The sequence below is a fragment of the Mycobacterium sp. IDUB_5 genome (genome assembly GCF_055419565.1).
This window is the reverse complement of the sequence record NZ_JBVAXX010000003.1, coordinates 214382-326284: the sequence shown is the minus strand read 5'-3', so window position 1 is coordinate 326284 and position 111903 is coordinate 214382. Positions and strand designations below refer to the sequence as shown.

The window sequence follows — 111903 nt, the reverse complement described above, 5'->3', positions numbered from 1 at the left end:
TCGCCCGGCACGCGAACGCGACGAACACGTTGAGCAACACGATGATTCCGGCCGCACATATGGCCAGCGCGGGGTCGCCGACCGCGACACCGATGATCAGCACACCGAGCGTCACCGCCCCCATCGACCAGACCACCGCCAGCAGGCGCGGCGTGTGGAAGCTGACCACGAACGCCGTCAGCACCGCGTAGTTGGCCGCCCCGGTCAGACCGACCACGGGGTTTGTCTGGATCAGGACCGATACCCCGATGGCCACCGAGGCGACCAGCACGCAGAGCAGCGACTGCGCCCGTGACGGCCAGTGCGCCCGCAGCCACAGCGTCGACAGGGCGAAGCAGAAGACCGCGATGACCACGGTGGCGATACGCCCCGCCGGCGTCTGGGGGCCTGCGGGGCTGGCGAGCAGCCCGAGTGGCAGCACGCCGAGACAGGCGATACACAGGGCGACCAGCCGGCAGGTGGCGGTCTGCATACCCCGGGCCGCGAGGATCGCAGTAAACCAGTAGAAGTGGTCAGAACCCCACAGCGCAGCACCGACTGCGCCGAGCCGCGAACCTCGCAAACGGTCAAGCATGCGCCCACCCTCGTCGAGTTGTTCTGCGGCTCCGGTCACACCCCCCACCCACAGGCGAAGATTACCAGCGCAGCAAATACTTGCCCACCCTAATGAATGCGACGGGGTGCCGAGACCGCGTCAGTCGACGAACTCCGCCTCGCCGTCCTCGAGAACGAGCCTCGCGTTGGATCCGTCCGGGCCGGCCGCCTCGGTCCGGAAGACCGCGCGCCCGGGTCCCGACCGCCAGATCGACGTCGTCAGCGTTTCGCCCGGGAACACCGGAGAGGTGAAGCGGGCCGAGATCGCCGTGACGCGGGTGGCATCCCCCGCCCCGAGCTCCGCGACGAGCGCGCGTCCGGCAACGCCGTAGGTGCACAGTCCGTGCAGGATCGGTTTCGGGAAACCTGCCAATCCAGCAAACCACGGATCGCTGTGGAGGGGGTTGCGGTCGCCGGAGAGCCGGTACAGCAGCGCCTGGTCTTCCCGGGTGGGCAGAGCGACCGTCGCGTCGGGGTCGCGAGTGGGAATCTCCTCCGCGGCGGGCCGCGTTCCTGGCTGACCGCCGAAGCCGCCCGCACCGCGGATCACCAGCGTGGTCAACGTCTCGGCGACCGCGGCGCCGGTGGCCGGATCACTGCCGGTTGCCTTGAGCATGACGATGGCGTTCTTGCCCTCACCTTTGTCCTGGATGTCGGCGACCTCGTTGACGACGCTGAGCTCGCCGGCGGCAGGCAGCGGTGCGAACAGGCGGACGCTCTGCGAGCCGTGCAGCAGCTTGGAGAAGTCGAATGATCCGATGGCCCCGGCCGCGGCGAACGGCGAGCACGCGATCACCGCGTAGGTGGGGAGCACCTGTTGGGCGATGTCGTGGCTGTTCTCGGTGGTGAACGCCAGGTCCGCGGTGCCCGCTCCGACGCCGAGCGCGTAGAGCAGCGTGTCGCGGTCCTTCCAGCGGAAGGTCTGAGGCGGGGTGGTGACGCCAACGGCGTTCGGATCGATGGGCATGAATCATTCCCTATGCCATGGCGGTACGGCTTGGCAAGCCTTCCGGCCTGCCCTCGACGCGCCACCGGACGCGTCTTCTGTGACGATGATCCGATGGCCGACGCAGAACCGGACTTCACGTGGTTGCCCGACCTCGCTCTGCGCACTCTCGGTGGCGCAGTGGTCTGGGCCAACGATGACACGTTCGCCGAGAAGGAGAACTTGATCAACCCGGGCCCTGCCTCCTATCGCCCCGCCACGTTCGGGCACAAGGGGCAGATCTACGACGGCTGGGAGACCCGACGCCGGCGCGAGCCCGGCCATGACGAGGCGATCGTTCGTCTCGGGGTGCCCGGGGTGATCCGCGGCGTCGTGGTCGACACGGCGTTTTTCACCGGCAACTACCCGCCGGAGGTCTCGGTCGAGGCCGTCGAGATCGACGGCTACCCGACCGCGGAGACGTTGGCGGCCGCCACCGACTGGACGACGATCGTGGAGCGCGCCAAGGTGTACGGCGACACCCGCAACACCTTCGAGGTGTCCTCGTCGAAGCGGTGGACGCACGCCCGGTTGAGCATCTATCCCGACGGCGGGGTGGCGCGCTTCCGCGTGCACGGGGAGGGCCGCCCGGACCCCCGGTACGCCGACGTGCCCGGCCTCGACCTCGCGGCGCTGGAGAACGGCGGGCTGGTGCTCAACTGTTCGAATCGGTTCTACAGTTCGCCGCAGAACCTGATCTTTCCCGGGGTCGCCTCGGTGATGGGCGACGGGTGGGAGACAGCGCGGCGGCGCGACGACGGCAACGACTGGGTGCACCTGCGGTTGGCCGGCCCCGGCGTGATCGGCATGGCCGAGGTGGACACCAGCTACTTCGTCGGCAACAGCCCCGGCGCGGCCCGCCTGACGGGGCTCACCGCCGACGGCACCTGGGTCGAATTGCTGCCCCGCACAGAGCTTCTTCCCGATGCGCGGCACCGCTTCGCCGTCGAGTCGGACGCCGTGGTGACCGAGGCTCGCCTCGACATCTACCCCGACGGCGGGATGGCGCGTCTACGCCTGTTCGGCCGCCTAGCATGACCTACCCGCGGGACATGGTCGGCTACGGCCGCACCCCGCCCGACCCGCAGTGGCCCGGCGGCGCGGCGATCGCCGTCCAGTTCGTCCTCAATTACGAAGAGGGCTCAGAGAACTCGGTGCTCGACGGCGATGCGGCCTCGGAGACCTTCCTGTCGGAGATGACGCCCGCCGAGGCGTTCCCCGACCGGCACATGAGCATGGAGTCGCTCTACGAGTACGGTTCCCGCGCGGGGCTGTGGCGGCTGCTCGACGTGTTCTCGCGCCGCGGAGTCCCGTTGACGGTCTTCGCGGTCGCACGCGCCATGCAGCGCAACCCGGACGCCGTCGCGGCGTTCACCGAGCTGGGCCACGAGATCGCCTGCCACGGCCTGAGATGGCTGTCCTATCAACGGATTCCCACCGACGTCGAGCGCAGGCACATGGCCGAGGCCGTGCAGCTCCTGCGTGAGCTGACCGGGGCAGCGCCGCTGGGGTGGTACACCGGGCGCGACTCGCCCCACACCCGCGAACTCGTCGTCGAGCACGGCGGGTTCGTCTACGACTCCGACTCCTACGCCGACGACCTGCCCTACTGGGTGCGGGTGCACGGCGCAGACCACCTGGTGGTGCCCTACACCCTGGACACCAATGACATGCGATTTGCCTCTCCCGCAGGGTTTTCCAACGGTGAGGAGTTCTTCGCGCACCTGCGGGACGCGTTCGACGTGCTTTATACCGAGGGGCTCGCCGGCCGGCCCAAGATGCTCTCGGTGGGGCTGCATTGCCGGCTCGCAGGCAGGCCGGCGCGCAGCCGATCCGTGGAGCGGTTCCTCGATCACGTGCTGTCCCACGACAAGGTGTGGTTGGCTCGGCGCATCGAGATCGCCGAACACTGGCGGCGGGTTCACCCGCCCGTGCGGTAGACCTTGTCCGGCGGCGGCGCGAACTCGCCGCGCGTCGAGGTGCGCAGCCCCATCGCGATCAGCGATTGCACGGTCAACGTCGCCGCGGTGACACCGTCGACCACCGGCACGCCGAGTTCGGCGGAGATCGGCGCGCACATGTCGGCCATGCCTGCGCAGCCGAGCACGACGACATCGGAGTCGTCGTCCTCCACCGCCCGCCGACACGCCTCGGTGACGATCTTCACCGCGTCGGGATTGCTGTCGAGGTCGAGCACCGGCAGCGCGCAGGCATGGATGCCTCGACAGAATCGTTGCATGCCATAGTGTTCGGCGAGATCGGTGGCCCGACCCATGGTGCGCGCCAGCGTGGTCACGACGCTGAAGCCCCGGCCCAGGTGGCTCGCGGTGTGCATGGCGGCCTCGGCGATGCCGATCACGGGCCCGTCGGCGACCTCCCTGGCCGCCTCGAGTCCGGGATCACCGAAGCAGGCGATCACGTAACCGTCGACGCCCTCGTCTTCGCCCCGCTTGATCGCGGCCAACAGCCCCGGCACGCTCATCGCCTCGTCGTAATGCGACTCGATGGACGGCGGTCCCGAGAGCGGGGTGATGCCGACGACCGTGGTCCCGGGGGCGACGACCGCGCGGGCATTGCGCGCGATCGCATCGGTCATCGCCTCGGTCGTGTTCGGGTTGATCACCCAGATCAGCGTCACGCGATCGGTTCGACGGCGAACTTGGCGGTCCGGGTGGCCAACAGGTAGTAGAGCCCGAAGCCGATTCCACACCCGATGAACCAGCTGTACTGCGCGGCGGTGTACATGCCGGCCACCGAGCCGCCCAGCAGGACGGGAACCACGGCCACCACGGCGGCCACGACGGTCGCGATGACCGCAGCAGGATTGTATCCCTTGGTGTACCAGTACTTTCCGCTCTCGTCGAGGGTGAACATATCGTCGATCACCACAACTTGCTTGTGCACCAGGTAGTAGTGGGCGATGAGCACACCGAACAGCGGGCCGATGAACGCACCGAGCGTCTCGAGCGTGTAGTGGATGACCTCGGGATTGTTGTACAGATTCCACGGGGTGATCAGGACCGATCCCACCGCGGCGATCATGCCGCCGGCACGCCAGCTGATCCGCTGCGGGCTGACGTTGGAGAAGTCGAAGGCCGGGGAGATGAAGTTGGCGACGATGTTGATGCCGATCGTCGCGATGGTGAATGTCAACGCGCCCAAAACGATCGCGAACGTCGAGTCGATCCGGGCGACGGTGGCGACGGGGTCGGTGATCAGTTCCCCGAACACTGGCACGGTCAGCGACGCGGTCACGACAACCAGCAGCGAGAACAGCAGGAAGTTCACCGGCAGCCCGAGGAAGTTACCGCGCTTGACCGCGTCGAAAGACTTGCCGTAGCGGGAGAAGTCACCGAAGTTGAGCATCGGCCCCGAGAAGTAGGAGACGACAAGGGCGATCGCGCCTAGCATGACCGGCACCGAATCCAGGCCCGTGTACTTGACGTCACCGAGGTTGAGGTCGATCGCTCCCCAGCCCGCCTTGTAGATCAGGTAACCGCACAGGATGAACATCACGACATACACGGCCGGACCGCAGAAGTCGATGAACCGGCGGATGGCCTCCATGCCCCGCCAGAACACGCACGCCTGCAGAATCCAGAGGACGATGAAGCTGCCCCACCCCAGCAGCGGCAACCCGAGGAAGCCGTGCGTGTCGACGTCGGCGTACGGGGCGAGACCGGGAAAGAGCTTGAGCAGAACGACATCCAACGCAGCAGAGGCCAGATAGGTCTGGATGCCGTACCAGGCCACCGCGATGAGACCGCGGATGATCGCCGGGATGTTGGCGCCGAGCACGCCGAACACACTGCGGCAGATCACCGGGTACGGGACACCGGTGGCCTGGCTCGGCTTGGCCACGAGGTTGCAGAACACGTAGACGATCACGATGCCGATCAGCAGCGCGACGAGCACCTGCCAGCTGGCCAGCCCGAGCGCGAACAGGCTGCCGGCGGTGACGTATCCGCCGACGCTGTGCACGTCGGACATCCAGAACGCGAAGATGTTGTACGACGTCCACGTCTGCTTACCCAGCGGCGCCAGGTCCTCGTTTGTCAGCCGCGGGTCGTAGCCGGGCTTGATGACGCCACCCCCGACGGGGTGACCGGATGCTTCGACGATGTCACCTGCGCCGACGACCGCGCTGGGCGGAAGACGCTTGGCGGTCTGCGGAGTGTCGATCTCGGTCATGCGCGGACGGTAACCAGGGCGTATTGCGCCAGTGTTTCAGCGAAAACACTCCGTTATTGCGGGGAAGATATATCCACCGCGAGCAGGCCGGTGTCCACCGGGAGCGTCGCGATGAGCGCATTCAGTCGCTGAGAGTGCGTCTCGGATGCGGTGAGTAGTTCTTCCACGTCGCCTGCGAGGAAGGCGCTCACCATCTGGCAGTGGTCGGCGTGGAGGTCGGCACGGTCCGCGGCGCGCACGTGCACCATCGACTGCACGGGTTCGGTGACGTTCCAGGCGGATTCGAGCATGTGGAGCAGGCGGTACATTCGCGACGGCCGGGCGAGCGCGAGATGGAATTCGCGGCTCTGCCGGTGGTAGGCCGCCGGATCGTCGGCGCGCAGTGCGTCGTGCAGCACGTCGTTGGCGGCCGTGATGGCGGCGCGGTCGGCGTCGGTGGCGTTGGCGATGGCGGCCGCCAGCGACGCCGACTCCAAAGTCTCTCGCACGATGTACATTTCGCGCAGCTCCTGGCGGGTGAGCTGCGCGACCGCGTATCCGGCGTTGCTGCGGTGCGACACCAGTCCCTCGCCGATCAACGTCTTGAGCGCTTCGCGCACCGGGATCTGACTGACACCGAACAGGTCTGCGACCTCGGCCAGCGGAATGGGACTGCCGGGCGGCACCGCGCAGTAGAGGATGACCCGGCGCAGCTCGTCGAGGATCGCGTGCTGGGGGCGGCCGGGCTGGTCGACGACGAGCTTGTCGAGCAGGGCCGACCGTCGACGCGACGACATGCCAGAACAGTAGGCGGCCAATGTTTCGTCTGTGCTACCGCGCACGGGGTGTTGACGTTTCCCCACCCGCAGGCGAGCATGTCCCGCATGCGCTATGTCGTTACCGGCGGTACCGGGTTCTTGGGGCGTCATCTCGTGGACCGGCTGCTGGTCCGCCCGGGCACCGAGGCAGTGCACGTGCTGGTGCGCCGACAGTCGCTGAACAGCTTCTCCGCATTGGCCGCAGGCTGGGACGAGCGCGTGTCACCGCTGGTGGGCGACCTGACAGCACCCGCGCTGGGCCTCGACGACCAACAGCTCACCACACTCGGGCAGGTCGACCACGTCATGCACTGCGCCGCGCTGTACGACCTCACCGCCCCCGAGGACCAGCAGCGGGCCGCCAACGTGGAGGGCACCCGGTCGGTCATCGGGCTGGCGCGCCGCCTCGACGCGACGCTGCACCATGTCTCCTCGATCGCTGTCGCCGGGACGTTCCGCGGCGAGTTCACCGAGGCCGACCTCGATGTCGGGCAGCACCTGCCGACGCCCTATCACCAGACCAAGTTCGAGGCCGAACTGCTGGTCCGGTCCGCTTCGGGGCTGCGTTACCGCATCTATCGTCCCGCGGTCGTGGTGGGCGATTCGCGCACCGGTGAGATGGACAAGGTCGACGGGCCCTACTACTTCTTCCCGATCCTGGCCGCCCTGGCCGCGCTACCCCGCTTCACCCCGATGATGCTGCCCGCCGCGGGTCGGACCAACCTCGTGCCCGTCGACTACGTGGTGGACGCGATCACGGCGCTCAGCCATGTCGACGGCCGTGACGGGCAGACGTTCCACCTCACCGCTCCGACGACGACCGGGCTGCGCGGCATCTACCGGGGGGTCGCGCCCGCGGCCGGCCTGCCCACACTGGTGGGGTCGCTGCCGCGAAGCGTGGCAGGCCCGTTCCTGCACGCCCGCGGTCGCGCAAAGGTGTTACGAGACATGGCCGCGACCCAGTTCGGTCTGCCCGCGGAGGTCCTGGACGTGGTCGAGTTGGAACCGACGTTCACGCGCACTCACACCGAGGACGCGTTGCGCGGCACCGGAATCACCGTGCCCGAGTTCGCCGACTACGCGCCTCAGCTCTGGCGCTACTGGGCAGAGCATCTGGATCCGAACCGAGTGCGGCGCGACGACCCGTTGGTCGGACGCCATGTCGTCATCACCGGCGCCTCGAGCGGAATCGGACGAGCCTCGGCGATCGCGGTGGCCGCCCGGGGAGCCACCGTGTTCGCGTTGGCGCGCAACGCCGACGCGCTCGACGAGGTGATCGCCGAGATCCGCGCCGCCGGCGGAGCGGCCCACGCGTTCCGCTGCGACGTCACCGACTCAGCAGACGTCGAGCAGACCGTCGCCGCCATTCTCGAGAAGTTCGGGCATGTCGACTATCTGGTGAACAATGCCGGGCGGTCGATCCGGCGGTCGGTGATCGCGTCGACGGACCGGTTGCACGACTACGAGCGGGTGATGGCGGTCAACTACTTCGGGCCGGTGCGGATGGTGCTCGCCCTGCTCCCCCATTGGCGTGAGCGGCAGTTCGGTCACGTCGTGAACGTCTCCAGCGCCGGGGTCCAGGCGAGCAGCCCGAAGTACAGCGCCTACATCCCCAGCAAGGCCGCGCTCGATGCCTTCTCCGAAGTCGTTGGCACCGAGACTCTTTCGGACCACATCACGTTCACCAACATCCACATGCCGCTGGTGTCCACACCGATGATCGCACCGTCGCGTAGGCTCAACCCGATGCCTCCGATCACCGCCGAACACGCGGCCGCCATGGTCATCCGCGGGTTGGTCGACAAGCCGCCGCGCATCGACACCCCCGTCGGCACACTGTCGGACATCGGCCACTACTTCACCCCTCGGTTGTCGCGGCGAGTCCTGCACCAGCTGTATCTGGGATATCCCGATTCGCCGGCGGCCCGCGGTGTCACCGAGCAGCGACCGACCCCGGTCCGCGCGTCCCGGCGCCCGCGGCGCACCGTACCGGCGGTGCGGGTGCCGCGGCCGGTCAAGCAGGCGGTGCGGCTGGTGCCCGGCGTGCACTGGTGAACGAGCCGCGACTGCCGGTGTTCTGCGACGTCGACACCGGGGTCGACGACGCGATGGCGTTGGTGTACCTGTTCGGCAGTCCGCAGGCCGAGGTGGTGGGCATCGCGTCGACCGCGGGCAACGTCGGTGTGCAGCAGGTGTGCGAGAACAATCTCGGCCTGCTCGAACTGTGCGGTGTGACGGGGGTCCCGGTGTCCAGGGGCGCGGAGACGCCGTTGGTGATTCCGCTGCGTACCGCCGAAGACACGCACGGGCCGCAGGGGCTGGGGTATGCCTCGCTTCCGAAGGCCACGGCAAGCGTCACCGACCACGACGCCGCACAGGCCTGGGTGCGCACCGCGCACGCACATCCGGGCGAGCTGATCGGATTGGCCACCGGCCCGTTGACCAATCTCGCGTTGGCGATACGCGCCGAACCCGAGCTGCCGCGACTGCTGCGCCGGCTGGTGATCATGGGGGGCTCGTTCGACTACCGCGGGAACACCACTCCCGTGGCGGAATGGAACACGAGCGTGGACCCGGAGTCAGCGGCTGAGGTGTTCGCAGCCTGTCGCGGTGCGGAACACCTACCGATCGTGTTGGGACTCAACGTCACCGAGAACATCGCGATGACCCCGGAATTGTTGAGCCGGCTCGCCGAGGCCGCCGGCGCACCGTCACCGCCGATGTCGGCGCACGATCCGCGCGGCACGACCTCGACGGCCGACAACCCCGTGATCCGGGTACTCGAAGACGCCATGCGGTTCTACTTCGAGTTCCATCACGATCAGGGCGAGGGCTACCTGGCCCACCTCCACGACCCACTGGCCGCGGCAGTGGCACTCGATCCCGACCTGGTCACCTACCGCCCCGCCCCCGTCGACGTCGAACTCACCGGGACGCTGACGCGCGGAATGACGATCGCCGACTGGAGCGGCCATTGGGGTCGAGGACCCAACGCTCTCATCGGCGTCGAGGTCGACCCGGCGGCGTTCTTCGATCACTTCATCGACCGGGTGGGCGCGTTCGCCCGCGCGCTCAGTCGTCGGTGACGGTGAGCTTCACGTCGATGTTGCCGCGAGTGGCGTTGGAGTACGGGCACACCTGATGGGCCTTCTCGGTCACCTGGCGGGCGGTCTCGGCGTCGACGTTGGGCAGGGTGACCTCGAGTTCCACGGCCAGGCCGAATCCGCCGTTGTCGAGTTGACCGATCGACACCCGCGCGCCCACAGCCGAATCCGAGACGTCGACCTTGTCCTGTCGGCCGACGAGGCGCAGCGCCGAGTGGAAGCACGCTGCGTAGCCGACGGCGAAGAGCTGCTCGGGGTTGGTGCCGTTGCCGCTACCGCCCATCTCCTTCGGGATGGCCAGATCGAAGTCGAGCCGGCCGTCGGAGGACCGGCCGTGGCCGTCGCGGCCCTCCCCGGTGGCGAGAGCCTCTGCGGTGTAGAGCGTCTTCATGCGTCGTCCTTTCGATCGTGAACCGGCGTTCCGACTTGAACCATAGGACGCAATTGAGTTGTGCGCAATCGATGTGGCGTTATTCATATCTCCCTTCGAGGTACCACCGTCGCTGCCGATAGCAGAGAAGCAGCGCCTCCTGCCGGTCCCCGCCATCGAGCAGGACCTGGGCGCGCGCGGTGCGCCCAGGTCCTGCTCCCGCGGTGTCCCACCACCGTTCGTCGACGGGCCACGGTCCGGTCCACCAGGACAGCCGACCGGACCGGCCGGGCGCGGTGAGCCGGGCCGGATCGGTGGAGAACAATCCCCGCGCGGTGACCCGCACCGGGTTGCCCTGCTCGTCGAGCACGTCCACCGGATCGTCGAGCAGCACCGACGGTGACGGCTCGGGAAGCTGCCCCGGCCACGGCTGTCGGGGATCGGCGCGGGGGACGAGTTCGTCGCCGAGTGGGGTCAGGGTGATCCGTTCGGCGGGGCCTCGTCCGCCACTGAGGATCGGAACCTTCACCGCGTCGGGACCGAGCAACCCCTGGACCCGCACCAGCGCCCGCCGCGCACGGAGCCGGTCCTCCTCTCCGATTCCACCCCACAGCGGAAGCTGCAGCGCCTCGGCCGAGACCACCTCCACCGGCCGCAGTCGCAGCATCGTGATCGGCGCACCCGGGCGCTCATCTGCCCGCCGGCGGTTCAGCCATCCGTCGAGCTGCCACCGCACCCGGTCGGCGGTGGCCTCCTCGGTGAGAGGCTCGGCGCACCGCCAGACGCGTTCGAGTTCGCTACCGGTGGCGGTCACCGCATGGATGGCCAGCCGGGTGCAGCCCACCCCCGCAGCCTCGAGGCTGCGGTGCAGCCGCCCCGCGAGCGCCCGCCCGGCGAAGGCGGCCGCGTCCACCCGCTCGATGGGCGGATCGCAGGCCATCTCGACGTCGAGTTCCTGATCGGGGTCGCGCCCCGAAGGGCCCCGGCCGGGCTCGCCGCGCGCCAGCTGATGGGCGACCACCGCATCAGCCCCGAACCTCGAGGCCACATCACTGCGGGACACCTCGGCAAACTGTCCGACAGTCCGAATACCCATGCGCCACAACAGGTCCACCAGCTCGGCGCGCGTCCCGGAGGCCAGGCTGGGTTCGGAGGCCAGCGCCTTGACGGACAACCCCGACAGGAACTCCGCATCCGTTCCCGGATCGACGATCCGGCCCGCTCTGGCGGCGAAGACGGCGGTGGGCAACTGGTCGGCGATGCCGACCTGGCACTCGGCGCCTACCGCGGCCACCGTGTCGACCAGCTGTTCGGCCGTCACCTGCTCCGAGCCGAAGTACCGGGCGGCCCCGCGCACCGACAGCGCCAGCAGACCAGGCCGCAACACCTCCGCCCGGGGCACGAGATCATCGACCGCCGCGGTCACCCGTTCGAAATGCCGAGCGTCACGCGCCGGGTCGGCGGTGACGACATGCAGGTCCGGGCACCGCGCCTGGGATTCCCGTCGCCGTATCCCGCGCCGCACCCCCGCGGCGCGGGCGGCGGCCGAGCACGCCACCACCCGGTTGGCGAGCGTGACCGCGACCGGCACGGTGGGCGGGAGACCAGCCGCCGCCGCGGCGGCGACCGCTGGCCAGTCCATGCACCAGAGCGCCAGCACCCTGCCCGATGATCTGGAGGCGGCCACCTAACCGTTCACCACATGGGTGAGCGCCCCAGGTCCGGCCAGCCGACCCCGGGCTCGCATCGCCAGGCGGACCCGACTGATCCGCCCGCAGCCCGGGACAGGCGCCTCACCCCCCGGACCGGCGAAGTCGAAACCGCTGACCGCGGCCTCCAACCGAGCGGAAGCACCCTCCCAGGTGCCATCGGTGACGAGCAGCGTGCACCCCCGCTGGCGCGCACGAGCCACCACCGCCCTGGCCCGGGACGGCGGCACCGACCGACCGCCCAGGCCGAGAACCACCAGATCCATCCCGTCCATCAGGACCGCGGCCACCTCGACCGGGTCCGCCCCCGGCTCCGGGATCACGGCGATCCGGCTCAGATCCGCCCCCATCTCCACCGCCGCGAGCAGACCCACGTCCGGCTGGCCGATGATCGCGACATGGCCACCCTCGGCAGTCACGGCGGCGATGATCTTCAACTCCAGCGACCGCGCCCCTGACACCACCGCCACGGTTCCTCGTGGCAGCGAGCCCAGATCGGACAGCTCCAGCAAATAATCCGTGGGCTGCGAGGCCTCCGTCGGGGCCGCCGTCACGGGTTCGGGCCGGCGACTGGGCCCCACTTTTCCCGACACCGACGCCATCTGCTTGCGGAGCTGTTCCAGCTGCTCAGCACGGGTGACAGGGGACCGATTCACCGCCTTCACCCCTGTCACAACTGCACCGTGCATATCATCCGCCTCACCCTGTGTTCGAATGTTTGTTCGACTCCGCCAGTAAACACCCGCCCACCGACATCGTCAACCAATCAACCCTGCCATCGAGCAATAGTGTCATTGACAAATGTCAGCATTGGTTGTTGTATCCATCCGTGCCCCCCGGAGACGTCACCGCCGAACTCACCCACAGCGGAACCCACCGCGGATCCCCCCGCTCCCGTGGCGCCGCCGCACTCGCCGGCCTGACCCTTCGCCAGCTGGGCCTCGTCCTTCCGCCCGATCAGCCGTGGGGACTGTGGACCTCCCGCCAGATCATCGCCGGGCTGATGGACACCCTCGGACCCTCACTGACCGGGACCCGGACAGAACCCGTCGACGTCCGCACCCCCGACGGCGGGCGCGTGGTCGGCGAATGGGTGTGGGGCCGAGGCGTTCCCCGTGACACCACCCGGGCGATCTACTACGTCCACGGCAGCGGTTTCGCGCTCTGCTCGACCCGCACCCACCGGCGGTTGGTGTCCTGGTTGTCCCGCCGCACCGGCATCGGCGTCTTCAGCATCGACTACCGGTTGGCGCCGCGGCATCGATTCCCCACCGCCGCAGACGACGTCCGCCGAGGCTGGGAATGGCTGATCGATTCCTGCGGCATCGACCCCGAACGCACTGTGATCGCCGGCGATTCGGCCGGCGGCCATCTCAGCGTCGACCTGCTGTTGCAGCCCGACGTCCGTCATCCCGCGGGCATGGTGTTGATGTCCCCGCTGCTGGATCTCACGTTCGCACTCGCCCGCTCGCGGGAAAACACCCGCCCCGACCCCGCCATGCGCTCGAGGCACGCCGCACGACTGGTCGAGTTATATTGCCGTGGAATCGAATCCACGCACCCCCGGCTGGCACTCGACATCGCCGGAGGACGCACGCTGCCCCCGACGTTGATTCAGGTCGGCGGAGCCGAAATGCTCACCGCCGACGCGATCGCCCTCGCCGATGGCCTGCGGGCCGCCGGCGGTGAGGCACACCTCCAGATCTGGCCTGACCAGGTCCACGTATTCCAAGCTCTTCCGCGGCTCACCCCCGAAGCGGTGCCCGCGATGCGTGATGTGGCCGGCTTCGTCGCCGACGTCCTCACCACCGAGTCGGCCACCGTCGAGCAGGCCGGCTAGATGGGCATATTCGGCACCAAACGCACCCACCGCGCCGATGCGGTCATCACCGGCGCGGGCAGCGGTATCGGCGCCGCATTCGCCGTCGAGCTGGCCCGCCGCGGCGGCCGGGTCCTGTGCAGCGACATCGACCTCGACGCCGCCACGGCCACTGCGGACACATTGCGCAGCAACGGAACCGAGGCCTCGGCAGTTCGATGCGACGTCACCGACGTCGACGACGTGTACCGGCTCGCCGAGGCAGCGCACACGTTCTTCGGTGACGCCCCCACGATCGTCATCAACAACGCCGGTGTGGGTTCCGGTGGTGCTCCGATCGGGGAGATCGATCTCGCCGACTGGAGGTGGGTGCTCGGTGTCAACCTATGGGGTCCGATCCACGGCTGCCACGTGTTCGCCCCGATCCTGCGCGACGCCAGCCGTCCCGCCGGCATCGTGAACGTCGCCTCCGCAGCCGCTTTCGGTGCGGCGCCCGGGATGGCGGCTTACAACGTCAGCAAGGCGGGCACGCTGTCACTGTCGGAGCGCTGTCTGCCGAACTCGCCGGCACCGGTGTCACCGTGACGGCGCTGTGTCCCACCTTCGTCAAGACCAATATCGTCAGCTCTGGCCGGATCTCCGACCGCTCCACCCATCTCGCCGACAACCTGATGCGCTGGATCGGCTTCTCCCCCGACCGCGTCGCGCGCATGTGTCTGGACACCCTCGACTGCGGTGGCCTGTACTGCATGCCGCAGCCTGAAGCCCGGATCGGCTGGGGCATCAAGCGCTTCACCCCGACGGTGTACACCCGCGCCGCCGGCCTGATCACCCGCGTCACCACCTGAGAGGAGACACCGATGGCACAAGCCACGATGGACATGGACGCCATGCTGGCCAAGATCAAGGACCGGCAGTGGGCACTGGCCGACATCGACTGGGACGCACCGGGCGCCGAGACGATCACCGACGAGATGCGGCCGAAGCTCAAGGCCTTCATGGCCGACCTCTGCTGGATCGAGAACGTCGGAGCCCGCGGGTTCGCCGCGTTGGCCAAGAAAGCCCCCACCCCGACCATCGCCGAGATCTACCGGTACTTCCACGCCGAGGAGCAGCGGCACGCCAACGCCGAGCTGGCGCTGATGAAGCGGTGGGGCATGCTCGATGCCAGGGCGAGCGAAGCGACGGGAGAACCGGAGTTTGAGATGCCGGAACCGAACGTCAACATCCGGCTGGCCATCGAGTGGCTCGACGCGTACTCCGACGACATGTCGCTGTCGATCCTGGGCACCGTCATCCCGATGCTCGAGGTGGCCCTCGACGGTGCGCTCCTGAAGTTCCTGCTCGAAGAGGTGCAGGATCCGGTCTGCCACCAGGTGTTCGAGAAGATCAACAACGACGAATCCCGGCACATCGCCGTCGATTTCGCAGTGCTCGACATGATCGGCCATGGCGATCTGCGCCATCTGCTCGTGCAGTTCGTCGGCAACGTCGCCTCCCCCGGCCTGATCATGGGCATGATGCTGTACGTCCCGCTGCTCAACCGGATGCGCAACAACATCATCGACATGGGCCTGCAGCCCGAGAAGCTCTACAACGCCATGAAGCGCTTCCAGACGCTGGGTGAGCGCGGCGAGAAGACCTGGCGGGTACCGACGTATCAGCTGCTCAAGTACCACGGCCGCGCCGTCATCAATCCGCGCAACCCCTACCACTGGCTCGCCAACCCCATGGTGTGGGCGTCCGACTACTACCCCAAGATGCTGCTGCGACCCATCCCGTCCTGGTTCAAAGAGCTCACCCACGAACCGGCGGCCTGATCCATGGCCGAGACGCGCGTACACGACACACTGATCGTCGGGGCCGGATTCACCGGTCTGGGGGCGGCCATCAAGCTCCGGCAGGCAGGCGTCGAGGACGTCGTGATCGTCGAACGTGCCGACGACGTCGGCGGGACCTGGCGGGACAACACCTATCCCGGAGTGGCCTGCGACATCCCGACGATGCTGTATTCGTTCTCGTTCGCCCGTAATCCGGCGTGGTCGCGCATGTACCCCTCCGGCGGCGAGATCCGGAAACACATCGAGGATCTCACCGAGCACCACGGACTGCGCCGGCTGATCCGATTCGGCACCGAGGTCACCGGCCTGAGCTTCGCCGGGGACACCGGAGTGTGGACGGCAACGGTCAACGGGCGCAGGAAGATCCGCGCCCGCACGGTCGTGCTGGCCTCCGGACCGCTGGCCGATCATCGCCTTCCCGACATCCGGGGAATCGATACGTACACGGGCACCACGATCCACAGCGCTTCGTGGGATCACGATTTCGACGTCACCGGCAAGAGGATCGGTGTGATTGGCACCGGCGCCAGCGCCGTGCAGATCGTTCCCGAACTGGTCAAGGACGCAGCGTTCGTCAAGGTGTTCCAGCGCACCCCAGGCTGGGTGCTTCCCCGGCCCGACGTCGGCATCCCTGACGCAGTCCAGCAGCTGTTCGCCAAAGTTCCTGCGGCACAGGAGCTCACCCGTCAGGCGTTGTTCTGGGGGCACGAGGCCTGTGCGGCCGCTCTGGTGTGGAACACCCCGCTGACCGGGCTGGTGTCGGCGTTGGGCCGGGCTCATCTGCGTCTGCGCGTCAAGGATGCGTGGCTGCGCCGCCAGCTCACCCCCGACTTCACCCCGGGGTGCAAACGGATGCTGATCTCCAACGACTACTACACCGCTCTGCAACGGGAGAACTGCAAACTCATCGACTGGCCGATCGCCACGTTGAGCCCCGCCGGTATCCGCACCGCCGACGGGATCGAGCACCATCTCGACGCGATCGTGTTCGCCACCGGTTACGACGTGCACCTGTCCGGTCCGCCGTTCCCCGTCACCGGGCTGGGAGGCCGCTCGCTGCAGCAGGACTGGGCGGAACACGCCGAGGCACACAAGAGCGCCAGCGTGCACGGCTATCCGAACCTGTTCCTGATGACCGGCCCCAACTCCGGGCCTGGTCACAACTCGCTGCTGGTCTACATCGAAGGGCAGATCGACTACGCGGTGGCGGGCATCACGACGATCCTTGCGGAGAATCTGCTGTACCTCGACGTCCGCGCCGATGTGCAGCGCCGGTACAACGCCGGAATCCAGCAGCGGCTGGCCGCGACGACGTGGATGTCGGGTTGCCGCAGCTGGTATCTGACCGCCGACGGCTTCAACGCGTCGATGTATCCCGGACTGGCGACACAGTATCTTCGACAGATGCGCCAATTCCGGTTCGACGACTATGCCGCGGTGGCACACGGCGCGCGGGCACGCGCCGTGTCCTCCACTGCCTGAATGTGATGTCCCAGCCGAAGTCCGGCGGACCGATTCCGACGATTCTGCGGCGGATCCGTCGCGGTTCGCGGGACGTCGTCGAAGCCGCGGTGTCCCAACTGTTCGACGCTGCTGTGCAGCCGCACGGTGTCGCTGAATCCGGTGAGTACCGCATCGACGAACTGGCGCGACTGGGCGGCACGACGACCCGCAACGTCCGCGTCTACCGGGACCGCGGTCTGCTGCACCCGCCACTGAGGGTCGGCCGCATCGCGCTGTTCAACGACACCCACCTCACCAGGCTGCGGCTGATCACGTCGCTGCTCGACCGCGGCTACAACCTCACCCACGTCAACGAGATGCTCTCTGCCTGGGAGCAGGGCAAGGACGTCGGGGACATGCTCGGGTTGGAGTCGGCGATCGCGGGCAGCTGGGCCACCGAGAAACCTCGGCGCATGGGGCTGTCCGAAGCCCGCGACACCATCGGCGACGACGCGGCGTTCGATCGCATGGTCGCCCTCGACATCATCCGTGTCGACGGCGAGCAGGCCACGGTGGTGCGGCCGACGCTGGTCGAGGCCTTCACCGAGATCCACCGCTACGGCGTGACATACGACAGACTCATCGACATCCACGAGCAGGTGAGACCGCTGCTCGATCAGATCAGCGCGATCCTGGTGCAGGCCGGTCTCGACGAGGTCGTCGACAAGATCAACCCGGGCGCCGCGATGCCCGATGACGTCACGGTCGCCGAACTCATCACCACCCTGGTACGGTTCCGCACCCAGGCGGTGAGCGCTGTCAGTGCGACACTGGGCTTTTCGATCGAGTCGGCAGTCGAGACCACGGTCGCGACGATGCTCGCCGATCTGATCGAGAAGAGCGCGCCCGGCAGTTGATCAGGCGCCGAGTGCCGGGCCGATCGTCGTGTTCCAGGACTCCTGCATCTCCGACTCGAACAGACCCCAGGTGTGGGAGCCGTCGGGCCGCACGACGTAGGTCACGGGGATGCCCGCGGCGTTGGCCGCGTCGGCGAAGACCCGCGTGCTGTCGGCGACGATCCGCTCGATGAATCCGCCGGTGATGTTCGGGCCGAAGCCTTCTGGCAGCCGGTCGACCGAACCGACGTTGCCCGAGCCTGACGCGCCGACATAGACCGCGGTGCCGGCCAGCTTGGTGACGTTCTTGGACGGATCGTGGGCCACCCACAGCGGTCCACCCTGCGGACCCCACATGGCATCCGCGTTGGCTCCGCCGCTGCCCAATGTCAGCGCGACCTGCTGGGCGTTGTCAGCCGGAGTCAGGAAGCCGCTGTACGAGCCGACGGCCTTGTACAGGCCCGGGACCTGGATGGCGTAGTCGACCGCGGTGCCGCCGGTGCTGGACAGGCCGCCGACCGCGTTCTTACCGTTGGCTTTGTACTGGGCGTTGATCAGCGGCGGCAGCTCTTTGGTCATGTAGGTCTGGTACTGCTTGCTCGGGTCGGCGACCCAGTCGGTGTACCAGCTGAACGGACCACCCAGCGGGGACACCACGTTGACGTTCTTGTCCGCGAAAAAGCCCTGGATGTCGGTCATCCCGAACCAGCTCTTGGTGCCAGGAGCGCGCGGCCCGTCGAGGTCGTCGCCGCCGTCGATACCGGGCAGCAGATAGAAGGTGGGCGCCCCCGTCTTGGCCGACTTGAACACGTCATTGACGACGACCTTGTTCATCGATGGGGAGAACACCGAGACCTTGTCCCAGCGGTCGTTGATCTTCTCGATGCCGGTGATGTGCGCGCCCTCGGGCTGCGCCTGCGCCGGGATGGACATCCCGAACACGGATATGAGCGAAACGACGAATACAGCAACGATCGCGCCCCCGCGCGTCTGCTTGATCATGACGGAATTCTTACCTTATTTGCGTCAAAAGTGACGTCACTCCCATTCAATCGTCCCCGGCGGCTTGCTTGTGATGTCCATCACAACACGGTTCACTTCGCGCACCTCATTGGTGATGCGCGTCGAAATCCGCTCCAGCACCTCGTAGGGCACGCGGGTCCAATCCGCGGTCATCGCGTCCTCGCTCGACACCGGCCGCAGCACGATCGGGTGCCCGTAGGTGCGGCCGTCGCCCTGGACGCCCACCGACCGCACGTCGGCCAGCAACACCACCGGGCATTGCCAGATCTGGTGATCCAGGCCTGCCGAGGTCAGCTCCTCGCGGGCGATGGCATCGGCGCGACGCAGCGTGTCGAGCCGGTCCGCGGTGACCTCGCCGACGATCCGGATGCCCAGCCCTGGCCCCGGAAAGGGTTGGCGCGCAACGATCTCCTCGGGCAGCCCGAGTTCGCGGCCGACTGCTCGGACCTCGTCCTTGAACAGCAGCCGCAGTGGTTCGACGAGTGTGAACTTCAGATCACCGGGAAGGCCGCCGACGTTGTGGTGGCTCTTGATGTTCGCGGTGCCGGTGCCGCCGCCCGATTCCACGACGTCGGGGTACAGCGTGCCCTGGACCAGGAACTCGACATCACCTTCGGCCGCTCCCAACGCATCCCGCACTGCACCTTCGAACGCCCGGATGAACTCGCGCCCGATGATCTTGCGCTTGCCTTCCGGGTTCGTGACCCCCGACAGCGCCTCGAGGAAGCGGTCGGCCACGTCGACGGTGACGAGATTCGCACCGGTGGCGGCGACGAAGTCCCGCTGCACCTGGGCGCGCTCCCCGGCGCGCAGCAGACCGTGGTCGACGAACACGCACGTCAGCCGGTCACCGATGGCGCGCTGGACCAGTGCCGCGGCGACCGCGGAATCCACGCCGCCGGACAGCCCGCAGATCGCGCGCCCGTCTCCGATCTGGGTGCGCACCTGCTCGACGAGGGCGTCGGCGATGTTGGCCGGCGTCCACGTCGCGTCGATGCCGGCGAACTCGTGGAGGAAGCGGCTGAGGACTTGCTGCCCGTGCGGGCTGTGCATGACCTCCGGGTGGTACTGCACACCCGCCAGTCCGCGCGCCCGGTTCTCGAAAGCCGCCACCGGTGCACCGGAACTGGTGGCCACCACGTCGAACCCGGCCGGGGCCTCGGTGACCGCGTCACCGTGGCTCATCCAGACCGGCTGCCTGGCCGGCAGGTCCGAATGCAGTTCTCCGCCGACCACATTCAGCTCGGTGCGGCCGAATTCACTGGTCCCGGTGTGCGCGACGGTGCCTCCGAGCGCCTGGGCCATCGCCTGGAACCCGTAACAGATGCCGAACACCGGGATGTCGAGGTCGAACAGCGCGGGGTCGAGTTGAGGCGCGCCCTCGGAGTACACGCTGGCCGGGCCGCCGGACAGCACGACCGCGCGCGGGTTGCGGGCCTTGATCTCGTCGACGGTCGCGGTGTGCGGGATGACTTCTGAGAACACCCGCGCCTCGCGCACCCGGCGTGCGATCAGCTGGGCGTACTGGGCACCGAAATCGACCACCAGTACCGGGCGGGGAGCAGCGGAATTCACCCGCACAGTCTAGTGGGGAGCCTCCGACGTCAGGCGCCCTGCGCTTCCGCTGTGGTGGGATCGCGCCGGTTGACCGTCTCGGCCGACACCCCCCAGTCCAGAGCGGCGGGTGCGCCCGCGGGCACCACCGGGTGGGAGGGCTCGATCGGATCCAGCTGACGGTAGGGCTCACCCTGCGCGGGCCGCTGATCTTTCTCGCCCTTGTTCGGCCACAGCGAGGCGGCGCGCTCGGCCTGCGCGGTGATCGAAAGCGAGGGATTGACACCGAGATTCGCCGAGATGGCCGACCCGTCGACCACCGAGAGCGTGGGGTAGTTCCACACCCGATGGTAGGGGTCGATGACTCCGTGCTCGGGACTGTTGCCGATGACCGCCCCGCCGAGGAAGTGCGCGGTGAGCGGGATGTTGAACAGCTCGCCCCAGGTTCCGCCTGCGACGCCGTCGATCTTCTTGGCGATGCGGCGGGTCACCTCGTTGCCGACCGGAATCCACGACGGGTTCGGTTCGCCGTGGCCCTGCTTGCTCAGGTAGCGGTGGAAACCGAAGCGGGTCCGCTTGGTGAACGTGGTGATCGAGTTGTCCAGGTTCTGCATGACGAGCGCGATCATCGTGCGCTCGCTCCACCGGCGAGGATTGAGCAGGCGCAGCGTGCCCTTCGGATCCTCGCGAGCGGTGCGCACCAACTGCTTCCAGCGCGGCACATCAGTGCCCTCCGGCCCGGAGCCGTCGGTCATCAGCGTCTGCAGCAGCCCCATGGCATTGGAGCCCTTGCCGTACCGGCAGGGTTCGACGTGGGTGTCGGAGGTGGGGTGGATCGACGAGGTGATCGCCACGCCGTGGGTGAGGTTCAAATCGTCGGCCACCTGCAAGCGCCCGGCCCCGACGATCGACTCGGAGTTGGTGCGTGTGAGCTCGCCGAGGCGGCGGGAGAGCTTCGGCAGCCGGCCGGTGTCGCGCATCTTGAACAGCAGCCGCTGCGTGCCGTACGTGCCTGCGGCGACGATGACGTGGTTGGCGGTGAAGGTGCGGCGAGTGCGACGCACCCAGCTCCCCGTACGGACCGTACGGACCTGCCAGGTACCGTCGGGGCGCTCGCTGAAGTCGGTCACCGTGGTCATCGGCTCGATGCGCGCGCCCGCCCGCTCTGCGAGTGCGAGGTAGTTCTTCACCAGCGTGTTCTTGGCGCCGAAGCGGCAGCCGGTCATGCACGATCCGCACTCGATGCAGCCGGTGCGCGCCGGGCCGGCGCCACCGAAGTAGGGATCGGGAAGGAGCTGGCCGGGGGCCTTCTCGCCGTCGGGGCCGAAGAAGACGCCCACCGGCGTAGGCACCCAGGTGTCGCGGCAGCCCATGTCCTCGGCGACCTCCTGCATGATGCGGTCGGCGTCGGTGACGGTCGGGTTCGTGACGACGCCCAGCATCCGCTGCGCCTGGTCGTAGTGCGGCAACAGCTCGGAACGCCAGTCGGTGATCTCGCGCCATTGCGGATCGTTGAAGAACGGCTCACGCGGCACGTACAACGTGTTGGCATAGTTCAGTGAGCCGCCACCGACGCCGGCACCCGCCAGGATCATGACGTTGTTCAGCAAGTGGATGCGCTGGATGCCGAACATGCCGAACCTCGGCGCCCACAGGAACCGGCGCAGGTTCCACGACGTCTTGGCGAAGTCAGGGTCCTCGTAGCGCTTGCCCGCCTCGAGTACCAGGACCCGATAGCCCTTTTCGGTGAGTCGCAGCGCGCTGACGCTGCCGCCGAACCCCGAACCGATGATCACGACGTCGTAGTCAGGTTCCATGGCGTCCATTATGAACTTACTGACCGGTAGTTTCTAGACAGGTTGCCCTAATTTGTAAAGCTCTCCTTCGGCGGGCGCTCATGACTCAGTTACCGACGGTCAACCCGACCTTCTGGAACTCCTTGAGATCGCAGTACCCGGCCTTGGCCATCGACCGTCGCAGACCTCCGACCAGGTTCAGTGAGCCGAACGGATCGTCCGACGGACCACCGAGCACCTGCTCGAGCGACGGACGCTCCTCGGTCGCCACCTGCAGCAGGGCGCCGCGCGGCAGCGACGGGTGCGCGGCCGCGGCCGGCCAGAACCAGCCACCGCCGAGCGCCTCGGCCGCCGATGCGAGCGGGGTGCCGAGCACGACGGCATCGGCGCCGCAGGCGATCGCCTTCGCCAACTCACCGGAGGTGTGGATGTCGCCGTCGGCGAGGACATGCACATACCGGCCGCCCGTCTCGTCGAGATACTCGCGCCGCGCGGCGGCGGCGTCGGCGATCGCGGTGGCCATCGGCACGCTGATGCCGAGCACCTCGTCGGACGTCGTCACCCCGACCGTGGAGCCGTACCCGACGATCACGCCGGCCGCCCCCGTCCGCATCAGATGCAGCGCGGTGCGATGGTCGAGCACGCCGCCGGCGACCACCGGCACGTCGAGCTCGGAGATGAACGTCTTCAGGTTCAGCGGTTCCCCGTCGGAAGCGACTCTCTCCGCGGAGATGATGGTGCCCTGGATGACCAGGAGGTCGATTCCGGCAGCCACCAGCGTCGGCGTCAGCGCCTGCGCGTTCTGCGGCGACACGCGCACCGCGGTGGTGACCCCGGCTTCCCGAATCCGCGCCACCGCGGCTCCGAGCAGATCGAGATCGATTGGTGCAGAGTGCAATTGCTGCAGCAGCCGAACCGACACCGACGGATCGGGTTCCTTGGAGGCCGCCTCGATGACCTCGGCGATGCGCGCCTCGACATCGGCGTGACGGCCGATCAGGCCCTCGCCGTTGAGGATGCCCAGCCCGCCGAGGCGGCCGAGTTCGATGGCGAACTCCGGAGACACCAGAGCATCGGTCGGGTGGGCGAGCACCGGGATCTCGAACCGGTAGGCATCGAGCTGCCAGGAGGTCGAGACGTCCTTGGACGATCGGGTGCGCCGTGACGGCACGATGTTGATGTCGCCGAGCTCGTAGGTACGGCGCGCGGTTCGGCCCATGCCGATCTCGACCATGTCTCGCATGTTGTCCACTCCCCTGTAGATCCCGCGACGACCCTAACGGGTGGTGTAGTTGGGGGCTTCCACCGTCATCGTGATGTCGTGGGGATGGCTCTCTTTGAGACCAGCCGCGGTGATCTGCACGAACTGCGCCTGCTGCAGTGCCTCGATGGTGGCCGAGCCGGTGTACCCCATGGCCGCACGCAGCCCGCCGACGAGCTGGTGGATGACCTGCGAGAGCGGTCCGCGGAACGGCACCCGGCCCTCGATGCCCTCGGGCACCAGCTTGTCCTCCGACAGCACGTCGTCCTGGAAGTAGCGGTCCTTGGAGAAGGAGCCGCGCAGATTGCCGCCCGCGCCGCGACCCTGCATCGCTCCCAGCGAGCCCATGCCGCGGTAACTCTTGAACTGCTTGCCGTTGACGAAGATCAGGTCACCGGGCGATTCGGCGGTGCCGGCCAGCAGCGAGCCGAGCATGGCCGTCGACGCACCCGCAGCCAGCGCCTTGGCGATGTCACCGGAGTACTGCAGCCCGCCGTCGGCGATCACGGGCACACCGTGCGGCGCACAGGCGGCGACGGCTTCCAGAATTGCCGTGATCTGCGGAGCGCCGACCCCGGCGACCACGCGGGTGGTGCAGATCGAGCCCGGTCCGACGCCGACCTTGACCGCGTCGGCACCCGCTTCGACCAGCGCCGCGGCCGCCGCACGCGTGGCGACGTTGCCGCCGACGATCTCCACGCGGTCGCCGATGGTGACCTTGAGCCGGTGCACCATGTCGAGAACACCGCGGTTGTGGGCGTGCGCGGTGTCGACGATCAGCACGTCCACGCCGGCGTCGGCCAGCGTCATCGCGCGCGACCACGCGTCGTCGCCGACGCCGACCGCCGCGCCGACCAGCAGCCGCCCGTCGCTGTCCTTGGTGGCCAGCGGGAACTGCTCGGTCTTGACGAAGTCCTTCACCGTGATGAGACCGGTGAGTTTGCCGTTCCCGTCGACGATCGGCAGCTTCTCGATCTTGTTGCGGCGCAACAAGCCCAGTGCGGCTTCGGCCGAGACACCTTCCTGCGCGGTGATCAGCGGGGCCTTGGTCATGACCTCACGAACGGCCTTGGACTGGTCGAGCTCGAAGCGCATGTCGCGGTTGGTGATGATGCCAACGAGCTGGCCCGCGTTGTCGACCACGGGCAGACCCGAGATGCGGAACCGCGCGCACATCGCGTCGACCTCGGCGAGCGTGTTGTCCGGCGAGCAGGTCACGGGGTCGGTCACCATGCCGGCCTCGGACCGCTTGACGGTTTCCACTGCGGAGGCCTGCTCGGCCGCGGGCAGATTGCGGTGCAGCACCCCCATGCCGCCGGCGCGGGCCATCGCGATCGCCATCCGCGACTCCGTCACGGTGTCCATCGCCGAGCTGACCAGCGGCACCTTCAGCCGGATCTTGCGGGTCAGTTGGCTGGATGTATCCGCTGTGGCGGGAATCACATCGGAGGCGGCGGGCAGCAGCAGGACGTCGTCGAATGTGAGGCCGAGCATGGCCACCTTGGTCGGATCATCGCCGCCGGTGGGCACCGGCACGGCCAGGGGAATGCTGCTCTCGGCGATCGACATGGGAGCCTCCAGTAACCAGACACGGGACAGGCCCTTCGATCCGGAGACGAACGCGACCTGAAAGCCCATCTTATCGGCATCAAGCACGTCATTTGTGTTCGCCATGACGTGCCGCGCGAGTGCTGGCGCGATACCCGCAGGGCTGCGTACTCTTGTGGCGTGCGAGACCACCTGCCACCAGGATTGCCGCCTGACCCGTTCGCCGACGACCCGAGCGACCCGTCGGCAGCACTCGATGCACTGGAGCCGGGGCAGCCGCTGGATCCGCAGGAACGCACCGCCGTGGAGGCCGACCTGGCCGACCTGGCTGTTTATGAAGCGCTGTTGGCGCACAAGGGAATTCGCGGGTTGGTCGTCTGCTGTGACGAGTGCCAGCAAGACCACTACCACGACTGGGACATGCTGCGCGCCAACCTGCTGCAGCTCTTGGTCGACGGCACCGTACGGCCGCACGAGCCGGCCTACGATCCCGAGCCGGATTCGTATGTCACGTGGGACTACTGCCGCGGGTACGCCGATGCGTCGCTGAACGAAGCGGCCTCGGAGTCCGACGGCTATCGCTGAGGGCTGAATTCCTCGCCCGTCAGCGGGGCGCCTCCGGGACCACCGGCAGGATCGTCGTGGTCGGTAACGCAGGAACTGCGGGCACGACGGGCTCCACCGCGCTCGGCGGAATCGCGACGATCGGCGCGGATGTATTCGCCGGAGGCGCTACCGCCGTCGGTGCTGCCGTTGTCGTCACCCGCGGTGCCGCGGTCGTCGTCGACTGTTGCACCACCACCGAGGTCGTCGTGGTCGGCGGGACGGCCGCCGCCGACGTCGACGCCGGGGACGAGCTCGTCGGGGCGGCAGTCGTGCGCGACGTGGTCGACGACGGAGCCGGCTGCTGCGTGGTCGACGTCGGAACCGCAGTGCTCGACGGTGTCGCAGCGACCGACGAGGATGCTGCCGACGACGGCGTCGTCACCGCGGTCGACGACGGGGCCTCGCTCGACGTGGCTTCGCCCGAGGTGGTGGTCTCGGCTGGAGAGGACGGCGTCACCGACGTGGTCACCGATGTCGTCTCCGAAGACCCTGTCACAGACGTCGTGTCCGACGGTGAGGTCGGAAGAACAGCGCTCGGGTCGATGCTCACCACCGGGAACGTGGGCAGCGGTGCACCCGGCGCCACTGTCGCGGCGGGATTCTGAGCCTCGACCTTGACGGTCAGCTCCTGCCACTGGGACACCAGCTCAGCCTTGCGCTGGTCGTCGCCGACAGTCGCGACGGTCGTGGTGACCGCCTCGAGCTTGGCCTGGGCGCCCTGCCAGTCACCCTGCTCGATCAGCTTCTGGACCTGCTGCATCTCGGTCTGCGCGGCCAGGGCGACTGCGTCGTCGCGGGTCTGCGCCTGCTCGCCGAAGAGCACAGTACGCAAGCCGTACAGCGCATCACCCGGGCCGGAGCCTGCGACCACCGCGCCGAACCCACCCAGGCACAGCACTGCAGCCGCCGCCGAGCCGACCACGGCCAGCGACACCCGGCGCCGCCGCCCCGGCGAACTCACGCGATCGAGGGCCGAGGCGGCGTCCTGCAGCGTCAGCACGTCGTTCATCGGCGTCTCGCGTACGTCGTCGCGCCAGCCGGCCAACAACTGCGCCAATTCCGCGTCGCCGCGGTCGGTGGAGTAGACGGGCTGCTGCCCGGCCAGCGCGTCGAGGAACTGATCGGTGCGGTTGATCTCGTTCAGCGACGGATCTCCCCCGCTGTTGTTCCAGCGTCCGAAGTCAGGCATGGTCACGTCCCGTCGCCATGATCTCCGTCTTCAAGCGAGACAGCGCGCGGTGCTGGGCCACCCGGACCGCACCCGCTGTGCTGCCGACCGCCTCGGCGGTCTCTTCGGCGCTCATGCCGACGACGACCCGAAGGATCAGGATCTCGCGCTGCTTCTCGGGAAGGATCTGCAGGAGGGCGTTCATCCTGGCCGACGCCTCGGAGTCGATGGCCATCTGCTCGGGACCGGCCTCGCCGGAGAAGCGTTCCGGCACCACCTCCATCGGGTCTGCCTTGTTACGTCCGGCGGCCCGATGTGCGTCGGCAACCTTGTGCGCTGCAATGCCGTACACAAAGGCCAGGAACGGTCGTCCCTGATCCTTGTACCGCGGCAGCGCGGTGATGGCAGCCAAGCACACCTCCTGAGCAACGTCATCAGCTGAGAGACCGCTTCGTTCCGCGGTTCCCACTCGCGCCCGGCAATAGCGGACGACGAGGGGGCGGATGATCTCCAGCACCTCCCGGAGTGCATCCCGGTTGCCGGCGATGGCTTCTGCCACGACAGCATCGAGACGTTCTCCCGAAATTGTCATCGTGAGCAGGCTCTCCAGCGTTACGTCAGGGACACCGAATCGGAGGTGTCAGTTGTGTGGCTCAGCTAAACAATAACGACCACTGGGGGCGCAGCCCCGTTAGCGCGAGCGCCACACGCCGCCCCGTCTGATCACGGTTTCGGCGCAACTCCGACGAATGTCCGTGACCTCGCGCTCGGAACTGTTCACACTCCCGATGCCCTCGAGCAGCGAAGCGGCTGCCCAGCGCAACGGGACGAGGCCGTGCTCGGCGGTCTGCGCGAGGACGCGATCGCCGTCCTCACGGGCGGCATCGAGGTCGCCGGACGCGCAGTGCGCCGCGGCCCGCACAAGTAGCGACTTGACCCGGTGTCGCACCGACGGTGTGTGCTCGGCCAGCTCGACGGCCCGCTCCGCGTGGCCGAGGGCGGAGGCGTCGCCCCGGGCCATCGCCAGCTCCGCAGAGACCCACGCCAGGCGGATCGGGAGCCGGGCCGACGGCGTTGCCGATACGAGGTCGGCGGCGCGGCCCAGCGCCCGCTGTGAGGCCGCGAACCGTCCGACGCCCAACGCATCGGCGGCCAGCCCGATCAGCGCGTCAGCGCCCGCGTCGCCGGCGCCGTTGGACAGCCTCCATGCGGCACCGTCGTGGGAGCGGGCGCGCTCGTGCCAGCCGAGCTGGCGCCGGAACGAGCCGCGGATACTCAGCGCCAGAGAGGCGAGCGGCCCGCGTTCGGCGCGGCGCAGCAGCTCATCGAGATCCGCTTCGGCCGCGGCGTAGCGACCCTGGCCACCGGCGGCGACGGCACGCAGCCACAGCCCGTGGGGAGTGTTCGCAGCTGCCAGCGGCCACGCGCCGGGGTTGCTACCGAACGCTGCCACGTCTGGATCGAAGACCATGTCGAGAGCCGACGCTATCAACAACGGCCAATCTGTTCTGCCCGTCAGTTAACAGTTCATGCTCGCCGTGTTACGAACATGAAAACTGATCGACGGGTGTCGAGTTCTGTTCTGTCAGCGCGACATTAACTGACCGGGTCAAATGACGCCGAACGGCGCGGTGAACCGCAAGCGTTTATCACCTCCGTCGTTGCGAACGAGTCGCACCGATGAACGCGGTGTTAAATCTCGCCTGGGCCGTATGCGCTTTCGCACAGGGGAGGCTATTGACGGAAATTCCGGAGCCCTTCTACGTTGTGTGCACGAGTGGTCATCGGCGACTTGGCTCGGATCTATTCCACGACTGACGCATCCATTGAGGTTTCGACAAATGGGATGTGCCGAGAGGGGTTTCGCAATGCCACAGCCGCAGCAGCTTCCCGGTCCGAACGCCGACATCTGGGATTGGCAGATGCAGGGGCTTTGCCGGGGAGTCGACTCCTCGATGTTCTTCCATCCCGACGGCGAGCGTGGTCGTGCCCGCGCACAGCGTGAGATGCGTGCCAAGGAGATGTGCCGCAGCTGCCCCGTGATCACCCAGTGCCGCTCACATGCGCTCGCTGTGGGTGAGCCCTACGGCATCTGGGGCGGCCTGAGCGAGTCCGAGCGCGAACTCCTGCTCAAGCGCGGAATTCGCCGCTCCGCCTGATCGTCCCGAAACCCCCCGGGACGGCCGGAGCCGAGGTTAGGCTCGGACCGCAAGGCCTAGCTGCCACCCCCGGGGGTCACAGGGATGAGTACCGCCGCTGAGCGCGCCACACAACTCGAGCTGGTGGCGCGCCTGAAATCCGCTTTTCCCGAGTTGCCCGACGCTCCCCCGCCCGACCTACTCGATTCCGCGCGAATCAAGGCCTATCTCAAGCCTGTTCACGATGTCGGCGGTGAGCCCGACGCTCCCATGAAGTACGAGAACAAACAGTACGAACAGTGGGAAGAGCTCACCTACGTCATGTGCGAGGTGCTCGCCGCGCGCGGCATCTGGCTCTCCGAAGAGCGTCGCCGGATCGGCAACGTCGACGTGGGCCGCGCCGAGTATCTGGGGCTGCCGTACTACGGCAGATGGCTGCTCGCCGTGGCCCGGGTGCTCGTCGAGAAGCACCACGTCAGCCTCGGCGAGCTCAGCGAGCGCATGGCTGAGGTGGCGCAGCGCTACGCCGGCGGACTGGCGGGCCGCGCCCCGGAGGCGCAGCCGAGATCGCACGGTGACGGTGCCGACGTCGCCCGCAACGCTCACCACCGGCACGCCGTCGGCAAAGGTGACCCTCAGGTCTACGCCGGACAGGCCGGTCCCCCGCGCTTCTCCGTCGGCGATGAGGTGGTCGTACGCGACCTCCCGGTGATCTTCTACACCCGCACCCCCGAATACGTGCGCGGCGCGGCGGGGCGCATCGCCACCGTGGCCTACGAGAGCCCGGCGGCCGAGGACGAGACCTGGGACCGGCCCGACGCGCGCCCGGAGTGGTTCTACGTCGTCGAGTTCACCCAGAGCGAGCTCTGGGACGGCTACACCGGCACCGCCGCGGACACACTGCGTACCGAGCTACCCGAGCGCTGGCTTGCGCCACGCTGAATTGCGCTGTCCGAGAGGGGAATCCGACTGTGTCTCACGACCACGACCACGACCACGACCACGAACGCACCGTCAAGCCCATGGTCGACGAGATCACCGATTTCGAGGTGTTGGAGATCGCACTGCGCGAACTGTGCATCGAGAAGGGGATCTTCACCGCGGAGGACCACCGGCGGTTCACCGAGTTCGCCGAGCAGATCGGCCCGACGCCCGCCGCACGGCTGGTGGCCCGGGCATGGCTGGATCCGGACTTCGCACAGCTCGCGCAGACCGAACCGATGGCCGCCAGCAAGGAGGTCGGCGTCGACTGGATGGAACCGACCGGATTCGGAACACCCAGCGATTTCACCGCTTTCGAGATCCTGGTCGACACCCCCGGTGTGCACCACGTCATCGTGTGCGCGTTGTGTTCGTGCTATCCCCGACCGATCCTCGGGAACTCGCCCGAGTGGTACCGCACGCCCAACTACCGCCGTCGGCTGGTGCGTTGGCCCCGTCAGGTCCTCGCCGAGTTCGGGCTGTATCTGCCCGACGACGTCGAGGTCCGGGTGCAGGACTCCAACCAGAAGCACCGCTTCATGGTGATGCCGATGCGGCCCGCCGGCACCGAGGGCTGGACCGAAGACCAGTTGGCCGAGATCGTCACCCGCGACTGCCTGATCGGCGTCGCGCTGCCCAAGCCAGGGGTGACCACCAACGTCGTCACCGACACCCGGCCCGCGCTGCACCCGATCGCGGAGTGACGGTGGACAGCTCAGCGTTGCGCGGCATGATCGATCGCGATCAGATCTGGCCGCGCATGGCCGCGAAGTACGGCGTCGACAACCCGGTGCCGCCGTGGAAGACCAGCCTGGACGGGTTGTGCGACGCGCTGGACCGCGCCGCCTGTGACGGAGGCGTGCCGACGTTCAAGGAGCGCCGCGACGAGGAGGACGCCCTCGTGGCGACCACCTACTCCGATCTGCCGTACCCCGAGAACCAGCTCGTCGCACTCACCCACTCGCTGCTGGCGCGCGGGGTCATCTCCGAGGCCGACCTTCAGCAGCGGATGGCCGCCGTGCGAGCCCGGCTGGAAGCCACCTAATCCGCAGAGCTCAGCGGCGAGCGTCCCGCCAGCTTGAGGTTTCGGTTCGTGCGCCGCGCCTGCAGGCGCCGCCTGCGGACCTTCCACGAACTCCACTCCCCGAGCGTCACGCCCGCGGCCAGCGCCGTGCCGATCGCGAAGGCGCCCAGCACCGACGCGAAGCCCACGGCACTCTGATCGTTGAGGATCGCGTAGATGCCGTGCAGCAGGGACAGACCCGGCAGCAGCGGCACGATGCCCGCGATCGACACGACCATGGGCGGGGCCAGGTTGCGGCGCTCCATGAGCCGGCCGACCAGTCCGATCGGCACCGCCGCCACGAACGACGCCACCACAGTGCCCAGGCCCGCGCCCTGCGCGAGCAGGAACGCGATGGTGCCCGCCGCCCCACCGAAGGCGGCCGCGATAGCCGCCGAGCGTTCGGCGTAGCAGGCCAGTGCATAGGCCGCCGCGCTCGCGGCGCCGAACGCGACGCGGGCAGGGAACTCGGCGATGGCAGGGGGCGAGTGGGCGTCGATGGCCACGAACGGCGCGCCGAAACGGTTGGCCAGGTGCAGCACCAGAGCCACGCCGGCGATCGTCGCTCCCGTCATCATCACCAGCTCGAAGAAGCGTCCGGCAGCCGTGACCGGCGCACCGCTGATGACGTCGCCGACCGACCCCACCAGGGACAGTCCCGCGAGCAGCACGACCAGGCCGGCCGCGATGGCCACGCTGGGCTCGAAGTGCAGACCCAGTCTGGGGCTGAGCCAGTACAGGATGATCGGCGGCGCGGCAGCGATCGCACCGCCGACCGCGTACTGGAAGAAGAAGGGAAGGCCGTGCCGATTGAGGCGGCGGTTCACGCGGTCGATGGTCATGGTGCTCAACGCGCTGACCACGCAGGCCAGCCAGCTCGCGCCGAGCGTGCCTGCGGTGGCGAACGCCAGCGCACCCCAGGCCAGGGTGGCGATCCACCGGCGATACGGGTGCGGGGCGATGATGATCTGGTCGAGTTCGGCGCGAGCGTCGCTCGGCGAGATCTCACCGGCACGGATCTTGGTGATCAGCCGGTCCACAGCCGCCAGCCTGCTGAAGTCGATGGAGCGCGACTGCACGATGTGCAGGGTGCTGACCGGTGACGACGGTCCGCGATACGCGGCGATGTGGATCGTGGTGTTGATGACGTCGACCTCACAGCGTTCGACGCCGTAGGCCGACGTGATCGCGGTGACCTGATCCATCGTGGCGGTGGCAGGTGTGCCCGACGCCATCAGGATGGCGCCGATGTTTCCGGCCAGGTCGAGCACGTCACCGACGCGCGCGTAGTAGGCGTCGTCGATGTCGGCCGTCGATGCCGGAAGCCGCGGCATGGCGCCGGTCGGCGGGTCGGTCTCCCGCACGATCCGGCTCAATAGCCCCCGCTGGCGTGACTGCGCGCCCACGGCTGTGCCCTCCTGGTTCTGTGGATTCGCTCATCCGTCTCGGTCATGAGCAAAATCCATTTTACTCATGGCAGGCTCGATGACCAGGGCCTGGCAGGGTGAGTGTGGGCACATCACCCTAGGGTTGGACCGTGGCCACGCGTGAGATCTCCTCGACGGGTGGCCGACTGCTGGTCAGTGAGGTCGACGGGCTGATCCAGGCCCGCGGGGTGCGGTATGCGACGGCCGATCGTTTCGCGCCGCCGTTCCCCGTTGTCGCGTCACCCGACGTCGTCGACGCGACCGCGCGTGGCCCTGCCTGCCCTCAACTGCCGTCGCGGCTGGGTTTCCTCACCGGGCCCGTGGGCGACGAACTCGAAACGAGCGAGCAGTGCCAGGTGCTGAGCGTGACCGCCCCGGCAGACGCGACCGACCTGCCGGTGATGGTGTGGTTCCACGGCGGCGCTTACGTGTCGGGGAGCGGTGAAGCCGCCAAGTACGATCCCGACGCGCTGGTGCGCGAAGGCCGGGTGATCGTCGTTCGGGTGAGCTACCGGCTCGGCATTCTGGGCTTCCTCAACCTCGCCGACGCGGGCTGCGAGAACCTCGGGCTGCAGGACCAGATCGCCGCGCTGCGGTGGGTGCAGGACAACATCGCCGCGTTCGGCGGTGACCCTCGACGAGTCACGGTGTTCGGCCAGTCCGCGGGCGGCTATTCGGCGCTGGCGTTGATGATGTGCCCGGAGACCCAGACCTTTTTCTCCCGGGCGATTCTGCAGAGCGCACCGCTGGGCGTACACGGCGTGGACCGCACCGCGATGGTCTCGGCCATGCGGGAGGCGGCAGTGGCACGGCTGTCGGGCGTGGCACCGGACACTGCGGACATCGGGCTGCTGCTGGAGGCGCAGGTGGCCGCACTGACTGCCGCTGCGCCGTTCGGCATGATCGGCAAGATGCCGTTCGCCCCGACGGTGGGACAGGCGCCGATGGGTGCGGCGATGACGTCCGCGGCGTCGCGCGTCGAGATTCTCGTCGGGTACACCCGCGACGACGCGCTGCCGTTCGTCATGCTCGACCCGCGCGGCGCGCGGTTGCGCCGGCTGGCAGCAGTCGGAGGCGCGGCGTCATCGGCGGTGGGACGCGTGATCACGCGGCAGATGTTCGGGGCCCCCGCGATCGCGCTCGCCGCATCCTGGCGCGCGGCCGGCGGGCGGGCTCACACCTACCGCGTCGACTGGACCCCGGGCCCGTTCGGCGCATGCCACTGTATCGAGGTTCCGCTGCTGCTGGGTTCGCGCGAAACATGGTCGGACGCACCGATGTTGGGCGCGAGCGGGGTCGACGACGAGTTGGCGGTGCGGATGCGCGCGCAGTGGAGTGCGTTCGCGCACGGGGACGTTCGCGACGATCGGGTTCCGATCTCGACCTCGTGACGTCGATCTCGTCAGCCCGCGTCGTCGCTGTACTGCGGGTAACGCGGCAGATAACCGCGCGCGTGCGCAACCGGAGCGAGTACTGCGGCGAGCCTGCTCGCCACGTGTCCGGCAAATCCCGGGGTACCGATGCCATCACGGTAGGCGTGGGCTATCGACATCAGCTGCAGGAATTTCGGCATTTGCGTCTTCGGGTTGACCTTGCCGTCCCGGGCAAGACCGAACCACGTCTCGAAGAATGTCTCCATGTCGAAGGCAGGGCTCAACGTGACGACGACGGTCGCGGGCTCGTCGAAAGGATTGCCCCAGACATGCCCGACGCCCCGAGGCACCACGATCGTCTCACCGGTCTCGGCGATTCGGCGTTTACCGGCCACCTCAATCTGCACCCGACCCTGCATCACCTGGAATTCCTCGGGTCCCCCGGGATGGGTGTGTGGTCTCGGCAGAAATCCTCGGGGAGCCATCTCGAACCTCGCCTTCAGGAAGGCACCGCCGGTGGTTTCAGCAGTTTCGAGGAATGTCATGCTCTCACCACTGAGCGGATGATTGATCGTCTCGCCGACACGCGCCACGACCGCCCCCTGGGTTGCCATCCCTGATTGAGAAAAGTATCGACCGACGGCTCGGACTTGTCACTTGTTGCTAACTCAACGAGCGCCGCTGCTAACCGCTGTCCGTCGGGTCCAGACCAAAGACCGCTGTGGGAGCCGACTTGCCCTTCAAGGCGTGGAACCCGCGATCGATCAGGACGGGCGGACGGGAAGCCAGCGCGTCGACGGTCCGCTGGGTCAGAAGGATGGGGTCGCCCGTGATCTTGGTGAGCTGTTCGACGCGGGCAGCGACATTCGTCGTATCGCCGATCAGGGTGAACTCGAGATGATGACCACCACCGATCGTGCCGGCGATCACGGGACCTGTGTTGATGCCCGTTCCTATCCGCAACTCGCCGCCGAATTGCCGGGCGACGAGCCGATGGATCTGCACCGCGGCGTGCACTGCGGCATCGGCATGGTCCGCAAGATCGTTGGGAGCGCCGAAGACCGCCATCGCGCCGTCACCGAGGAATTTGTTGACGTGACCACCAGCGTCGACAACGGCCGGCACCACGATCTCGAAGAGTGCGTTGAGGCGGGCGACGGCGTCCTCGGCGGTGTTCCTCTCGGCGAACGGGGTGAAGTCACGGATGTCGACGAACATCACCGTCACCTCGCGACGTTCGCCGGTGAACACGTCGTCACCCTGCTCGAGCAATCGCGCGGCGAGAGCGGGGTCGACGTAAGCGCCGAATGCTGCCTGAAGTCGTTGCCGCTCAGCCAATCCCGCCTGCATGCGGTTGAATGACGCTGCCAGCACCCCGAGATCGTCGTCTTGAACCACCGGCACCCGTTTGCCGTAGTCGCCGGCGGTGACGCGTTCGGTTCCCTCCGCGAGATCCCGAATGGGCCGCATCGACGGTGAGAACCCCACGCCGACGACCATCGGGATTCCGAACCCGACGGTCATCGCACCGCCGATCCCGAGAAACACGAGCGGCTGTGGGCTGGCCCCGACGATCGCAGCTGCCAACATCGCGCCCTCGACGGAAAAGATGAAGGCAGTGCCCAGGACCGTCATGCTCGACCACGCGGCGATCGTCGGGCGAGATCGCGGTAGGGAGTCGCCGATGTTCGTATCACCCGCGATCGCAAGGCGCGCGGGCCGAGTCGTTGCCTCCAACATGCTGTGCACACTGATGAGGTAGGTGGCGGTTCCGACGGCGGCGCCGAGCAATCCGTACTGCACGAGGTGTGATCCGTCCGCCCCAACGAATACGCCGACGATCACCGACATCACGGCGAAACCGACCGCACCCAACCACACGGCACGCAGAGCCGCGCTACGGGCGAAGCTGTAGGTTGCCTCCAGCGCCATTGCCCGATCGACGTCGTGACCGCCCGCCCATTGTTCGACAGGGCGGTAACGCTTGCGGTCAGCGAGCCCCGCATACGCATTGATCCCCAGCAGGACGGCGAGTGTGATGACGACCGCCTCGACGTAGTGGCGGGATCCTTCGAGACCGACGATGAGAAACGAAAAGAAGAGGTAGATCGGCAGTCCCACCGGCACGACGACGGCCAGCCCCGCCCAGCGATGCCTCGCCCCGAACCGGTCCCACGCCCACTGCCAGATGCGGTCCATGCCCGGAGACTAGATCCCGAGCATTCAGCGGTGGACGAAAACACCCCCGGTCCGCGGGGACCGGGGGTGTTTCGCACTCAACTCCTAGTGGTGGTGATGGCCATGTCCATGGCTGTGGCCATGACCGTCATCCTGCTGCTCGGCCGGCTTGTCGACGACCGCGGTCTCGGTGCTGAGCACCATGCGTGCCACCGATGCCGCGTTGACGACTGCGGACCGGGTCACCTTGACCGGATCGACGACGCCGTCGGCGATCAGATCCCCGTACTCCAGCGTTGCGGCGTTGAAGCCCTGTCCCGCAGGCAGTTCCGAGACTTTGTTGACGACGACCGAACCGTCGAGTCCGGCGTTGGTGGCGATCCAGTACAGCGGCGAAGACAGCGCGGCGGCGAACACGCCGACGCCGAGCGCCTCGTCTCCGGAGAGCTCCGCGCGCAGCGTGTCGAGTGCACCGCGGGCTTGGACCAGCGCCGCGCCGCCACCGACGACGACACCCTCTTCGACGGCAGCCTTGGCTGCGGCCACGGCGTCCTCGACGGCTTCCTTGCGCTTCTTGAGGTCGGTCTCGGTGGCTGCGCCGACCTTGATGACCGCAACACCGCCGGAGAGCTTGGCCAGCCGCTCCTCGAGCTTCTCCCGATCCCAGTCGGAATCGGATGCCTCGATCTCCGCACGCAATTGCGACTTGCGGCCGTCGATCGCGTCCTGGGTGCCACCGCCGTCGACGATCACCGTGCTGTCCTTGTCGACGACGACGCGGCGCGCGGTACCGAGCACCTCGAGGCCGACGTCGCGAAGGATCAGGCCGACGTCGGGGTTGACGACCTGTCCGCCGGTGACGACCGCGAGGTCGTCGAGGAAGGCCTTGCGACGGTCACCGAAGAACGGCGCCTTGACGGCGACAGCCTTCAGCGTCTTGCGGATCGCATTGACCACCAGCGTCGAGAGAGCTTCGCCCTCAACGTCTTCGGCGACGATGAGCAGCGGCTTGCCGGCCTCGGCGACCTTCTCCAGCAGCGGCAGCAGGTCGGGAAGCGAACTGATCTTCTCTCGGTGCAGCAGCACCAGCGCGTCCTCGAGAACTGCTTCCTGGGAATCGAAGTCGGTGACGAAGTAGGCCGAGACGAAGCCCTTGTCGAAGCCGACACCTTCGGTGATCTCCAGCTCGGTGTTCATCGTCGAGGACTCCTCGACGGTGACGACGCCGTCGGTGCCCACCTTGGTCATGGCCTCGCCGACCAACTCACCGACGAGCTCGTCACGCGAGGACACGGTGGCGACCTGTGCGATGGCCTTCTTGTCGGCGACCGGGGTGGCCGCAGCCAGCAGCGCCTCGGACACGGCGTCGGCGGCCTTGCTGATGCCCGAACCGAGGGCGATCGGGTTGGCGCCTGCCGCCACGTTGCGCAGGCCGGCCTTGACGAGCGCCTGAGCCAGAACGGTGGCGGTGGTGGTGCCGTCGCCGGCGACGTCATTGGTCTTGGTGGCCACCGACTTGACCAGCTGTGCCCCGAGGTTCTCGAACGGATCCTCGAGATCGATCTCTCGGGCGATGGTCACGCCGTCGTTGGTGACGGTCGGTCCACCCCAGGCTTTGGCGAGCACCACGTGGCGACCGCGGGGACCCAGCGTCACCTTGACCGCGTCGGCGAGCTTGTCGACGCCTGCTTCCATGGCGCGACGCGCGGTTTCGTTGAACTCAATTTGCTTACTCATGAATGTCTTTCCCTAGGACGGGTGTAACGCGCACCGCCCCGGACATCACCCGTCGATGCGGGAACGTCCGGGGCGGAACACGATTCGCTTACTTGGAGACGACAGCCAGCACGTCGCGGGCCGAGAGGATCAGGTACTCCTCGCCGTTGTACTTGATCTCGGTGCCGCCGTACTTGCTGTAGATGACCACGTCGCCCTCAGACACGTCCAGAGGAATCCGCTTCTCGCCGTCCTCATCCCAGCGGCCGGGGCCTACTGCGACGACGGTGCCTTCCTGCGGCTTTTCCTTGGCGGTGTCGGGGATGACCAGACCGGAAGCGGTCGTGGTCTCGGCCTCGTTGGCCTGTACGAGGATCTTGTCCTCGAGTGGCTTGATGTTGACTGCCACGATTGGAGCCCCTTCACTGGAGATATTGATGTGGGTGTGCGTACACGGCGGTCAGTGACCGCCCTCGCGCCGTCGTCGCGGGTGCCGACACAGGGCTGAACCGACTGCCACCTAGCACTCTATACATGCGAGTGCTAGGTGCTCAAGGTTGGGGCTCGTGTGTGCGCCCCGAGCGAACGGCAGCGGGTTCATCCACAGCCTGCTCGTTATCCACAGGCTGGGATTTTGCCGCGCCCGACCGGGCCGCCCGTCGGTAAATTAGTACATGTGTTCGAACTGACTCGGGTGGGTGAGGCGGATCTGGTCGATGTGATGACCAGTTCCACGGCCGCCGCTGCGCGCGCTGAGGCGATCAAGCTCGCCGCGATCGCCGAGTTGTGGCGTCGGCGGCGCCGCCCCGAGCGGGAGCGGTGGGTGTGCTCGGACTGGGACGCCACCGCCGCCGAGATCGGTGCCGCGTTGACCATCAGCCCCGGGCGGGCATCGGTGCAGATGGACCTGGCGCTGACACTGCGCGACCGTCTCCCCCGCCTGGGAGCACTGTTGGCCGACGGGCAGGTGACGATGGATGTGGTCACCACGATCGTGTCCCGCACCGCGCTGGTCCTCGACCCGGCTACTTTGGCGCGGCTCGACGGACACTTCGTCGACGCAGCCACGGGGTGGGGCGTGTTGTCGCAGAAGAAGCTCGAGGCCGCCATCGATGTGTGGATCGAGACCTACGACCCCGATGCGGTCCGGCGGGTGCGCGACCGGTCTCGGGATCGCTCGTTCACCATCGGCGATCGCCACGACGCGGCCGGCATCACCAGCGTGTACGGGCAGCTGGCCGCCTCGGACGCCGCGCTGCTGGCAACGCGGTTGGCGATGATGATCGCCGCGGTGTGCGAGTTCGACCCCCGGACCCTGGATCAAAAGCGCGCGGACTCGCTCGGTGCGATCGCCGCGGGGTCGATGGTGTTGGCCTGCCGCTGCGGCCGCCCCGACTGTGCGGCCGCGCAGATCGACGACGGCCGCGCATCCAGCATCACGGTTACGGTGATCGCCGACCAGGCCGCCCTCGATGCCGAGCCCGACCCTGCGCTGCACGGCGAAGCACCCCAGCCCGCCTATACGCCGCGGGCCGCAAGAGACTCGGCCCCGCGCGCAATCAACGAACCGGACGTTGCCGACGATCTCGAGGAATCCGTCGAACCGCCCCCATCCACCCAGCCCACTCCGTGCGCGAGCGAAGACCTCAATCCGGCAAACTCCACTGGATCGGCCGAACTCGCCGAGAAAGCGACCACCGCTGGGCCCTCAGACGCTCCGGAGCCGACCCAACCCAAACCGGTGGGCCGCCGCCGCGCAGCGCTGATCGTCGGCCCCGGCGGCGGCATCGTGCCCGCGCCGCTGCTGGCCGAACTGATCGCCCACGGCGCCACCCTGCGCGTCACCGATCCCGACTGCGGAGCCACCGAGGGCTACCGACCCTCAGCGGCCCTGGACCGGTTCGTGCGTTCGCGGGATCTGACCTGTCGCTTCCCCGGCTGCGACCGACCCGCCACCCACGCGGACATCGACCACACCATCCCCTACCCCATCGGGGCCACCCACCCGGCCAACACCAAATGTTATTGCCGCGCACATCATCTCGTGAAAACGTTCTGGGAGGGCTGGACCGAACGCCAAACCCCCGACGGGCGGCTGCATCTGACCAGCCCGACCGGCCACGCCTACACCACCACACCTCTGTCGGCGCTGCTGTTCCCATCCTGGAACACCCGCACCGGACCACCACCCGCGCCCACCGCCACCTCGCAGCGACCCGCCCCGGGCCGCCACCTCAAGATGCCCACCCGCGCCCGCAGCCGCACCGAGAACCGCGCCGCCTACATCCGCAGAGAGCGCGAACTCAACCAACGCGAACGCATACACGGACGTACCAAACATGCTTCACCGCAACACAACTGGGATGCAGACTTCACCCCGCACGGCGACGACCCGCCGCCGTTCTAGCGGAGTTGGCTGGGGTCCATCAGCAGGTGGTCGGACACGTCGCCGATCATCTCGACGTCGACCGTGCGCTCGGTGAAGTACCAGCCGCCGTGGTCGCGGGCGAAGGTGTCCGCATACCGACCGACGACGATCGGTTGCAGCGCGACGGAATCCGTCTGCTGCACCACACAGAAGGTGGACCGGGCAGCCGCAGTATCGCCGGTGACATCGACGATCGGATTGAGAACGAGATGGCGGGTCCGCGGGGTGTTTCCGTGATCGGGGAAGCGGCGGGTCGTGGCGGCGAACAGAGCCGCGATCGCCTCACTGCCCGCGACACCCATGAAGTTGCCTCGACCCAACAACTGACCGACACCGTCGAAGTCACCGGCGTCGATCAATTCGGCATAGCGGTAGAGCAATTCGGTGACGGCCGACGAGTCGGCCCACCCGCTCATGCGACCTGCCCCCGTACCACCGGCAGGCCCGGATCGCTCGCGACGCCAAGCGGTGACGGCTCGGCACCGGCCGCAATCAGGTGCGCCGCGAACGACGCGATCATCGCCCCGTTGTCCGTGCACAACCGCGGCCGCGGCACCCGCAGCGTCAGACCGGCCGCCGCGCAACGCTCCTCGGCCAGCTCCCGCAGACGCGAGTTCGCTGCCACGCCACCGGCGATCAACAGCGTCGACACACCCAGCTCGCCAGCCGCGCGCACCGCCTTCGCCGTCAGCACGTCCGCGACCGCCTCCTGGAAGCCCGCCGCGATGTCGGCCTGCGAGGCCTCCGGATGACTCTCCACGTAGCGCGCGACCGCGGTCTTGAGGCCCGAGAAGCTGAACGCATACCGGTCATCGCGTGGGCCGGTCATGCCGCGAGGAAAGACGATCGCGTCGGGATCACCCTCGCGCGCCAGTTCATCGAGCACCCTGCCACCCGGGTATCCCAGGCCCAGCAGTCGCGCCACTTTGTCGTAGGCCTCCCCCGCCGCATCGTCGACCGTCGAGCCCAGCTCCACGATCGGCTCACCGAGCGACCGCACGTGCAGGAGATTCGTGTGCCCGCCGGACACCAGCAGGCCGATGCTCTCCGGCAGCGGCCCGTGATCGAAGACATCGGCGGCCAGATGCCCTCCGAGATGGTTCACGGCGTAGAACGGCACCTGCCATGCCGCCGCATACGCTTTGGCCGCGGCCACTCCCACCAGCAGCGCACCCGCCAATCCCGGGCCGATCGTCGCCGCCACCACGTCCGGCCGATCGAGCCCGGCCCTCTCGAGTGCGCGTCGCATCGTCGGCCCCAGCGCCTCCAGGTGCGCCCGGGACGCGATCTCGGGAACCACTCCACCGAAGCGGGCGTGCTCGTCGACGCTGGAGGCGACCTCGTCGGCCAGCAGCGTCACCGTCCCGTCGTCGTCCAATTGCGCGATACCGACACCGGTCTCGTCACACGAACTCTCGATCGCCAAGATGATCATCGCGGCTCCCGCTTCATCGAATAGGCGTCGGCGCCGCTGACGCGGTAGTACCGCTTGCGCAGCCCGATCCTCGCGAATCCCTCGCTCTCGTAGAGCTTGATCGCGGCTTCGTTGTCGGTGCGCACCTCCAGGAAGATCGCCCCTCCATCGGCGTACTCGACCAGCCTGCGCAACATCTCCCTGCCGATGCCCTGGCCCTGATAGGTGGGATCGACGGCGATGGTGTGCACCTCGTACTCGAACGGCTTGCAGCGCCCCAGCCGCGCGATGCCTGCATATCCCACCAGCTTGTCGTCGGCCCGCGCCGCCACGTAATGGTTGTGCTTGGCCGCGATCTCGGCCAGAAAGGCGCGTTCGGGCCACGGATCGTCCCCGTCGAACACCTGCGCCTCGAGTTCCGCGCACCGCGCCGCGTCCGCGGCCATCAGCGTCGCGTACTGCACGTTCATCGCTTCACCGCCGACGGTTTCGCATCGGGTCTGCGCAGATACAGCGGCACCAGCGGCTCCGGCTCCGCGTCCCAATCCGCCACCGCCGCAACCAGACCCGCCACCGACGGCGACACCGGTGCGAGCCTCGGGAGCTCGAACAGCGCCGCATGCTCGGGTGAACCGGCCACCGCAGCCGCGTCGGCCGGCACGTCGGCCGCAGCGTTGACCGCGGGACCGTCCATCCGCACCCCGTCGCGATAGCGCGCCCAGTACACCTCACGTCGGCGCGCATCCGTGACGACGAGCACCTCCCCCGTCGTTCCCGCGGCGATGGCATCCAGGCTGCACACTCCGTGCACGACGACGCCGAGCGCATGGCCGAACGCCGCCGCGGTCGCCATTCCCACTCGCAACCCCGTGAACGGTCCCGGCCCGCACCCGACCACCACGGCATCCAGTGCGCTCACCTCGACGGCGGCGTCCGCCAGTGCCCCGACGATGTTGGGCGTCAACGTTTCTGCGTGCGCGCGGGGGTCGACCGTCACACGTTCGGCGAGCACCTCGATTCCGGCGCCGAGCCGCACCACTCCCGCCGTCACCGCGGGGGTGGCTGTGTCGACGGCCAGCACCAGCCTGCTCATGGCGTGCTCCACTGCCAGATGGCAGTGCGCTCGTCACTGTCCGAGGTCCGCTCGAGCCGAATGTCGAGGTGCCGCTCCGACAACCGCTCGGCCACCCCTTCGCCCCATTCCACGACGACGACCGCGTCGTCGAGATCGGTGTCGAGGTCCAGCGAATCGAGTTCGGCGAGCAGATCCACCGAGCTCTCGTCCAGCAACCGGTACAGATCGACGTGCACCATTGCCGCCGCCCCCGGCCGACGCGGCCGGTGCACCCGAGCCAGCACGAACGTCGGCGACAACACCGGACCCTCGACATCCATACCCTCGGCGATTCCCTTGGCCAGCACCGTCTTTCCCGCACCGAGCGGACCAGAGAGCACCACCAGGTCGCCTGCGCGCAGCCCACGCCCCAGTTCGGCACCGAACGCCAGCGTGTCCTGCGCGCTGGCCAGTTGCTGTACCCCCGAGTCAGCCATTGCTGCGCACCCGATCGCGTACCCGACGGGTGATCGCCACCAGCTTTGACGGTGTCGACCTCTCGACCAACCTCACCAGTGCCTCGTCGATGATCTCGGGCTGCTCCAACTGCACCAGATGTCCTGCGCCACCGACGATCACCAATTCCGACTTCGGCAGCGCCTCCGCCATCTCCCGCGACGACTCGGCAGGCGTCAACAGATCCCGGTCTCCGCACGCGATCAGCGTCGGCACCTTCCGCAGCGTCTCCAGGCCCGCAGTCTCGTCGTGCACTTCCAGCGCGTGCAGGAATTCGACGAGCGTGGTGATCGCGGTGTCGTGCATCATCCTCTCGGAGAACGCCACCACGCTGGGGCTGATCTTCTCGTCACCGTATGACGCCGCCCGCAGGATCGGCCCGATGACCGACCGTGCGCTGCCACGGAAGCGGTGCACTGTCTTGGGTGCATAGCGGGCGGCAAACTGAACCGCCTCCAGCGCAGGGTTTTTCAGGATCTCACCGAGGGGCGATCGTGACACCCCTTCGGCGGCGGAGGCGATGATCGCCGCGCCGACGATACGGCTCGGGTAACGCTGCGGGTACTGGCGGGCGTGGGAGAGCACCGTCATCCCGCCCATCGAGTGCCCGACGAGCACCACAGGCCCGCGCGGTGCCATGACCGCCAGCACGCTCTCGAGGTCCTGGCCCAGCTGTTCGACCGTGTAGGTGTCCGGCGGCGCCTCGCCGGATTGTCCGTGGCCTCGCTGGTCGTAGAACACCATGCGCACCTGCGCGCCCCACTGCTCGCTCAGACGGGCCCGCTGAAAGTGGAAGGAGCCCATGCGAAGACAGAAGCCGTGCGCGAACACGACCGTCAGTGGCGCATCTGTCGGCCCGACCTCACGCACCGCCAGCGGGACCCCGTCCGGGGTGGTGACGACCGTGCTGCGGTCGGCGTCGAGCAGTTCGAAATCCTCGTCCCGGTACGGATCGTCGTCCGTCACCCGGCGGCGCAGCGAGCGCGCCGCGGTGACCCCCGCCGCCGAGCCGACCGCGACGATCCCCGCCGCTCCCGCCAGCCACCCGGCACGGGGGCTCAACGTGCACCGCCCCGGTAGGCCCGGGTGATCCGGCCGCGCGGGCTGGTGACCACCTCGTAGTTGATGGTGCTCAGCAGGTCCGCCCAGTCTTGCGCCGTCGGCTCACCTTGGGTGCCCGGACCGAACAGGATCGCCTCGTCGCCCTCGGTCACGCCGACCGGCCCCGGCCCCAGGTCCACCACGAACTGATCCATGCAGATGCGCCCCACGTTCGGGTAGCGACGGCCGTTGATCTGCACGGAGATCTTGTTGCTCAGCAGGCGGAACACCCCGTCGGCGTATCCGGCGGGGATCAGCGCGACCGTCGTATCGGCCTCGGCGATCCACGTGTGGCCGTAGGAGACACCGTCACCGGCGCGTACAGAGCGCACCATGGCGACCGGGCACGTCAGCGTCATCGCCGGCCGCAGCCCCATGTCGCCCCGCTCCGGGATCGGTGTCTGGCCGTAGACCGCGATGCCCGGCCGGACCATGTCGAAGGCCAGATCGGGCCGCGTCAGCGCCGCCGGGGAGTTGCTCAGGTGCACGACCTCGAACTGCACCCCGGCCTCGCGCGCCGCCAAAGCCATGTCGGTGAGCCGCTGCGCCTGCACGCTGTTGAACGGGTGGCCGGGGTTGTCGCCGTGGGCGAGGTGTGACATCAGACCGCGTACCCGCACCGCGCCGTCGGAGGCGGCATTGCGCAGTGCGGTGACAACGGCCGGATAGTCGGCCGCCGCGACACCGTTGCGGCTCAGCCCGGTGTCGGCCTTGATCGTCACGGTCGCGGCGCGACCGGTCCGCCGGGTCGCCGACAGCACCTCCTCGACCTGCCGCACCGACGAGACCGCGACCTCGACGTCGGCCGACAGTGCCGGCGCGAAGTCCATGCCGGGCGAGTGCAGCCAGGCGAGCACCGGCGCCGTGATGCCGTCGCGACGCAGGGCCAGCGCCTCGTCGACGGTCGCGACGCCCAGCTGGGCTGCGCCCGCGGCCAGCGCCGCCCGCCCGACGGCGGTGGCGCCGTGGCCGTAGCCGTCAGCCTTGACGACGGCCATGACTGCGGCCGTGCCTGCGCGTTCGCGCAGCACGGAGATGTTGTGCGCGATGGCGTCGAGATCGACAGTCGCCGTCGGCACGTGCTGGGTCGTGTGCTGGGTCGTGTTCAGTGCGTTGATCACCGCCCCCGATTGTCCCAGGCCGCCGTCGGACGCGGGTCAGTGGGCGAAGTGCGCCTCGTCCGAGAACCCGCCCACCCCGGTCTTGTCGAGCTTGCCGAGCACCTCGACAATGTCGTCGCGCAGCGCGCGGGCCAGGTTCGCCGAGAAGCCCTCCCGCACCACGATGCGCAGCACCGCGACGTCGGTGGCGTTGTCGGGCATCGTGTAGGCCGGTACCTGCCAGCCGTAGCTGCGCAGCAGCGCCGACACGTCGAACACCGTGTATTTGGTGCCTTCGACCAGGGTGAACGCCACGACGGGGATCGCCGATCCGTCAGAGATGACCTCGAAGACATCCATCCCCGCCAACTCCCGCGCCAGCCACTGCGCGGTGTCGGACAGGCAGTGCATCACCGTGGTGTAGCCGTCGCGGCCCAGCCGCAGGAAGTTGTAGTACTGCCCGACGACCTGGTTGCCGGGCCGGGAGAAGTTCAGCGTGAACGTCGGCATGTCCCCGCCGAGGTAGTTGACCCGGAACACGAGTTCCTCGGGCAGGTGGTCGGCGTTGCGCCACACCACGAACCCGATGCCGGGATAGGTCAGTCCGTACTTGTGCCCGCTGACGTTGATCGACACCACCCGCGGCAGCCGGAAGTCCCACACCAGGTCGGGGTGCACGAACGGCACCACGAAGCCGCCGCTGGCCGCGTCGACGTGCACCGGGATGTCGAGTCCCTTGTCGGACGCGAGTGTGTCCAGGGCGGCGCAGATGTCGCCGACGGGCTCTAGCTCGCCGGTGAACGTGGTGCCCAGGATCGCCACGACGCCGATCGTGTTCTCGTCGACGTTGTCGAGCACCTGCTCCGGGGTGATCACGTAGCGGCCGTGCTCCATCGGAAGGTAGCGCGCCTCGACGTCGAAGTAGCGGCAGAACTTCTCCCACACCACCTGGACGTTGGAGCCCATCACCAGATTCGGTGTGCGGCCCTTCCAGTCCTGCCCTGCCGCCTCCAGCTTCTGCCGCCACCGCCACTTGAGCGCCAGGCCGGCGAGCATCACCGCCTCGCTGGAGCCGACCGTCGACACACCGATCGCGCTGGACGGGTCGTCGTCGCGCAGGTTCTCGGCGTGGAACAGGTCGGCCACCATGCACACGCAGCGCTGCTCGATCGCGGCCGTGACCGGGTACTCGTCCTTGTCGATCATGTTCTTGTCGAACGTCTCCGACATCAGCTGCCCGGCTTCGGGATCCATCCACGTGGTGACGAACGTGGCGAGGTTGAGCCGTGAGCTGCCGTCGAGCATCAGCTCGTCGTGGATGAAGCGGTAGGTCTGGTCGGGCTCCATCGACTCGTCGGGCAGGCGTAGGGCCGGGATCGGTGAGGTGGACAGGCGGCCGCAGTACGCGGGGGTCAGCGAGGAGTGGCGCGACATGTTGGGCATGTGGTCCTTTCTAGAGGATCGAGCCGAGTGCCGTTCGCAGATGCGCCAGGATGCGCGCGGCCGACGTCGGCGCCGGCGCCGGTCCGGGATCGTGTGCCGCGAGGTCGGCGGCGCGCGCGTGCACGAATGCCGCTGCCGCGGCGGCGTCGGCGGGCGGCAGACCGGCGGCGAGCAGCGCCCCGATGACCCCGGACAGCACGTCGCCCGACCCGGCGGTCGCAGCCCACGCCTGACCCGCCACGTTGAGGTACACCGGGCCGCCCGGCTCCGCGACAACGGTCACGTTGCCTTTGAGCAGGACGGTGGCGCCGAGCCGGTCGGCGAGCCCGCGGGCGGCCGCGATGCGGTCCTCCCCAGGCGGCCCGCCGGCCAGCCGGGCGAACTCGCCGGCGTGCGGGGTCAACACTGTCGGGGCGTCTCGGCCGTCGATCAGGTCGGGATGGGCGGCAAGGATGGTCAGGCCGTCGGCGTCGACGAGGACCGGCAGGTCGGTGTCCAACGCGAAGGCCAGCGCGGCCTCGCCGTCGGAGTCGGTGCCCAGCCCCGGGCCGACGACCCATGCCTGCACGCGCCCCGCGCGTCGGACATCCTTCGTGGCGATCACCTCGGGCCAATGCGAAACCACCTCGGCTGCAGCGGTTCCCGCGTAACGCACCATGCCGGAGTGTGCGGCAACGGCAGCGCCGGTGCACAGGATCGCCGCGCCCGGATACGTCGCGGAGCCGGCCATCACGCCGGTCACACCCTGGGTGTACTTATCGTCGCTGCGGCCGGGCACCGGCCAGCGGGCAGCGACATCGGCGGCCTCGAATCCCCGGATGTCGCTGGGCGGCAGGTCGAGACCGATGTCGACGAGTTCGACACGGCCGCACGGTCCGAGCGCGTGCACGGGCTTGAGGCCACCGAACGTCACCGTCACCGTCGCGCTGACATGCGGCCCGTCAGCCGCACCGGTCGCGACGTCGACCCCGCTGGGGACGTCGACGGCGACCACAGGCGCGTCGGTTCCGGCGAACACGTCCGCGGCGGCCGGCCGCAGCGGACCGGTGGCTCCAATGCCCACCACTCCGTCGATCACGAGATCAGTTGCCGCCGGTACTTTTTCGACGATCCGACCGCCCGCCTTGCGAAACGCGGCCAGTGCCGCAGCATGGACCCGCGAGGGGTCGAGCAGGACCGCTGAGACACCCGCGCCACGACGGCGCAGGAACGTGGCGGCCCACAGCGCGTCACCGCCGTTGTCCCCGGAACCGACCACGGCGCAGACGGTCTTGCCCGACACCGTGCCCAGCTGGCGGATGATCGCGGTGGCCAGACCGAACGCGGCCCTGCGCATCAGCACACCGTCGGGCAGCGCCTCGAGCAGTGGCGCTTCGGCGTCGCGGATCTGCTGGGCGGAGTAGTAGTGCCACATCGGAACAACGGTACGTGGGTACCCGCCCGCCATGACTGATTCCTCTGTGCGCGAGCAGTTGCTCGCACTCGAACATGGCGGCTGGCGGTCACTCTGCGAGGGCACCGGCGACCGCTTCTACGGCGACGTGATGACCGAGGACGCGCTGATGGTGCTGGCCAACGGCGCGGTGATGGATCGGGCGACGGTGGTCTCGGCGCTGGGCCAGTCACCGCCGTGGGCGCGTTACGCGATCGACGACGTCCGGGTGATCACGATTGCGCCCGACGCCGCGGCGCTGGTGTACATGGGGACGGGCTGGCGAGACGGCGCTGACCAACCGTTCGTCGGCGCCATGTCCTCGGTGTACCACCGCACCGGCGACGGCTGGAAGCTCGCGCTGTATCAGCAGACGATCCGCCAATAGGGCTGCTACTACTGAGCTTTCGTGCCGCTCAGCGCGTCGGGCAGCGTCGGATAGAGGTCGATGATCTCGTCGATGTTCATCATGCGCAGCGGCCGGGCAGTCGCCGGCCCGTCGGCGACGACGCGCAGCGAGATGCCGGCGCGATCGGTGAGACGGTGGGTCTCGACCAGCATGCTGATGCCCGCCGACGACAAGAAGCCCACCTTCGTGATGTCGACGACCAGCATCGTCAGGTCGCCGGCCAGTGCCACGTCGAGATGCGTGCCCAACGTGGGAGCGGTCAGTACGTCGAGATCACCCTCGACGTGCAGCACCACCGTCGCGCCGTCGCGCTGCGGACGGACCACGAAGCGGCCGCGGTGTTGTTCGTGCACGTTCATCATGTGCCCCCGAGGGTCGGACAGACACCAGGCACAGCCATGGCGACCGTGCGTGTCCGTGTTTCGTGCGGCAGTGGGCCGCAGTGACGGGGAATTCCGTCGTACACCGGGCGCGTGGCACCGGCGGCCGCTGCTTGCAGAACGGCTGTTACTCGTTTATCGGCCCCGGGGAGGGCAGCGTTAACAGAGTGGCCTTAATTCTTCCTTAAATTGACGGAAGAGTCACAATCGTGCTGGTCAGAAGGTTACTCGACGGTAACCGACTTGGCGAGGTTGCGGGGCTTGTCGACGTCGTAGCCGCGAGCCTGGGCCACTCCGGCGGAGAACAGCTGCATCGGGATCGTGGACAGCAGCGGTTGCATCAGCGTGGAGACGGCCGGGATCTCGATGAGATGGTCGGCGTACGGCGCCACGGTGTCGTCGCCCTCCTCGGCGATGACGATCGTGATCGCGCCGCGGGCCTGGATCTCCCGGATGTTGGACAACAGCTTGGCGTGCAGCGTGGCCGCGTTCTTCGGCGAGGGCATCACCACGATGACCGGCAGATCGTCCTCGATCAGCGCGATCGGCCCGTGCTTGAGCTCGCCGGCGGCGAACCCCTCGGCGTGCATGTAGGCCAGCTCTTTGAGTTTGAGCGCACCCTCGAGCGCCACCGGGTAGCCGACGTGGCGGCCCAGGAACAGCACCGTCTGCGCCGACGCGAACTGGGTGGCCAGCGCCGTGACCGGGGCACTGGTGGCCAGTACCCGCGAGATCAGTTCGGGCATGGCCTCGAGGTCGCGGTACTCGCGGGCCACCTCGTCGGGATACTTGGTGCCGCGGGCCTGGGCCAGCGCGAGGCCCACGAGGTAGTTGGCCGCGATCTGGGCCAGGAACGTCTTGGTCGAGGCGACGCCGACCTCCGGGCCTGCGCGGGTGTAGAGCACCGCGTCGCACTCACGCGGGATCTGGCTGCCGTTGGTGTTGCACACCGCGAGCACCTTGGCCTTCTGGTCCTTGGCGTGGCGCACGGCCTCGAGCGTGTCGGCGGTCTCCCCGGACTGCGAGATCGCCACGACGAGGGTATGGCTGTCGAGCACCGGATCGCGGTAGCGGAACTCGCTGGCCAGCTCGACCTCGACGGGTAGCCGGGTCCAGTGCTCGATCGCGTACTTCGCCAGCAGCCCGGAGTGGTAGGCGGTGCCGCAGGCGACGACGAACACCTTGTCGACGTCGCGCAGCTCCTGATCGGAGAGGCGCTGCTCGTCGAGCACGATGCGGTTGTCGGCGAAATGGCCCAGCAGCGTGTCCGACACCGCGGCGGGCTGCTCGGCGATCTCCTTGAGCATGAAGTAGTCGTAGCCGCCCTTCTCGGCGGCCGAGGTGTCCCAGTCGATGTGGAAGGCCCGGTAATCCTGGGTGTCGCGGCCCTCGAAGTCGGTGATCCGGTACCCGTCCGCGGTCACCACGACGGCCTGGTCCTGCCCCAGCTCGACCGCATCGCGGGTGTGCTCGATGAACGCCGCGACATCGGAGCCGACGAACATCTCCCCGTCGCCGACCCCGACCACCAACGGCGTGGACCGGCGGGCCGCCACGATCGTGCCCGGATCGTCGGCGTGGGCGAACACCAACGTGAAGTGGCCCTCCAACCGGCGCAGCACGGCCAGCACCGACGCCGGGAAATCACCGGCCTGGGAGCCCGACTCGTACTCGCGCGCCACCAGATGCACCGTCACCTCGGTGTCGGTGTCGCTGGCGAACTCGACCCCGGCAGCCTCCAACTCGGCGCGCAGCGCGGCGAAGTTCTCGATGATGCCGTTGTGCACGACTGCGACCTTGCCGCTGGCGTCGAGGTGCGGGTGGGCGTTGCGGTCCGTCGGCCGGCCGTGCGTGGCCCAGCGGGTGTGCCCCAGCCCCGTCGAGCCGACCAGATCGTCGCTGCCCTGCTCGTCGAGCGCGGCCTCCAGATTGGCGAGCCGGCCCGCCTTGCGCTGCACGGTCATCCCGCCGCGTCCGTCGAGCAACGCCACTCCAGCGGAGTCGTACCCGCGGTACTCCATCCGGCGCAGCGCGTCGACGACGATGCCGCAGGCGGGACGTTGCCCCACGTAGCCGACGATTCCGCACATAGCCATCCAGGGTACGGCAGACGACGCGGACCGCCGGGTGGGATACGGTCGTCGGGTGGCCAGCACGAAGAAGCTCTTCACCGCGTTGACCCGCCGCGGGCCGCACAAGGTTCTGTGCGGTGACCTGGCCTTTGCCGGTCTGCCCGGCATCGTCTACACGCCGGCGAGTGGCACGAACCTACCCGGCGTGGCGTTCGGCCACGACTGGATCACATCTGCCCATCGCTACCGCGGAACACTGGAGCACCTCGCTTCGTGGGGCATCGTCGCGGCCGCACCCAACACCGAGACGTCGCTGGCGCCGTCGGTGCTCAGCCTGGCCTACGACCTCGGCACCACGCTGGACATCATCGCCGGCGTGCGGCTGGGGGGCGGCGACATCAGCGTGCATCCGGGCAAACTCGGCGTCGCCGGCCACGGGTTCGGCGCATCGGCCGCGGTGTTCGCCGCGGCGGGGATGCCGACGAAGCTCAAGGCCGTCGTCGCCGCGTATCCCCTGATCAGCAGCCCACCCGCCGAGAAGCCCGCCGCGGGACTGAAGGTGGCTGGGCTGATCCTCGCCGATCCTGGCGACCCGATGACCCTGCGCTCCAATGCTGTCGAGCTGGCCCGCGCCTGGAAGCCGGCGACGCTGCGGTCCACGTCGAAGACGAAGGCCGGCGGGCTGGTCGAGGGCAGACGCCTCGCGACCGCCGTCGGGTTGCCGGGCGCCGACAAGGGCACCCAGCGGATCGTTCGGGCCCTGATGACGGGTTATCTCCTGCACATGTTGGCCAACGAGAAGGACAAGGGGCCGTACAAGGCCTTCGCCGATCCCGAGGGCGCGCTGCCGAAGACCGAGATCATGGACCCGTTCTCCGACGATCCAGTGGATCTGGAGAACAAGGTGGTTGCGCTCCTCAAGCCGTGAGCATGTGAGTATCTAGGCCATGCGCACGGGCATCTTTCTCAACTACGCGGGTGGGTTCCTCGAGGCGGTCGACGAGGTCGTCGAACTCGAGAAGATCGGTATCGGCATCGCGCTCGTGCCCGAGGCCTACTCCTACGACGCGATCAGCCAACTGGGTTTCCTCGCCGCGCGCACGTCGCGGATCGAGCTCGGTACCGGCGTGGTGCCGATCTACACCCGTACCCCGGCCCTGATGGCGATGACAGCCGCCGGCCTGGACTACGTCTCCGACGGCAGGTTCCGCCTCGGCCTGGGCACCTCGGGCCCCCAGGTGGTCGAGGGATTCCACGGCGTGCCATTCGACGCGCCGCTCGGACGCACCCGCGAGGTCGTCGAGATCTGCCGGCAGGTGTGGCGCCGCGAGCGCCTCACCTACGAGGGCAAGCACTACCAGATCCCCCTGCCGGCAGACCGCGGCACCGGGTTGGGCAAACCGCTGAAGATCATCAATCAGCCTGTGCGTGAACGCATTCCGATCACCATCGCAGCACTTGGTCCGAAGAACGTGGAGCTGACCGCGGAGATCGCGGAAGGCTGGCAGCCGGTCTTCTTCTATCCGGAGAAGGCCGACGACGTCTGGGGTGAGGCACTGCGGGCCGGCGCGACACGGCGCGATCCGGAACTGGGTCCGCTCGACGTGATGGTCAGTGCCAGCCTGGCGATCGGTGACGACATCGAGGACCGATTGGCTTGGGCCAAGCCACAATTGGCGCTCTACATCGGCGGGATGGGCGCACGCGGCAAGAACTTCTATCACAACCTCGCGACGCGCTACGGCTTCGGTGAGGTAGCCGATCACATCCAGGATCTGTACCTGGCCGGCAAGAAGGCCGAGGCGATCGACGCGGTGCCCGACGAGCTGGTGCGCAAGGTGTCGCTGGTGGGGCCGCGCGGCTTCGTGGCCGAGCGGATCGCGGCGTTCGCCGAGGCCGGCGTCACCACGCTGCTGGTGCATCCGCTCTCCGGTGATCGACGCGAGTCCGTGGCCTTCGTGGAGCAATTACAGTCGCTGCTATGACCGAACTCACCGACGACGTCATCGCGTTCCTGTCCGACGGCACCCGTACCGCGAAACTGGGGTACGTCGCTGCCGATGGCCGGCCGCTGGTCGCGCCGGTGTGGTTCGTCGTCGACGACGGGCAACTCGTCTTCAACACCGGCAAGGACACCGCCAAAGGCCGCGCTCTGGCGCGCGACCCCCGCGTGGTGATCTGCTGCGACGACGATCGACCCCCGTTCTCTTTCGTCCAGGTGCAAGGCACCGCCGCAACCAGCGAGGACCTCGACGAGGTGCGCGCCTTCGCGACCCGAATCGGTGGCCGGTACATGGGCGCCGACCGCGCCGAGGAGTTCGGCCGACGCAACGGTGTACCGGGCGAACTGTTGGTCCGCGTCACCCCGACGAAAGTTCTGAAGGCGTTCGACCTGGCCAACTGACCGCGCTCTGGCAGAGTGCCCGGCATGCGCATCGACCTGACCGACAAGATCGCCGTCGTCACCGGAGCGAGCAAGGGCATCGGACTCGCCATCAGCGAGGGACTCACCGGCGCCGGCGCCTTCGTCGTCGCAGGTGCCCGCACGAACAGTCCCGGACTCGAAGCGCTCGAAGCGGCAGGCGTGGCGAGGTTCGTCGCCGCGGATCTGTCCACCGCGGACGGCCCGAAGACCCTCGTCGCCGCTGCCGCGGAACGCGGGGGTGTCGACATCCTGGTCAACAACGCCGGGGCCGTCACCCCGCGATTCGCCGGTTCGCAGTCCGTCACCGACGACGACTGGACCGCCGCCTGGTCGCTGAACTTCCTGTCGGCCGTCCGCACGACGCGCGAAGCCATCCCCCTTCTGCTGGCGCGCGGTGGTGGCGCGATCGTGATGATCGGCTCGGTCAACGCGACGCTGCCCGAATGGAACATCATCGACTACAGCGCCACCAAGGCGGCGATGGCCAACTACGCGAAGAGCCTGTCGAAAGAGTTCGGGCCCAAGGGCATTCGCGTCAACACCATCAGCCCCGGGCCGGTCGCCACCGACCTGTGGCTGGCCGACGACGGCGTCGCCGCCCAATTCGCTTCCGCCAGTGGCGGTTCCGCCGATCAGGTGGTGGACGCGGTCGCCGCAGGCGCAGCCACAGGACGATTCACCACCCCGCAGGAGGTGGCAGACCTCACCGTGTTCCTGGCCGGTGATCGCGCCACCAACATCACCGGCGCCGACGTCCGCATCGACGGGGGTTACGTCACCACGATCTGAGTCACCACGATCTGAGTCACGCCTGGATCCCGCCGGTGAGGATCGCCGCCAACTCCCGGTAGGCCGCCGCGTCGTCGAGCCCGGTGCGCTCGCGCACCGCCCGCTGCTGGATGCCCACCATCATCGTCGCGACGAGTTCGGCGGCGAACGCGGCATGCACGTCGCGGAACTCGCCGGCCGCCACCCCGGCCGCGATCAGCTCCTGGACCCGCTGTGCCGCGATGCGGGTGTTCTGCTCGTAGATGGCCCGCGCCGGGGCGAACGCGTCGAGATCGGCCATGAACCGATCCGACGCCGGATCCAGTTCCTCGCCCACCGCCTGCAGATAGGCGGTCACGCGCTCGCGAGCGCCGTCCGCGGCGGCGACACGGTGTTCCACCGATTCGGTCGCCGTGCGGAAGAAATGCACGGTGGCAGCCGTGACCAGCTGCTCCTTGCTCGCCGCCAGGGTGTAGAGCGTGGACTTGGAGCATCGCAGCCGCGTCGCGATCTCATCGAGCGTCAGATGTGCGAAACCCTCCGCCAAGAACAGACCGACCAGCGCATCGAAGAGCTCGGTGCGCCGCCGGGTGGCGAATGCAGGCGTGGTCACAGGTCAATAGTACTGCAGAGTGTCCTGTAGTACTGTTCGACGTATGCCTGTGGATCGCCTGCTGCCCACCGACGAGGCGCACGAACTCATCGAGCTCGCCCGGACCATCGCCGACAAGGTGCTCGACCCGGTCGTCGACAAGCACGAGAAGGACGAGACCTACCCCGACGGCGTGTTCGCGACGCTCGGGGAAGCCGGGCTGCTGAGCCTGCCGTACCCCGAGGAGTGGGGCGGCGGCGGTCAGCCCTACGAGGTCTACCTGCAGGTGCTCGAAGAACTCGCGGCGCGGTGGGCGACAGTGGCTGTCGCGGTCAGCGTGCACGGTCTGTCCTGCCATCCTCTGATGACCTTCGGCACCGACGAGCAGCGATCGCGGTGGCTACCTGACATGCTCGGCGGTTCGCTCATCGGCGCGTACAGCCTCTCCGAACCGCAGGCGGGCTCGGACGCCGCCGCGCTCACCTGTCGGGCAGCCGCTGCGGACGGCGGCTACCGCATCACCGGCGAGAAGGCGTGGATCACCCACGGTGGCGTCGCGGATTTCTACACGCTGTTCGCCCGCACCGGCGAAGGCTCGCAGGGGATTTCGTGCTTCCTGGTGCCTGGCGACCTTGACGGCCTGACCTTCGGCCGACCCGAGGAGAAGATGGGCCTGCACGCAGTACCCACCACCGCGGCCTACTACGACGGGGCGTTCGTCGATGCGCAGCGACGGATCGGCGCCGAAGGCCAGGGTCTGCAGATCGCGTTCAGCGCACTGGATGCCGGGCGACTCGGCATCGCGGCCGTAGCCGTCGGGCTGGCGCAGGCGGCACTCGATGCGGCGGTCGGCTACAGCCAGGAGCGAACGACGTTCGGCCGCAAGATCATCGACCACCAGGGACTCGCGTTCCTGCTGGCCGACATGGCCGCCGCGGTCGACTCCGCGCGAGCCACCTACATCGATGCGGCTCGACGCCGCGACGCCGGGCTGGCCTATTCGCGACAGGCGTCGGTCGCCAAGCTGGCCGCCACCGACGCGGCGATGAAGGTCACCACCGATGCCGTGCAGGTGTTCGGCGGTGCCGGCTACACACGCGACTATCGGGTCGAGCGGTTCATGCGCGAAGCGAAGATCACGCAGATCTTCGAGGGCACCAACCAGATTCAGCGCCTGGTGATCAGCCGCCACCTGGCTCGGTAACAGGCGGCGGGCCGACCTGCGGGACCTCGTCGGCGGCGATCTCGCAGGGCGTGCGCTCCTCGACCGGCGGTGGGGCCAGCGGTTCGGCAGGTGGCGGCGGTGGCGTGGGCGCCGGTGGTGCGACGGCCTCGGGCTCCGGTTCCGCCGGGATCGGTTCGGCGACTGGCTCGTCCGCGGCGGGCTCGCCTTGGGCCGGATCTTCTGCGGCGGGCTCCTCTTCCTCGGATTCGTCGTCCTCGGGCTCCTCCTCCTCGAGTTCGTGGTCCTCGTCGTCGGGTTCAGGCGGCTCGGGTGGCTCGAGGTCGTCGAGGGGATTGATCGCAGGGTCGGATGCGCTACCGCCCAGCAGCCCGCTCAACGCGTCGGCAAAACGCTGCCCCACCGCCGGCATCGCTGCCCCGCCCCCACCCATATCTGGCAGCGGCGCCGCGGCCGGTGCAACGGGCGCCGGGGCGGGCGGCGATGCGAATGCCGGTGGCGCCGACGCTGCTGGTGGCGCGGGCGCTGCGGGTGGCGCTGTCCAGGCCGCCGGCGCCGTCGGTGCGGGCGCGGCGGGCGCGGTGGGCGCCGCGGGCGCGGCGGGCGCGGTGGGCGCTGCAGCTGAGAACGACGGCGCCGGCGCACTCGGCCCGAGCGCACCCGGGATCTCGAATTCAGCGAGCGGGCGTGCGCTGATCTCGGCGGTGGCGGTGCGATACGCCTCGGCGACGGCGGCACCCGCGCCTTGCACGGCCGTCAGCCATTCCGCCCCGATTCGGTTCTGCACGAACGGCTTGACCTCGGCGTCGACCAACTCGGCCGCAGCTGCTCGATCCCCCACGCCCGAGGTGACGGTCGTGGCGGCGGCCAGCCACTGCTCGCGTGCCGCACCGACGTCGGATTCGACAGCGATGGTGGTCTCGACCTTGGAATCGACCGCGCGCCAGAGTTCCTCGAGCGTGCGGCGCAACGCCGCTGCGGCAGTGGCCAGAGCGTCGGCGACCACCGCTGACGCCGCATCGTGGCGGCGCAGGAACTGCTGCGCCGCCTGCGCACCCGACCCCTGCCAGGCACCCGCCAGCACGCCGGCCTGATCATCCTGGATGGCCAGCGCCTCCCGCGTCGCCCGCACCGCCGCATCGACAGAGGCATAATCGCGTTGCAGGACAACGAGATCCATGCCCTCTTCGGTGCCGTACCAGTCACGCACCTGCGCTGGATGCAGCGTCAGATCGGAGTCGGTGAACCCCACCTGGTGGGACGCCCACACGTACTCCGACATCGCCTCGACCGAGGGTCGGCCCTGCGCCAACCGGCCGGACACGTCGAACGTCTCGGCCACTACCCCACCCGTCCGGCCGCGCGCTCGTCGGCGTCGACGTACCTCTCGACCGAGACCTCCATGGCCGCCGCGATCTCACCGGCCGCCCGGGACCACGACGACACCGAGCTCGTCAGGTCGCGCAGCGCGGACTGCAATGACTCACCGTGGGCGACATATGCCCGCCCGGCCGTCGACCCACCGAAGGTCACGTGAGACAGATGTTCTCGCACAGCTCGACCGATGATCTCACCGGCTCGCTCGTACTCCCTCGCGACGGCGCGCAGCGCACCCACGTCGACGCCTGTACTCCCCATACTTCATTGGACGCACCGGGCGACGCCACGGTTCCCCGCCGATCGACGACCGTTACGACTCCGCGCTGACCGACTGCGCGACCTTCGCCGCGAGCTGGCGTGCGGTGTCTTCGTCGGCGGCTTCCACCATCACCCGCACCACCTGCTCGGTTCCCGAGGGACGAAGGAGGATTCGACCGGTGTCGCCGAGCTCGGCCTCGACCTCGGCGACCGTGTCGCGCACCGAGGGCGCATCGGCGACCGTCGCCTTGTCGGCCACGGCCACGTTGATCAGCACCTGCGGCAGCGTCTGCATCGGCGCCGCGAGGTCGGCCAGGGTACGGCCGGTCTGCGCCATCCGGGCCATCAGCAGCAGCCCGGTCACGATGCCGTCCCCTGTGGTCCCGAACGCCGGAAGCACGACGTGCCCGGACTGCTCCCCGCCCAGGGCGTACGCCCCGGCGCGGAGTTCCTCGAGAACGTACCGGTCCCCCACCCCCGTGGTGCGCACCTCGATGCCGGCCTCGCGCATCGCCAGGTGCAGGCCCATGTTGCTCATGACCGTCGCGACCAGCGTGTTGCGTGTCAGCTCGGCCGACTCCTGCATGGCCAGCGCCAGTACCACCATGATCGCGTCACCGTCGATGACACGCCCGTGCGCGTCGACGGCCAGGCAACGATCAGCGTCACCGTCGTGGGCCAGACCCAGATCCGCGCCGTAGGACACCACGGCTGAGCGCAACGAATCCATGTGGGTGCTGCCGCAGCCGTCGTTGATGTTCAACCCGTCAGGGTCGGCATGGATCGGGATCACGTTCGCGCCCGCGGCGCGGTAGGCGAGCGGGGCGGCGACCGAAGCCGCCCCGTGCGCACAGTCGACGACCACGGTCAGTCCGTCGAGTCGGGTCCGCGCCGCCGTCTCGACATGCCCCACGTAGCGCTCGAGGGCATCCTCGGCGTCGAGCACGCGGCCGACCCCGGCGCCGGTGGGCCGGTCGCCGGGACCCTGACGGACCAGTTCCTCGATGCGGTCCTCGGCGTCGTCGTCGAGTTTGTGACCACCGGGACCGAAGATCTTGATGCCGTTGTCGGGCATCGGATTGTGGGAGGCGGAGATCATCACGCCGAAGTCGGCGTCATAGGCACGGGTCAGGTAGGCGACCGCGGGGGTCGGCAGCACGCCGACGCGAAGCGCGTCGACACCCTCGCTGGTCACGCCGGCGATCACCGCCGCCTCGAGCATCTCGCCGCTGGCGCGGGGATCGCGGCCCACCACGGCCAGCCGCCGGCCGGAGGAGCCCGTTCTGGTCAACCGACGGGCCGCCGCCGCGCCCAGCGCCAGCGCCAGCTCGGCGGTCAGATCCTGATTGGCGACGCCGCGCACTCCATCGGTGCCGAACAGTCGAGCCATGGTGACAACCTCTCACACGAGTCTTCGAGCACCCTAATGCCCGGGTATCGCTCACAGGACAAAGACAGACGCCCGGCCGCTCCGAAGAGCAACCGGGCGTCTGTGAGCGGACTGATCAGCGCTTGCTGTACTGAGGCGCCTTGCGGGCCTTCTTCAGACCGTACTTCTTGCGCTCGATGGCGCGCGGGTCACGCGTGAGGAAGCCGGCCTTCTTGAGCGCGGGACGATCCTCGGGCTGGACGATGATGAGCGCCCGGGCGATGGCCAGACGCAGCGCGCCGGCCTGGCCCGAGGGGCCTCCACCATCGAGGTGGGCGTAGATGTCGAAGTGCTCCACCCGGTCGACGGTCACCAGCGGCGCCTTGATGAGCTGCTGGTGCACCTTGTTCGGGAAGTAGTTTTCCAGCGTGCGGCCGTCCAGGTGGAACTGGCCGGTGCCGGGCACCAGGCGGACGCGGACGACCGCTTCCTTGCGGCGGCCGACGGTCTGGATCGGACGGTCGATGACGACGGGCTCGCGCGGAGCGGCCTCGGACTCGACGGAGGTCTCGGTGCCTGAGGCTTCCACGGGCTCGACGGTCTCGGTCGTGTACTCGGGTTCGGTCACTGGGCCACCTGCTTGATCTCGAACGGAATCGGCTGCTGCGCGGCGTGCGGATGGTTCGGGCCGGCGTACACCTTCAGCTTCTTCTGCACCTGACGGCTGAGCTTGGTGTGCGGCAGCATGCCGACGATCGCGTTCTCCACGACCCGGGTGGGGTGCTTGAGCAGCAGTTCGCCGATGGCGCGCTTGCGCAGGCCGCCGGGATACCCCGAGTGCCGGTAGGCGAACTTCTTGGTCAGTTTGTCGCCGCTGATGGCGACCTTGTCGGCGTTGATGACGATGACGAAGTCACCGCCGTCGACATTGGGCGTGAACGTCGGCTTGTGCTTGCCGCGCAGCAGCTTGGCTGCTTCGACGGCGAGCCGGCCGAGTACCACGTCCTGGGCGTCGATGACGTACCACGAACGTGTGGTGTCACCCGCCTTCGGCGTGTACGTAGACACAGCGCTACCTCTGCTTCTCTCTCGGGTGGATCCCGGGGGTTCCGGGTGCCGGTCAGGCGTACGCTCTCGCATTCACGCTCACACCTGCCTCGGCGACCGACGGAGACCCGAGGTACACGACAAGCGCAGCGCACGCCAACGAGGCAGCCTACCGGGGCGTGTCCCCGCAGGTCAAAACGCCCTCATCGGTAGTCGATGACCACCCGGCCGTCGATGCGCCCCTGCTCCATGCGGGCGAACACGTCGTTGATCTCGTCGAGCGTCGCGGTGTGCACGGTCGGGTGGATCAGACCCCGGGCGAAGAAGTCGATGGCCTCGACCATGTCCTGGCGCGTTCCGACGATGGAACCCCGAATCGTGAGCCCCTTGAGCACGATGTCGAAGATCGACGCGGGAAAGTCACCGGGCGGCAGACCGACGAACACGATCGTGCCCCCGCGGCGCGCCAGGCCGATCGCCTGACCGAACGCTTCCGGATGCACCGCGGTGACCAGGACGCCGTGCGCGCCACCGGTGGCCTTCTGCACCTCGGCGACGACATCGGCGGTGCGGGCGTTGACGACGACCTCCGCGCCCAGCCGCGTGGCCAGGTCGAGTTTGGTGTCGTCGACGTCGATGGCGACGACCCGCAGCCCCATCGCGATCGCATACTGCACGGCGACGTGTCCGAGCCCGCCGATCCCGGAGATCGCCACCCACTGCCCCGGCCTGGTGTCGGTCACCTTCAGCGCCTTGTAGACGGTCACGCCGGCACACAGGATCGGCGCCACCTCCACCGGGTCGACACCGTCGGGGATCCGCGCCGCGTACGCCGCGTCGACCAGCATGTAGGACCCGAAGCTGCCGTCGACTGTGTAGCCGCCGTTGCGCTGGTGTTCGCACAGCGTCTCCCATCCGGTGCGGCAGTACTCGCAGCGACCGCACGCCGACCACAGCCACGCGTTGCCGACCTTGTCCCCCACCTTCAGGTCGTCCACACCGTTGCCGACCGCCACCACGGTGCCGTACCCCTCATGGCCCGGAACGAACGGCGGCGTCGGCTTCACAGGCCAATCACCCTGTGCGGCATGCAGATCGGTGTGACAGACCCCGGATGTCTCGAGCTTCACCAGAGCCTGCCCGTCGTCGGGCTTGGGCAGGTCGAGTTCGTCGATCGTCAGCGGAGAACCCAGCTGGTGGACAACGGCGGCGCGCATCGTGTTCTCGGTCATGACTCCATCCCACTGCGGGAAAGAGATGCACGACAGGGACTTAGGCCCTCACCCCAGCGCCGTCCGACCTCAGAACACCCGGTCGACCTGATCGGGGACGAGACTTCCGTCTGCCCGATGCAGCGGCCCGTCCCCGCCGCCGGGTTCGACGTAGCCCTCGGTGGCGCAGGCGTAGGGCTCGGCCTGACCCTCGGGCTCGATGAACATCGGGTTGACGATCCAGCGACTGTCGGCGTCGTCGTAGGCCCGGCACATCAGCTCGGTCTTGTTGCGGTTGATCGCCAGGCGCAGGGCGGTCGCGTCGGAGAGGAAGCTGACGTCGGTGTCGGAGTCCCCCGCCCCGAACGCGGCCCGGTGCGGCGGGACGGCAACGTCGTAGGCGGCCGGGCCTGTGATGCCGAAGACCTGCTCGTTGACGCGGCAGCGCTTGCCGCCGATGTAGGGGATGGAGACCGATCCGCCACACGGCACCAACCGGGAGGTGACGACATCGCCGTCGCGCTCGGTGCGCACACCCATCACCTTGTCGGCCGGGATGCCGAGATCGGCCGCCCACACCCGGACCACGGGCTCGGCTGAGGCCGAGATGATGCGCACGTCGAAACCGTTGGCCTGCAACGCCCCGATGAGGTCACGCATCTGCGGGTAGTAGCGCACCCAGCCCGTCTGCTCGGTGCTACCCACCTTCTGCTCGGTGCCCTCGGGCGCGGCCAGGTTCTCCTGCCGGGCCTGCTCGGCGAACCCGACGAGCACCGGCTCCGGCCACCCCGCCAGCAGCTGCGCGGCCCACGCGTACGCGGGTTCCATCCGGCGCGCGTCGAAGCCGGCGAAGGCCGGTTCTTTCGTGGTGGTCTCCGCGTCGCCGTAGATCGACACCAGCTCGTCGGCGCACGCCACGTCCGTGTCGGTGGGCAACGTCTGACCGGGGACCCCGGCCGCGCACGCCCGTGACAACGCCCCGACGGCGGCCGGGGTGAGGTACGGGCTGGTGGTGGCCCAGTCCGCGGGGGCGCGCAGCTTGCCGTTGCGCACCATCCAGAAGAAGGTGGCGTCCCCGATGTCGTTCTTGACGACGGTGTTGTCCCAGTCGAACAGCGCCAACGGGGCCCCGGCCGCCACGTCGCCCGATCCGCCGCACGTGCCCAGCTCGGCCATCATCGCGTCGATGCGCGCGCGGTTGTCGCCGTACCAGCCGGGGTCGGCGGCCAGCATCCGGCAGGCCGGCGCCGCGGAGGCCTGCGGGATCTCGGCGACGGATCCCGTGAAGGCCAGCGTCGCGGTGGCTGCGGCGGACAGGGCGATCCTGCCGATGCGGCGGAACATGGTGTCTCCCATCAGGTCAGGGCGCTGGTGTCGGGCGCGCCGAGGGCCCGCGAGGTGTCCTTCAGGTCGACGCCGGAGCGGCCGAGTTCGACCGCGCCGCGGACGAGGCCGGCGGCGATGCGCGCGGCCTCGGCGTACCCCAACCCGCCGGGCGGGTGGATGTTCGAGATGCAGTTGCGGTCCGCGTCAGTGCCACCGACCCGCGGCAGATGCGTCAGGTAGATCCCCAGACTGTCCACCACGCTCAGGCCGGGCCGCTCCCCGATGATGACCAGCACCGTACGGACCCCGGCGGCCACAGCGATGTGATCGCCCAGCGCCACCCGGGCCTGCGTCGCGATGACCGGCGGCGCCAGTGTGTGCTGCGGCGCGAGCTGCGCGACGAGCGCGGCCAGCAGCTTCGGTCCGTGCAGCCCCAGCGCCGTCGGGGACAGGCCGTCGGCGAGGACGACACCGATGTCGGCACCTGTGCGGGGCACGTGCGCGACGTCTGCGGGCAGACGGCCGAGGTCGGGCCGGCGTAGATACTCCGCCCGGGAGGTGGCGCGGCTGGACACCACCGCGGGCTCGCCGATGCCGACGTCGCGCACCTGGGCGACGACAGTGTCGACATCGAGCGGGTGGTGCACAGCATCGCGAGCCGCGGCATGCGCCGCGGCGAGCTCGAGGACATCCCGGCTGGGCAACGCGTTCCCCGCACGCCCCAACCCGATCCGCGCCTGCGTCGTGCTCCGCAACTCGTTCCAGAATGCTTGGGCGGCAACCTGATCCGATGTCATGGGCGAACTCATGACGCCGCCAGCGCGCGCAGCGGCGAACGCGTCACGTCCAGCGGGATCACCCGGCCGGCGTCGTCCATCATGCCGACCGTGCGCAGCCACGCCTCGAACTCCGGCGCAGGCCGCAACCCCATGGTGCGGCGGGTCACCAGCACGTCGTGGAACGACAGGCTCTGGTAGCCGAGCATCACGTCGTCGGCGCCGGGCACGGTGATGACGAACGCCACCCCGGCCGCGGCGAGCAGCGTGAGCAGCGTGTCCATGTCGTTCTGGTCGGCCTCGGCGTGGTTGGTGTAGCAGACGTCGACACCCATCGGCAGGCCGAGCAGCTTGCCGCAGAAGTGGTCCTCCAGCCCGGCGCGCACGATCTGCTTGCCGTCGTAGAGATACTCCGGCCCGATGAAGCCCACCACGGTGTTGACGAGCAGCGGCTGCAGGTCGCGCGCCACCGCATAGGCCCGCACCTCCAGGGTCTGCTGATCGACGGGCCGGCCGCCGGTGCCGAGATGGGTGCCCGAGCTCAGCGCGGACCCCTGCCCCGTCTCCAGGTACATGACGTTGTTGCCGACGGTGCCGCGCCCGAGCGAGCGGGCCGCCTCGTTGCCTTCGCGCAGCACCGCGAGATCGACGCCGAATGCGCTGTTGGCTCCCTCGGTGCCCGCGATGGACTGGAACACCAGGTCGACGGGCACGCCCTGCTCGATCAGCCCGATCGTCGTGGTCACGTGGGAGAGCACACAGGACTGCACGGGGATGTCGTAGCGGGCGCGGATCGAGTCCAGCAGGTGCAGCAGGTCGGCGGTGGCGTGCGGCGAATCGGTCGCCGGGTTGATGCCGATGACGGCGTCGCCACAGCCCAGCAGCAGCCCGTCCAGGACGGCGGCGGCGATGCCTCGCGGGTCGTCGGTCGGGTGGTTGGGCTGCAGCCGGGTGGCCAGCGTGCCGGGGACGCCGACGGTGGTGCGGAACGCGGCGCGGACCTCGGTGGCGGCCGCGACGGCGATCAGGTCCTGGTTGCGCATGATCTTGCTGACCGCCGCGACCATCTCGGGAGTCAGCCCGGGCGCGATCGCCGCGATCCCTGCCGCGCCGTCGTCGCGCGCGGCCGCGTCGAGCAGCCAGTCCCTCAGCCCGCCCACCGTGAGGTGGGAGATCGCCGAAAACGCTTGGCGGTCATGGCCGTCGATGATCAGCCGAGTGACTTCGTCACTCTCGTAGGGCACCACGAGCTCGGTGAGAAAGGTGTCCAGCGGGAGGTCGGCCAACGCCCAGGCCGCCGCCGCGCGTTCGGCGTCGCTGTCGGCGGCGCACCCGGCGAGCTGATCACCGGACCGCAGCGGGGTGGCCTTGGCCATCAGGTCGACCAGCCCGTCGAAGCTGTAAGTCGTTCCCGAGATCTGCTGGTGGAACTTCACGTCAGACCCCCTTCCGCCTGTGCGAGCATCGCGAACTCTTCGTCGGGCGAGTTGGCCACCAGCCGGTGCCGGCTGACGAACGCGAAATACAGCAGGAACGCGGCGAACACCGCGAGGCAGCACAGCGCGGCGATGGTGTCGACCAGGAACGTCGCGATCACCGCCAACGCGGCGATGACCAACGCGAATCCGGTGGTCGCCACGCCGCCCGGCGTGCGGTAGGGCCGCGGCATGGTCGGCTCGCGTCGTCGCAGCACGATGTGGCTGACCATCATCAGCACGTAGCTCACCGCAGCCCCGAACACCGCCATGTTGAGCAGCAGATCACCCTTGCCCGTCAGCGACAACGCGAAGCCGATCAGGCCGGGCACGATCAACGCCAGCGTCGGCGCCTTGCGCGAGTTCGTCACCGACAGCACGGTCGGCAGGTAGCCGGCCCGCGACAGCGCGAACAGCTGCCGGGAGTAGGCGTAGATGATCGAGAAGAAACTGGCGACCAACCCGGCCAGCCCGATGTAGTTGACAACGGTGGCAGCGGTGGTGCTTCCGAGCGCCTCGACCAGTGGGTTGCCGGACTCCGACATCGCGGCCGCACCGCCGGCGCCGGTGGCCAGCACGAGGACCCCGACGCACGTCACCAGCAGCACGCCCATCGCCGCGATGATGCCGCGCGGCACGTTGCGCTCTGGGTTGGCCGTCTCCTCCGCGGCCAGCGGTACGCCTTCGACGGCCAGGAAGAACCAGATCGCGAACGGGATCGCCGCCCAGATGCCGAGGTAACCGTAGGGCAGCAGCGACGACGCGCCGGCGGCGTCGGTCGGTGCGATGTCGGTGAGATTCGCCGCGTCGAAGCTACCGACCGCGGCGATGGCGAACACCACCAGTCCGACCAGGGCGATGGCGGTGATCACGAACATCACCTTGAGCGCCTCGCCGACGCCCGACAGGTGGATTCCGATGAAGACCGCGTAGGCGACCAGATACACCCACCAGCCGTTCTGAATACCAAAGAGCCCCAACGATTCCACGTAGGCGCCGATGAACGTGGCGATGGCCGCGGGGGCGATCGAGTACTCGATGAGGATGGCGGTGCCGGTGGCGAAACCGCCCCACGGACCGAGCGCGCGCCGGGCGAAGGTGTAGCCGCCGCCCGCTGCGGGCAGCGCCGACGACAGCTCGGCCATGCCGAGCACCAGAGCCAGGTACATCGCGGCGATGATGACCGCGGCGATCGCCAGCCCGCCGAAGCCGCCGTGGCCGAGGCCGAAGTTCCAGCCGGAGTAATCCCCGGAAACGACGTAGCTGACGCCGAGCCCGGCGAGCAGCAGCCAGCCTGCACTTCCCTGTTTCAGCTGGCGCCGTGCCAGGTATTCGTCGGTCTGTCGGTTTTCTGCGACGCTCTGACGCGGACTCGAGGGCATGATCACTACTTCTATCTGTCGTATGTTTCGGGAGCTTTAAAGGTCGGTTATCCGACCATAAAAGATGACCGGAAAAACCCCGACACGGATCGCTCCGCGCCGGGGTCTTCTGGCGGTAGGGGCGGCTCAGAAAAAGCCGAGGGCCTTGTCGCTGTAGCTGACCAGCAGGTTCTTGGTCTGCTGGTAGTGGTCGAGCATCATCTTGTGGTTCTCCCGACCGATGCCGGACTGCTTGTACCCGCCGAATGCGGCATGCGCCGGGTACTGGTGGTAGCAGTTGGTCCAGACGCGGCCGGCCTTGATGTCGCGGCCCGCGCGGTAGGCGGTGTTGCCGTCACGGCTCCACACCCCGGCACCCAGCCCGTACAGCGTGTCGTTGGCGATGCTGATGGCCTCGTCGTAATCGCTGAACGAGGTCACCGCGACGACGGGACCGAAGATCTCCTCCTGGAACAGCCGCATCTTGTTGTGGCCGGTGAAGATCGTCGGCGCCACGTAGTACCCGCCGTTGAGGTCGCCGCCGAGCTCCGCGCGCTCACCACCGGTGACCAGCTGCGCGCCCTCGCTCTTGCCGATCTCGATGTAGGACAGGATCTTCTCGAGCTGATCGTTGGACGCCTGCGCGCCGATCATCGTCTCGGTGTCCAGCGGATCGCCCTGACGAACGGCCTTCGTGCGAATCGCGGCGAGTGCCAGGAATTCATCGTAGATGTCCGCCTGGATCAGCGAGCGCGACGGGCAGGTGCACACCTCGCCCTGGTTGAGGGCGAACATCGTGAAGCCCTCGAGCGCCTTGTCCTGGTAGTTGTCCGCCTCGGCCATCACATCGTTGAAGAAGATGTTCGGGCTCTTGCCGCCCAGCTCGAGCGTGACGGGGATCAGGTTCTGCGACGCGTACTGCATGATCAGCCGGCCGGTGGTGGTCTCGCCGGTGAACGCGATCTTGGAAATGCGGTTGCTCGACGCCAGCGGCTTGCCTGCCTCGACGCCGAAGCCGTTGACGATGTTGACGACACCGGCGGGCAGCAGGTCGCCGATGACCTCGAACAGGTAGAGGATCGACGCGGGCGTCTGCTCGGCGGGCTTGAGCACGATCGCGTTGCCTGCCGCCAGTGCCGGGGCCAACTTCCAGACGGCCATCAGGATCGGGAAGTTCCAGGGGATGATCTGGCCGACGACGCCGAGCGGCTCGTGGAAGTGGTAGGCGACGGTGTCGTCGTCGACCTCCGACAGCGAACCTTCTTGTGCGCGAATGCATCCGGCGAAGTAACGGAAGTGGTCGATGGCCAGCGGGATGTCGGCGTTGAGCGTCTCGCGGATCGGCTTGCCGTTGTCCCACGACTCGGCCAGTGCGATCGACTCGAGGTTCTCCTCGATACGGTCGGCGATCTTGTTGAGGATCACCGCACGCTCGGCAGCCGAGGTCTTACCCCAGGCGGGCGCCGCGGCGTGCGCGGCATCGAGGGCGGCCTCGATGTCGGACTCGTCGGAGCGCGCCACCTCGGTGAACGCCTGGCCGGTGACCGGCGTGGGGTTCTCGAAGTAGCGACCCGCTTTCGGCGGCACCCATTGGCCGCCGATGAAATTCTCGTAGCGGGGCTTGAACGACATCAGCGAGCCGTCGGTCCCCGGTCGGGCATACACAGTCATGGTGGTACTCCTGCTCGTGTGGTGTGCGTCACTGAACCTACGCGCGCCACCGTTGCAGCACGGTTGCATAGATCTGCAACCGTCTCGGAGTCAGCCGAGTTCGTAGTCGATGCCGGCGAGATGGCCGCGCGCCTGGGCCCGCGCGAGCGCATTCAGCCCGGAGCAGTCCCGAAGCGCCTGCCAACCGTCACGGTCGTCGCGCCCTTCGGGCAGATCGAGCCAGCGCCGCAGGAGGTCGGCCCGACCGCGCCGACTCTCCGCGAGCACCGCCTCACGCAGCGTGGTCGACAGAGCGGTGCGCAGACGCGCCACCGCCGGGGAGACCGACTGGCGCAGCAGCGGCCCGGAGTACCGGTCTAGTGCGGCGTCGACGTCACCGGCGTCGAGCGCGTCGAACACTTCGCCGATGTCGCTGGTGATCGGAGCGAGTAGCCGGTAGGGCCGTGAGCCGAGGTTCTCCGCGCCAATCACCTTGCGCAACCTCGACATCTCCGCGCGGACGGTGACGACGTCGAGGTCCTTGTCGTCGAGCAGGACCGCGAGATGGTCCGCGGACAGCCCCTCCGGATGCCTGCTCAGCAGCACGAGGATGTCCGCGTGCCGGCCGGTGAGGTAGGTGGCCTGCAGGTGCCCGTACGCGTCGGAGGTCACCCAGCGGGGCCGATCGCCGCCGAGGACCACGAGGTGCGGTTTGCGAGCCGCGGGTTCGGGGCCGATCCCGGCGACCCGCAGCAGCGCGAGATGGTTCTCCACGGCGACGGCGGTGGCCCGCACCAGCGCCAGGGTCTGCGACGACGCCACCTGCGCGTCACCGGTCAGGTCGATCGCGCCGAGCAGCGCCCCGGTGGTCGGGTCGTGCACGGGGGCGGCGGTGCAACTCCACGGCTGGACGATGCGGGAGAAGTGCTCGGAGCCGTGGATCTGTAGTTCCCTGTCCAGGGCCAGGGCGGTCCCGGGGGCGTTGGTGCCGGCGCCTTGTTCGCTCCAGTCGGCGCCGGGCACGAAGTTCATCGCCTCGGCGCGGCGGCAGGCATTGGGATCGCCCTCGACCCACAGCAACGTGCCGTCGGCGGCACTGACGGCGACCACCACGCCGGAGTCGACCGCATCGTTGACCAGCAGGCGACGGATGACCGGCAGCGCCGGCGCCAGCGGGTGGGTGTCGCGCAGCCGCGCGACCGCGGTTACGGCTTCGGCGGCCCGGGCACCGTGGAAGTCGGGATCGACGCCCACTGCCCGACTGCGTTCCCAGCTCTGCGCGACGACCGGCCGCACAGCCGAGTTCAGGTCACTGGCGTCGACCTCGCCGGCGATGAACTTCTCGTGGACGGTACTCAGCGTCGCCGATAGCGGCCGGGAGCCAGCCCGCCCGTTCGTCGTCTTCGCAGTTGCCACGGGGCGATCCTTTGTGTCCGCCATCACACCTGCCCCTCACCCTATCCCACCGAGCACGGGCGGGGAGGCACTGTGCGACCCCCGGTCGGCTCCCCTCCTCCCGGGGGTCGCACAGCGTTCGGTGGGGCGCCTACGCACCCCAGGCGTGGGCGGCACTGCGGTCGGTCGCCGCGACGTCGTCGGCGCCGTCGCGCACCGCATTACCCAGACGGAACAGGATGTCGTTGAGCGCCGCCGCGGATTGCTCCCACCGCGTCTGCTCGACCCGGTACGCCTCGGCGGCGTCGCGGGTCCAGACCTGTTGCAGCGGAGCGATCTGAGTGCGCAGATCGTCCAGCGCGGCGTTGAAGCGGGACGAGGTCGCGTGGATCTGCTGGCGGATCGTGTGCTCGATGGCGGCGAAATCGTAGGACAGCATCGGGTCCATGTCGGTTCTCCTACAGGTGGGCTGACGCCGAGCCGATGGCCTGGGCATGGCTGTCGGTGACCTGGCGCAGGGTGCGCTCGTTGTCGCGGATGGTCTCGGCGATGCGCTGCAGCGCCGCGTGCAACCGCAGCGACTCCGCATTCCAGCGGTCGACCACGTCCCGGAACCGGGCCGCGGCGGCTCCGCCCCACACCGAGGCGGGCACGCTGCTCATCTGGCCGATGAACGAGGCCAGCATGGCGCGGATCTCCTCGTTGCGGGCTTCGGTCTTGCCCGCCACCGCGGCCATGAGGTCGAAGTCGGTGGCCAGTGCTCCACCAGTGGCTCCTGACGGGATCGGCATCGTAGATCCTTCCATGTGGTTTGTGGTTCATTTCTCCTGGCGTTCTACATGTTTGGACGCATGGGCCACCGGATCGGTTCCGTCGACTTATCCACCGACCGCATGGGCGCTGCGCACCGCGCGGGCACACGCCGCGGCGATCAGGTCGGCGTGGCCGGGCGTGCTCTGACAGCCCACGGCGATACGGACATTCCCGTCGCCGACCACCGCCCACGACGTCTGGCTGCCGTCACGCACCTCGCGGTAGGTCACCGCGGCGCGGTCGCCGACCTCACCGTCGGGCCGGAAGTCGACGAACACCCCCGAAGGAGCGGATGCGATTGCGCGGTGCAGGGATTCGGCGATGTCGTCGGGGCCCGCCGGCCCGAGGGACTGTGTGAGGTGCAGCGCCGAAAGCCCATCGGGCGCGCTGACACGCACCCTGGCCGAGCCCGGCCCCGAGGTGATGCGTTCAGCCGCCCAGCCGGCGGGCACATCGATCGCGGCCCGGCCTTCGGTGAGCACCCTCCACTGCGCGGGCTCCGGGTCGCGGAGCACCCAGGGGACGGTGGACGCGACCATCACGGCCGCGCCCAGAGCGATCGCGGGCCGGCGGAACCGGGGTCGCGCCGTCAGCGTCGTCGTCACCGCGGCTTCGACGTCCTCGCGCTGTACGCGCCGCGCGGTGGACGACGTCGGGCTGGCGACACCCGGTGGCACGTCGACCAGTGCAGAGCTCGGCAGGGTGTCACCGTCACGGCCGACCACGCGGAGAGGCCGGCCGGGCTCCGCAATAGCGACCACGTCGGCGGAGAGCTCCACGACGGTCGAGGCCGACCCGGCGGCGCTGAGCAGGGGTCCGCGACGGAACACCCGAACGTCGTCGGCAACTGCCCCCGCAGCGTCGGTCACGGACACCGTCCAGCGAACCGGCCACCAGCTCGGCACCACCACGGCCAGTGAACGCGTCGGCCCGCCCGCCGCCGCCCAGAGCACCTCGCGCAGAACGTCTGACACGTCGACGACGCGGTCCTCCACCACGGCGAGCCGATCTCCCACAGCCGCGACGGCCGCTTCGGCCCATTCCGCGGGCGGGCTACCCGGACCCCGCACCGTCACCGGGCCGACCTCGACGACCACGGGTGTCACGGCGGATCGTGCCATCCCACCTGGACCAGTTCGTCGGCGCGGCCGCGCACCGACAGCACGCCACGGCCGGCCGGCAGCGGCGCAGCACGGGTGCTGCCCAGCAGCATCCCTTCCTCCGGCGAGGCGCTCATCAGAAAGCCGCTGCAGCCCATGTCCCGCAGGCGCGTCAGCACCGGATCGAACATCGCCCGGGATGCTCCACCGGATCGACGCGCGACGATGACGTGTAGCCCGAGATCCTTGGCGTGCGGCAGGAAATCGGCCAGCGGGGTGAGCGGGTTGCCGGTGGCGCCGGCCACCAGGTCGTAATCGTCGACGACGACGTAGATGTCGGGCCCGGTCCACCACGACCGTGCACGCAGTTGCCGCTGGGTGACGTGCTCGTCGGGCATACGGGCGGTCAGCCGGGCAGTCAAGGCGCTCAGCCGCGCCTCCAACGCGACAGGAGATGCCGAATAGCCTGCGAGATGGCCGGTTTCGACGACGCCCAGCAGGGTGCGCCGATAGTCGACGATCTCCAGCGAGACGTCCTCCGGCGCGTGCGTCCGTACCAGATCGATGCACAACGTCCGCAGGAGCGCCGTTTTGCCGGATTCACCGTCGCCCAGAATCAGCAGGTGCGGATTCTCGGCGACGTTCAGACTGACGGCGCCGAGATCACGCTCCCCCAGACCGACGAGTACGTGATCGCGCTCCCGCGGCCCCACGCTGATCGATTCGTGATCCACTGTGGTGGGCAGTAATTCGACCCGCGGGGCACGCCGGCCGCCGGCGTGGGTGCGGATCTGCGCAGCTCCCGGCAAAGCGATCGCCATCTGGTGACCGTCGCGGGTCAGGCCGCGCCCAGCCGGGGCCGTGCCCAGCTCACGAGCGCGCCGCCGATCCATCTCCGATTCGGCAGGCTCCCCGAGCCTCAGTTCGATGCGTGTGCCGATCTGGTCTTTCAGCGCCGGACGCAGGTCGGCCCACCGGGACGCGGCCAGCACCACGTGTACCCCGTAGGAGAGACCTCGCGTTGCGAGTGCGGTGATCGCGGACTCGAAAGCGTCGAATTCGGCTCGGACGGTGGACCATCCGTCGACGACGAGGAACACGTCCGGATCGGAGTCGCTCCGAGAAGTCTCTTCCCGTCGGCGCAGGACGGCCTCGACGTGGGCGACGGTGCGACGGCACAGGTCGGCTTCCAGCCGGCCCGCTACACATCCGACGTGCGGTAGCTCCCGCAGCGCAGTCAGGGCACCACCGCCGAAGTCCAGACAGTAGAACTGCACCGCGGCGGCGTCATGGCGCGCGCCGAGTGCGGCCACCAACGTCCGCAGCGTCGTCGACTTGCCCGATTGCGGCGCGCCGACGATCGCGGCATTGCCTGCCGCACCTGACATGTCGACGACGAGAGGCTCGTACCGCTGCTTGAACGGTCGGTCGATCAGGCCGATCGGCACGCGCAAAGGGCTCGGCTCGAACCCGCTCAACAGGTCGTCGAGGATCGGGGAGCGTCGCAGCGGCGGCAGCCACACGCGGTGCGCTTGGCGACCATGCCCTTCGAGTCGGGCGACCATCGTCTCAAGCAGTGGCCTCGAAGCCGGCCGCTCCGCGGGAGTCCGCTGTGTGAGAGGTTCGACGACGACGCGCGTGTCCTCGGAGGCAGGCGCGGTGATCGGCACGCGACCCGAGACGTACGCCGCCTGGAAGCGGGTGACCTGCCCGGTCGCGGTCTTGAGGAAGGCGGCCCCGGGGCGGGCGGGAAGGTGGTAGGCGTCGGGCGCTCCGAGGACGGCGCGAGAGTCGGCCGCCGAGAACGTCTTCAGGCAGACGCGGTAGGACAGATGGGCTTCGAGCCCCCGCAACCGCCCCTCGTCGAGGCGTTGGCTGGCCAGCAACAGGTGCATGCCCAGTGAGCGACCCAGACGGCCCACCGCGACGAACAGGTCGGCGAAATCGGGATGCTGGCTGAGCAGTTCGGAGAACTCGTCGATGACGACGAACAGGGACGGTAACGGCGCCAACCGCGGATCGCGAGTGCGGGCTCGCCGGTACGCCGCGATGTCCGCGAGGTTTCCCGTTGCTCTGAGCAGCTCCTGCCTGCGGGTGATCTCACCGGAGAGCGCGTCGCGCATCCTCGCCACCAGCGGCGCCTCGTCGGCGAGGTTCGTGATCACCGCCGAGACGTGGTTGATGGTGTCGAGACCGACAAACGTCGCCCCGCCTTTGAAGTCGACGAGGATGAGGTTCAGTTCGTCCGGGGAATGCGCGGTGATCATGCCGAGCACCAGGGTGCGCAGGAACTCCGACTTGCCGGATCCCGTCGCACCGACGCAGAGCCCGTGTGGACCCATGCCGCCGGCCGCGGCCTCCTTGATGTCGAGCTCGACCACGGCTCCGTCCTCACCCACCCCGACGGGCACCCGCAGGGGCGCACTGGTGCGCTGCGGCCACCGGACGGTCGGATCGAAGGCGTCCGGATCGGCGATACCCATCAAGGCCGGCCAGCCGTCGCGCCGGGACGACGCACGCTGCGGCGTCCAGCGGGCGATCCGGCGCGCGCAGGCTAGCGCCTCTGGGAGCGACAGCTCGTCGTAGCGGGCAGTCACGTTCACGCCGTCGGCGGCCACGACCACCGGTGACCGAGCGGCGCAGATCTGCACAATGGTCACACCGTCGGCGACCGGCGGCGCAGCGCCGTCGGCGATGATCACCCGGTGCTGCGGCGTCTGGTCCGCCCGAGTGTGCGGAAGCCATGCAAGCCAATCCCATTCGTGACCGTCGCTCGGGGCGACCGCTATCCCGAGCAGGGCGGGCCCATGAGCGACCGCGATCTGACACACGAGCGCCCGCGCCACCGCTCGGCAGGAGCCGGGTTCGCCGGTGATCGTGATCGATCTCGACTGGTCCAACGACACCAGTACAGGCATCTCGTGGGCCGATGACCCGGCGGCGGCGAGCCGGCGCACCGCGGCGGCGGTGACCGGGTCGGCGTCGTCGTCGGACGCGAGCTCGGGCAGCACGACCGCCGTCATCGGGTCCACGTCACCGATTCCGACCCTCGCACAGAGCAATTCGGGATGTGTGTCACCGCGCTGCCACATCGACTGTGTGCCGACGAGCGGCCAGAGCGCGTCCGGGTCGGGATGGTGGCGATACAGCCACATGTGCTGGGTGATGGCACCGGTGTGGACGGCGGCATCGACGGTGTCGAGATAGCGTAGATAGTTGGCACGTTGGGCGTTGATCTCGGCGGTTCGGGCGCCTCCGCGACCGCCGTGGGCCAGCATGCCGATCAGCGAGACCAGCATCATCGCCGGCAGGACCAGGAACATCGGGCTGCGCGAGGCCGATGCACCCGACCGCAGGTACAGCGCACTCATCCCCACCACGGCGGCGACCATCGCGACCGGCATCAACCGCGCCACCGGGTTGACCGGTGTCGCCTCGGGCAGCGGCGGCGGCGCGTCGAGCGCGATGCGGCCGCCCGGCCGGCGCAAGGGTTCCATGTAGGAGCAGACGCACCAGCACGCGCTGCGGTTCCATCCGTCGGCGGAAAACATTGGTGCGCAAGCACCCCTCGTGCCCGAGTTACGTTGCTGTCGTGACCGATACGGTGCGCCGGGTGGCCGTCCATCTGCCGCGGCAGCAACGCAGCGCCGATCTCGTGCTCCCGGCCGGGTGTCCGATCGCCGTCCTCCTGCCCTCGCTGGTGGATGCCGTGCTGGGCGACGACATGCACGCATCGGTGCCCATCCGGTGGATGCTCGGCCCGGCCGTCGGACTGCCGTTCGATCCCACGAAGAGCCTGTGCGACAACGGGGTTCACGACGGTGATCTGATGGTGCTGACCGACGAGCCGATGCCACCTCCCCGAATCCGCGTGGGTGCGACCACCAACGCGGTCATCGCGGTCGGCCGCGAGCCTGCTCCGCGCACGGGCGGTTGGGACGTCGCGGTCGCAGTCATCGTGGCGCTGACGCTGGCCGCGGTGCTCGGTTGGGCAGGCGTGGCGACCGGGCAGGACTCGGCACTGTGGGTGAGCGCGGCGACCGCCGCGGGCGCCGCGGTGGCCGCCACCGCCGGATGGGTCACGGCACCCCTGGCTGGAGCCCTGGGCATCGGGGCCGTCGGTCACGCCGCAGTCACCGGAGCGCTGGCGGCAGCAGGCTCGTCCTGGACGGTCGTCTCGGTCTTCGCGGCGGGGGCCGCCGTGGCCATGGCGGTGTGCCTGTCGATGTCGATGAGCCGCAACGACGACGGCGCGACACCTGCGATGACCGCATGCGCCGCAGCAGGCGGCGCGACCCTCCTGGCCTCGGCCATCGGTGCGCTGGCGACCATGGGCCCCGCGGCGGTCGGCGCGTTGTTGGCGTGTGTGTCGCTCGCCGCCCTCGGGGCTGCCGCCTCACTCGTGGTGGCGGTGTCCGGCATCGGGCCGGCACGACGCACGGTCGGTCCCCGCCGGGCGCGGGCGGCGCACCGACTTCTCACGGGCCTGGCGGCCGGCTGGTCCGCGACGGCGATCACCGGTGTCGCGGTCGTCGCTGCCGACACCGACGAAACACGGCTGGCGGCAATCCTGTTCGCGATTGCCGTTGGAGCCGTGCTGATCCTGCGGCACCGTGTCCACTCCGATCCCGTCCGGCGGCTGATACTGGGCGGGTCGGGTCTCGCGGCGCTGGCAATCGCTCTGTTCGTCGCGGTGACCGCACACCCGCTCATGGCGCCGTGGTGGTGTTGCGGCGTCGCGCTGGCCGGTGCGGCCCTGATCCGCCTGCGGGGACTAACATGGAACCCGTTGGTGCACAACGTACTCCGTGCCATCGACTATGTCTCGATCGCCGCCGTCCTGCCGCTGGGCGCCTGGCTCGTCGGGGTCTACGACGCGGCACGTGCAGTGAACTTGCCGTGAGCCGCGTCGGTCGCCTTCTCGCAGTCACCGCGCTCACCGTGGGACTCGCCCCGTCCGCGCCGGCCGGCGCGTCGGTCTCTCCCCCGCCGATCGACGACACCCGCCTCCCTGCCGCGGGGTCCGCGCGACCACCGCGGCCCACCGAACAGCGGGTCGACTGTGTGGCCGTGCGCGCGGCGACGTCACGCGGCCACCTCCTCGAGGACGTGCCGCTGGTGTGGCCGCTGACCCGTGGCGCCGGGCAGACGGTCGCGGTCATCGACACCGGGGTGGCCCGCCATCGCCGCCTTCCCCACCTCATTCCGGGTGGCGACTTCGTCAGCACGGGAGACGGGACCGCGGACTGTGACGGCCACGGCACGATCGTCGCCGGACTGATCGGAGCGACCCAGGACCCGTCGGACGGCTTCGCCGGCGTGGCCCCCGATGCATCCCTGTTGGCAATTCGGCAGTCCAGCAACAAGTTCGACGTCACCGACCCCCGAGGGGGCGGACCCGCTGGATCGGGCGTAGGGGACGTCGACACCCTGGCCGCGGCGGTCCGGCTCGCGGCGGACCGGGGCGCCACGGTCATCAACATCTCCTCGGTGGCCTGTCTGGCCGCCGACGCCGACCTCGACGACCGCGCCTTGGGTGCGGCCCTGGCCTACGCCGTCGACGTCACCAACGCCGTCGTCGTCAGCGCGGCGGGCAACGTGGGCGGCGCCGGCCAGTGCCCCAGGCACAACGGCAGCGACGCAACCGTGGTCGCCAGCCCCGCCTGGTACGACGACTACGTGCTGACCGTCGGATCGTCGGGCTCCGATGGAGCCGCCTCCGACTTCAGCCTCGCCGGGCCGTGGGTCGACGTCGCCGCACCCGGCGAGAACGCCGTGTCCCTGGCAGCCGCGGCCGACGGTGTCGTTGATTCCACGGTGAGCGGAGCGCCTCTGTCCGGCACCAGCTTCGCGGCGCCCTTGGTCTCGGGGCTCGCCGCTCTGGTCCGGTCCCGGCATCCTGAGCTCACCGCACGTCAGGTGATGGCGCGCATCGAAGACACGGCGCGGCATCCGGCGGGTGGCTGGTCCCCGACGGTCGGGCACGGTGTGGTCGACGTGCTGGCCGCGGTCGGCGACGTGGCGCCGCCGTCGTCGGCACCACGTGCGGAGACGACACTCTCCGGTATGCCGGTCGAGGAGCGCCCGCACGAGCCGGTGTCGCTGGTACGCGCGGTGCTGCTGTGCGGCGGGCTCGTCGGCGCGGTGGCCGTCGCCGGCGCCGCGCTGCGCCGGTCACGGCCCGGCGACGAGGACGTCGCGGGCGACTGACGCGGCCCGCACGCTGAGGTCGGGTCCTCGCGGCAGGCCCGCCAGGAAGACCCAGGGAATCGGTGAGCCCGGCAGCGTGTATCCCAATCGTGTTGCAGTGTCGTCGCTCTCGATACCGAACAACGCACCGGAGTCGGCGAGCAGGAACAGCGGCCCGGTGTCATCGCCCGGATCGACGTCGCCACCCAGCGCCACCGAACGCACCAGCAGGGCACCGCCACCGGACAGCGAGACCCTGTCGACGGCGGGGCCGGCATCATCGGCTTGAGCCAGCGCGACACCGGACTCCGTTGTCGCGTCAGCGATCACGACGGCACTGTGCGGACCGGATGCGTCGGGCTCCGGCCGCCAGCGCGCGCACACCACCCGCGCGGGTGTCGCGCCCGCATGGTCGGGGTATGTGGTGACCGGTAGCGAGTCCACCACCGCAAGAGTGCCGAGGACATCGGGCGCCACCACCGGCACCGTCGCGCCGACCCGACCGTCGGTGTAGCGAATCAGGTCCGCGGTGACCGTGCTGACCCGCTGCAGACCTCCGCTGAGAACCACGAACTGCGCATCGCTGCCGGACACGCCGATCACCGTTCCGACCGGATGGTCGTGCAGCGGGCCAGGCCCCGGGGCCCCGCGGTTCGGGATGTGCGGGGCCACGACGGGGGGCGCCTCGGGCAGCGCGGCAAGCACCGCCTCGGAGATCGGGCGCGGCGTCACACCGTCGAGGCGCAACGCCCGGACGACGGCAGGGTGGCGCAGGTCGACCCGGGCCTTCGCAGCGCCGTAGAGCAGGTATGTCAGCGCGGGACCGGCCCCGCGCGGCGTGACGAGCACGGGCCGCTGGGGCGCTGCGCCGGCGGGTGCGGACGCTCCGACGATCACCGTGGTCCGACCGTCCTCGTCGCACACCATCACCGAATCCGGCGGCGGCGCCGCCGAAAGATGTTGCGGTGCTCCGGGTATGCCCATCATCGCACCGCGCGCGTGCGAGTCGACCGCGGTCTGCGACACCACCCGCGGCGGTTCGGAGCGGCCCGTGATCAACCGCGCCGAGGCCAGATTGAACACTGGGTGCAGCGTGTCGTCGACCCGCACATAGAGTGCGCCGGTCTCGCGGACCACCACGACCGACGCGTCCCCGATGTCGCTCGCCGGTCCGAACACCGCGATGACAGCGCACACGGCGACCCCGGCAGCCGCCAACACCGCACCGACGGTGAGCGAAAGCGATTGTGCGCGAAGCGGATCGTCGAGCATCCTGACATCTCCGCGGACCAGCGCATGGGCCATGCGGCGCATCAGGAATCGGTGGCCGCTGACCTGCAGCCGTGTCGTCGGTTGACGCATGACACCCCCGTGGGTCAGCGTAACGATGCGCCGGCGGGGGTCAGATCACTTGTTGGAGCGCCGCTCCCGGTATGCGGCGACGTGTTGACGATTGCCGCAGTTGCCGGTGTCGCAGAACTTGCCCGAGCGGTTACGTGAGAGGTCGACCAGCACGGCCTGACAATCCGGTGCCGCGCAGACCTTGAGTCGGCGTAGGTCGCCCGCGCGGATCAGATCCGCCAGCGCCATCGCGAATTCCGCGCCCATGCGCTGCCACAGCGGATCGTGTACGGAGGCCAGGTGCAGGTGCCACTCGGGCATCTCCGGATGCCGAGTCAGCCACGGCGCCGCACGCGTGTCGGCGAGCAGAGCGTTCACCTGCCCGACCGCGCGGGCTTCGTCGTCGGCGATCTCCCAGATCCCGCCCAGCCGAGCACGCAGCCGGTGCACCGATTCCAGCTCGGCGGCGTCATGGTCCCGGCGCCCGGTCCAGCCGAAGCTGTCCAGGTACTCGTCGAGCGCGCGCAGTTCGGCGAGTTGCTCGCCGTCGACCCGATCGGTGTTGATCAGCACCGCCGCTGCCCGCAGGGTCAGCTCGGTGTCATGACTGAAAAGCATTTGACTCGTGACTCCTTCCGGCAGTAGCGTCACGACCAAAGTTGAGTTTACTCATGTCGTCGCAGATCAGACTTGTGGAGGTGCACCCATGGCCGTGCAGACGCCGAGCTCGCGGTTCCGTAGCGGCCTCCTCTTTGCGGTTGCCTCGGCATTCGCCTTCGGTTGCTCAGGTCCGTTCGGCAAGGCCCTGATGACCGCGGGGTGGAGCCCGACGGCCGCGGTGACCGCCCGGCTGGCCGGCGGCGCGCTGGCAATGGCCGTGTTCGCCACCGTTGCACATCCCGGGTGGTTGCGCGAGGCACGCCATCACGTGCGCACAGTCGTGGCCTACGGGCTCGTCCCCATCGCCGGTGCGCAGCTGTTCTACTACAACGCCGTCGCCCACCTCGCGGTCGGTGTCGCGCTGTTGCTCGAGTACACCGCGCCGATCCTGGTGGTGGGCTGGCTGTGGGCGACCACACGCCGCCGTCCCAGCGCGCTGACGCTGTCCGGCGTGGTGCTGGCGATCGCCGGCGTCACCGCGGTGCTCGGGCTGGTCGGTCCGCACGGCTTCTCCCCGGTGGACTTCGACCTCGCCGGCGTCGCCTTCGGTCTCGCCGCCGCTGTGTGCGCGGCCTGCTACTTCGTGATGTCGGAGAAGGTGTCGGGTGCCGACACAGACACAAACACAGCCGGCACGCCGCTGCACCCGATCACCCTGGCCACGGCCGGCCTGTTCGTCGGTGCCGCTGCGGTCGCTGCGATCGGCGTCACCGGCGTGATGCCGATGACGTTCACCGCCAATGACACCGTGGTCGCCGGCATGACCACGTCCTGGGTGTTGCCGGTCGTCGCGCTGGCCCTCTTCCCCACCGCGATCGCCTACACCTTGGGGATCGTCAGCATCGCCCGGCTGAAGCCGCGGTTCGCGTCGCTCGTGGGTTTGTCCGAGGTCATGTTCGCCGTCCTGGCTGCGTGGATCTTGGTCGGCGAGGCGGTCACCGCGATGCAGGCCGTGGGCGGCGCGATCGTCCTCGCCGGATTGGCACTGGCCCGTCAGGGCGACCGCGGGGATCTCGCCGACGTGAATGCCGCGACCTGGCCGGATGCTCCGCTAGGTGAGCTAACATCATCTAGATGATGATCGATCTTGATGCGCGCCGGGTAGCTGGACTTGCCGCCACCGCTCTCACGGTGGCGGCAATGATCGCGACACCCGCCCTCACCGCGCCCACGGCGGCAGCCCAGGGCTGCCCCGACATCGAAGTGGTCTTCGCGCGCGGCACCGACGAGCCGCCCGGTCTCGGCCGCGTCGGAGGCGCGTTCGTCAACTCCCTCGAGGGACGAGTCGGCGGACGCTCCGTCGGATCGTACGCCGTGAACTACCCGGCGTCGTTCGACTTCCTCCAGGTCGCGGCCGGCGCCAACGACGCCAGTGGCCACATCCAATACATGATCGACAACTGTCCCAACACCCGGTTGGTACTGGGGGGCTACTCCCAGGGCGCGGCCGTGATCGACGTCATCGCCGCGGTTCCCGTGCCGGGCGCCGGCTTCACCGCACCGTTGGCCCCCAACGCTCCCGACCACGTGGCGGCGATCGCCGTGTTCGGTAATCCCTCGGCGAAGATCGGGCTGCCGCTGACCTCGAGCCCCGTCTGGGGCGGCCGGTCCATCGACCTGTGCGCGCCCAACGATCCGGTCTGCTCGGGCGGCGATGACATCCCCGCGCACAGCACCTACGCATCGTCCGGGATGACCGACCAGGCGGCCGGATTCGTCGCGGGACTTTTGTAGCTCAGCTATACGTTACGGTGCATTGTGCGATCTGACCGACTGCGCCGCCTCGCTGCGGCCGTTGCCGCCGCGGCCCTACCCGTCGCCGGCTCCGTTCTTGCGCCTACCGTCCCGACCGCGTCGGCCCAGCCCTGCTCGGACGTCGAGGTGATCTTTGCCCGCGGCACCAGCGAGCCGCCCGGCATCGGGCGTGTCGGGCAGGCCTTGACCGATGCGCTGAGCACTCAGCTCGGCGGACGCTCGATCAGCACCTACGGCGTCAACTACCCGGCAAGCTACGACTTCCTCAACACCGCGGTGGGCGCCACCGACGCCGCCGGCCGGATCGCGACGCTGGCAGCGCAGTGCCCCAGCACGAGGATCGTGCTGGGCGGGTACTCGCAGGGTGCCGCGGTCGTCGACATGCTCGCCGGCGTCCCGCCGCTGGGCAACAAGATCGGCGAGATCGGCTCGGCCCCTCCGCTGGCCGGCGGTCTGGTGGGCAACGTCGACGCCGTCGCGGTGTTCGGCAACCCGGCGGCGAAGTTCGGCAACCCGGTCTCCGGGGCCGGTTCCTTCACCGGTAAGGCGATCGACCTGTGCGCCGACGGTGATCCGATTTGCTCAGACGGCCGAAATCCGTTCGCGCACACCCATTACGAGTCATCGCCGTTCATCGGCCAGGCCGCAGGGTTCGCTGCAGCCCGAGTCTGACCTATCATCGGCAGGGTGACCGTCTCGCTCCGCCGTGCCGCTACGTGGGTGGTGGCCGCGCTGGTCGCCGGTTTGGTGGGGCCGATGGCTCCCGCCGCGTCGGCGGAGTCCTGCCCGCAGACCGAACTGATCTTCGCCCGCGGTCGTCTCGAGTCGCCCGGTGCCGGTCAGATCGGCAACGCGCTGGCTTCGGCGCTGCGGAGCAAGACCGGCAAGGACATCCGCCTCTACGCGGTGAAGTACCCCGCCGACACCGAGGTCGACATCGGGGCCAACGACATGAGTGGACGCGTCGCGTACATGACGGGTACGTGCCCCGACACCCGGCTGGTGCTGGGTGGCTACTCGCTCGGTGCTGCCGTCACTGACGTCGTGGTGGCCGTACCGATCGCCGCCTTCGGATTCAAGAACCCGATGCCGGACGGGGCGGACTCTCACATCGCCGCGATCACGCTGTTCGGCAACGGCAGCCAGTGGGTCGGCCCGATCGCCAACTTCACCAACCCGGCGCTGCGCGACAAGATCATCGAGCTGTGCCACGGGGACGACCCGATCTGCAATCCGACCGACCCGAACAACTGGCAGGACTACTGGCCCGACCACCTCGCCCCGGCCTACATCAAGGCCGGCATGGTGAACCAGGCTGCCGACTTCGTCTCGGGCCGGATCTAACCCACCTCGTCCGCGGTGCGGACATCCCGAGTGATCAGGGTACGGGCGGCGAGTTCGTCGTCGGGAGGATAATCCACACCGACGAGCGTCAGTCCGCGCGCCGGCGCCGCAGCGAAATCGCTCGACCGCCGCGTCTCGGTCAGCAGGGCCGCACACCAGGCGGCGTCGCGCCGGTGCTCACCGACGGCGAGCAGCGCCCCGACCAGTGACCGCACCATGTTCCAGCAGAACGCGTCGGCGCTGACGTGGATCCAGATGTCTTCTCCCGCGCGCACCACGTCGAGCCGCTGCAGGTCCCGAATCGTGGTCGCGCCGTCGCGGTGCCGACAGAATGCCGCGAAGTTCCGCAGCCCCACCAGGTGTCGCGCCGCGGTGGACATCGCGTCGGCGTCGAGGGCGCGAGGCCACGCCGTGACGAAGCGCGCCTGTGCGGGCAGCACACCCCACGGCGCCGTCGACAACCGATAGACGTAGTGGCGCCGCAGCGCCGAGAACCGTGCGTCGAATCCCGGTGCGGCACGGGCGATCTGGCGCACCCGGACATCCTGTGGCAGCAGCCGGCCGAGCCGGCGCACCAACGGCGCGAACTCGGGCTCACCCGCGCGCGAGGTCCGCGGATAGGCGTATGACACGGCGTGCGCGGGGATGTCGACGTGCGCGACCTGACCGGTGGCGTGCACGCCGGCGTCGGTGCGCCCCGCGGCGCGGGTCTGCACCGGAATGCGGAATACCGTCGTCAGCGCCTCGTCGATCACGCCAGCCACGGTGCGCTGCCCGGCCTGCGTCGCCCACCCCGCGAAATCCGTTCCGTCATAGGCGATGTCGAGCCGCAGACGAACGAGCCCGCCATCGGAATCGATGACGGGCTCGTTCATGGGACTGCTGCTACTTGGCGTCGTCAGTTTCTCCGTCGGCCTTCTCGTCGGCGGACTCGGCGGCCTTCGCCTCGGCCTCGACGTCGGACTCGTCGGCGATCGGCGTCTCGGTGACGGCGTCGACCTCGTCGGCGCTCGGGCCTTCGGCCTCTTCCGGCTCGACAGCGGCCTGCGGAGCGGCCGCCGCTGCGACCTTCTGCGCCGACGCGGCACGGCGAGCCCGGTTGGCCTCGGACGTCACCGTCTTCTCCCGCACCAGCTCGATGACCGCCATGGGAGCGTTGTCGCCCTTGCGGTTCTCGACCTTGATGATGCGGGTGTAGCCACCGGCACGATCGGCGAAGAACGGCCCGATCTCGGCGAACAGAACGTGCACGACGTCCTTGTCACGGATCTTCTTCATCACCTCACGCCGGTTGTGCAGCGTGCCCTTCTTGGCGTGGGTGATGAGCTTCTCGGCGTACGGACGCAACGCCCGAGCCTTGGGCTCCGTCGTCTTGATGCGGCCGTGCTCGAAGAGCGAGGTGGCCAGGTTGGCCAGGATCGCTTTCTGGTGCGACGACGAACCGCCGAGGCGGGGTCCCTTGGTGGGCTTGGGCATTGCGACTGTCTCCTATGTGGGGCCGACCCCCGTATGAGGTAGGGCCGGGACGGCTTCTCGAGTTAGAGCTGTTCGGTTTCTGCGTAGTCGGTGTTGTCGTCGGCCTCGTAGGACGATTCGTACCCGGCATCGCTGTTCCAGGTACCGGTCGCGACGTCGTAACCGGCCACCTCGGACGGATCGAACGTGGCCGGGCTGTCCTTGAGCGAGAGACCCAGCTGGTGCAGCTTGATCTTCACCTCGTCGATGGACTTCTGGCCGAAGTTACGGATGTCCAGCAGATCGGACTCCGTGCGGGCGACCAGCTCGCCGACGGTGTGCACGCCTTCACGCTTGAGGCAGTTGTACGAGCGCACCGTCAGGTCCAGGTCGTCGATCGGCAGCGCGAAGCTGGCGATGTGGTCGGCCTCGGCCGGCGACGGTCCGATCTCGATGCCCTCGGCCTCGACGTTGAGTTCCCGTGCCAGACCGAACAATTCGACCAGAGTCTTGCCCGCCGAGGCGAGCGCGTCACGCGCGGTGATCGAGCTCTTGGTCTCGACGTCGAGGATCAGCTTGTCGAAGTCGGTGCGCTGCTCGACACGAGTGGCCTCCACCTTGTAGGTGACCTTCAGCACCGGCGAGTAGATGGAATCGACCGGGATACGGCCGATTTCGGCACCCGAGGCCTTGTTCTGCACAGCAGGCACGTAGCCACGACCGCGCTCGACGACGAGTTCGACCTCGAGCTTGCCCTTCTCGTTGAGCGTCGCGATGTGCATGTCGGGGTTGTGCACGGTGACCCCGGCCGGCGGCACGATGTCGCCGGCAGTGACCGCACCCGGGCCCTGCTTGCGCAGGTACATGGTGACCGGCTCGTCCTCTTCGGAGGACACGACCAGGCCCTTGAGGTTCAGGATGATGTCGGTGACGTCTTCCTTCACCCCGGGGACGGTGGTGAACTCGTGCAGCACACCGTCGATGCGGATGCTGGTGACCGCCGCGCCCGGGATGGACGACAGCAGTGTGCGACGCAGCGAGTTGCCGAGGGTGTAACCGAATCCGGGCTCCAGCGGTTCGATGACGAACTGGGACCGGTTCTCGGCGATGACCTCTTCGCTGAGTGTGGGGCGCTGTGAAATCAGCATGGTGTTTCTTTTCTCCTTCTCGGCAACCGCTATTTGATGCCGTTAGGTGATCCGCGGCCGGGTTCGGCCGTGAACGCTTACTTCGAGTAGAGCTCGACGATCAGCTGCTCGGTGAGCGGGACGTCGATCTGCGCGCGCTCAGGCAGCTGGTGCACGAGGATGCGCTGACGCTCGCCGACGACCTGCAGCCAGCCCGGGATCGGGCGCTCGCCGGCGGTCTGCCGGGCCACCTCGAAGGGCAAAGTGTTGATCGACTTGTCCTTGACGTCGATGATGTCGTACTGCGACACCCGGTAGCTGGGCACATCGACCTTCACACCGTTGACGGTGAAGTGGCCGTGGCTGACCAGCTGACGCGCCATGCGGCGGGTGCGGGCCAGGCCGGCCCGGTAGACGACGTTGTCCAGTCGGCTTTCGAGGATGCGCAGCAGGTTGTCACCGGTCTTGCCGGGGAGGCGGTTGGCCTCCTCGTAGTAGCGGCGGAACTGCTTCTCCATGACGCCGTAGGTGAAGCGGGCCTTCTGCTTCTCCTGCAGCTGGGTGCGGTATTCGCTCTCCTTGATCCGCGCGCGGCCGTGCTGGCCGGGCGGGTAGGGGCGCTTCTCGAACGACTGATCTCCACCGACGAGGTCGACGCCGAGGCGGCGCGACTTGCGGGTGACGGGTCCGGTGTAACGAGCCATGAGTTCTAGTTCTCCCTATCCCTAGACCCGGCGCCGCTTGGGCGGACGGCAACCGTTGTGCGGCTGAGGGGTGACGTCGGAAATCGCGCCCACCTCGAGGCCGGCGGCCTGCAGCGAGCGGATGGCGGTCTCGCGGCCCGAACCCGGGCCCTTGACGAACACGTCGACCTTCTTGACGCCGTGCTCCTGCGCCTTGCGGGCAGCGTTCTCGGCGGCGAGCTGGGCCGCGAACGGCGTCGACTTACGCGATCCCTTGAAGCCCACGTGACCCGACGAGGCCCACGCGATGACGTTGCCCTGTGGATCGGTGATCGACACGATCGTGTTGTTGAACGTGCTCTTGATGTGCGCGGCGCCGTGCGGGACGTTCTTCTTCTCCCGGCGGCGGGTCTTGGCGGCACCCTTCTTGGGCGCGCCCTTCTTGGCTTGTGCCATCTCGGGTTACCTGGCCTTCTTCTTGCCGGCGATGGTGCGCTTCGGGCCCTTGCGGGTGCGCGCGTTGGTCTTGGTCCGCTGGCCGCGCACCGGCAGGCCGCGACGGTGCCGCAGGCCCTGGTAGCAGCCGATCTCGATCTTGCGGCGGATGTCGGCCTGCACCTCGCGGCGCAGATCACCTTCCACCTTGAGGTTGCCCTCGATGTAGTCGCGCAGCTGGCTCACCTGATCGTCGGTGAGGTCCTTGGTGCGCTGGTCCCGGCTGATGCCGGTCGCTTCCAGGATCTCCTGGCTGCGGGTACGGCCGATGCCGTAGATGTAGGTCAGCGCGATCTCCATGCGCTTGTCGCGCGGCAGATCGACGCCCATGAGACGTGCCACAGGGGTGTTTCCTTCTCTATGCGGAGGTCTGGTCCCAGTCCGTTCCCGGGCTCTTGCCGGGGTCCGGCCTCCGTGCCGGACGTGTGCGAGCGGCCTATCCGCTCAGTGGTACTGGGAGTTCGTCATTCAGTTGTGGTGCGGGCTGGACCTTGCGGTCAGCCCTGCCGCTGCTTGTGGCGGGGATCGGAGCAGATCACCATGACCCGCCCATGCCGGCGGATCACCCTGCACTTGTCGCAGATCGGCTTGACGCTCGGGTTCACCTTCACGGCTGTCGTCGATCCTTCTTCTCGTCGGTTGCGGTTACTTGTAGCGGTACACGATGCGGCCACGGGACAGGTCGTAGGGAGAGAGCTCCACCACGACGCGGTCCTCAGGGAGGATGCGGATGTAGTGCTGCCGCATCTTGCCGCTGATGTGGGCGAGGACCTTGTGTCCGTTCTCCAGCTCAATGCGGAACATCGCATTGGGCAGAGGTTCGACAACGCGGCCTTCGACCTCGATGGCACCGTCTTTCTTGGCCATACTGGTTAGCGATCCTTGCTTTTCGTTTCGTATGGGCGTGCTGGCCTGGGTTGGTACAGCTCAGGTCCGACTAGCAACGTGGGCCGGAGCTCGGGAATTCCCGACAGGACACGCAAGAAGTCGGCGCGAAACCGCACCGTCGATCCATACTACCCGCTCGGCAGGCTGCCCCAAAATCGCCGAATCTGCAGCGTATTAGTCGAAGACCGACCGGCGCGGGCGGTCGAGCCGCGACACGAACGCCGCCGCCTGGGTGCGCCGCTCCATACCCAGTTTCGCCAGCAGTCGCGACACGTAATTCTTCACCGTCTTCTCGGCGAGGAACATCCGCGCCGCGATCTGCTTGTTGGTCAGGCCCTCCCCCAGCAGATCCAACAGCACCTTCTCCTGGTCGCTGAGCCCCGCGAGCGGATCAGAGCGGTCGGCGGCGCTGCGCAGCTTGGCCATCAGCGCGGCGGCCGCGCGATTGTCGAGCAGCGACCGTCCCGCGCCCACCTCTCTGACGGCCTTGGCCAGCTCCATGCCCTTGATGTCCTTGATGACGTAGCCGCTGGCGCCGGCCAGGATCGCGTCCAGCATGGCCTCGTCGGACGTGAACGACGTCAGCATCAGGCAGCGCAGGTTCGGCAGCCGGGACAGCAGGTCACGGCACAGTTCGATGCCGTTGCCGTCGGGCAGCCGGACATCGAGTACCGCCACGTCGGGTTGAAGGGCCGGGATGCGGGCGAGCGCCTCGGCGACCGTGCCCGCCTCGCCGATGACCTCGAGCTCTTCGTCAGCGCTGAGTAGGTCGATCAACCCGCGCCGCACCACCTCGTGATCGTCGACCAGGAAGACGCGGACCATGTCTTCAGTATGGCCTGATGGCCCTGGCGGAAGGCAGCATCACGCGGCAATAGTTGGGGCATGAGCACCTCGGTCCAGCAGCACGCGTCCCCCGTCGTCGTCGGCGTCGACGGGTCGGCATCGTCGCGGGAGGCGCTCGCCTGGGCTGCCCACGACGCGATGCTGCACGGCACCACGATGACGGTGCTGCACGCCGCGGCCCCTCCGCTCGGCACATGGCCCGCGGCGCGAACGCCGGTCGGGGTGCCCGAATGGCAGCGGGAACTGGGGCGGCAGGTGCTCGACGACGCCGCCCAGACGGCGCGCGAGCTGACCGGCGGGGCGGTCGACGTCCGGACCCAGTACGCGTCGGCGTCACCCACCGCGGCGCTGGTCGACGCGTCACGGACCGCCCGCCTCGTGGTCGTCGGGTCGCGCGGACGCGGCGCGCTGGCGCGCACCGTGTTGGGCAGCGTCAGCACCGGGTTGGTGCACCGCGCACACGGCCCGGTCGCGGTCATCCACGAGGGCGCGTCGACACGGGATCAGGGACCCGTCGTGGTCGGCGTCGACGGTTCGAACACCTCCCGCCTGGCTCTCGACGTCGCGTTCGCCGAGGCGGCACGGCGCCGCGCGCCGCTGATCGCGGTGCACGCGTGGTGGTCACCCGGCGCCTTCGACTTTCCCGGATTCGACTTCGAGGAGATGCGCGCAGGCGTGGACGCCGAGGTGGCCGACTGGTTGACGGCGTGGCGGCGGCGCTACCCGGACGTGCGCGTGGACATCGCGACGGTGCCGGATCAGCCGGCGCGCCGCTTGGTCGAACGCGCGGAGTCGGCGCAGCTGCTGGTGGTCGGCAGCCATCGCGACGGCGCCGTCGCGAGCGCGCTGCTGGGCTCGGTCAGCAGCGCGGTCGTGCAGGCCGCCCGGGTTCCGGTGATCGTGGCCCGGTCGGACTGACGGTGTGAACCCGTCCCAGAGGGCTCAGACGAGCAGGACGGCCGCGCCTGCGATGCGGCCCGCGCTCAGGTCGGCGAGGGCGGCGTCGGCCTGATCCAGGCGGTAGCGCGGGGTCGTCACCTCGATGCGGTGCTGCCCGGCGAACGCCAGGAACTCGCGGGCGTCGGCCCGGGTGTTGGAGGTGACCGAGCGCACCTGGCGTTCCTGGAACAGATGCGCCTGATAGTTCAGCGACGGGATGTCGCTGAGATGGATGCCGGCGATCGCCAGCGTTCCGCCGCGGTCGAGCGCCTCCAGGGCAGGCAGCACCAGCTCGCCCACCGGCGCGAAGAGAATGGCCGCATCCAGGGGCACCGGCGGACGGTCCGAGGCGCCCTGCACCGAGGCCGCACCGAGGGCCAGCGCCAGCTCGCGAGCGTCGGCGCCCCGCGTCATCACATGGACCTCGGCCCCCTGCGCCACCGCCACCTGAGCGGTGATGTGCGCACTGCCCCCGAACCCGTAGATGCCGAGCCGGCCGCCGGGCGGCAGATCGGCGCGCAGCAGCGAGCGGTACCCGATGATGCCCGCACACAGCAGCGGCGCCACCTCCTCGTCGCTGTAGCCGACGGGCAGGCGGTGCACGAAATCCGCAGGGGCCGTGACGTAGTCGGCGTATCCGCCGTCGGCGTCCCAACCCGTGTACCGGGACTGCGGGCACAGGTTCTCCCGGCCACGCACGCAGAAACGGCAACGTCCGCACGTGTGCCGCAGCCAGGCCACCCCCACCCGGTCGCCGGGCCGCAGGTCGCTCAGGGTGTCCGGGCCGAGCGCGACGACCTCGCCGACCACCTCGTGACCCGGGGTCACGCGCGGCTTGTGCACGGCGAGATCGCCCTCGGTGACGTGCAGATCGGTGCGGCACACGCCGCACGCCGCAACGGCGACGAGGACGTCACCGACGGCCGGTTCCGGAACCGGCGCGGTGACCAGCTCGAGCGGGTGGGTGGGCATCGCTCCCGGCGAGCGAACCTGCCACGCCCGCATGGTGGCCGTCGTCATGCCGCTCAGTCTGCGCCCCCGGTCAACCGGACTGCGGACTATCCGCTGGACACCGGGCGCATAATTGGAGTCGATGACAGGCCCGGCCGCTGCGCCCCGTAAACCCGTGATTCTGACAGTCGACGACGATCCCGCGGTCTCCCGCGCGGTGGCTCGCGACCTGCGTCGCCACTATGGCGAGAAGTTCCGCATCGTTCGGGCCGAGTCCGGCCCCGACGCGCTGGAAACCCTGAACGAACTGAAGTTGCGCGGCGAGACCGTCGCAGTGTTCGTCGCCGATTACCGCATGCCCCAGATGAGCGGTATCGAGTTCCTCGAAGCGGCGATGGATATCTTCCCGATGGCGCGCCGCGTGCTGCTCACCGCCTACGCCGACACCCACGCCGCGATCGACGCGATCAACGTCGTCGACCTGGACCACTACCTGCTCAAGCCGTGGGACCCGCCGGAGGAGAAGCTCTACCCGGTGATCGACGCGCTGGTCGAGGCGTGGCGTGCCACCGGCGAGCGCGCCATCCCGCACACCAAGATCATCGGTCACCCGTGGAATGCCCGGTCCTCGCAGGTGCGCGAGTTCCTCGCCCGCAACCGGCTCTTCTACACCTGGTTCCGTTCCGACGAGCCCAAAGGCATCGCCCTGCTCGAGGCGGCGGGCCAGGACGGGCTGACGCTTCCCGTCGTGATCACCGAGGAGGGCGAGACCCTCGTCGACCCCACCGACGCCGAGCTGGCCGCGACGTTGGGGCTGACCACCACCCCGTCGGGCGACTTCTACGACCTGGTGGTCATCGGCGGCGGCCCGGCAGGGCTGGCGGCGGCGGTCTACGGCGCGTCCGAGGGCCTCAAGACCGTACTCATCGAGCGCACCGCCACCGGCGGGCAGGCCGGACAAAGCTCACGCATCGAGAACTACCTCGGCTTTCCCGACGGGCTCTCCGGCGCGCAACTCGCCGAACGCGCGCGCCGGCAGGCCGAGAAGTTCGACGCCGAACTGATCACCGCCGCCGAGGTCGTCTCCCTCGAGGTGGACGGCAACGCCCGCACCGTGCACCTGTCCGACGGCCGCGCCATCGGAACCCGGGCGGTGATCCTCGCGATGGGTGTGGAGTACCGACAGCTGACGGCCGAGGGATGCGAGACGTTGACCGGGGCCGGGGTGTACTACGGCGCGACGACATCGGTGGCCTCGGAGTGCGACGACGACGAGGTGTACGTCATCGGCGGCGCGAACTCGGCCGGCCAGGCCGCGATGTTCCTGTCGCGGACCGCGAAGTCGGTGAACATCGTCAGCCGTCGCACTCTCGAAGACTCCATGTCGCACTACCTGATCCAGCAGATCAGGGCGCAGGACAACATCAAGGAGATCCCGAACACCGTCGTGCACGCGGTCAAGGGCGACGGGCACCTGGAAGGGATCTGCCTCGAGCATCGCGACACCGGCGAGCGCGAGGAGTTCGCCTGCGGCCGGATGTTCATCTTCATCGGCGCCGAGCCCCGCACCGACTGGCTCGACGGCGTCGTCGTGCGCGACGACCACGGGTTCATCGTGGCCGGACCGGACCTACGCGACATCAGCGGCTGGACCCTGGATCGCCCGCCCCACCATCTGGAAACCAGCGTGCCGGGTGTGTTCGTCGCCGGCGACGTCCGGTCGGAGTCGGCCAAGCGGGTTGCCGCAGCCGTCGGCGAAGGGTCGATGGCGGTCATGCTGGTGCACCGCTACCTGGCCGAGACGTAGGCGACGAGGCGTAGACGGTATGGCCTCCTCCTCCTCCTGCGACATCGGCGAACTCCGGGATCTGTTCATCTTCGAGGGCCTCACCGACGAGCAGTTGGCGACGCTGTGCGCCGGCGGCCGGATCGCGACGTTCCCGGCCGGTGAACTGTGCCGCGAGGGGGACCCTGCCGAGTTCTTCTACGTGCTGCTCGACGGCGAGATCGCGCTGTCGAAACGATCCGGTGCGCGCGACATCCCCATCTGGCGGGCCTGCACCCCCGGCTCGTACTGCGGCGCGTGGTCGGCGTTCCTGCTCGACGAGGAGACCACCTACGAGAACACCGCGACGCTGACCCGACCGTCGCAGCTCTTCGAACTCGACGCCACCACCCTCGGCACCTTCCTGACGTCGCATTTCCCGATGGCCACCCATCTGCTGGTCGGTCATTCGCACGGTCGTTACCACCAGCACCGCATCCTCGGCCCGCACGATCGGCTCGTGCAGCTGGTGCAGATGACGGCCGGGCTGACCCACGAGCTGAACAACCCCGCCGCCGCCGCGGTGCGCGCCGCGCGCGGGTTGCGCACCCAGATCGCGGGGATGCGGCACCGCAGGGCCGAACTGCCCGAGCGCTCCCTGCCACCGGAGGCCATGGCATCGCTGGTCGAGCTGCAGGACCGGGTCGCCGAGGTCGCGGGCAAGCCGCACGACCTGACCTCGGTGCAGAAGGCCGATCTGGAGGAGGCGCTCGGCGACTGGCTGGAACGCCGCCTCGTGCCCGACGCGTGGGCGTATGCCGCGATCTTCGCCGAGGCCGGCCTGGACATCGATTGGATGGAACGCATCTCGGCGGCGCCGTGCTGCGGCACGCCGGACTCATTGACACCGGTGATCCGCTGGCTGGCCAGCACCGCGGAGACCGAGCTGCTGCTGACCGAGATCACCGATGCGACCACCCGGATCTCCACGCTCGTCGACCAGGCCAAGCAGTTCACCCAACTGGACCGCGCGCCGTCCGACGTCGTCGATGTGCACGGGCTGCTGGAGTCGACCCTCGCGATGCGCGCGCACCGGCTGGCCCCGCACATCACCGTGGTGCGGGAGTTCGACACGAGCCTGCCCCCGCTGCCGTGCTACCCGGCCGAACTGAATCAGGTGTGGACGCACCTGATCGACAACGCGCTCGACGCGATCGGCGTCTCCCCCGGCACGCTGACGCTGCGCACACAACGCGACCTCGACCGCGTCCGCGTCGAGATCTGCGACACCGGCCCCGGCATGTCCAACGACGTGCTCGCCCGCATCTTCGACCCCTTCTTCACGACCAAACCGTTCGGCGAAGGCACGGGGTTGAGCCTCGACATCGCCGCCAGGATCGTCGACGGGCATTCCGGGAGCCTGTGGGCGGAATCAACTCCGGGCAACACGCGTTTTATTACTTCACTGCCGATCGGGACACCAGGAGGAACCTGACATGGGCGAAAAGTGCCTTCCCGACGAGTTGCGCACCCTGTTTCTGTTCGAGGCGCTCAACGACGAGCAACTCGCCACGCTGTGCGCCAACGGCCACATCGCCACCTTCGAGCCTGGGCCGATCCACGCCGAGGGTGACCCCGCGACCTGCTTCTACGTCCTCATCGAGGGCGAACTGGTGATGTCGAAACGCTCGGGTGGGGTCGACATCGAGACCAACCGGACCTCGCAGCGCGGCGTGTACTGCGGCGCGTGGTCGGCCTACATCCCCGGCGAGGAGCACGTCTACCAGGCGTCGGTGCGGGTCACCCGCCCGTCGAAGTTCTTCGTGCTCGACGCCAACGCGTTCGCGGAGTTCATGCAGAAGGAATTCCCGATGGCCGTGCATCTGCTCGAAGGGCACATGGTCGGTGGTTTGCGGCAGCGCCAGATCCTCGGGCAGCGGGAGAAGCTGCTGGCGCTGGGCCAGCTGTCGGCGGGGCTGACCCATCAGCTCAACAATCCGGCGGGCGCGACGGCGCGCGCGGTCGCCGATCTACGTGAGGGCGTCGGCAAGATGCGGCACAAGCTGGCGATGCTCGCCGACGGCAAATTCACGCCGGCCGCGCTCAAGGTGCTGGTCAGCATCCAGGACGAGGTCGCTGAGCAGGTGGCCAAGTCGAAGTCCCAGGAGCTGACGGCGCTGGAGACCTCCGACCGCGAGGACCAGATCGGTGACTGGCTCGACGAGCACGGCATCGCGAGCGCTTGGGATTACGCCCCGACGTTCGTGGAGGCCGGTCTGGACGTCGACTGGCTGGAGCGGGTCGAGGCCACCATCGACGATGTCGACTGCTCGGCGACGTTGCCCGGTGCGATCGGCTGGCTGAAGTACACGATCGACACCGAGTTGCTGATGAACCAGATCGCCGAGGCGAGCAAGCGCATCTCCGCGCTGCTGGCCGGCGCCAAGCAGTACTCGCAGATGGACCGGGCCGAGTACCAGAGCGCCAACGTCCACGAGCTGCTGTTCAGCACGGTCAAGACGATCTTCGGCGACAAGCTGGGCGGCAAAGACAAGCCCGTCGAGCTGCATTGGGAGAAGGACAAGACCCTGCCCGAGCTGCTGTGCTATCCGGGCGATCTGAACCAGGTGTGGACGAACATCATCGACAACGCGATCCAGGCCATGAACGGCCACGGCAACCTGACGATCCGGACGATGCGCGAGAACGAGTCGATGGTGCGCGTGGAGATCTGCGACGACGGGCCCGGCATCCCCGAGGACATCGTCGACCGGATCTTCACCCCGTTCTTCACCACCAAGCCGTTCGGCGAAGGGACCGGTCTGGGACTGGACCTGGCCTGGCGGATCGTTGTCGAGAAGCACCACGGCAACCTGTCGGTTCAATCGCAGCCCGGCGATACGCGGTTCATCGTGTGCCTGCCGCTGGAGGCACCGGCGCCGGCCGAAACCGCCACCACCGCATGACGCCGCAGCTGGGCCGGTTCGGATCGTTCGGCCGCGGCGTCAGCCCCGCCCAGGCAGCCGAGATCGAGGCGCTCGGCTACGGCGCCGTGTGGGTGGGTGGCTCACCACCTGCCGAGCTCGAGTGGGTCGAGCCCCTGCTCGACGCCACCACTTCGCTTCAGATCGCGACCGGCATCGTCAACATCTGGACGGCCGCGCCCGGCCCGGTCGCCGAGTCCTTCCACCGCATCCAGGCCGCGCATCCGGACCGCTTCGTGCTCGGAATCGGCGTCGGACACCCCGAGGCGCACCAGGAGTACCGCAAGCCGATCGACGCGCTGACCGACTACCTGGACAAGCTGGACGAGTACGGCGTGCCGCGTGATCGCCGTGTTGTCGCCGCGCTGGGGCCGAAGGTGCTGCAGCTGTCGGCTGCCCGCTCGGCGGGTGCCCACCCGTACCTGACCACGCCGGAGCACACCGCCCGCGCGCGGGAACTGATCGGACCCGAGGCTCTGCTGGCTCCAGAACACAAGGTGGTCCTGACGACGGACGCCGAGCGCGCGCGGGAGGTCGGTCGCAAGGCGTTGGCGATCTATCTCGACCTGGCGAATTACGTCAACAACTGGAAGCGACTCGGATTCGGCGATGAAGATGTCGCCAAACCGGGTAGTGACCGACTGGTGGATGCCGTGGTCGCCTACGGCACCCCCGACCAGATCGCCGCACGTCTGAACGAACACCTCGACGCCGGCGCCGACCACGTGCCCGTCCAGGTGCTGGCCTCACCCGACAGGGTGGTGGCAGCGCTGACCGACCTGGCAGGCCCGTTGGGATTGCGCTGACCACGACTGAAGGGGACTCATGACCAACAGCGAAGGCCCGTCGCTGAAGCCCGCACTGGGTCGATACGGGGTGTGGACCGGTCAACCGGTCACCCCCGAGCAGGCGGTCGACATCGAGAAGCTCGGCTACGGCACCGTCTGGGTGGGCGCCTCACCGGCTGCCGCTCTGGACTTCGTCGAGCCAATCCTGGAGAAGACCGAGACCCTGCAGGTGGCGACCGGCATCGTCAACATCTGGACGGCCGACGCGAACGAGGTGGCCGAGTCGTACCACCGCATCGAGAAGGCGTTCCCCGGCCGGTTCGTGCTGGGCGTGGGTGTCGGGCATCCCGAGCACCAGGATCAGTACGCCAAGCCGTATCAGGCGCTGGTCGACTATCTCGACGTGCTGGACGCCGCGAAGGTTCCCACGAGCCGCCGCCTGCTCGCCGCGCTCGGACCGAAGGTGCTGAAGTTGTCCGCACAGCGCAGCGCCGGCGCGCACCCGTATCTGACCACCCCGGTGCACACCGGGCAGGCCCGCGAGTTGCTCGGTCCGACGGTGTGTATTGCGCCCGAGCACAAGGTCGTCCTGACCGACGATGCGGCCACCGCCCGCGAGGTCGGCCGGCAGACCGTGGACTTCTACCTGGGGCTGTCCAACTACGTCACGAACTTGAAGCGGCTGGGATTCACCGACGAGGACCTGGAACGGCCGGGCAGCGACCGCTTGATCGACGCGGTGGTCGCCTACGGCTCGCCGGACCAGATCGCGGCGCGGCTCGACGAGCACCTGCAGGCCGGTGCGGACCACGTGGCGATCCAGGTGCTCGGCGGCGGCGACGAGCTGATGTCGACGCTGGAGGAGTTGGCCCGCCCGCTGGGCCTCACTCAGAGCTAGGCGTTGATCGTGGTCTGCTCGTCGATGATGCGCATCGCGTCCATCAGTGCGGGCTGCTGATCCAGCGGTCCTTGCGCGTCGAGGGCCAGCAGGTACAGGCCCTGCGGCGCGGTGATCACGACGGTTTTGCGGGCGACGAACGTCGGTTGCCCGTTCAGGGTGGCGGTGCCCGCGACCTGCACGGCGTCGAATCCGCCCAGGGTGCTGGGCTGGCCGGTGGTGGGGCCGTCCCAGCCGGGGGCCCGCGTCACGGCGTTGGGTGCGTATTCGAGCAGCTTGGCCGTGTCGACGCTGCCGTTGACGCGGGCCATCCGCGCGATGATCGCCGGCGGATTGGGCGCCTGTTTGGCGGCTTCGAGGTAGATCGCGCCGTAGGCGTCCTTGGGGGTGTCGGCGCCGACGTCCGCCCACCCGGGCGGCATCGGCAGGTTCAGTTGGGGCACGCCGGGCTCGCCGCGGGTGACCATCGTCTGGGTGATGTTGTTCTGCTTGAGGTATTCGGCGATGGTCGGGGCTGGCGACGAGGGCGCTGCCTGTGCTGATGTCTGTATTGACGCCTGAGCCGGTGTTGGCGGCGGGTCGACGTTGTCCGAGGTGTCCTTCGAACCGCAGCCGGTGAAACCGATCATCACCGCCGCGCAGGCGCAGATCAGGGCTGGTATCCGCATGGCGATCCTCCTTCGTCCTGCGCATCAGGGAAGCACACCAGCCGGCAGGTCAAGATCCATTACGGCGGATAGAGTCGGCAACTATGCGATTGCTGGTCACCGGGGGAGCCGGCTTCATCGGCGCAAACTTCGTCCACGCCACCGTGCGTGAGCGCGACGACGTGAGCGTCACCGTGCTCGACGCCTTCACCTACGCGGGCAGCCGCGAGTCACTCGACCCGGTGGCCGGCGACATCCGCCTGGTCGAGGGCGACATCACCGATGCCGACCTGGTCGGCCGGCTGGTGGCCGAGTCCGATGCGGTGGTGCACTTCGCCGCCGAAACCCACGTCGACAACGCGCTGGCCGATCCGACGCCGTTCGTGCACACCAACGTGCTGGGGACCTTCACGGTGCTCGAAGCGGTGCGCGCCAATGATGTTCGGCTGCACCACATCTCGACCGACGAGGTGTACGGCGACCTGCCGTTGGGTGATCCGGTGCGGTTCACCGAGGACACGCCGTACAACCCGTCGAGCCCGTACTCGTCGACCAAGGCCGCCTCGGACATGCTGGTGCGCGCCTGGGTGCGGTCGTACAACGTGGCCGCGACACTGTCGAACTGCTCGAACAACTACGGCCCGTACCAGCACGTGGAGAAGTTCATTCCACGCCAGATCACCAACATCCTCACCGGGCGGCGGCCGCGACTGTACGGCGCCGGGGCCAATGTGCGGGACTGGATTCACGTCGAGGACCACAACAGCGCGGTGTGGCGCATCCTGACCGACGGGGACATCGGCCGCACCTATCTGATCGGGGCGAACGGCGAGCGTGACAACCTCACGGTGCTGCGCACGATCCTGCTGTTGATGGACCGCTCCCCCGACGATTTCGACCACGTCGTCGACCGTGCGGGACACGATCTCCGGTACGCCATCGATCCGGGACCGCTGCGCGACGAACTGAATTGGGCGCCACGGCACACCGACTTCGAGGAGGGGCTGCGCGAGACGATCGCGTGGTACCGCGACAACGAATCCTGGTGGGCGCCGCTGAAGGACGCCGTCGAAGCGCGCTATTTGGTGCGCGAAGGATGAAGGTTCGCGAGCTCGCGGTTCCCGGCGCGTGGGAGCTGACGCCGACCGTGCACGGTGACTCGAGGGGCGCGTTCTTCGAGTGGTTCACGGACACGTCCTTCACTGCGATGACGGGGCACTCGCTCGATCTGCGGCAGGCGAACTGCTCGGTGTCTTCGGCCGGGGTGCTGCGCGGCGTGCACTTCGCACAGTTGCCACCGAGCCAGGCCAAGTACGTGACCTGCATGCGCGGCGCCGTCGTCGATGCCGTCGTCGACATCAGGGTCGGTTCGCCGACCTATGGCACCTGGGATGCGGTGACGCTCGACGACGAAACCCATCGGGCTGTGTACCTGTCCGAGGGGCTGGGCCACGCTTTCCTTGCGCTGCAGGACAACTCGATCGTCACCTACCTGTGCTCGGCCGGCTACGATCCCACCCGCGAGCACACCATCGATCCGCTGGATCCGGAGATCGGCATCGACTGGGCTGCCTGGCTTCCCGCGGCCGAGCTGAACCTGTCCGACCGGGACCGCGCGGCACCGAGCCTTGGCGACATGCGTGATCGCGGCCTGCTTCCCACCTGGGAGGAGTGCCTGGCGTTCGCCGAAACCCAGCGCGGCTAAGGCCCCTGGTCGTCTTCGGGCAGGAGGTGGCGTTCGGGATGGTGATAGCCGTTCGTGCGTCGTTGGCCGGTGTCGAGGTCGGGTGGGGGGAGCCATTCGACCTGGCCCCGCTGGTTGATGCGGGTGGTCCAGCCGGTCTGCTCGACCATTCGATTATCAGGTCCACACGCCAAGGTGAGGTTGGTGATGTCGGTGGCGCCGCCGCTTTTCCAGCCCTCGACGTGGTGAACCTGGGTCCAGTAGCCGGGCGCGCTGCAGCCGGGTCGGGTGCAGCCGCGGGCCGCGGAGTGCAGCATGATCCGCTGCGCCGGACTCGCCAATCTCTTGGTACGCCCCAGATACAGCGGCTGGTTGGTGTGCTGATCGAACACCGCCAAATAGTGGTGGGCGTGGGAGGCCATGCGGATCAGATCGGCCATCGGCAACAGCGACCCGCCGCCGGTGACCGCCACCCCCGCACCCTTCTCCAGTTCTTGCAGCGTGGTCGAGACGATGACGGTGACCGGTAACCCGTTGTGCGAACCGAGGTCTCCGGAGGACAGTGCCATCCGTCCGACCGCCAGCCATGCATCGTGGTTGCGCTGCGCCGCGCTCCTGGAGTCAGTGCGGGCTTGCTCCTCATCGGGTTCGCCCTCGACGCAGGGGGTTTCGTCGTCGGGGTTGCACATCCCCGGCGCCGCCAGTTTGGCTTGGATGGCTTCGTAGTGGGCGCGGGCTTCGGGGGTGAGCCACCCAGATAGTCGGCTCATTCCGTCGGCCTGCTGGGCACCGAGCTGGATGCCGCGCCGGCGGGCGCGGTCGGCGTCGGTGGGTTCGGGGCCGTCTTGGTCGATCATCGCCGCCAACCGATCCGCCGCCTTCTTCAGATCCTCCGGGGTGAGTCCCGCACCCAACTCCGCCAACTGGCGGTCGGCGGCGGCGCGGGTGTCGACATCCACCCACACCGGCAACTTTTCGTGGAATTTCGCGATGACGGCGACGTGGTCGGCATCCAGAGCGCCCGCAGCCTGCGCACTAGCGGTGGCCTCCCATACCGGTGGCAACGCCTCCCCTGTCAGGGCCTGCCGCGGACCCAACGCGGCCGCCTCGGCCAGGCGGCGTTTCGCGTCCGTCTCCGACACTCGCAGTGCAGTGGTCAGCACCTTCTTCCACGACGCCTCCCCGAGCCGCCGCGGCTCCGTCTCTGCCGTAAACCGCGCCAGGATGTGATGCTCCAAGACCGGCACGCTGCGAACCAGCGTCGTCACCTCGGCCATCAACGCCACCAACTCGCGATGCGACAACACGTCAGAGGCGTCGCGCAGGATCGCCAACTGAGCCCGCATCACCCCTATCGCGTCGGCAACCACATCCATATATCGAACACTAGTTCGAACCACCGACAACAACAGGACCCTTGTCACCCCCGCCCAGCATTACTAGGATATCCAAGTATCGACCAGGCGGAAGGCTCCTCATGATCACGCGTATCCCCCATTTCATCGACGGTAAGCGCAGCGAACTCGCGTCCACACGGACCGCGGATGTGATGAACCCGAGCACCGGCGAGGTCCAAGCCCAGGTGCTACTCGCCTCCACAGCTGATGTCGACACCGCGGTCGCCTCGGCAGTCGAAGCGCAGAAGGAATGGGCGGCGTGGAACCCGCAACGCCGAGCGCGGGTGATGATGAAGTTCATCGAGCTGGTCAACGCCCACACCGACGAACTCGCCGAACTGCTGTCCATCGAGCACGGCAAGACCGTCGCGGACTCCAAAGGCGACATCCAGCGCGGCATCGAGGTCATCGAGTTCGCCATCGGCATCCCCCATCTACTCAAAGGTGAGTTCACCGAAGGCGCCGGCGGCGGCATCGACGTCTACTCCATCCGCCAACCCCTGGGCGTCGTCGCCGGCATCACCCCGTTCAACTTCCCCGCGATGATCCCGCTGTGGAAAGCCGGTCCCGCCCTGGCATGCGGAAACGCGTTCATCCTCAAACCCTCCGAGCGCGACCCCTCAGTCCCGGTGCGGCTGGCCGAACTGTTCCTCGAGGCCGGTCTGCCCGCCGGGGTGTTCCAGGTCGTCCAGGGCGACAAGGAAGCCGTCGACGCGATCCTGCACCACCCCGACATCGCCGCCGTCGGCTTCGTCGGGTCCTCCGACATCGCGCAGTACATCTACTCCACCGCCGCCGCCACCGGGAAACGTTCCCAGTGCTTCGGCGGCGCCAAGAACCACATGATCGTGATGCCCGACGCCGATCTCGACCAGGCCGTCGACGCACTCATCGGCGCCGGATACGGCAGCGCCGGGGAGCGGTGCATGGCGATCAGCGTCGCCGTCCCGGTCGGCGAAGAGACCGCGAACCGGCTGCGTAACCGGCTCGTGGAAAGAGTCAACCAGCTGCGCGTCGGGCACAGCCTCGACCCGAAAGCCGACTACGGCCCGCTGGTCACCGCCGCCGCCCTCGAGCGGGTGAAGAGCTACATCGCCGCGGGTGTGGAGGCCGGCGCCGACCTGGTGGTCGACGGCCGCGAACGCGCCACCGACGAACTGTCCTTCGACGACCACAGCCTCGAAGGCGGCTACTTCATCGGCCCCACGCTGTTCGACCACGTCACCACCGACATGAGCATCTACACCGACGAGATCTTCGGCCCCGTGCTGTGCATCGTGCGCGCCCACGATTACGAAGAGGCACTGAGCCTTCCGAGCACCCACGAGTACGGCAACGGCGTGGCGATCTTCACCCGCGACGGCGACGCCGCCCGCGACTTCGTCTCCCGCGTGCAGGTCGGCATGGTCGGGGTCAACGTGCCCATCCCGGTTCCGGTGGCCTACCACACCTTCGGCGGCTGGAAGCGCTCCGGCTTCGGCGACCTCAACCAGCACGGCCCCGCCTCGATCCAGTTCTACACCAAGGTCAAAACCGTCACCGAGCGCTGGCCCTCGGGCATCAAAGACGGCGCCGAATTCGTCATCCCGACCATGAAGTAGCGACGTGGACTTCTTCAGCCTCGGCGATGACGACCGCGTGATCGCCGAGACGGCTGCGGCGTTCGCCGAAAAACGCATGGCGCCCTACGCTTTGGAGTGGGACGAGACGCACCACTTCCCCACCGACGTGCTGCGGGAGGCAGCCGATCTCGGCATGGCCGCGATCTACTGCCATGAAGACGTCGGCGGCAGCGGGTTGCGGCGCATCGACGCCGTACGGATCTTCGAGCAGCTCGCGACCGCCGACCCGACCGTCGCCGCGTTCCTGTCGATCCACAACATGTGCGCGTGGATGATCGACACCTTCGGCACCGATGAACAGCGCAAGGCATGGGTGCCACGGCTGGCCTCGATGGACGCGATCGCCAGCTACTGCCTGACCGAACCGGGCGCGGGCTCCGACGCAGGCGCCCTGCGCACCAAGGCGGTTCGCGACGGTGACGGGTGGGTGCTCGACGGCGTCAAACAGTTCATCTCCGGCGCGGGTGAGTCCGACGTCTACGTCGTGATGGCGCGCACCGGTGCCGATGGCCCGAAGGGCATCTCCGCGTTCATCGTCGAGAAGGACACCGCCGGGCTGAGTTTCGGCGCCGACGAACAGAAGATGGGATGGAACGCCCAACCCACCCGACAGGTCGTCCTCGACGGCGCTCGGGTTCCCGCCGACGCGCTGCTCGGCGGCGAGGAGGGCACCGGCTTCGGCATCGCGATGAAGGGGCTCAACGGCGGCCGCATCAACATCGCGGCCTGCTCGCTGGGCGGCGCTCAGGCGGCGTATGACAAGGCGACCGCCTATCTCACCGACCGGCAGGCCTTCGGCGGGGCGCTGATCGACGAGCCCACGATCCGGTTCACGTTGGCCGACATGGCGACCGCGCTCGAGACGTCGCGAATGATGCTGTGGCGAGCGGCAACTGCGCTCGACGAGGACCACCCCGACCGGGTGGAGCTGTGCGCGATGGCCAAGCGGTACGTCACCGACGCCTGCTTCGACGTCGCCGACCAGGCGCTGCAACTACACGGCGGGTACGGCTATCTGCGCGAGTACGGCTTGGAGAAGATCGTCCGCGATCTGCGGGTGCATCGCATCCTGGAAGGCACCAACGAAATTATGCGCGTGGTGGTCGGGCGGGCAGCTGCCGCGCGGGCCCGCGCCTCGTGAGGAGAGAGCTGTCATGACGACGATCGCGTTCCTGGGACTGGGTCACATGGGCGGGCCGATGGCTGCGAACCTGGTGGCCGCCGGGCACACCGTGCGCGGCTTCGACCCGGTGGTCGGCCTGCGTGACGCCGCCGAGGAAAAGGGCGCGGCGGTGTTCCACAGCGGCGCAGAAGCGGTCAATGGAGCCGAGGTGGTGATCACGTCTCTGCCCAATGGCGACATCGTCAGAGCTGTCTACGACGAGGTGCTGCCCGCCGCGACCAGTGGAGCGCTGCTCATCGACACGTCGACGATCTCTGTCGACGACGCCCGCGCTCTTCACACCAGGGCCACCGAGCGCGGCCTCGCGCAGATCGACGCACCCGTCTCGGGCGGTATCAAGGGCGCGACCGCGGGCACGCTCGCGTTCATGCTCGGCGGTGAGGTCGAGGCCGTCGAGCGGGCCCGACCGGTGCTGGAACCGATGGCGGGCAAGATCATCCACTGCGGCGACTCGGGCGCGGGCCAGGCCGCCAAACTGTGCAACAACATGGTGCTCGCCGTGCAGCAGATCGCGATCGGCGAGGCGTTCGTGCTCGCCGAGAAGCTCGGCCTGCCCGCGCAGTCACTGTTCGACGTGATCACCGGCGCGACCGGAAACTGCTGGGCGGTGCACACGAATTGCCCTGTGCCCGGGCCTGTTCCGACGTCACCGGCCAACAACGACTTCACGCCCGGGTTCGCGACCGCGCTGATGAACAAGGACCTCGGTATGGCGATGGCGGCGGTGGAGTCGACGGGGTCGCAGGCGCCGCTGGGCACCCACGCCGCCGAGATCTACGCACAGTTCAACGAGGCCCACGCCGACAAGGACTTCAGCGCTGTGATCGAGTTGCTGCGCGGCTAGACAGGCCCCAGCAGGATCTGCCGAATCACCGGGCGGGCGAAGCGAATCAGCTCGTCGCGGCTCATGTCCGCGACCGCGGGGTTGGCCATCACGTAGCGGGTGGTAGCCAAGCCGATGACGAACGCACCCATCATGCCGGCCCGCTGGGCGGGATGGTCGGGGGCGATCGCCGCCAGCGCCGGGCCGACCTGCGTGGCGAACACCCGCCGCATCGCGTCGACGGCGGACTCACTCGTCATCGCCGCCCTCAGGAGCGCGAGGAAGGTGCTGTCGTGCTCCCAGATCGTGAAGAACCGGGACAATAGGACATCGGCGATCTCGTCGGGTGCCACGGCCGTGAGATCGGGCAGATCGAGCGTGAAATCGGCAGCCTCGGCGAACAACTCCTGCTTGCTGCCGAAGTACCGGTTGATCAATGCCGGGTCGACGCCGACGTCGGCGGCCACCGCGCGCATCGTGGTGGCCTGATATCCCTCGGAACCGAACCGCGCACGGGCCGCGGCCAGGATCTCCGCGCGCGTCTTCGACGCGTTACGGGATCGGGTCGTGCTCATCCGCGCCAGGATAGATCCCGGCGTCTCCCCGCGACGCTAGGCGGCGGTCGGCGTGGGATGGGTGTCGCGCCAGGAGCCGTGGGCTTGCCGGCACTCGGCGACCCGGTGCAGGGCGCCCGCACCCTCGGAGCTGACGGGGATAGTCGCCATCCCGGTGCCCGTCGCGGACCTGAGGCTCGCCGGCGACCCCGCGAACGCCAGACAACATCGGGCCGAGACACCCAGCTCCGCCAGCGCCGCCCGGAACAGGTCCGCGCCGGGCGCGTCCTCGGCGGTGACGATCGCGGCCACCACGCCATCTCCGACGAGCTGGCGGACCAGCGGCGCCACCCAGGAGTGAGCCCCGGAGCTGACCACGGCGACGCTGATGCCGGCGGCGTAGGCCTCGGTGATGAGGTCCACCAGGCCGGCGCGCGCGGTGATGTCCGCGTCGAGGATCGTCGTAGCGAGTATCCGGTTCTTGCGCGCGCAGATGTCGTCGACCAGCAGTTCGGCGAGCACATCGCATTCGGAGCTGACGCCGCGCTTGCGGAGTTCGGCGGCCACCCGTCGGCGTTCGTCGCTGAGCGCCAGCAGCTGCCGGTAGCGCGCCTCGGACCAGACGATGCCGAGTCCGAGCTCGGCGAACGCCGCGTTGAACGCGAGGCGATGCCCGGCGCACTCGATGTCGGCGATCGCGTCGAGGTCGAAGACCACCGCCTGCAGAGACGGCGGCAAGCTGCTGTCAGGACCGGCCGAGTCCCACCAGAACCGACCGGCTCGCCATGCTTTCTGGTGTGAGGTCTCCATGCCCGCAATGGTGGCCCAGGTCACATTGCGGCCGCCTCCCCCATTAGGGGGATTGAGCGGGGATTCCGGGATTCCGCCTCTAAGGTGAGGGCCATGCCCAGCCCGCCGGAGCACAGCGAACCGGTGCGAATCGTGCTGGTCGACGACCACGAGATGGTGATCGAGGGCCTCAAGGCGATGCTCGCGGCGTTCGCCAGCAGGGTCATCGTGGTGGGGCAGGCGGTCGGGGCGGAGAAGGCCATGGACGTGGTCGCCGACCTCGACCCCGACATCGTGCTGTGCGACGTGCGGATGCAGGGTTCCAGCGGGCTGGATCTGTGCCAGCGGCTGCGCGAGTGCGACCAGGGCAGGCGTGTGGTGATGCTCTCGGTCTACGACGACGAGCAGTACCTCTTCCAGGCGTTGCGCGTCGGGGCGGCCGGCTACCTGCTCAAGAGCATCAGCAGCGAGGAGCTGGTGCGCCAACTGGAGTTCGTCCACACGGGGGCGACGGCGATCGATCCGGTGATGGCGGCCCGCGCGGTGGACACCGCTGCCCGCCTGCAACGCGACGAGTTCTGGCCGGGCGCGCGCCAAGGCCTCACCCAGCGCGAGAGCGAGATCCTGGCGCTGGTGGTCAACGGCCTGTCCAACCGGGCCATCGCGGCCAAGCTGGTGATCGGCGACGAGACCGTCAAGACCCACCTGAGCTCGCTGTACCGCAAGCTCGGGGTCAGCGACCGCACCGGTGCGGTCGCCACCGCTCTGCGCGAAGGCATCTACCAGTGAGCGCCCGGCCGGTCCTGACCGCCGACCGGGAGCTCGCGCTGCTGCGGGAACTGATCCAGGCGGCGTCGCGCGGGCCCGGTGTGGAACCGCTGGCAGCCGCGGCAGCCCGGATGATCACCGCGGCCACCGACAGCGACGTCTGCTTCGTGCACGTCCTCGACGACACCGAGCGGTCGTTGACGCTGGCCGGCGCCACCCCGCCGTTCGACGCAGAGGTCGGCAAGATCAGACTGCCGCTGGGACAAGGTATCTCGGGCTGGGTGGCCAGCCATCTGGAACCGGTGGTGATCCGGCGGGACAAGGAGTCCGACCCCCGCTACCTGCCTTTCGAGTCGCTGCGCGGGCGCGACTTCACCTCGATGGTGTCGGTGCCGATGGAGTCCACTCCCGGCGGGCTGGTCGGCGTGCTGAACGTGCACACCGTGGCCGAGCGTGACTTCGGGGACCGCGACGTCGAGCTGCTGCTGGTGATCGGCCGGCTCATCGCCGGAGCCATGCACCAGGCCCGGTTGCACCGCCAGCTGGTGGCCCGCGAACGCGCCCACGAGAACTTCGTCGAGCAGGTCATCGAGGCCCAGGAGATCGAGCGACGCCGGCTGGCCGGCGACATCCACGACGGCATCTCGCAGCGGCTGGTGACGCTGTCCTACCGGCTGGACGCAGCCGCGCAGGCCGCGCGCTCCCCCGACGACCGCGACGCGCTGACCGAGCAGCTGGACCGCGCCCGCGAGCTGGCGGACCTCACGCTGCAGGAGGCCCGCGCCGCGATCAGCGGTCTGCGTCCGCCGGTGCTCGACGACCTGGGACTGTCCGGCGGGCTGGCCAGCCTGGCCCGATCCATCCCGCAGGTCGGGGTCGACGTCAAAATCAACACCGATCTCGCCGACACCCGGCTGCCCGACCACATCGAGCTCGCGCTGTACCGGATCGCCCAGGAGTGCCTGCAGAACGTCGTCAAACACGCGCGGGCGACGGTGGCGCGGCTGACGTTCGGCGTCGACGACCAGACGGCGCGGCTCGAGATCGCCGACGACGGCGTCGGGTTCGACACCCTGGAACGCCCGCTCGGCAGCGACGAGATGGGCGGTTACGGTCTGCTGTCGATGGCCGAACGCGCCGAGATCGTCGGCGGCCGGCTCAACATCCGGTCCCGCCCCGGCGCGGGCACCACGGTCACGGCGACGATCCCCCTCCCCAGCCGTTAGAAGTCTCCCGCGGCACGGCGCAGCGTCTCGATCGCCGACGCCAGGGCCCGCGACTGCTCACCGGTGATGCCGAGATCGGCGAACACCTCGGTGTTCAGCGTGACCGTGGCGTCCTCGACCGTGGAGCGGCCGAGATCGGTGAGCCGCACCAGCGTCGTGCGCCCGTCGGTGGGGTGCGGGATGCGCTCCACCAGACCGTCCGCCTCCAGGCGGCGGATCGCGTGCGTGACGCTGGTGACGTGCACCTGCAGCCGGTCGGAGGCCTTGGTGATCGGCAGCGCCCCGGTCCGGCTGAACGCCAGCAGCCGCAGTAGCTCGAACCGCGAGAAGCTCAGGTCGTAGGGCCGTAGCGCGGCCTCGACCCGGGCCAGCAGGATCTGGTGAGCACGCATCACCGACGTCACCGCGACCATGCCGTCGGCCACCTCGCCCCACCCCGAGGCCTCCCAGTTGGCGCGGGCGGCAGCGATCGGGTCACGGGGCACGCCTCTTCTTACCGCATCACAGCTGCTTCTCCAGCAGCACCTTTCCGTCGTTCATCGACACCATCTGCACAGCGGCGATGTCGTCGCGCTGCATCGGCGTCGTCCCGCTCGGCAGCGCGGTGGCGCCGGGAATCCCCAGCCACGTCGCGATCTGCGACCGGGTGCCGTCGCGGGCGATGACGACCATGCCGAGATCCTTGGGCGGCGCGGAACCGTCACCCCACTCGCCGTAGGAGCACGACATGTCGATGCGGGTGCCCCAGCCGAAGTCGGTCAGCGCGATGCTGGCGTTGATCGGCGTCGGAGCCATCTTGACCATGTCGACCATCTGCGCGGTGTTCTGGGTGTCGGGGGTGGTGTCGAGCCCGACGATCGCGGGCCGGGCCACCAGCAGGATGCCCACCGCCAGCACGGCGGCGGCCAATCCGACGACAGCCGAGGTGACCCACCGGCTGCGGCGCCGGCGCCACCGCACCTTGGCCAGCACGGAGTCGAGCACCTCGGGTCGCAGCGGCGGATCCGGCTGCTCCTCTTCGAGTGCTGCGACGTCGTCGGCGGTGAGCAGGCCGAGCAGGCCCGGCATGCCGGACAGTTCGGCCACGGCGCCGCGGCACTCGGCGCAGCGGGCGAGGTGGGCCTCGTACTCGAGGCGCTCGTCGCTGCTGAGTGAGCCCAGCACATAGGCGGCGTCCCAGGTCACGTACCGGTCGTCGCGATCGTTGATGGTCATCGGGTCACTCCCATCTCCTGGAGTCCCAATCTCAGGGCCCGCATGGCGTAGTGCAGCCGGGATTTCACCGTGCCTTCGGCGATACCGAGGTCGGCGGCGATCTGCGCGGTCGTCCAGCCCTGGTAGTAGGCACGCCGGACGACGGCGCGATGTTCGTCGGTCAGCTGGGCCAGTGCGGTGCCGAGCAGGATGCGGTTCAGTGCGGTGTCCACCGCGTCGGACGACGCGCGGTCTGCGACGTCGTCGGGCACCGGTTCGTTCGCCTCGTTGCGGAACCGCGCGCTGCGCCGCTCGTCGATGATCATGTTGCGGGCCACGGTGAACAGCCAGGCCCGCGCGGAGCGCTCAGCGTCGGCGGTGACCGAGGGGTGTCGCCACGCCTTCAGCAGCGTCTCCTGGACCACGTCCTCGGCCCGGGCCCGGTCACCGGTCAGTCGCAGCGCATAGCGCCACAGCGCAGCACCGTGTTCGTCGTAGAGCACGCGCATCATGGCGGCCTCCGGATCGTCCATTCCCAACCTCCGTGTACTACACGGTGTCGGCGCCGGCCCGGTTCAACCCCCGAGAAGAAAATCAGAGAGTGAGAATTCTCGGCCCGTCGTCGGTGACCGCAACGGTGTGCTCCCAGTGTGCGGCCCGGGAGCCGTCTGTGGTGACCACAGTCCAGTCGTCGGCGAGGGTTCGCGTCTCGGTCGTTCCCAGCGTCAGCATCGGTTCGATCGCTAGCACCGAGCCAGGCGCCAGGTGGGGCCCCCGCCCGGGAGCGCCCTCATTGGGCAGGAACGGGTCCATGTGCATCTCGCGGCCGATGCCGTGGCCGCCGTAACCGGCGACGATGCCGAAGCGCCGGTCGTAGCGCTTCTCGGCGGCCCGGGTACCTGCTTCGATCGCATGGGAGACGTCCGTGAGCCGGTTCCCGGGCACCATCGCGGCGATTCCGGCCTCCATCGACTCGCGGGTCGCAGCCGAGAGGTTGGCGTCGGCCTCGATGAGGTCGCCGATACCGAAGGTGAACGCGGAGTCGCCGTGCCAGCCGTCGAGGATCGCGCCGCAGTCGATCGAGACCAGGTCACCGGCGGCCAGCGTCTCCGTCGCCGACGGGATGCCGTGCACGACGCGGTCGTTGACCGACGAGCAGATCGTGGCCGGGAACCCGTGATAGCCGAGGAAGGACGGGACCCCGCCACCGTCGCGGATCACCGCTTCGGCGACACGGTCCAGGTCCAGCGTCGACACCCCGGGTGCGGCCGCCTCGCGAACCGCACGCAGTGCCGCCGCCACCAGCGCGCCGGCAGCGGCCATCGCGTCGAGTTCCCCGGCGGTCCGCTGGGGAACGACTTTGCGGCTGCGCAGCCCGGGTAGGGACACCATGTCTAGTGGCCGAGCGCCTTCAGCGCGCGGGCGAACACCTCGTCGAGGTCGCCGACCGCGTCGACGGTGGTCAACGAGTCGCTGTAGTGGTCGAGCAGCGGGGCCGTCTCGTCCCGATACACCTTGAAACGGTTGCGGATCACGTCTTCGGTGTCATCGGCGCGGCCACGACCCTGCAGGCGCGAGACCAGCTCTTCCTCGGGCACCCTGAACTCCAGGACGGCGTCGAGCGAGAGGTTGCGCTTGGCGAGCATCTCGTCCAGCGCCTCGGCCTGCTCCACCGAGCGCGGGTAGCCGTCGAGGATGAAGCCGGCCTGGGCGTCCTCGTCGTCGAGCCGGTCGTCGACCAGCGCGTTGGTCAGCGAGGCCGGAACGAGGTCGCCGGCGTCGAGGTACTTCTTGGCTTCCACACCGAGCTCGGTGTTGTTGCTGATGTTGTACCGGAACAGGTCGCCGGTGGAGACGTGCGGCACGCCGAGCTTGTCGGCCAGCTTCTGGGCCTGGGTTCCCTTGCCCGCGCCGGGCGGTCCCAACAACACGATTCTCAACTTAGGAACCCTCTCTCACTTCAAAAAACCCTCGTAGTTGCGCTGCATGAGCTGGCTTTCGATTTGCTTGATGGTGTCCAGGGCGACGCCGATCGCGATCAGCACGGCGGTACCGCCGAACGGCAGGTTCTGTACCGACCCGGTGTTGCCGATCTCGAGGAACAGGTTCGGCAGCACGGCGATGACGCCCAGGTAGATCGAGCCGGGCAGCGTGATGCGGGAGAGCACGAACCGCAGGTAGTCCGCGGTCGGCTTGCCCGGCCGGATGCCCGGGATGAAGCCGCCGTACTTCTTCATCTCGTCGGCACGTTCGTCGGGGTTGAACGTGACCGAGACGTAGAAGTAGGTGAAGAACACGATCAGGCCGAAGTACAGGGCGATGTAGACCGGGTCCGCCGGATTGGTCAGGTAGTCGGCGACGAACGTCTGCCACCAGCCGTTACCGGGGTTGTCGCTGGCGCTCTGGATCAGCTGCGTGATCAGGTGCGGGATGTAGATCAGCGACGACGCGAAGATGACCGGGATGACGCCCGCCTGGTTCACCTTCAGCGGCAGGTAGGTCGACGTACCGCCGTACATCTTGCGGCCGACCATGCGCTTGGCGTACTGCACCGGGATACGGCGCTGGCCCTGCTCGACGAACACGACGCCGACGATGATGATCAGCGCTGCGATGGCGACCAGCGTCAACACCATGCCGCCACGGCTGTCCAGGATGGTCTTGCCCTCGCTGGGGATGCGGGCGGCGATACCGGCGAAGATCAGCAGCGACATGCCGTTGCCGACGCCACGCTCGGTGACGAGCTCGCCCATCCACATCACCAGTGCCGAACCGGCCGTCATCACCAGCACGATGATGACCAGGCGGAACAGGTTCATGCCCTCGCTCTGGCCCACGATGATGTCGAGCGTGCAGCCCTGCAGCAGCCCGCCGTTGGCGGCCAGCGCGACGATCGAGGTGGACTGCAGGATCGCCAGCGCGATCGCGAGGTAGCGGGTGTACTGCGTGAGTTTGGCCTGGCCGGCCTGTCCTTCTTTGCGCAGCTGTTCGAAGCGCGGGATCACGACACCGAGCAGCTGCACGATGATGCTCGCCGTGATGTACGGCATGACGCCGACGGCGAACACCGACAGCTGCAGCAGGGCGCCGCCGGAGAACAGATTGATCAGGGAGTAGATCTGTGCGGAGTCGCCGCCGCTGACCTGCGCGATGCACTGCTGCACGTTCGGGTAGTTCACCCCGGGAGACGGGACCGTGGCACCCACCCGATAGAGGATCACGACGCCCAGCGTGAACAGGATCTTTCGCCTCAGATCAGCTGTCCGCAGTGATGAGATGAAAGCCGAGAGCACTCTTTCCTCCTGCACGGCCAGCTGTGGTTCGTGGCGTGCTCATGTGGCTGGCGTGACCAGCGTCGGTTAAGTCTTGTGCGCGACGGTCCCGGGCAGGCGAAACGGCCTGCGCAGGTCACGCGTTGGAACAGTCTACGAGACTAACAGTTGCATCTTGGTTGCCCCGAATCTGACGGCCCCTCGCTGTACGACACGAGACTCGACGGAACCTCTCAGTTTCAGGGAATACAGTGCCGACAGATATTCGTTAACCGAACTAGCTAATTTCTGCGGACATCGCAGGACGACCTGGTTCCCGACAACAACAGGAGGCCGCCGTGGCGCGCACCGACAACGACACCTGGGATCTGGCATCCAGCGTGGGAGCGACTGCGACGATGGTCGCCGCCGCCCGGGCCGTGGCCAGCCGAGCCGACAAGCCCGTGATCAACGATCCGTTCGCCGAGCCCCTGGTGCGGGCCGTGGGCGTCGACTTCTTCACCAAACTCGCCACCGGCGAGCTGACTGCAGACGATCTCGACGTCGACGGCGAGAACCCTGTCGGGGTCACCAACTT

At 68.6% G+C, this 111903-nt stretch carries 111 protein-coding genes and 2 pseudogenes (2 of these 113 only partly in view); 42 read left to right on the top strand and 71 right to left on the bottom strand.

The genetic code is table 11. The features are described 5' to 3' along the window. On the bottom strand, window positions 1–574 hold the beginning of the coding sequence (locus tag ACZY1G_RS10915; RefSeq protein WP_463822365.1) for a diguanylate cyclase domain-containing protein. Its footprint begins 590 nt before the window's first position; only the first 574 of its 1164 coding nucleotides appear in the window; it begins with the start codon at window positions 572–574; the stop codon falls past the left edge of the window. Between the two features lie 120 nt (window positions 575–694). Then, complete coding sequence (locus ACZY1G_RS10910) at window positions 695–1561, bottom strand: MaoC/PaaZ C-terminal domain-containing protein (protein WP_463822364.1); 867 nt, start codon at window positions 1559–1561, stop codon at window positions 695–697. Window positions 1562–1654: 93 nt separating this feature from the next. Here ACZY1G_RS10910 and alc point away from each other — a divergent pair, with 93 nt between their 5' ends. Both alc and puuE read left to right on the top strand, forming a co-directional pair. Next, complete coding sequence (gene alc / locus ACZY1G_RS10905) at window positions 1655–2617, top strand: allantoicase (RefSeq protein ID WP_463822363.1); 963 nt, start codon at window positions 1655–1657, stop codon at window positions 2615–2617. Beyond that, on the top strand, window positions 2614–3519 hold the full coding sequence (puuE, locus tag ACZY1G_RS10900) for an allantoinase PuuE (protein WP_463814274.1): 906 nt from the start codon (window positions 2614–2616) through the stop codon (window positions 3517–3519). Before alc ends, puuE begins: the two co-directional genes overlap by 4 nt. On the opposite strand, the gene ACZY1G_RS10895 is transcribed toward puuE, so the two are convergent. The 3 genes from ACZY1G_RS10895 to ACZY1G_RS10885 are packed head-to-tail and all read right to left on the bottom strand — an operon-like array spanning window position 3501 to window position 6546. Beyond that, the gene (locus tag ACZY1G_RS10895; RefSeq protein ID WP_463814273.1) at window positions 3501–4217 is read right to left on the bottom strand and encodes an aspartate/glutamate racemase family protein; all 717 of its coding nucleotides are present in this window, start codon (window positions 4215–4217) and stop codon (window positions 3501–3503) included. The genes puuE and ACZY1G_RS10895 overlap by 19 nt on opposite strands. After that, complete coding sequence (locus tag ACZY1G_RS10890) at window positions 4214–5770, bottom strand: NCS1 family nucleobase:cation symporter-1 (RefSeq protein ID WP_463814272.1); 1557 nt, start codon at window positions 5768–5770, stop codon at window positions 4214–4216. The genes ACZY1G_RS10895 and ACZY1G_RS10890 overlap by 4 nt, the downstream gene beginning before the upstream one ends. Before the next feature lie 53 nt (window positions 5771–5823). Next, entirely contained in the window at window positions 5824–6546 is a 723-nt protein-coding gene (locus ACZY1G_RS10885; protein ID WP_463814271.1) for a GntR family transcriptional regulator, read from the bottom strand. Between the two features lie 87 nt (window positions 6547–6633). On the opposite strand from ACZY1G_RS10885, the gene ACZY1G_RS10880 reads away from it, so the two are divergent. Beyond that, window positions 6634–8622: an SDR family oxidoreductase gene (locus ACZY1G_RS10880; RefSeq protein ID WP_463814270.1), complete on the top strand. Its 1989-nt coding sequence runs from the start codon at window positions 6634–6636 to the stop codon at window positions 8620–8622. After that, a complete protein-coding gene (locus tag ACZY1G_RS10875) occupies window positions 8619–9653 on the top strand; it encodes a nucleoside hydrolase (RefSeq protein ID WP_463822362.1) in 1035 nt (344 codons plus the stop codon). The genes ACZY1G_RS10880 and ACZY1G_RS10875 overlap by 4 nt, the downstream gene beginning before the upstream one ends. On the opposite strand, the gene ACZY1G_RS10870 is transcribed toward ACZY1G_RS10875, so the two are convergent. The 3 genes from ACZY1G_RS10870 to ACZY1G_RS10860 all read right to left on the bottom strand — a co-directional run bounded on the left by ACZY1G_RS10870 (window position 9640) and on the right by ACZY1G_RS10860 (window position 12424). Then, window positions 9640–10062: an organic hydroperoxide resistance protein gene (locus ACZY1G_RS10870; protein ID WP_463814268.1), complete on the bottom strand. Its 423-nt coding sequence runs from the start codon at window positions 10060–10062 to the stop codon at window positions 9640–9642. The two genes, ACZY1G_RS10875 and ACZY1G_RS10870, sit on opposite strands and share 14 nt — an antisense overlap. Before the next feature lie 79 nt (window positions 10063–10141). Then, window positions 10142–11683 carry a DNA polymerase Y family protein gene (locus tag ACZY1G_RS10865; protein WP_463814267.1) on the bottom strand — a complete coding sequence of 514 codons (1542 nt, stop codon included), beginning with the start codon at window positions 11681–11683 and terminating at the stop codon, window positions 10142–10144. A gap of 45 nt (window positions 11684–11728) precedes the next feature. Then, window positions 11729–12424 (bottom strand): hypothetical protein, encoded by a 696-nt coding sequence (locus ACZY1G_RS10860; RefSeq protein ID WP_463814266.1) that lies wholly within the window; start codon window positions 12422–12424, stop codon window positions 11729–11731. A 155-nt stretch (window positions 12425–12579) separates the two neighbouring features. Between ACZY1G_RS10860 and ACZY1G_RS10855 the strand changes: the two genes are divergently transcribed. The 5 genes and pseudogenes from ACZY1G_RS10855 to ACZY1G_RS10835 all read left to right on the top strand — a co-directional run bounded on the left by ACZY1G_RS10855 (window position 12580) and on the right by ACZY1G_RS10835 (window position 17770). Beyond that, window positions 12580–13590 carry an alpha/beta hydrolase gene (locus ACZY1G_RS10855; RefSeq protein WP_463814264.1) on the top strand — a complete coding sequence of 337 codons (1011 nt, stop codon included), beginning with the start codon at window positions 12580–12582 and terminating at the stop codon, window positions 13588–13590. Continuing rightward, window positions 13591–14417: pseudogene (locus tag ACZY1G_RS10850) on the top strand (SDR family NAD(P)-dependent oxidoreductase). Window positions 14418–14429: 12 nt separating this feature from the next. Continuing rightward, window positions 14430–15389 carry a ferritin-like domain-containing protein gene (locus tag ACZY1G_RS10845; RefSeq protein ID WP_463814262.1) on the top strand — a complete coding sequence of 320 codons (960 nt, stop codon included), beginning with the start codon at window positions 14430–14432 and terminating at the stop codon, window positions 15387–15389. Between the two features lie 3 nt (window positions 15390–15392). Then, on the top strand, window positions 15393–16892 hold the full coding sequence (locus tag ACZY1G_RS10840) for a flavin-containing monooxygenase (RefSeq protein WP_463822361.1): 1500 nt from the start codon (window positions 15393–15395) through the stop codon (window positions 16890–16892). Between the two features lie 5 nt (window positions 16893–16897). Then, on the top strand, window positions 16898–17770 hold the full coding sequence (locus ACZY1G_RS10835; RefSeq protein WP_463814260.1) for a MerR family transcriptional regulator: 873 nt from the start codon (window positions 16898–16900) through the stop codon (window positions 17768–17770). Here ACZY1G_RS10835 and ACZY1G_RS10830 read toward each other — a convergent pair whose 3' ends face one another. The 5 genes from ACZY1G_RS10830 to guaB form a co-directional block, all read right to left on the bottom strand. Beyond that, the gene (locus tag ACZY1G_RS10830; protein ID WP_463814259.1) at window positions 17771–18751 is read right to left on the bottom strand and encodes an alpha/beta hydrolase; all 981 of its coding nucleotides are present in this window, start codon (window positions 18749–18751) and stop codon (window positions 17771–17773) included. A gap of 36 nt (window positions 18752–18787) precedes the next feature. After that, complete coding sequence (guaA, locus tag ACZY1G_RS10825; RefSeq protein ID WP_463822360.1) at window positions 18788–20347, bottom strand: glutamine-hydrolyzing GMP synthase; 1560 nt, start codon at window positions 20345–20347, stop codon at window positions 18788–18790. 29 nt (window positions 20348–20376) lie between these two features. Then, window positions 20377–22143: a GMC family oxidoreductase N-terminal domain-containing protein gene (locus ACZY1G_RS10820; protein ID WP_463822359.1), complete on the bottom strand. Its 1767-nt coding sequence runs from the start codon at window positions 22141–22143 to the stop codon at window positions 20377–20379. An 85-nt stretch (window positions 22144–22228) separates the two neighbouring features. Beyond that, entirely contained in the window at window positions 22229–23356 is a 1128-nt protein-coding gene (locus ACZY1G_RS10815) for a GuaB3 family IMP dehydrogenase-related protein (RefSeq protein WP_463814866.1), read from the bottom strand. A gap of 42 nt (window positions 23357–23398) precedes the next feature. Further along, window positions 23399–24952 (bottom strand): IMP dehydrogenase, encoded by a 1554-nt coding sequence (guaB, locus tag ACZY1G_RS10810; protein WP_463814865.1) that lies wholly within the window; start codon window positions 24950–24952, stop codon window positions 23399–23401. 159 nt (window positions 24953–25111) lie between these two features. On the opposite strand from guaB, the gene ACZY1G_RS10805 reads away from it, so the two are divergent. Continuing rightward, on the top strand, window positions 25112–25516 hold the full coding sequence (locus ACZY1G_RS10805; RefSeq protein WP_043406106.1) for a DUF5319 domain-containing protein: 405 nt from the start codon (window positions 25112–25114) through the stop codon (window positions 25514–25516). 19 nt (window positions 25517–25535) lie between these two features. Here ACZY1G_RS10805 and ACZY1G_RS10800 read toward each other — a convergent pair whose 3' ends face one another. From ACZY1G_RS10800 to ACZY1G_RS10790, 3 genes are all read right to left on the bottom strand, one after another. Further along, on the bottom strand, window positions 25536–26726 hold the full coding sequence (locus ACZY1G_RS10800; protein ID WP_463822358.1) for an anti-sigma-D factor RsdA: 1191 nt from the start codon (window positions 26724–26726) through the stop codon (window positions 25536–25538). Further along, complete coding sequence (locus tag ACZY1G_RS10795; protein ID WP_463814255.1) at window positions 26719–27297, bottom strand: sigma-70 family RNA polymerase sigma factor; 579 nt, start codon at window positions 27295–27297, stop codon at window positions 26719–26721. The genes ACZY1G_RS10800 and ACZY1G_RS10795 overlap by 8 nt, the downstream gene beginning before the upstream one ends. A 99-nt stretch (window positions 27298–27396) precedes the next feature. Beyond that, window positions 27397–28176, bottom strand: a complete 780-nt coding sequence (locus tag ACZY1G_RS10790; RefSeq protein WP_463822357.1) for a hypothetical protein — start codon at window positions 28174–28176, stop codon at window positions 27397–27399. A gap of 397 nt (window positions 28177–28573) precedes the next feature. On the opposite strand from ACZY1G_RS10790, the gene ACZY1G_RS10785 reads away from it, so the two are divergent. The 4 genes from ACZY1G_RS10785 to ACZY1G_RS10770 all read left to right on the top strand — a co-directional run bounded on the left by ACZY1G_RS10785 (window position 28574) and on the right by ACZY1G_RS10770 (window position 30869). Continuing rightward, on the top strand, window positions 28574–28864 hold the full coding sequence (locus tag ACZY1G_RS10785) for a WhiB family transcriptional regulator (RefSeq protein ID WP_043406099.1): 291 nt from the start codon (window positions 28574–28576) through the stop codon (window positions 28862–28864). A gap of 84 nt (window positions 28865–28948) precedes the next feature. Beyond that, entirely contained in the window at window positions 28949–29785 is an 837-nt protein-coding gene (locus ACZY1G_RS10780; protein WP_463814253.1) for an SH3-like domain-containing protein, read from the top strand. Window positions 29786–29865: 80 nt separating this feature from the next. Then, complete coding sequence (gene scnC, locus ACZY1G_RS10775; protein ID WP_463814864.1) at window positions 29866–30528, top strand: thiocyanate hydrolase subunit gamma; 663 nt, start codon at window positions 29866–29868, stop codon at window positions 30526–30528. A gap of 26 nt (window positions 30529–30554) precedes the next feature. Beyond that, window positions 30555–30869, top strand: a complete 315-nt coding sequence (locus ACZY1G_RS10770; RefSeq protein ID WP_463814863.1) for a thiocyanate hydrolase — start codon at window positions 30555–30557, stop codon at window positions 30867–30869. Here the strand turns inward: ACZY1G_RS10770 and ACZY1G_RS10765 are convergent. Next, a complete protein-coding gene (locus ACZY1G_RS10765; RefSeq protein WP_463814252.1) occupies window positions 30866–32251 on the bottom strand; it encodes a threonine/serine exporter family protein in 1386 nt (461 codons plus the stop codon). The genes ACZY1G_RS10770 and ACZY1G_RS10765 overlap by 4 nt on opposite strands. Before the next feature lie 173 nt (window positions 32252–32424). On the opposite strand from ACZY1G_RS10765, the gene ACZY1G_RS10760 reads away from it, so the two are divergent. Then, on the top strand, window positions 32425–33705 hold the full coding sequence (locus tag ACZY1G_RS10760; RefSeq protein ID WP_463814251.1) for a carboxylesterase family protein: 1281 nt from the start codon (window positions 32425–32427) through the stop codon (window positions 33703–33705). Between the two features lie 11 nt (window positions 33706–33716). Here ACZY1G_RS10760 and ACZY1G_RS10755 read toward each other — a convergent pair whose 3' ends face one another. From ACZY1G_RS10755 to groES, 4 genes are all read right to left on the bottom strand, one after another. Beyond that, a complete protein-coding gene (locus tag ACZY1G_RS10755; protein ID WP_463822356.1) occupies window positions 33717–34232 on the bottom strand; it encodes a cupin domain-containing protein in 516 nt (171 codons plus the stop codon). A 139-nt stretch (window positions 34233–34371) separates the two neighbouring features. After that, window positions 34372–35886 carry an adenylate/guanylate cyclase domain-containing protein gene (locus ACZY1G_RS10750; RefSeq protein WP_463822355.1) on the bottom strand — a complete coding sequence of 505 codons (1515 nt, stop codon included), beginning with the start codon at window positions 35884–35886 and terminating at the stop codon, window positions 34372–34374. An 84-nt stretch (window positions 35887–35970) separates the two neighbouring features. Next, on the bottom strand, window positions 35971–37602 hold the full coding sequence (gene groL / locus ACZY1G_RS10745) for a chaperonin GroEL (RefSeq protein WP_463814249.1): 1632 nt from the start codon (window positions 37600–37602) through the stop codon (window positions 35971–35973). A gap of 88 nt (window positions 37603–37690) precedes the next feature. Beyond that, window positions 37691–37993, bottom strand: a complete 303-nt coding sequence (groES, locus tag ACZY1G_RS10740; protein ID WP_032668542.1) for a co-chaperone GroES — start codon at window positions 37991–37993, stop codon at window positions 37691–37693. A 264-nt stretch (window positions 37994–38257) separates the two neighbouring features. On the opposite strand from groES, the gene ACZY1G_RS10735 reads away from it, so the two are divergent. Next, on the top strand, window positions 38258–39988 hold the full coding sequence (locus ACZY1G_RS10735) for an HNH endonuclease signature motif containing protein (protein WP_463822354.1): 1731 nt from the start codon (window positions 38258–38260) through the stop codon (window positions 39986–39988). Here ACZY1G_RS10735 and ACZY1G_RS10730 read toward each other — a convergent pair. Genes ACZY1G_RS10730 through ACZY1G_RS10690 form a run of 9 tightly spaced genes read right to left on the bottom strand, consistent with a single transcriptional unit; the run spans window position 39985 to window position 48051 of the window. Continuing rightward, a complete protein-coding gene (locus ACZY1G_RS10730) occupies window positions 39985–40425 on the bottom strand; it encodes a nuclear transport factor 2 family protein (protein WP_463814247.1) in 441 nt (146 codons plus the stop codon). The genes ACZY1G_RS10735 and ACZY1G_RS10730 overlap by 4 nt on opposite strands. Further along, window positions 40422–41444 (bottom strand): tRNA (adenosine(37)-N6)-threonylcarbamoyltransferase complex transferase subunit TsaD, encoded by a 1023-nt coding sequence (gene tsaD / locus ACZY1G_RS10725; protein ID WP_463814246.1) that lies wholly within the window; start codon window positions 41442–41444, stop codon window positions 40422–40424. The genes ACZY1G_RS10730 and tsaD overlap by 4 nt, the downstream gene beginning before the upstream one ends. After that, on the bottom strand, window positions 41441–41893 hold the full coding sequence (gene rimI / locus ACZY1G_RS10720) for a ribosomal protein S18-alanine N-acetyltransferase (RefSeq protein ID WP_463814245.1): 453 nt from the start codon (window positions 41891–41893) through the stop codon (window positions 41441–41443). The genes tsaD and rimI overlap by 4 nt, the downstream gene beginning before the upstream one ends. Next, complete coding sequence (gene tsaB / locus ACZY1G_RS10715) at window positions 41890–42516, bottom strand: tRNA (adenosine(37)-N6)-threonylcarbamoyltransferase complex dimerization subunit type 1 TsaB (RefSeq protein WP_463814244.1); 627 nt, start codon at window positions 42514–42516, stop codon at window positions 41890–41892. The genes rimI and tsaB overlap by 4 nt, the downstream gene beginning before the upstream one ends. Then, entirely contained in the window at window positions 42513–42974 is a 462-nt protein-coding gene (gene tsaE / locus ACZY1G_RS10710; RefSeq protein ID WP_463822353.1) for a tRNA (adenosine(37)-N6)-threonylcarbamoyltransferase complex ATPase subunit type 1 TsaE, read from the bottom strand. The genes tsaB and tsaE overlap by 4 nt, the downstream gene beginning before the upstream one ends. After that, on the bottom strand, window positions 42967–44055 hold the full coding sequence (locus tag ACZY1G_RS10705) for an alpha/beta fold hydrolase (protein ID WP_463822352.1): 1089 nt from the start codon (window positions 44053–44055) through the stop codon (window positions 42967–42969). The genes tsaE and ACZY1G_RS10705 overlap by 8 nt, the downstream gene beginning before the upstream one ends. Further along, complete coding sequence (gene alr, locus ACZY1G_RS10700) at window positions 44052–45215, bottom strand: alanine racemase (RefSeq protein WP_463814241.1); 1164 nt, start codon at window positions 45213–45215, stop codon at window positions 44052–44054. Before alr ends, ACZY1G_RS10705 begins: the two co-directional genes overlap by 4 nt. A 36-nt stretch (window positions 45216–45251) precedes the next feature. Beyond that, on the bottom strand, window positions 45252–46637 hold the full coding sequence (locus tag ACZY1G_RS10695) for a glutamate decarboxylase (RefSeq protein ID WP_463814240.1): 1386 nt from the start codon (window positions 46635–46637) through the stop codon (window positions 45252–45254). Window positions 46638–46647: 10 nt separating this feature from the next. Further along, window positions 46648–48051 (bottom strand): NAD(P)H-hydrate dehydratase, encoded by a 1404-nt coding sequence (locus tag ACZY1G_RS10690; RefSeq protein WP_463822351.1) that lies wholly within the window; start codon window positions 48049–48051, stop codon window positions 46648–46650. A 31-nt stretch (window positions 48052–48082) separates the two neighbouring features. Here ACZY1G_RS10690 and ACZY1G_RS10685 point away from each other — a divergent pair, with 31 nt between their 5' ends. Next, complete coding sequence (locus ACZY1G_RS10685) at window positions 48083–48457, top strand: nuclear transport factor 2 family protein (protein ID WP_463814238.1); 375 nt, start codon at window positions 48083–48085, stop codon at window positions 48455–48457. An 8-nt stretch (window positions 48458–48465) separates the two neighbouring features. Here the strand turns inward: ACZY1G_RS10685 and ACZY1G_RS10680 are convergent, their stop codons facing one another. After that, a complete protein-coding gene (locus tag ACZY1G_RS10680) occupies window positions 48466–48840 on the bottom strand; it encodes an STAS domain-containing protein (protein ID WP_463814237.1) in 375 nt (124 codons plus the stop codon). A 242-nt stretch (window positions 48841–49082) separates the two neighbouring features. Beyond that, on the bottom strand, window positions 49083–50948 hold the full coding sequence (gene glmS / locus ACZY1G_RS10675) for a glutamine--fructose-6-phosphate transaminase (isomerizing) (RefSeq protein WP_463822350.1): 1866 nt from the start codon (window positions 50946–50948) through the stop codon (window positions 49083–49085). 55 nt (window positions 50949–51003) lie between these two features. On the opposite strand from glmS, the gene ACZY1G_RS10670 reads away from it, so the two are divergent. The 4 genes from ACZY1G_RS10670 to ACZY1G_RS10655 are packed head-to-tail and all read left to right on the top strand — an operon-like array spanning window position 51004 to window position 54144. Next, a complete protein-coding gene (locus ACZY1G_RS10670) occupies window positions 51004–51858 on the top strand; it encodes a dienelactone hydrolase family protein (RefSeq protein ID WP_463822349.1) in 855 nt (284 codons plus the stop codon). Between the two features lie 19 nt (window positions 51859–51877). Further along, window positions 51878–52915 (top strand): LLM class F420-dependent oxidoreductase, encoded by a 1038-nt coding sequence (locus ACZY1G_RS10665; protein ID WP_463822348.1) that lies wholly within the window; start codon window positions 51878–51880, stop codon window positions 52913–52915. Then, window positions 52912–53334, top strand: coding sequence for a PPOX class F420-dependent oxidoreductase (locus tag ACZY1G_RS10660; RefSeq protein ID WP_463814233.1), 423 nt, complete (start codon window positions 52912–52914; stop codon window positions 53332–53334). Before ACZY1G_RS10665 ends, ACZY1G_RS10660 begins: the two co-directional genes overlap by 4 nt. A 24-nt stretch (window positions 53335–53358) precedes the next feature. Continuing rightward, a complete protein-coding gene (locus ACZY1G_RS10655; protein ID WP_463814232.1) occupies window positions 53359–54144 on the top strand; it encodes an SDR family oxidoreductase in 786 nt (261 codons plus the stop codon). 16 nt (window positions 54145–54160) lie between these two features. Here the strand turns inward: ACZY1G_RS10655 and ACZY1G_RS10650 are convergent, their stop codons facing one another. After that, entirely contained in the window at window positions 54161–54736 is a 576-nt protein-coding gene (locus tag ACZY1G_RS10650; RefSeq protein ID WP_463822347.1) for a TetR/AcrR family transcriptional regulator, read from the bottom strand. Between the two features lie 43 nt (window positions 54737–54779). On the opposite strand from ACZY1G_RS10650, the gene ACZY1G_RS10645 reads away from it, so the two are divergent. After that, window positions 54780–55919, top strand: coding sequence for an acyl-CoA dehydrogenase family protein (locus ACZY1G_RS10645; protein ID WP_463814230.1), 1140 nt, complete (start codon window positions 54780–54782; stop codon window positions 55917–55919). Here ACZY1G_RS10645 and ACZY1G_RS10640 read toward each other — a convergent pair. From ACZY1G_RS10640 to eccCa, 16 genes and pseudogenes are all read right to left on the bottom strand, one after another. Beyond that, window positions 55897–57240 carry a hypothetical protein gene (locus ACZY1G_RS10640; protein ID WP_463822346.1) on the bottom strand — a complete coding sequence of 448 codons (1344 nt, stop codon included), beginning with the start codon at window positions 57238–57240 and terminating at the stop codon, window positions 55897–55899. The genes ACZY1G_RS10645 and ACZY1G_RS10640 overlap by 23 nt on opposite strands. Further along, the gene (locus tag ACZY1G_RS10635) at window positions 57240–57536 is read right to left on the bottom strand and encodes a DUF7162 family protein (RefSeq protein WP_463822345.1); all 297 of its coding nucleotides are present in this window, start codon (window positions 57534–57536) and stop codon (window positions 57240–57242) included. The genes ACZY1G_RS10640 and ACZY1G_RS10635 overlap by 1 nt, the downstream gene beginning before the upstream one ends. A gap of 52 nt (window positions 57537–57588) precedes the next feature. Then, window positions 57589–58926, bottom strand: coding sequence for a phosphoglucosamine mutase (gene glmM / locus ACZY1G_RS10630; protein WP_463822344.1), 1338 nt, complete (start codon window positions 58924–58926; stop codon window positions 57589–57591). Between the two features lie 115 nt (window positions 58927–59041). After that, window positions 59042–59481, bottom strand: a pseudogene (gene rpsI / locus ACZY1G_RS10625) (30S ribosomal protein S9); the annotation flags it as partial. Between the two features lie 48 nt (window positions 59482–59529). Further along, the gene (gene rplM, locus ACZY1G_RS10620; RefSeq protein WP_463814225.1) at window positions 59530–59973 is read right to left on the bottom strand and encodes a 50S ribosomal protein L13; all 444 of its coding nucleotides are present in this window, start codon (window positions 59971–59973) and stop codon (window positions 59530–59532) included. Between the two features lie 182 nt (window positions 59974–60155). Further along, window positions 60156–61184, bottom strand: coding sequence for an alcohol dehydrogenase AdhP (adhP, locus tag ACZY1G_RS10615; protein ID WP_463814224.1), 1029 nt, complete (start codon window positions 61182–61184; stop codon window positions 60156–60158). A gap of 69 nt (window positions 61185–61253) precedes the next feature. Further along, window positions 61254–62519 carry a haloacid dehalogenase-like hydrolase gene (locus tag ACZY1G_RS10610; RefSeq protein WP_463822343.1) on the bottom strand — a complete coding sequence of 422 codons (1266 nt, stop codon included), beginning with the start codon at window positions 62517–62519 and terminating at the stop codon, window positions 61254–61256. Further along, on the bottom strand, window positions 62519–63286 hold the full coding sequence (gene eutC, locus ACZY1G_RS10605) for an ethanolamine ammonia-lyase subunit EutC (protein WP_463814222.1): 768 nt from the start codon (window positions 63284–63286) through the stop codon (window positions 62519–62521). The genes ACZY1G_RS10610 and eutC overlap by 1 nt, the downstream gene beginning before the upstream one ends. 8 nt (window positions 63287–63294) lie before the next feature. Beyond that, window positions 63295–64701: an ethanolamine ammonia-lyase subunit EutB gene (locus ACZY1G_RS10600; protein WP_463814221.1), complete on the bottom strand. Its 1407-nt coding sequence runs from the start codon at window positions 64699–64701 to the stop codon at window positions 63295–63297. Continuing rightward, window positions 64698–66122 (bottom strand): ethanolamine permease, encoded by a 1425-nt coding sequence (gene eat, locus ACZY1G_RS10595; RefSeq protein WP_463814220.1) that lies wholly within the window; start codon window positions 66120–66122, stop codon window positions 64698–64700. Before eat ends, ACZY1G_RS10600 begins: the two co-directional genes overlap by 4 nt. Before the next feature lie 126 nt (window positions 66123–66248). Further along, the gene (gene adh / locus ACZY1G_RS10590) at window positions 66249–67772 is read right to left on the bottom strand and encodes an aldehyde dehydrogenase (protein ID WP_463814219.1); all 1524 of its coding nucleotides are present in this window, start codon (window positions 67770–67772) and stop codon (window positions 66249–66251) included. A gap of 90 nt (window positions 67773–67862) precedes the next feature. Then, window positions 67863–69191, bottom strand: a complete 1329-nt coding sequence (locus ACZY1G_RS10585) for a helix-turn-helix domain-containing protein (protein ID WP_463814218.1) — start codon at window positions 69189–69191, stop codon at window positions 67863–67865. 106 nt (window positions 69192–69297) lie between these two features. Continuing rightward, window positions 69298–69594, bottom strand: a complete 297-nt coding sequence (locus ACZY1G_RS10580) for a WXG100 family type VII secretion target (protein WP_463814217.1) — start codon at window positions 69592–69594, stop codon at window positions 69298–69300. Window positions 69595–69604: 10 nt separating this feature from the next. Next, on the bottom strand, window positions 69605–69937 hold the full coding sequence (locus ACZY1G_RS10575; RefSeq protein WP_463814216.1) for a WXG100 family type VII secretion target: 333 nt from the start codon (window positions 69935–69937) through the stop codon (window positions 69605–69607). 87 nt (window positions 69938–70024) lie between these two features. Continuing rightward, window positions 70025–71080 carry a type VII secretion-associated protein gene (locus tag ACZY1G_RS10570; RefSeq protein ID WP_463822342.1) on the bottom strand — a complete coding sequence of 352 codons (1056 nt, stop codon included), beginning with the start codon at window positions 71078–71080 and terminating at the stop codon, window positions 70025–70027. Then, entirely contained in the window at window positions 71062–74556 is a 3495-nt protein-coding gene (eccCa, locus tag ACZY1G_RS10565; RefSeq protein ID WP_463822611.1) for a type VII secretion protein EccCa, read from the bottom strand. The genes ACZY1G_RS10570 and eccCa overlap by 19 nt, the downstream gene beginning before the upstream one ends. Before the next feature lie 95 nt (window positions 74557–74651). Here eccCa and eccD point away from each other — a divergent pair, with 95 nt between their 5' ends. Beyond that, window positions 74652–75962, top strand: a complete 1311-nt coding sequence (gene eccD / locus ACZY1G_RS10560; protein ID WP_463822341.1) for a type VII secretion integral membrane protein EccD — start codon at window positions 74652–74654, stop codon at window positions 75960–75962. Further along, the gene (gene mycP, locus ACZY1G_RS10555) at window positions 75959–77269 is read left to right on the top strand and encodes a type VII secretion-associated serine protease mycosin (protein ID WP_463822340.1); all 1311 of its coding nucleotides are present in this window, start codon (window positions 75959–75961) and stop codon (window positions 77267–77269) included. Before eccD ends, mycP begins: the two co-directional genes overlap by 4 nt. Here mycP and eccB read toward each other — a convergent pair. Together eccB and ACZY1G_RS10545 are read right to left on the bottom strand one after the other, a co-directional pair. Further along, window positions 77234–78610 (bottom strand): type VII secretion protein EccB, encoded by a 1377-nt coding sequence (gene eccB / locus ACZY1G_RS10550; RefSeq protein ID WP_463822339.1) that lies wholly within the window; start codon window positions 78608–78610, stop codon window positions 77234–77236. The two genes, mycP and eccB, sit on opposite strands and share 36 nt — an antisense overlap. Before the next feature lie 45 nt (window positions 78611–78655). Continuing rightward, the gene (locus ACZY1G_RS10545) at window positions 78656–79207 is read right to left on the bottom strand and encodes a CGNR zinc finger domain-containing protein (RefSeq protein WP_463822338.1); all 552 of its coding nucleotides are present in this window, start codon (window positions 79205–79207) and stop codon (window positions 78656–78658) included. 88 nt (window positions 79208–79295) lie between these two features. Here ACZY1G_RS10545 and ACZY1G_RS10540 point away from each other — a divergent pair, with 88 nt between their 5' ends. Genes ACZY1G_RS10540 through ACZY1G_RS10525 form a run of 4 tightly spaced genes read left to right on the top strand, consistent with a single transcriptional unit; the run spans window position 79296 to window position 82348 of the window. Then, on the top strand, window positions 79296–80327 hold the full coding sequence (locus ACZY1G_RS10540; protein ID WP_463822337.1) for an EamA family transporter: 1032 nt from the start codon (window positions 79296–79298) through the stop codon (window positions 80325–80327). Continuing rightward, window positions 80324–80983: a cutinase family protein gene (locus ACZY1G_RS10535; protein WP_463822336.1), complete on the top strand. Its 660-nt coding sequence runs from the start codon at window positions 80324–80326 to the stop codon at window positions 80981–80983. The genes ACZY1G_RS10540 and ACZY1G_RS10535 overlap by 4 nt, the downstream gene beginning before the upstream one ends. Window positions 80984–81007: 24 nt before the next feature. Beyond that, entirely contained in the window at window positions 81008–81676 is a 669-nt protein-coding gene (locus ACZY1G_RS10530; RefSeq protein WP_463814208.1) for a cutinase family protein, read from the top strand. A 15-nt stretch (window positions 81677–81691) separates the two neighbouring features. After that, entirely contained in the window at window positions 81692–82348 is a 657-nt protein-coding gene (locus tag ACZY1G_RS10525; RefSeq protein WP_463822335.1) for a cutinase family protein, read from the top strand. Here the strand turns inward: ACZY1G_RS10525 and truA are convergent. From truA to dosR, 9 genes are all read right to left on the bottom strand, one after another. Further along, the gene (gene truA / locus ACZY1G_RS10520) at window positions 82345–83223 is read right to left on the bottom strand and encodes a tRNA pseudouridine(38-40) synthase TruA (protein ID WP_463822334.1); all 879 of its coding nucleotides are present in this window, start codon (window positions 83221–83223) and stop codon (window positions 82345–82347) included. The genes ACZY1G_RS10525 and truA overlap by 4 nt on opposite strands. A 10-nt stretch (window positions 83224–83233) precedes the next feature. Beyond that, window positions 83234–83824 carry a 50S ribosomal protein L17 gene (gene rplQ / locus ACZY1G_RS10515; protein WP_463814205.1) on the bottom strand — a complete coding sequence of 197 codons (591 nt, stop codon included), beginning with the start codon at window positions 83822–83824 and terminating at the stop codon, window positions 83234–83236. 62 nt (window positions 83825–83886) lie between these two features. After that, complete coding sequence (locus ACZY1G_RS10510; protein WP_463814204.1) at window positions 83887–84951, bottom strand: DNA-directed RNA polymerase subunit alpha; 1065 nt, start codon at window positions 84949–84951, stop codon at window positions 83887–83889. A 77-nt stretch (window positions 84952–85028) separates the two neighbouring features. Continuing rightward, on the bottom strand, window positions 85029–85634 hold the full coding sequence (rpsD, locus tag ACZY1G_RS10505; protein ID WP_011778695.1) for a 30S ribosomal protein S4: 606 nt from the start codon (window positions 85632–85634) through the stop codon (window positions 85029–85031). Window positions 85635–85655: 21 nt separating this feature from the next. After that, window positions 85656–86069: a 30S ribosomal protein S11 gene (gene rpsK / locus ACZY1G_RS10500; protein WP_043405918.1), complete on the bottom strand. Its 414-nt coding sequence runs from the start codon at window positions 86067–86069 to the stop codon at window positions 85656–85658. A 6-nt stretch (window positions 86070–86075) separates the two neighbouring features. Continuing rightward, a complete protein-coding gene (gene rpsM / locus ACZY1G_RS10495) occupies window positions 86076–86450 on the bottom strand; it encodes a 30S ribosomal protein S13 (protein WP_046362731.1) in 375 nt (124 codons plus the stop codon). Between the two features lie 155 nt (window positions 86451–86605). Beyond that, window positions 86606–86719 (bottom strand): 50S ribosomal protein L36, encoded by a 114-nt coding sequence (rpmJ, locus tag ACZY1G_RS10490; protein WP_003879483.1) that lies wholly within the window; start codon window positions 86717–86719, stop codon window positions 86606–86608. Window positions 86720–86753: 34 nt separating this feature from the next. Further along, window positions 86754–86975, bottom strand: coding sequence for a translation initiation factor IF-1 (infA, locus tag ACZY1G_RS10485; protein WP_003418601.1), 222 nt, complete (start codon window positions 86973–86975; stop codon window positions 86754–86756). 195 nt (window positions 86976–87170) lie between these two features. Further along, entirely contained in the window at window positions 87171–87821 is a 651-nt protein-coding gene (gene dosR / locus ACZY1G_RS10480) for a hypoxia response regulator transcription factor DosR/DevR (protein ID WP_463814203.1), read from the bottom strand. Between the two features lie 60 nt (window positions 87822–87881). Here dosR and ACZY1G_RS10475 point away from each other — a divergent pair, with 60 nt between their 5' ends. Further along, on the top strand, window positions 87882–88760 hold the full coding sequence (locus ACZY1G_RS10475; protein WP_463814202.1) for a universal stress protein: 879 nt from the start codon (window positions 87882–87884) through the stop codon (window positions 88758–88760). Window positions 88761–88784: 24 nt separating this feature from the next. Here ACZY1G_RS10475 and ACZY1G_RS10470 read toward each other — a convergent pair whose 3' ends face one another. Beyond that, window positions 88785–89801, bottom strand: a complete 1017-nt coding sequence (locus ACZY1G_RS10470) for a zinc-binding alcohol dehydrogenase family protein (protein ID WP_463814201.1) — start codon at window positions 89799–89801, stop codon at window positions 88785–88787. A gap of 73 nt (window positions 89802–89874) precedes the next feature. Between ACZY1G_RS10470 and ACZY1G_RS10465 the strand changes: the two genes are divergently transcribed. Genes ACZY1G_RS10465 through ACZY1G_RS10445 form a run of 5 tightly spaced genes read left to right on the top strand, consistent with a single transcriptional unit; the run spans window position 89875 to window position 96167 of the window. Further along, window positions 89875–91539, top strand: coding sequence for an NAD(P)/FAD-dependent oxidoreductase (locus tag ACZY1G_RS10465; RefSeq protein WP_463814200.1), 1665 nt, complete (start codon window positions 89875–89877; stop codon window positions 91537–91539). Window positions 91540–91558: 19 nt separating this feature from the next. Next, window positions 91559–92992, top strand: coding sequence for an ATP-binding protein (locus tag ACZY1G_RS10460; protein WP_463822333.1), 1434 nt, complete (start codon window positions 91559–91561; stop codon window positions 92990–92992). Window position 92993: 1 nt separating this feature from the next. Then, window positions 92994–94463, top strand: a complete 1470-nt coding sequence (locus ACZY1G_RS10455) for an ATP-binding protein (protein ID WP_463814198.1) — start codon at window positions 92994–92996, stop codon at window positions 94461–94463. Beyond that, window positions 94460–95287: an LLM class F420-dependent oxidoreductase gene (locus ACZY1G_RS10450; protein WP_463814197.1), complete on the top strand. Its 828-nt coding sequence runs from the start codon at window positions 94460–94462 to the stop codon at window positions 95285–95287. Before ACZY1G_RS10455 ends, ACZY1G_RS10450 begins: the two co-directional genes overlap by 4 nt. Window positions 95288–95306: 19 nt before the next feature. Continuing rightward, window positions 95307–96167, top strand: coding sequence for an LLM class F420-dependent oxidoreductase (locus tag ACZY1G_RS10445; protein ID WP_463814196.1), 861 nt, complete (start codon window positions 95307–95309; stop codon window positions 96165–96167). Here ACZY1G_RS10445 and ACZY1G_RS10440 read toward each other — a convergent pair. Continuing rightward, on the bottom strand, window positions 96164–96835 hold the full coding sequence (locus tag ACZY1G_RS10440; RefSeq protein ID WP_463814195.1) for an LpqN/LpqT family lipoprotein: 672 nt from the start codon (window positions 96833–96835) through the stop codon (window positions 96164–96166). The two genes, ACZY1G_RS10445 and ACZY1G_RS10440, sit on opposite strands and share 4 nt — an antisense overlap. Before the next feature lie 83 nt (window positions 96836–96918). Here ACZY1G_RS10440 and rfbB point away from each other — a divergent pair, with 83 nt between their 5' ends. Both rfbB and ACZY1G_RS10430 read left to right on the top strand, forming a co-directional pair. Next, window positions 96919–97914, top strand: a complete 996-nt coding sequence (gene rfbB, locus ACZY1G_RS10435; RefSeq protein WP_463814194.1) for a dTDP-glucose 4,6-dehydratase — start codon at window positions 96919–96921, stop codon at window positions 97912–97914. Continuing rightward, window positions 97911–98519 carry a dTDP-4-dehydrorhamnose 3,5-epimerase family protein gene (locus ACZY1G_RS10430; RefSeq protein WP_463814193.1) on the top strand — a complete coding sequence of 203 codons (609 nt, stop codon included), beginning with the start codon at window positions 97911–97913 and terminating at the stop codon, window positions 98517–98519. The genes rfbB and ACZY1G_RS10430 overlap by 4 nt, the downstream gene beginning before the upstream one ends. On the opposite strand, the gene ACZY1G_RS10425 is transcribed toward ACZY1G_RS10430, so the two are convergent. Next, window positions 98516–99874: an HNH endonuclease signature motif containing protein gene (locus ACZY1G_RS10425; protein ID WP_463814192.1), complete on the bottom strand. Its 1359-nt coding sequence runs from the start codon at window positions 99872–99874 to the stop codon at window positions 98516–98518. The two genes, ACZY1G_RS10430 and ACZY1G_RS10425, sit on opposite strands and share 4 nt — an antisense overlap. A 101-nt stretch (window positions 99875–99975) precedes the next feature. Here ACZY1G_RS10425 and ACZY1G_RS10420 point away from each other — a divergent pair, with 101 nt between their 5' ends. From ACZY1G_RS10420 to mmsB, 3 genes are read left to right on the top strand one after another with little or no spacing between them, the layout of a single operon-like run. Next, window positions 99976–101496: a CoA-acylating methylmalonate-semialdehyde dehydrogenase gene (locus ACZY1G_RS10420; protein WP_463822332.1), complete on the top strand. Its 1521-nt coding sequence runs from the start codon at window positions 99976–99978 to the stop codon at window positions 101494–101496. A gap of 4 nt (window positions 101497–101500) precedes the next feature. Next, on the top strand, window positions 101501–102658 hold the full coding sequence (locus tag ACZY1G_RS10415) for an acyl-CoA dehydrogenase family protein (RefSeq protein WP_463814190.1): 1158 nt from the start codon (window positions 101501–101503) through the stop codon (window positions 102656–102658). A 13-nt stretch (window positions 102659–102671) separates the two neighbouring features. Continuing rightward, complete coding sequence (gene mmsB, locus ACZY1G_RS10410; RefSeq protein WP_463822331.1) at window positions 102672–103544, top strand: 3-hydroxyisobutyrate dehydrogenase; 873 nt, start codon at window positions 102672–102674, stop codon at window positions 103542–103544. Here mmsB and ACZY1G_RS10405 read toward each other — a convergent pair. Together ACZY1G_RS10405 and ACZY1G_RS10400 are read right to left on the bottom strand one after the other, a co-directional pair. After that, on the bottom strand, window positions 103541–104098 hold the full coding sequence (locus ACZY1G_RS10405) for a TetR/AcrR family transcriptional regulator (RefSeq protein ID WP_463814188.1): 558 nt from the start codon (window positions 104096–104098) through the stop codon (window positions 103541–103543). The two genes, mmsB and ACZY1G_RS10405, sit on opposite strands and share 4 nt — an antisense overlap. A gap of 36 nt (window positions 104099–104134) precedes the next feature. Continuing rightward, window positions 104135–104887 (bottom strand): HAD family hydrolase, encoded by a 753-nt coding sequence (locus ACZY1G_RS10400; protein WP_463814187.1) that lies wholly within the window; start codon window positions 104885–104887, stop codon window positions 104135–104137. Window positions 104888–104980: 93 nt separating this feature from the next. On the opposite strand from ACZY1G_RS10400, the gene ACZY1G_RS10395 reads away from it, so the two are divergent. Beyond that, entirely contained in the window at window positions 104981–105655 is a 675-nt protein-coding gene (locus ACZY1G_RS10395) for a response regulator (RefSeq protein ID WP_463814186.1), read from the top strand. After that, complete coding sequence (locus ACZY1G_RS10390; RefSeq protein WP_463814185.1) at window positions 105652–106860, top strand: GAF domain-containing sensor histidine kinase; 1209 nt, start codon at window positions 105652–105654, stop codon at window positions 106858–106860. Before ACZY1G_RS10395 ends, ACZY1G_RS10390 begins: the two co-directional genes overlap by 4 nt. On the opposite strand, the gene ACZY1G_RS10385 is transcribed toward ACZY1G_RS10390, so the two are convergent. The 6 genes from ACZY1G_RS10385 to secY all read right to left on the bottom strand — a co-directional run bounded on the left by ACZY1G_RS10385 (window position 106857) and on the right by secY (window position 111347). Further along, window positions 106857–107345, bottom strand: coding sequence for a MarR family transcriptional regulator (locus tag ACZY1G_RS10385; RefSeq protein WP_463814184.1), 489 nt, complete (start codon window positions 107343–107345; stop codon window positions 106857–106859). The genes ACZY1G_RS10390 and ACZY1G_RS10385 overlap by 4 nt on opposite strands. A 16-nt stretch (window positions 107346–107361) precedes the next feature. Beyond that, a complete protein-coding gene (locus ACZY1G_RS10380; RefSeq protein WP_463814183.1) occupies window positions 107362–108075 on the bottom strand; it encodes a zf-HC2 domain-containing protein in 714 nt (237 codons plus the stop codon). Beyond that, the gene (locus ACZY1G_RS10375) at window positions 108072–108587 is read right to left on the bottom strand and encodes a sigma-70 family RNA polymerase sigma factor (RefSeq protein WP_463814182.1); all 516 of its coding nucleotides are present in this window, start codon (window positions 108585–108587) and stop codon (window positions 108072–108074) included. The genes ACZY1G_RS10380 and ACZY1G_RS10375 overlap by 4 nt, the downstream gene beginning before the upstream one ends. A 61-nt stretch (window positions 108588–108648) precedes the next feature. After that, window positions 108649–109446 carry a type I methionyl aminopeptidase gene (gene map, locus ACZY1G_RS10370; RefSeq protein WP_463814181.1) on the bottom strand — a complete coding sequence of 266 codons (798 nt, stop codon included), beginning with the start codon at window positions 109444–109446 and terminating at the stop codon, window positions 108649–108651. 2 nt (window positions 109447–109448) lie between these two features. Further along, on the bottom strand, window positions 109449–109994 hold the full coding sequence (locus ACZY1G_RS10365; RefSeq protein WP_463814180.1) for an adenylate kinase: 546 nt from the start codon (window positions 109992–109994) through the stop codon (window positions 109449–109451). A gap of 15 nt (window positions 109995–110009) precedes the next feature. Continuing rightward, window positions 110010–111347 (bottom strand): preprotein translocase subunit SecY, encoded by a 1338-nt coding sequence (gene secY / locus ACZY1G_RS10360; protein WP_463814179.1) that lies wholly within the window; start codon window positions 111345–111347, stop codon window positions 110010–110012. A gap of 317 nt (window positions 111348–111664) precedes the next feature. On the opposite strand from secY, the gene ACZY1G_RS10355 reads away from it, so the two are divergent. Next, window positions 111665–111903 carry the beginning of an SAM-dependent methyltransferase gene (locus ACZY1G_RS10355; RefSeq protein WP_463822330.1) on the top strand. The gene runs 682 nt beyond the window's last position, so the window shows 239 of its 921 coding nt (coding positions 1–239); its start codon is at window positions 111665–111667; its stop codon lies off the right edge, out of view.

What these genes read in the sequence shown, in the direction of transcription:
- ACZY1G_RS10910 (WP_463822364.1), bottom strand. Translation starts at nt 1,561, where the DNA reads ATGCCCATCGATCCGAACGCCGTTGGCGTCACCACCCCGCCTCAGACC.
- alc (WP_463822363.1), top strand. Translation starts at nt 1,655, where the DNA reads ATGGCCGACGCAGAACCGGACTTCACGTGGTTGCCCGACCTCGCTCTG.
- puuE (WP_463814274.1), top strand. Translation starts at nt 2,614, where the DNA reads ATGACCTACCCGCGGGACATGGTCGGCTACGGCCGCACCCCGCCCGAC.
- ACZY1G_RS10890 (WP_463814272.1), bottom strand. Translation starts at nt 5,770, where the DNA reads ATGACCGAGATCGACACTCCGCAGACCGCCAAGCGTCTTCCGCCCAGC.
- ACZY1G_RS10885 (WP_463814271.1), bottom strand. Translation starts at nt 6,546, where the DNA reads ATGTCGTCGCGTCGACGGTCGGCCCTGCTCGACAAGCTCGTCGTCGAC.
- ACZY1G_RS10880 (WP_463814270.1), top strand. Translation starts at nt 6,634, where the DNA reads ATGCGCTATGTCGTTACCGGCGGTACCGGGTTCTTGGGGCGTCATCTC.
- ACZY1G_RS10870 (WP_463814268.1), bottom strand. Translation starts at nt 10,062, where the DNA reads ATGAAGACGCTCTACACCGCAGAGGCTCTCGCCACCGGGGAGGGCCGC.
- ACZY1G_RS10865 (WP_463814267.1), bottom strand. Translation starts at nt 11,683, where the DNA reads ATGGACTGGCCAGCGGTCGCCGCCGCGGCGGCGGCTGGTCTCCCGCCC.
- ACZY1G_RS10845 (WP_463814262.1), top strand. Translation starts at nt 14,430, where the DNA reads ATGGCACAAGCCACGATGGACATGGACGCCATGCTGGCCAAGATCAAG.
- ACZY1G_RS10840 (WP_463822361.1), top strand. Translation starts at nt 15,393, where the DNA reads ATGGCCGAGACGCGCGTACACGACACACTGATCGTCGGGGCCGGATTC.
- ACZY1G_RS10835 (WP_463814260.1), top strand. Translation starts at nt 16,898, where the DNA reads ATGTCCCAGCCGAAGTCCGGCGGACCGATTCCGACGATTCTGCGGCGG.
- ACZY1G_RS10830 (WP_463814259.1), bottom strand. Translation starts at nt 18,751, where the DNA reads ATGATCAAGCAGACGCGCGGGGGCGCGATCGTTGCTGTATTCGTCGTT.
- ACZY1G_RS10820 (WP_463822359.1), bottom strand. Translation starts at nt 22,143, where the DNA reads ATGGAACCTGACTACGACGTCGTGATCATCGGTTCGGGGTTCGGCGGC.
- ACZY1G_RS10815 (WP_463814866.1), bottom strand. Translation starts at nt 23,356, where the DNA reads ATGGTCGAGATCGGCATGGGCCGAACCGCGCGCCGTACCTACGAGCTC.
- guaB (WP_463814865.1), bottom strand. Translation starts at nt 24,952, where the DNA reads ATGTCGATCGCCGAGAGCAGCATTCCCCTGGCCGTGCCGGTGCCCACC.
- ACZY1G_RS10800 (WP_463822358.1), bottom strand. Translation starts at nt 26,726, where the DNA reads ATGCCTGACTTCGGACGCTGGAACAACAGCGGGGGAGATCCGTCGCTG.
- ACZY1G_RS10795 (WP_463814255.1), bottom strand. Translation starts at nt 27,297, where the DNA reads ATGACAATTTCGGGAGAACGTCTCGATGCTGTCGTGGCAGAAGCCATC.
- ACZY1G_RS10790 (WP_463822357.1), bottom strand. Translation starts at nt 28,176, where the DNA reads ATGGTCTTCGATCCAGACGTGGCAGCGTTCGGTAGCAACCCCGGCGCG.
- ACZY1G_RS10785 (WP_043406099.1), top strand. Translation starts at nt 28,574, where the DNA reads ATGCCACAGCCGCAGCAGCTTCCCGGTCCGAACGCCGACATCTGGGAT.
- ACZY1G_RS10780 (WP_463814253.1), top strand. Translation starts at nt 28,949, where the DNA reads ATGAGTACCGCCGCTGAGCGCGCCACACAACTCGAGCTGGTGGCGCGC.
- scnC (WP_463814864.1), top strand. Translation starts at nt 29,866, where the DNA reads ATGGTCGACGAGATCACCGATTTCGAGGTGTTGGAGATCGCACTGCGC.
- ACZY1G_RS10770 (WP_463814863.1), top strand. Translation starts at nt 30,555, where the DNA reads ATGATCGATCGCGATCAGATCTGGCCGCGCATGGCCGCGAAGTACGGC.
- ACZY1G_RS10755 (WP_463822356.1), bottom strand. Translation starts at nt 34,232, where the DNA reads ATGACATTCCTCGAAACTGCTGAAACCACCGGCGGTGCCTTCCTGAAG.
- ACZY1G_RS10750 (WP_463822355.1), bottom strand. Translation starts at nt 35,886, where the DNA reads ATGGACCGCATCTGGCAGTGGGCGTGGGACCGGTTCGGGGCGAGGCAT.
- groL (WP_463814249.1), bottom strand. Translation starts at nt 37,602, where the DNA reads ATGAGTAAGCAAATTGAGTTCAACGAAACCGCGCGTCGCGCCATGGAA.
- ACZY1G_RS10730 (WP_463814247.1), bottom strand. Translation starts at nt 40,425, where the DNA reads ATGAGCGGGTGGGCCGACTCGTCGGCCGTCACCGAATTGCTCTACCGC.
- tsaD (WP_463814246.1), bottom strand. Translation starts at nt 41,444, where the DNA reads ATGATCATCTTGGCGATCGAGAGTTCGTGTGACGAGACCGGTGTCGGT.
- rimI (WP_463814245.1), bottom strand. Translation starts at nt 41,893, where the DNA reads ATGAACGTGCAGTACGCGACGCTGATGGCCGCGGACGCGGCGCGGTGC.
- tsaB (WP_463814244.1), bottom strand. Translation starts at nt 42,516, where the DNA reads ATGAGCAGGCTGGTGCTGGCCGTCGACACAGCCACCCCCGCGGTGACG.
- tsaE (WP_463822353.1), bottom strand. Translation starts at nt 42,974, where the DNA reads ATGGCTGACTCGGGGGTACAGCAACTGGCCAGCGCGCAGGACACGCTG.
- ACZY1G_RS10695 (WP_463814240.1), bottom strand. Translation starts at nt 46,637, where the DNA reads ATGCCCAACATGTCGCGCCACTCCTCGCTGACCCCCGCGTACTGCGGC.
- ACZY1G_RS10690 (WP_463822351.1), bottom strand. Translation starts at nt 48,051, where the DNA reads ATGTGGCACTACTACTCCGCCCAGCAGATCCGCGACGCCGAAGCGCCA.
- ACZY1G_RS10685 (WP_463814238.1), top strand. Translation starts at nt 48,083, where the DNA reads ATGACTGATTCCTCTGTGCGCGAGCAGTTGCTCGCACTCGAACATGGC.
- ACZY1G_RS10680 (WP_463814237.1), bottom strand. Translation starts at nt 48,840, where the DNA reads ATGATGAACGTGCACGAACAACACCGCGGCCGCTTCGTGGTCCGTCCG.
- glmS (WP_463822350.1), bottom strand. Translation starts at nt 50,948, where the DNA reads ATGTGCGGAATCGTCGGCTACGTGGGGCAACGTCCCGCCTGCGGCATC.
- ACZY1G_RS10665 (WP_463822348.1), top strand. Translation starts at nt 51,878, where the DNA reads ATGCGCACGGGCATCTTTCTCAACTACGCGGGTGGGTTCCTCGAGGCG.
- ACZY1G_RS10660 (WP_463814233.1), top strand. Translation starts at nt 52,912, where the DNA reads ATGACCGAACTCACCGACGACGTCATCGCGTTCCTGTCCGACGGCACC.
- ACZY1G_RS10655 (WP_463814232.1), top strand. Translation starts at nt 53,359, where the DNA reads ATGCGCATCGACCTGACCGACAAGATCGCCGTCGTCACCGGAGCGAGC.
- ACZY1G_RS10645 (WP_463814230.1), top strand. Translation starts at nt 54,780, where the DNA reads ATGCCTGTGGATCGCCTGCTGCCCACCGACGAGGCGCACGAACTCATC.
- ACZY1G_RS10635 (WP_463822345.1), bottom strand. Translation starts at nt 57,536, where the DNA reads ATGGGGAGTACAGGCGTCGACGTGGGTGCGCTGCGCGCCGTCGCGAGG.
- glmM (WP_463822344.1), bottom strand. Translation starts at nt 58,926, where the DNA reads ATGGCTCGACTGTTCGGCACCGATGGAGTGCGCGGCGTCGCCAATCAG.
- adhP (WP_463814224.1), bottom strand. Translation starts at nt 61,184, where the DNA reads ATGACCGAGAACACGATGCGCGCCGCCGTTGTCCACCAGCTGGGTTCT.
- ACZY1G_RS10610 (WP_463822343.1), bottom strand. Translation starts at nt 62,519, where the DNA reads ATGGGAGACACCATGTTCCGCCGCATCGGCAGGATCGCCCTGTCCGCC.
- eutC (WP_463814222.1), bottom strand. Translation starts at nt 63,286, where the DNA reads ATGACATCGGATCAGGTTGCCGCCCAAGCATTCTGGAACGAGTTGCGG.
- eat (WP_463814220.1), bottom strand. Translation starts at nt 66,122, where the DNA reads ATGCCCTCGAGTCCGCGTCAGAGCGTCGCAGAAAACCGACAGACCGAC.
- adh (WP_463814219.1), bottom strand. Translation starts at nt 67,772, where the DNA reads ATGACTGTGTATGCCCGACCGGGGACCGACGGCTCGCTGATGTCGTTC.
- ACZY1G_RS10585 (WP_463814218.1), bottom strand. Translation starts at nt 69,191, where the DNA reads ATGGCGGACACAAAGGATCGCCCCGTGGCAACTGCGAAGACGACGAAC.
- ACZY1G_RS10580 (WP_463814217.1), bottom strand. Translation starts at nt 69,594, where the DNA reads ATGGACCCGATGCTGTCCTACGATTTCGCCGCCATCGAGCACACGATC.
- ACZY1G_RS10575 (WP_463814216.1), bottom strand. Translation starts at nt 69,937, where the DNA reads ATGCCGATCCCGTCAGGAGCCACTGGTGGAGCACTGGCCACCGACTTC.
- ACZY1G_RS10570 (WP_463822342.1), bottom strand. Translation starts at nt 71,080, where the DNA reads ATGGCACGATCCGCCGTGACACCCGTGGTCGTCGAGGTCGGCCCGGTG.
- eccCa (WP_463822611.1), bottom strand. Translation starts at nt 74,556, where the DNA reads ATGGAACCCTTGCGCCGGCCGGGCGGCCGCATCGCGCTCGACGCGCCG.
- eccB (WP_463822339.1), bottom strand. Translation starts at nt 78,610, where the DNA reads ATGCGTCAACCGACGACACGGCTGCAGGTCAGCGGCCACCGATTCCTG.
- ACZY1G_RS10545 (WP_463822338.1), bottom strand. Translation starts at nt 79,207, where the DNA reads ATGCTTTTCAGTCATGACACCGAGCTGACCCTGCGGGCAGCGGCGGTG.
- ACZY1G_RS10540 (WP_463822337.1), top strand. Translation starts at nt 79,296, where the DNA reads ATGGCCGTGCAGACGCCGAGCTCGCGGTTCCGTAGCGGCCTCCTCTTT.
- ACZY1G_RS10535 (WP_463822336.1), top strand. Translation starts at nt 80,324, where the DNA reads ATGATGATCGATCTTGATGCGCGCCGGGTAGCTGGACTTGCCGCCACC.
- truA (WP_463822334.1), bottom strand. Translation starts at nt 83,223, where the DNA reads ATGAACGAGCCCGTCATCGATTCCGATGGCGGGCTCGTTCGTCTGCGG.
- rplQ (WP_463814205.1), bottom strand. Translation starts at nt 83,824, where the DNA reads ATGCCCAAGCCCACCAAGGGACCCCGCCTCGGCGGTTCGTCGTCGCAC.
- ACZY1G_RS10510 (WP_463814204.1), bottom strand. Translation starts at nt 84,951, where the DNA reads ATGCTGATTTCACAGCGCCCCACACTCAGCGAAGAGGTCATCGCCGAG.
- rpsD (WP_011778695.1), bottom strand. Translation starts at nt 85,634, where the DNA reads ATGGCTCGTTACACCGGACCCGTCACCCGCAAGTCGCGCCGCCTCGGC.
- rpsK (WP_043405918.1), bottom strand. Translation starts at nt 86,069, where the DNA reads ATGGCACAAGCCAAGAAGGGCGCGCCCAAGAAGGGTGCCGCCAAGACC.
- infA (WP_003418601.1), bottom strand. Translation starts at nt 86,975, where the DNA reads ATGGCCAAGAAAGACGGTGCCATCGAGGTCGAAGGCCGCGTTGTCGAA.
- dosR (WP_463814203.1), bottom strand. Translation starts at nt 87,821, where the DNA reads ATGGTCCGCGTCTTCCTGGTCGACGATCACGAGGTGGTGCGGCGCGGG.
- ACZY1G_RS10475 (WP_463814202.1), top strand. Translation starts at nt 87,882, where the DNA reads ATGAGCACCTCGGTCCAGCAGCACGCGTCCCCCGTCGTCGTCGGCGTC.
- ACZY1G_RS10470 (WP_463814201.1), bottom strand. Translation starts at nt 89,801, where the DNA reads ATGACGACGGCCACCATGCGGGCGTGGCAGGTTCGCTCGCCGGGAGCG.
- ACZY1G_RS10465 (WP_463814200.1), top strand. Translation starts at nt 89,875, where the DNA reads ATGACAGGCCCGGCCGCTGCGCCCCGTAAACCCGTGATTCTGACAGTC.
- ACZY1G_RS10460 (WP_463822333.1), top strand. Translation starts at nt 91,559, where the DNA reads ATGGCCTCCTCCTCCTCCTGCGACATCGGCGAACTCCGGGATCTGTTC.
- ACZY1G_RS10455 (WP_463814198.1), top strand. Translation starts at nt 92,994, where the DNA reads ATGGGCGAAAAGTGCCTTCCCGACGAGTTGCGCACCCTGTTTCTGTTC.
- ACZY1G_RS10450 (WP_463814197.1), top strand. Translation starts at nt 94,460, where the DNA reads ATGACGCCGCAGCTGGGCCGGTTCGGATCGTTCGGCCGCGGCGTCAGC.
- ACZY1G_RS10445 (WP_463814196.1), top strand. Translation starts at nt 95,307, where the DNA reads ATGACCAACAGCGAAGGCCCGTCGCTGAAGCCCGCACTGGGTCGATAC.
- ACZY1G_RS10440 (WP_463814195.1), bottom strand. Translation starts at nt 96,835, where the DNA reads ATGCGGATACCAGCCCTGATCTGCGCCTGCGCGGCGGTGATGATCGGT.
- rfbB (WP_463814194.1), top strand. Translation starts at nt 96,919, where the DNA reads ATGCGATTGCTGGTCACCGGGGGAGCCGGCTTCATCGGCGCAAACTTC.
- ACZY1G_RS10430 (WP_463814193.1), top strand. Translation starts at nt 97,911, where the DNA reads ATGAAGGTTCGCGAGCTCGCGGTTCCCGGCGCGTGGGAGCTGACGCCG.
- ACZY1G_RS10425 (WP_463814192.1), bottom strand. Translation starts at nt 99,874, where the DNA reads ATGGATGTGGTTGCCGACGCGATAGGGGTGATGCGGGCTCAGTTGGCG.
- ACZY1G_RS10420 (WP_463822332.1), top strand. Translation starts at nt 99,976, where the DNA reads ATGATCACGCGTATCCCCCATTTCATCGACGGTAAGCGCAGCGAACTC.
- mmsB (WP_463822331.1), top strand. Translation starts at nt 102,672, where the DNA reads ATGACGACGATCGCGTTCCTGGGACTGGGTCACATGGGCGGGCCGATG.
- ACZY1G_RS10405 (WP_463814188.1), bottom strand. Translation starts at nt 104,098, where the DNA reads ATGAGCACGACCCGATCCCGTAACGCGTCGAAGACGCGCGCGGAGATC.
- ACZY1G_RS10400 (WP_463814187.1), bottom strand. Translation starts at nt 104,887, where the DNA reads ATGGAGACCTCACACCAGAAAGCATGGCGAGCCGGTCGGTTCTGGTGG.
- ACZY1G_RS10395 (WP_463814186.1), top strand. Translation starts at nt 104,981, where the DNA reads ATGCCCAGCCCGCCGGAGCACAGCGAACCGGTGCGAATCGTGCTGGTC.
- ACZY1G_RS10380 (WP_463814183.1), bottom strand. Translation starts at nt 108,075, where the DNA reads ATGACCATCAACGATCGCGACGACCGGTACGTGACCTGGGACGCCGCC.
- ACZY1G_RS10375 (WP_463814182.1), bottom strand. Translation starts at nt 108,587, where the DNA reads ATGGACGATCCGGAGGCCGCCATGATGCGCGTGCTCTACGACGAACAC.
- map (WP_463814181.1), bottom strand. Translation starts at nt 109,446, where the DNA reads ATGGTGTCCCTACCCGGGCTGCGCAGCCGCAAAGTCGTTCCCCAGCGG.